Source organism: Paraburkholderia sp. SIMBA_054, assembly GCF_046534875.1.
Classification (GTDB): domain Bacteria; phylum Pseudomonadota; class Gammaproteobacteria; order Burkholderiales; family Burkholderiaceae; genus Paraburkholderia; species Paraburkholderia hospita.
The window spans coordinates 1-82,799 of the sequence record NZ_JAWRXV010000046.1 but is presented as its reverse complement, the minus strand read 5'-3'; the positions used below and the strand labels follow the sequence as shown (position 1 = coordinate 82,799).

Annotated in this window: 79 protein-coding genes; 33 read left to right on the top strand and 46 right to left on the bottom strand. The window is 63.8% G+C overall.

Annotated features, from left to right (window positions below; translation table 11 throughout):
- From SB822_RS39170 to SB822_RS39160, 3 genes are all read left to right on the top strand, one after another.
- Positions 1–2,439, top strand: a 2,439-nt coding sequence (locus tag SB822_RS39170; RefSeq protein WP_410857153.1) for an efflux RND transporter permease subunit, incomplete at its 5' end; no start/stop codon positions are given.
- A gap of 1 nt (position 2,440) precedes the next feature.
- On the top strand, positions 2,441–3,898 hold the full coding sequence (locus SB822_RS39165) for an efflux transporter outer membrane subunit (protein ID WP_410857152.1): 1,458 nt from the start codon (positions 2,441–2,443) through the stop codon (positions 3,896–3,898).
- A gap of 52 nt (positions 3,899–3,950) precedes the next feature.
- The gene (locus SB822_RS39160) at positions 3,951–5,552 is read left to right on the top strand and encodes an intermembrane transport protein PqiB (RefSeq protein WP_410857151.1); all 1,602 of its coding nucleotides are present in this window, start codon (positions 3,951–3,953) and stop codon (positions 5,550–5,552) included.
- A 65-nt stretch (positions 5,553–5,617) separates the two neighbouring features.
- On the opposite strand, the gene ppk2 is transcribed toward SB822_RS39160, so the two are convergent.
- The 4 genes from ppk2 to SB822_RS39140 all read right to left on the bottom strand — a co-directional run bounded on the left by ppk2 (position 5,618) and on the right by SB822_RS39140 (position 8,290).
- Entirely contained in the window at positions 5,618–6,469 is an 852-nt protein-coding gene (ppk2, locus tag SB822_RS39155; protein WP_007589851.1) for a polyphosphate kinase 2, read from the bottom strand.
- A 68-nt stretch (positions 6,470–6,537) separates the two neighbouring features.
- A complete protein-coding gene (locus SB822_RS39150; protein WP_007739037.1) occupies positions 6,538–6,795 on the bottom strand; it encodes an RNA-binding protein in 258 nt (85 codons plus the stop codon).
- Between the two features lie 213 nt (positions 6,796–7,008).
- Positions 7,009–7,233: a hypothetical protein gene (locus SB822_RS39145; RefSeq protein WP_007589847.1), complete on the bottom strand. Its 225-nt coding sequence runs from the start codon at positions 7,231–7,233 to the stop codon at positions 7,009–7,011.
- A 43-nt stretch (positions 7,234–7,276) separates the two neighbouring features.
- Positions 7,277–8,290 carry a hypothetical protein gene (locus tag SB822_RS39140; RefSeq protein WP_410857150.1) on the bottom strand — a complete coding sequence of 338 codons (1,014 nt, stop codon included), beginning with the start codon at positions 8,288–8,290 and terminating at the stop codon, positions 7,277–7,279.
- A 419-nt stretch (positions 8,291–8,709) separates the two neighbouring features.
- On the opposite strand from SB822_RS39140, the gene pstS (SB822_RS39135) reads away from it, so the two are divergent.
- From pstS (SB822_RS39135) to SB822_RS39125, 3 genes are all read left to right on the top strand, one after another.
- Entirely contained in the window at positions 8,710–9,741 is a 1,032-nt protein-coding gene (gene pstS, locus SB822_RS39135) for a phosphate ABC transporter substrate-binding protein PstS (protein ID WP_410857149.1), read from the top strand.
- A 265-nt stretch (positions 9,742–10,006) separates the two neighbouring features.
- Complete coding sequence (locus tag SB822_RS39130; RefSeq protein WP_410857148.1) at positions 10,007–11,062, top strand: poly(3-hydroxybutyrate) depolymerase; 1,056 nt, start codon at positions 10,007–10,009, stop codon at positions 11,060–11,062.
- Positions 11,063–11,089: 27 nt separating this feature from the next.
- Positions 11,090–11,650, top strand: coding sequence for a hypothetical protein (locus SB822_RS39125; RefSeq protein ID WP_007589836.1), 561 nt, complete (start codon positions 11,090–11,092; stop codon positions 11,648–11,650).
- Here the strand turns inward: SB822_RS39125 and SB822_RS39120 are convergent.
- On the bottom strand, positions 11,581–12,432 hold the full coding sequence (locus SB822_RS39120) for an NAD(P)H-binding protein (RefSeq protein ID WP_410857147.1): 852 nt from the start codon (positions 12,430–12,432) through the stop codon (positions 11,581–11,583). The two genes, SB822_RS39125 and SB822_RS39120, sit on opposite strands and share 70 nt — an antisense overlap.
- A 150-nt stretch (positions 12,433–12,582) precedes the next feature.
- Between SB822_RS39120 and SB822_RS39115 the strand changes: the two genes are divergently transcribed.
- A complete protein-coding gene (locus SB822_RS39115; RefSeq protein WP_410857146.1) occupies positions 12,583–13,563 on the top strand; it encodes an AraC family transcriptional regulator in 981 nt (326 codons plus the stop codon).
- A gap of 5 nt (positions 13,564–13,568) precedes the next feature.
- Here SB822_RS39115 and yjfF read toward each other — a convergent pair whose 3' ends face one another.
- From yjfF to SB822_RS39085, 6 genes are all read right to left on the bottom strand, one after another.
- On the bottom strand, positions 13,569–14,666 hold the full coding sequence (gene yjfF, locus SB822_RS39110; RefSeq protein ID WP_410857145.1) for a galactofuranose ABC transporter, permease protein YjfF: 1,098 nt from the start codon (positions 14,664–14,666) through the stop codon (positions 13,569–13,571).
- The gene (locus SB822_RS39105; RefSeq protein ID WP_410857144.1) at positions 14,663–15,700 is read right to left on the bottom strand and encodes an ABC transporter permease; all 1,038 of its coding nucleotides are present in this window, start codon (positions 15,698–15,700) and stop codon (positions 14,663–14,665) included. The genes yjfF and SB822_RS39105 overlap by 4 nt, the downstream gene beginning before the upstream one ends.
- Positions 15,697–17,211 (bottom strand): sugar ABC transporter ATP-binding protein, encoded by a 1,515-nt coding sequence (locus SB822_RS39100; protein WP_007589826.1) that lies wholly within the window; start codon positions 17,209–17,211, stop codon positions 15,697–15,699. Before SB822_RS39100 ends, SB822_RS39105 begins: the two co-directional genes overlap by 4 nt.
- 95 nt (positions 17,212–17,306) lie before the next feature.
- Positions 17,307–18,245, bottom strand: coding sequence for an ABC transporter substrate-binding protein (locus SB822_RS39095; protein ID WP_236674268.1), 939 nt, complete (start codon positions 18,243–18,245; stop codon positions 17,307–17,309).
- Positions 18,246–18,832: 587 nt separating this feature from the next.
- Positions 18,833–19,147 (bottom strand): zf-TFIIB domain-containing protein, encoded by a 315-nt coding sequence (locus tag SB822_RS39090; RefSeq protein ID WP_410857143.1) that lies wholly within the window; start codon positions 19,145–19,147, stop codon positions 18,833–18,835.
- 111 nt (positions 19,148–19,258) lie between these two features.
- Entirely contained in the window at positions 19,259–20,089 is an 831-nt protein-coding gene (locus SB822_RS39085; protein WP_007749592.1) for a TerC family protein, read from the bottom strand.
- A 143-nt stretch (positions 20,090–20,232) separates the two neighbouring features.
- Here SB822_RS39085 and SB822_RS39080 point away from each other — a divergent pair, with 143 nt between their 5' ends.
- Together SB822_RS39080 and SB822_RS39075 are read left to right on the top strand one after the other, a co-directional pair.
- Entirely contained in the window at positions 20,233–21,117 is an 885-nt protein-coding gene (locus SB822_RS39080) for a LysR family transcriptional regulator (RefSeq protein ID WP_410857142.1), read from the top strand.
- 120 nt (positions 21,118–21,237) lie between these two features.
- Positions 21,238–21,594, top strand: coding sequence for an HPF/RaiA family ribosome-associated protein (locus SB822_RS39075; RefSeq protein ID WP_410857141.1), 357 nt, complete (start codon positions 21,238–21,240; stop codon positions 21,592–21,594).
- A gap of 52 nt (positions 21,595–21,646) precedes the next feature.
- On the opposite strand, the gene SB822_RS39070 is transcribed toward SB822_RS39075, so the two are convergent.
- Positions 21,647–22,468 carry an SIR2 family NAD-dependent protein deacylase gene (locus SB822_RS39070; protein WP_410857140.1) on the bottom strand — a complete coding sequence of 274 codons (822 nt, stop codon included), beginning with the start codon at positions 22,466–22,468 and terminating at the stop codon, positions 21,647–21,649.
- A gap of 326 nt (positions 22,469–22,794) precedes the next feature.
- On the opposite strand from SB822_RS39070, the gene SB822_RS39065 reads away from it, so the two are divergent.
- Complete coding sequence (locus tag SB822_RS39065) at positions 22,795–23,433, top strand: LysE family translocator (protein WP_007589816.1); 639 nt, start codon at positions 22,795–22,797, stop codon at positions 23,431–23,433.
- 104 nt (positions 23,434–23,537) lie between these two features.
- Here the strand turns inward: SB822_RS39065 and SB822_RS39060 are convergent, their stop codons facing one another.
- Positions 23,538–23,666 (bottom strand): hypothetical protein, encoded by a 129-nt coding sequence (locus SB822_RS39060; protein WP_007749609.1) that lies wholly within the window; start codon positions 23,664–23,666, stop codon positions 23,538–23,540.
- A 477-nt stretch (positions 23,667–24,143) separates the two neighbouring features.
- Here SB822_RS39060 and SB822_RS39055 point away from each other — a divergent pair, with 477 nt between their 5' ends.
- From SB822_RS39055 to SB822_RS39045, 3 genes are read left to right on the top strand one after another with little or no spacing between them, the layout of a single operon-like run.
- Positions 24,144–24,953 carry an acetoacetate decarboxylase gene (locus tag SB822_RS39055; protein ID WP_410857139.1) on the top strand — a complete coding sequence of 270 codons (810 nt, stop codon included), beginning with the start codon at positions 24,144–24,146 and terminating at the stop codon, positions 24,951–24,953.
- 30 nt (positions 24,954–24,983) lie between these two features.
- Positions 24,984–25,766: a 3-hydroxybutyrate dehydrogenase gene (locus SB822_RS39050; protein WP_007589814.1), complete on the top strand. Its 783-nt coding sequence runs from the start codon at positions 24,984–24,986 to the stop codon at positions 25,764–25,766.
- Between the two features lie 9 nt (positions 25,767–25,775).
- Positions 25,776–27,029, top strand: coding sequence for a DUF3734 domain-containing protein (locus SB822_RS39045; RefSeq protein WP_007749611.1), 1,254 nt, complete (start codon positions 25,776–25,778; stop codon positions 27,027–27,029).
- 99 nt (positions 27,030–27,128) lie between these two features.
- Here SB822_RS39045 and SB822_RS39040 read toward each other — a convergent pair whose 3' ends face one another.
- The gene (locus tag SB822_RS39040) at positions 27,129–28,598 is read right to left on the bottom strand and encodes an alkaline phosphatase family protein (RefSeq protein ID WP_410857138.1); all 1,470 of its coding nucleotides are present in this window, start codon (positions 28,596–28,598) and stop codon (positions 27,129–27,131) included.
- Between the two features lie 396 nt (positions 28,599–28,994).
- Here SB822_RS39040 and SB822_RS39035 point away from each other — a divergent pair, with 396 nt between their 5' ends.
- Together SB822_RS39035 and SB822_RS39030 are read left to right on the top strand one after the other, a co-directional pair.
- Entirely contained in the window at positions 28,995–29,492 is a 498-nt protein-coding gene (locus SB822_RS39035; RefSeq protein ID WP_007589808.1) for a helix-turn-helix domain-containing protein, read from the top strand.
- A gap of 2 nt (positions 29,493–29,494) precedes the next feature.
- On the top strand, positions 29,495–30,826 hold the full coding sequence (locus SB822_RS39030; protein WP_410857137.1) for a type II toxin-antitoxin system HipA family toxin: 1,332 nt from the start codon (positions 29,495–29,497) through the stop codon (positions 30,824–30,826).
- A 55-nt stretch (positions 30,827–30,881) separates the two neighbouring features.
- On the opposite strand, the gene SB822_RS39025 is transcribed toward SB822_RS39030, so the two are convergent.
- Positions 30,882–33,131, bottom strand: coding sequence for a S1/P1 Nuclease (locus SB822_RS39025; RefSeq protein ID WP_410857136.1), 2,250 nt, complete (start codon positions 33,129–33,131; stop codon positions 30,882–30,884).
- A gap of 298 nt (positions 33,132–33,429) precedes the next feature.
- Here SB822_RS39025 and SB822_RS39020 point away from each other — a divergent pair, with 298 nt between their 5' ends.
- Positions 33,430–33,903, top strand: a complete 474-nt coding sequence (locus tag SB822_RS39020; RefSeq protein WP_079501306.1) for an NUDIX hydrolase — start codon at positions 33,430–33,432, stop codon at positions 33,901–33,903.
- Positions 33,904–34,023: 120 nt separating this feature from the next.
- On the opposite strand, the gene SB822_RS39015 is transcribed toward SB822_RS39020, so the two are convergent.
- Together SB822_RS39015 and SB822_RS39010 are read right to left on the bottom strand one after the other, a co-directional pair.
- On the bottom strand, positions 34,024–34,332 hold the full coding sequence (locus SB822_RS39015; protein WP_410857135.1) for a superinfection immunity protein: 309 nt from the start codon (positions 34,330–34,332) through the stop codon (positions 34,024–34,026).
- Between the two features lie 56 nt (positions 34,333–34,388).
- On the bottom strand, positions 34,389–34,667 hold the full coding sequence (locus SB822_RS39010; protein ID WP_410857134.1) for a hypothetical protein: 279 nt from the start codon (positions 34,665–34,667) through the stop codon (positions 34,389–34,391).
- 327 nt (positions 34,668–34,994) lie between these two features.
- On the opposite strand from SB822_RS39010, the gene SB822_RS39005 reads away from it, so the two are divergent.
- A complete protein-coding gene (locus SB822_RS39005; protein ID WP_410857133.1) occupies positions 34,995–35,936 on the top strand; it encodes an LLM class oxidoreductase in 942 nt (313 codons plus the stop codon).
- Between the two features lie 28 nt (positions 35,937–35,964).
- On the opposite strand, the gene xth is transcribed toward SB822_RS39005, so the two are convergent.
- Together xth and SB822_RS38995 are read right to left on the bottom strand one after the other, a co-directional pair.
- The gene (gene xth / locus SB822_RS39000; protein WP_410857132.1) at positions 35,965–36,903 is read right to left on the bottom strand and encodes an exodeoxyribonuclease III; all 939 of its coding nucleotides are present in this window, start codon (positions 36,901–36,903) and stop codon (positions 35,965–35,967) included.
- Positions 36,904–36,971: 68 nt separating this feature from the next.
- Entirely contained in the window at positions 36,972–37,364 is a 393-nt protein-coding gene (locus tag SB822_RS38995; RefSeq protein ID WP_007589789.1) for a DUF3597 domain-containing protein, read from the bottom strand.
- Between the two features lie 407 nt (positions 37,365–37,771).
- Between SB822_RS38995 and SB822_RS38990 the strand changes: the two genes are divergently transcribed.
- The 3 genes from SB822_RS38990 to SB822_RS38980 are packed head-to-tail and all read left to right on the top strand — an operon-like array spanning position 37,772 to position 43,037.
- Positions 37,772–38,350, top strand: a complete 579-nt coding sequence (locus SB822_RS38990; RefSeq protein WP_410857131.1) for a DUF2760 domain-containing protein — start codon at positions 37,772–37,774, stop codon at positions 38,348–38,350.
- Positions 38,347–40,206: an Hsp70 family protein gene (locus SB822_RS38985; protein ID WP_410857130.1), complete on the top strand. Its 1,860-nt coding sequence runs from the start codon at positions 38,347–38,349 to the stop codon at positions 40,204–40,206. The genes SB822_RS38990 and SB822_RS38985 overlap by 4 nt, the downstream gene beginning before the upstream one ends.
- A 14-nt stretch (positions 40,207–40,220) precedes the next feature.
- Entirely contained in the window at positions 40,221–43,037 is a 2,817-nt protein-coding gene (locus SB822_RS38980) for an Hsp70 family protein (RefSeq protein WP_410857129.1), read from the top strand.
- Position 43,038: 1 nt separating this feature from the next.
- On the opposite strand, the gene SB822_RS38975 is transcribed toward SB822_RS38980, so the two are convergent.
- The 3 genes from SB822_RS38975 to SB822_RS38965 all read right to left on the bottom strand — a co-directional run bounded on the left by SB822_RS38975 (position 43,039) and on the right by SB822_RS38965 (position 45,177).
- Positions 43,039–43,569 (bottom strand): universal stress protein, encoded by a 531-nt coding sequence (locus SB822_RS38975; RefSeq protein WP_114222722.1) that lies wholly within the window; start codon positions 43,567–43,569, stop codon positions 43,039–43,041.
- 194 nt (positions 43,570–43,763) lie between these two features.
- Positions 43,764–44,354 carry a YSC84-related protein gene (locus tag SB822_RS38970; RefSeq protein WP_035537161.1) on the bottom strand — a complete coding sequence of 197 codons (591 nt, stop codon included), beginning with the start codon at positions 44,352–44,354 and terminating at the stop codon, positions 43,764–43,766.
- Between the two features lie 127 nt (positions 44,355–44,481).
- Positions 44,482–45,177, bottom strand: coding sequence for a glutathione S-transferase family protein (locus tag SB822_RS38965; RefSeq protein WP_410857128.1), 696 nt, complete (start codon positions 45,175–45,177; stop codon positions 44,482–44,484).
- 206 nt (positions 45,178–45,383) lie between these two features.
- On the opposite strand from SB822_RS38965, the gene SB822_RS38960 reads away from it, so the two are divergent.
- The gene (locus SB822_RS38960; protein ID WP_410857127.1) at positions 45,384–46,334 is read left to right on the top strand and encodes a PTS sugar transporter subunit IIA; all 951 of its coding nucleotides are present in this window, start codon (positions 45,384–45,386) and stop codon (positions 46,332–46,334) included.
- A 25-nt stretch (positions 46,335–46,359) separates the two neighbouring features.
- Here SB822_RS38960 and SB822_RS38955 read toward each other — a convergent pair whose 3' ends face one another.
- Positions 46,360–46,953, bottom strand: coding sequence for an SLATT domain-containing protein (locus SB822_RS38955; RefSeq protein WP_007589781.1), 594 nt, complete (start codon positions 46,951–46,953; stop codon positions 46,360–46,362).
- 115 nt (positions 46,954–47,068) lie between these two features.
- Between SB822_RS38955 and SB822_RS38950 the strand changes: the two genes are divergently transcribed.
- From SB822_RS38950 to SB822_RS38935, 4 genes are all read left to right on the top strand, one after another.
- On the top strand, positions 47,069–47,389 hold the full coding sequence (locus SB822_RS38950) for an HNH endonuclease (protein WP_410857126.1): 321 nt from the start codon (positions 47,069–47,071) through the stop codon (positions 47,387–47,389).
- A 59-nt stretch (positions 47,390–47,448) separates the two neighbouring features.
- Positions 47,449–47,679: an FmdB family zinc ribbon protein gene (locus SB822_RS38945; protein WP_007589778.1), complete on the top strand. Its 231-nt coding sequence runs from the start codon at positions 47,449–47,451 to the stop codon at positions 47,677–47,679.
- A 152-nt stretch (positions 47,680–47,831) separates the two neighbouring features.
- A complete protein-coding gene (gene gcvA / locus SB822_RS38940) occupies positions 47,832–48,773 on the top strand; it encodes a transcriptional regulator GcvA (RefSeq protein ID WP_007589777.1) in 942 nt (313 codons plus the stop codon).
- A 116-nt stretch (positions 48,774–48,889) separates the two neighbouring features.
- The gene (locus tag SB822_RS38935; protein WP_410857125.1) at positions 48,890–50,143 is read left to right on the top strand and encodes an MFS transporter; all 1,254 of its coding nucleotides are present in this window, start codon (positions 48,890–48,892) and stop codon (positions 50,141–50,143) included.
- A 96-nt stretch (positions 50,144–50,239) separates the two neighbouring features.
- Here the strand turns inward: SB822_RS38935 and SB822_RS38930 are convergent, their stop codons facing one another.
- The 6 genes from SB822_RS38930 to SB822_RS38905 form a co-directional block, all read right to left on the bottom strand.
- Positions 50,240–51,232, bottom strand: coding sequence for an alpha/beta hydrolase (locus tag SB822_RS38930; RefSeq protein WP_410857124.1), 993 nt, complete (start codon positions 51,230–51,232; stop codon positions 50,240–50,242).
- A gap of 9 nt (positions 51,233–51,241) precedes the next feature.
- Positions 51,242–51,517 carry a hypothetical protein gene (locus SB822_RS38925; RefSeq protein ID WP_007589774.1) on the bottom strand — a complete coding sequence of 92 codons (276 nt, stop codon included), beginning with the start codon at positions 51,515–51,517 and terminating at the stop codon, positions 51,242–51,244.
- Positions 51,518–51,611: 94 nt separating this feature from the next.
- Complete coding sequence (locus tag SB822_RS38920; RefSeq protein WP_007589771.1) at positions 51,612–52,286, bottom strand: response regulator transcription factor; 675 nt, start codon at positions 52,284–52,286, stop codon at positions 51,612–51,614.
- Between the two features lie 372 nt (positions 52,287–52,658).
- Complete coding sequence (locus tag SB822_RS38915; RefSeq protein WP_410857123.1) at positions 52,659–53,987, bottom strand: ATP-binding protein; 1,329 nt, start codon at positions 53,985–53,987, stop codon at positions 52,659–52,661.
- A gap of 231 nt (positions 53,988–54,218) precedes the next feature.
- Positions 54,219–54,527 carry a DUF4148 domain-containing protein gene (locus tag SB822_RS38910; RefSeq protein ID WP_410857122.1) on the bottom strand — a complete coding sequence of 103 codons (309 nt, stop codon included), beginning with the start codon at positions 54,525–54,527 and terminating at the stop codon, positions 54,219–54,221.
- A gap of 108 nt (positions 54,528–54,635) precedes the next feature.
- Positions 54,636–54,914 (bottom strand): hypothetical protein, encoded by a 279-nt coding sequence (locus SB822_RS38905; protein ID WP_410857121.1) that lies wholly within the window; start codon positions 54,912–54,914, stop codon positions 54,636–54,638.
- Between the two features lie 322 nt (positions 54,915–55,236).
- On the opposite strand from SB822_RS38905, the gene SB822_RS38900 reads away from it, so the two are divergent.
- The 3 genes from SB822_RS38900 to SB822_RS38890 all read left to right on the top strand — a co-directional run bounded on the left by SB822_RS38900 (position 55,237) and on the right by SB822_RS38890 (position 57,162).
- The gene (locus tag SB822_RS38900) at positions 55,237–55,422 is read left to right on the top strand and encodes a DUF3563 family protein (protein ID WP_007743850.1); all 186 of its coding nucleotides are present in this window, start codon (positions 55,237–55,239) and stop codon (positions 55,420–55,422) included.
- 42 nt (positions 55,423–55,464) lie between these two features.
- Positions 55,465–55,920, top strand: coding sequence for a TerB family tellurite resistance protein (locus SB822_RS38895; protein ID WP_007589762.1), 456 nt, complete (start codon positions 55,465–55,467; stop codon positions 55,918–55,920).
- 282 nt (positions 55,921–56,202) lie between these two features.
- Positions 56,203–57,162: a TauD/TfdA dioxygenase family protein gene (locus tag SB822_RS38890; RefSeq protein WP_410857120.1), complete on the top strand. Its 960-nt coding sequence runs from the start codon at positions 56,203–56,205 to the stop codon at positions 57,160–57,162.
- Positions 57,163–57,196: 34 nt separating this feature from the next.
- Here the strand turns inward: SB822_RS38890 and SB822_RS38885 are convergent, their stop codons facing one another.
- The 6 genes from SB822_RS38885 to SB822_RS38860 form a co-directional block, all read right to left on the bottom strand.
- Positions 57,197–58,330 carry a J domain-containing protein gene (locus SB822_RS38885; RefSeq protein ID WP_410857119.1) on the bottom strand — a complete coding sequence of 378 codons (1,134 nt, stop codon included), beginning with the start codon at positions 58,328–58,330 and terminating at the stop codon, positions 57,197–57,199.
- 168 nt (positions 58,331–58,498) lie between these two features.
- A complete protein-coding gene (locus tag SB822_RS38880; RefSeq protein WP_410857118.1) occupies positions 58,499–59,497 on the bottom strand; it encodes a hypothetical protein in 999 nt (332 codons plus the stop codon).
- A 297-nt stretch (positions 59,498–59,794) separates the two neighbouring features.
- Positions 59,795–61,345 (bottom strand): methyl-accepting chemotaxis protein, encoded by a 1,551-nt coding sequence (locus tag SB822_RS38875; RefSeq protein ID WP_410857117.1) that lies wholly within the window; start codon positions 61,343–61,345, stop codon positions 59,795–59,797.
- A gap of 192 nt (positions 61,346–61,537) precedes the next feature.
- Positions 61,538–61,750, bottom strand: a complete 213-nt coding sequence (locus tag SB822_RS38870; protein WP_007743864.1) for a hypothetical protein — start codon at positions 61,748–61,750, stop codon at positions 61,538–61,540.
- Positions 61,751–61,923: 173 nt separating this feature from the next.
- Positions 61,924–62,955, bottom strand: a complete 1,032-nt coding sequence (gene pstS, locus SB822_RS38865; RefSeq protein ID WP_410857116.1) for a phosphate ABC transporter substrate-binding protein PstS — start codon at positions 62,953–62,955, stop codon at positions 61,924–61,926.
- A 410-nt stretch (positions 62,956–63,365) separates the two neighbouring features.
- Complete coding sequence (locus SB822_RS38860; RefSeq protein ID WP_410857115.1) at positions 63,366–64,841, bottom strand: PLP-dependent aminotransferase family protein; 1,476 nt, start codon at positions 64,839–64,841, stop codon at positions 63,366–63,368.
- 216 nt (positions 64,842–65,057) lie between these two features.
- Between SB822_RS38860 and SB822_RS38855 the strand changes: the two genes are divergently transcribed.
- Entirely contained in the window at positions 65,058–65,399 is a 342-nt protein-coding gene (locus SB822_RS38855; protein WP_410857114.1) for a hypothetical protein, read from the top strand.
- A 38-nt stretch (positions 65,400–65,437) separates the two neighbouring features.
- On the opposite strand, the gene dinB is transcribed toward SB822_RS38855, so the two are convergent.
- From dinB to SB822_RS38820, 7 genes are all read right to left on the bottom strand, one after another.
- Positions 65,438–66,592, bottom strand: a complete 1,155-nt coding sequence (gene dinB, locus SB822_RS38850; RefSeq protein ID WP_114222725.1) for a DNA polymerase IV — start codon at positions 66,590–66,592, stop codon at positions 65,438–65,440.
- Positions 66,593–66,752: 160 nt separating this feature from the next.
- Positions 66,753–67,058, bottom strand: coding sequence for a hypothetical protein (locus SB822_RS38845; protein ID WP_086916953.1), 306 nt, complete (start codon positions 67,056–67,058; stop codon positions 66,753–66,755).
- The gene (locus SB822_RS38840; RefSeq protein ID WP_410857113.1) at positions 67,055–67,312 is read right to left on the bottom strand and encodes a hypothetical protein; all 258 of its coding nucleotides are present in this window, start codon (positions 67,310–67,312) and stop codon (positions 67,055–67,057) included. The genes SB822_RS38845 and SB822_RS38840 overlap by 4 nt, the downstream gene beginning before the upstream one ends.
- A 466-nt stretch (positions 67,313–67,778) precedes the next feature.
- Positions 67,779–68,963 (bottom strand): porin, encoded by a 1,185-nt coding sequence (locus tag SB822_RS38835; RefSeq protein ID WP_410857112.1) that lies wholly within the window; start codon positions 68,961–68,963, stop codon positions 67,779–67,781.
- Positions 68,964–69,073: 110 nt separating this feature from the next.
- Positions 69,074–71,515: a TIM-barrel domain-containing protein gene (locus SB822_RS38830; RefSeq protein ID WP_410857111.1), complete on the bottom strand. Its 2,442-nt coding sequence runs from the start codon at positions 71,513–71,515 to the stop codon at positions 69,074–69,076.
- Between the two features lie 23 nt (positions 71,516–71,538).
- Positions 71,539–72,834 carry an MFS transporter gene (locus tag SB822_RS38825; RefSeq protein WP_410857110.1) on the bottom strand — a complete coding sequence of 432 codons (1,296 nt, stop codon included), beginning with the start codon at positions 72,832–72,834 and terminating at the stop codon, positions 71,539–71,541.
- Between the two features lie 705 nt (positions 72,835–73,539).
- Positions 73,540–73,710, bottom strand: coding sequence for a hypothetical protein (locus SB822_RS38820; protein ID WP_007589740.1), 171 nt, complete (start codon positions 73,708–73,710; stop codon positions 73,540–73,542).
- Positions 73,711–73,984: 274 nt separating this feature from the next.
- Here SB822_RS38820 and SB822_RS38815 point away from each other — a divergent pair, with 274 nt between their 5' ends.
- Both SB822_RS38815 and SB822_RS38810 read left to right on the top strand, forming a co-directional pair.
- Entirely contained in the window at positions 73,985–74,743 is a 759-nt protein-coding gene (locus tag SB822_RS38815) for a glutathione S-transferase family protein (RefSeq protein ID WP_086916956.1), read from the top strand.
- 128 nt (positions 74,744–74,871) lie between these two features.
- Positions 74,872–75,510: a LysE family translocator gene (locus SB822_RS38810; protein WP_410857109.1), complete on the top strand. Its 639-nt coding sequence runs from the start codon at positions 74,872–74,874 to the stop codon at positions 75,508–75,510.
- 24 nt (positions 75,511–75,534) lie between these two features.
- Here the strand turns inward: SB822_RS38810 and SB822_RS38805 are convergent, their stop codons facing one another.
- The 4 genes from SB822_RS38805 to SB822_RS38790 all read right to left on the bottom strand — a co-directional run bounded on the left by SB822_RS38805 (position 75,535) and on the right by SB822_RS38790 (position 80,611).
- Positions 75,535–76,530 carry an endo alpha-1,4 polygalactosaminidase gene (locus tag SB822_RS38805; RefSeq protein WP_410857108.1) on the bottom strand — a complete coding sequence of 332 codons (996 nt, stop codon included), beginning with the start codon at positions 76,528–76,530 and terminating at the stop codon, positions 75,535–75,537.
- A gap of 71 nt (positions 76,531–76,601) precedes the next feature.
- Complete coding sequence (locus SB822_RS38800; protein ID WP_086916958.1) at positions 76,602–78,920, bottom strand: putative bifunctional diguanylate cyclase/phosphodiesterase; 2,319 nt, start codon at positions 78,918–78,920, stop codon at positions 76,602–76,604.
- A 91-nt stretch (positions 78,921–79,011) separates the two neighbouring features.
- Positions 79,012–79,845 (bottom strand): class II glutamine amidotransferase, encoded by an 834-nt coding sequence (locus SB822_RS38795; RefSeq protein WP_007589735.1) that lies wholly within the window; start codon positions 79,843–79,845, stop codon positions 79,012–79,014.
- Between the two features lie 94 nt (positions 79,846–79,939).
- Entirely contained in the window at positions 79,940–80,611 is a 672-nt protein-coding gene (locus SB822_RS38790) for a MarC family protein (RefSeq protein WP_007589734.1), read from the bottom strand.
- A gap of 313 nt (positions 80,612–80,924) precedes the next feature.
- On the opposite strand from SB822_RS38790, the gene SB822_RS38785 reads away from it, so the two are divergent.
- Positions 80,925–81,137: a DUF3311 domain-containing protein gene (locus tag SB822_RS38785; protein WP_007589733.1), complete on the top strand. Its 213-nt coding sequence runs from the start codon at positions 80,925–80,927 to the stop codon at positions 81,135–81,137.
- Complete coding sequence (locus SB822_RS38780) at positions 81,134–82,612, top strand: sodium:solute symporter family protein (RefSeq protein ID WP_410857107.1); 1,479 nt, start codon at positions 81,134–81,136, stop codon at positions 82,610–82,612. The genes SB822_RS38785 and SB822_RS38780 overlap by 4 nt, the downstream gene beginning before the upstream one ends.
- Positions 82,613–82,799: the final 187 nt, after the last annotated feature.

Here is an 82,799-nt window from a genome sequence, read left to right as displayed (position 1 = left end):
CAGAAGGACTACTCGATCCGCAGCCGCTTCCAGGGCAAGCCTGCCACCGTGATCGCCGTCTACCAGCAGCCGGGCGCCAACGCGCTCGATGTCTCGAAGCAGGTGCGCGCCACGCTCGCCGGGATGAAGAAGTCGTTCCCCGAGGGCATCGACTACGAAATCGCGATGGACACCACCGAGTTCACGCGCGCCTCGATCACGGACGTCGTGCACACCTTCTTCGAGGCCGTCGTGCTGGTGGTGATCGTCGTGTTCGTGTTCCTGCAGAGCCTGCGCGCCACGCTGATTCCCGTGCTGGCCGTGCCCGTGTCGATCGTCGGCACCTTCATGGGGATGGAAGCACTCGGCTTCTCGATCAACATGCTCACGCTGTTCGGCATGGTGCTCGCCATCGGTATCGTGGTCGACGATGCGATCGTCGTGATCGAGAACGTCGAGCGCAACATGACCGTGCACAAGCTCGATCCGAAGACGGCCGCCAAGCAGGCGATGGACGAAGTGGCGGGCCCCGTGGTCGCGATCGTGCTGGTGCTGTGCGCCGTGTTCGTGCCCGTCGCGTTTCTCGGCGGCATCAACGGGCAGATGTACAAGCAGTTCGCCATCACGATTGCGATTTCCGTGGTGATCTCGGGCATCGTCGCGCTGACGCTCTCGCCCGCGCTCGCGGCGCTGCTGCTCAAGCCAGGGCATCACGAGAAGAAGGGTTTCTTCCGCTGGTTCGACAACCAGTTCGCGCGCATGACGTCGGGTTACACGCGCGCCGTGCGCCTCATCATCAAGCGCTTCGTGATCGCGCTGCTGCTGTTTGTCGGCATGATCGCGCTGGCCGTCGTGATGATGCGCGACATCCCGACCGCGTTCCTGCCGCCCGAAGACCAGGGCTATCTGCTGGGCGCCGTGATCATGCCCGATGCCGCGTCGCTGGACCGCACGGGGCAGGTGTCGGACCGCGTGTCCGAGTACTTCATGAAGCAGCCGGCGGTGGGCAGTATCACGACGGTGGACGGCTTCAGCATTCTCGACAGCCAGAACAAGAACAACTCGTCGACGTTCTTTGTCGGCTTCAAGAGCTTCGAGGACCGGTATTCGTCGGCCAATATCCGCACGCAGAATGCGCGCGCCGTGCTCATCGATGCGTACAAGGCACTCTCGCAGATCCGCGAAGGCATCGTCGTGCCGCTCAATCCGCCGTCGATTCCGGGGCTGGGCACGACAGGCGGCACCGAGATGTGGATCCAGAGCAAGGGCGATGCGACGATCGCGCAGTTCGCGGCCGTCGTGGACGACTTCGTCGCGAAGGCCAGGCAGCGCCCCGAACTGACGGGCGTCACGTCGACCTTCAACGCGAACTCGCAGCAACTGCTGGTCGACGTGGACCGCGACAAGGCCGAGACGCTCGGCGTGCCCGTCCAGGACGTCTACAGCGCGATGCAGACGATGTTCGGCTCGCTGTACGTGTCGCAGTTCAACCGCTCGAGCCGGCTGTGGCAGGTGATTTTGCAGGCCGAGCCATCGTACCGGTTGAGCCCCGACGATCTGACGCAGATCTTCGTGCGCAGCTCGAACGGCAGCATGGTGCCGCTGAAATCCGTGGTGACCTCGCGCTACGTGACGGGGCCGGACCTGATCACGCGCTTCAACAACTTCCCGGCCGTGAAGATCACCGCGAACGCGGCGCCCGGCTACGCGTCGGGCCAGGTAATCACCGCGCTCGAAGAGGTGGGCGCGCAGATGCCGTCGGAGTACGGGGTGGCGTGGAGCGGCGAGGCGTTCGAGGCGAAGCAGTCGGGCGGCACCTCGGGGCTCGTGTTCGTGTTCGGTCTGGTCATGGTGTTCCTGATTCTCGCGGCACAGTATGAGAAATGGAGCCTGCCGTTCGGCGTGCTGATGGCGGTGCCGTTTGCCCTCTTTGGCGCGCTGGTGGCGATCCTGCTGCGCGGGCTGAACAACGACGTGTACTTCCAGATCGGTCTGACGATGCTGGTGGCGCTCGCGGCGAAGAACGCGATCCTGATCTTCGAGTTCGCGGTGCTCAACCGCGAGGCGGGCAAGTCGGTGTTCGACGCGACCATGACGGCGGCCGAGGAGCGGCTGCGGCCGATCGTGATGACGTCGCTGGCGTTCATCCTGGGCTGCGTGCCGCTCGCGATCGCGACGGGCGCGTCGGCCAACAGCCGGCATTCGATCGGCACGGGGGTGATCGGCGGGATGCTCGGGGCCACGGCGATTGCGGTGTTCTTTATTCCGATGTTCTTTTACGTGCTCGAGACGATGTCGGAGCGCTCGGAGAAGAAGGCGAAGAAGGCCGGGGATGTGCCGCCTTTTGCGCCGGGGTCGGGACCAGCGCCGGGCGAGCCAAAGGTGCCGCCGTCAGCGGGTGGACCCACAGTCGGCGGTGGCCCGGCGACCAACCCGTCCGCACCGCGCGAGGGTGACTGACATGCGCCGCGCCCTCGTTCTCTGCGTGCCGTGCGTCCTTGCACTGAGCGGTTGCCTGCTCGGGCCGAACTACTCGCGCCCGCCGCTCGACGTGCCCGCGACATACCGCTTCCCCGACAACTACGCGGCCGACATCGCCAACACCGAATGGTGGAAGCAGTTCGACGACCCGGTGCTCGATGAACTGATCACGACCGCGCTGGCGAACAACAACGACGTGAAGATCGCCGCCGCGCGCGTCGACCAGTTCCTCGGCCAGTTCGTGACGACGCGCGCAGCGCTGTTTCCGCAGGTCGGCGCGGGCTTCGATGCCGGGCGCCAGCGGATCTCGACGTCGTCCTCGCCGCTGTTCGCGAATGTGCAGAGCCCCGTGTTCAACACGTACACGGCGTCGCTCTCGGCATCGTGGGAAATCGACCTCTTCGGCCGCAACCGGCGTCTGACGGAATCGGCACGCGCGAGCCTGCTGTCGACGGAAGAAGCGAAGCGCGGCACGGTGCTGACGCTGGTGTCGTCGGTGGCGTCGTCGTATATCAACCTGCGCAGTCTCGACCGGCAGCTGGAGATTGCGAAGGCCACCACGGCGAGCCGTGCCGAATCCGTGCACGTGTTCGATCTGCGCTTCAAGGGCGGCGAGGTCTCGCAGATGGAGCTCGCGCAGAGCCAGTCGGAATACGAGGCATCGCGCGCCGTGATTCCGCAGATCGAGGCGCAGATCGCGCAGCAGGAAGACGCGCTCTCGGTGCTGCTCGGGCGCAATCCGGGCGATATCCTGCGCGGGCGCGCGCTGGCCGAACTTGCGGCGCCTGCCGTGCCGGCCGGGTTGCCGTCGGATCTGCTGGAGCGCCGCCCCGATCTGCGTCAGGCCGAGCAGGATCTCGTCGCGGCGAATGCGCAGATTGGCGCGGCGAAAGCGCTGTATTTCCCGCAGATTTCGCTGACAGGGCTGCTGGGTACGCAAAGCGGGCAGTTCTCGAAGCTCTTTACGGGGCCGTCGCGCGTGTGGTCGTTTGCGGGTTCGATCGCGCAACCGGTCTTCGAAGGCGGCGCGATCGTCGGACAGGTGAAGCAGGCCGAAGCGGTGCAGCAGCAGGCGCTGTACTCATACCGCAAGGCGATCCAGGTCGCGTTCCAGGAAGTCGACGACGCGCTGATCTCGTCGCAGAAGGTGCGTGAACAGTTCGATGTGCAGGTACGGCAGGTCCAGGCGCTGGCGACGTACGCGCATCTTGCGCGGCTGCGGTATGAAGGTGGCTACACCAGCTATATCGAAGTGCTCGATGCCGAGCGCAGTCTCTTCAACGCGCAACTGAACCAGACGCAGACCCAGGCGGGTGTGCTGGTGTCGTACGTGAACCTGTACAAGGCGATGGGCGGCGGCTGGGTCATCACGGCCGAAGGCCTGACCACCCAGGCAGCGCAGCATAGCGGCGATGCGGCCGCGCAGAGCGCGAAATGAGCGACTTCGCCCTCCCCTTCAAACGGCTCACGCGCAACATGAGGCGACCGTCATGAGCCGTCCGCCCGAGCTACCTGAGGCCGTCGCCGTGCCGCCCAAGCGCTGGCGCATTCAGTGGATCTGGCTTGTGCCCATCGTGGCCGTGCTGGTCGGCATCTGGCTGGCGGTGCAGGCGGTGCTGTCGCAAGGTCCGACGATCACGATCAGCTTCAGGACGGGCGAAGGACTCGAAGCGGGCAAGACCAAGATCAAGTTCAAGGACGTCGACATCGGCGTCGTGAAGAAAGTCGCGCTGTCAAAAGACTATAAAAACGTCATCGCGACCGCCGAACTCACACGCGACGCCACCGACATGCTCGTCGACGACACGCGCTTCTGGGTCGTGAGGCCGCGCATCGCGGGCGGCACCGTGTCGGGCATCGGCACGCTGCTGTCGGGCGCGTTCATCGGCATGGACATTGGCCACGCGAAACAGGAGCGGCGCGACTACTCAGGGCTCGAGGTTCCGCCCGTGTTCGCGAGCGACGTGCCGGGGCGCGAGTTCGTGCTGAAAGCGGCCGACCTGGGTTCGGTCGATGTCGGCACGCCTGTCTATTTCAGGCGCCTGCAGGTCGGACAGGTGACGTCGTTCGATCTCGACAAGGACGGCGGCGGCGTCACGCTGCACGTGTTCATCAACGCGCCGTACGACCGCTACGTGAACAGCGATTCACGCTTCTGGCAGGCGGGCGGCATCGACGTGACGCTCGGCACGGAAGGCGTGCAGATCAATACGCAGTCGGTGGTGTCGATCCTCGTCGGCGGCCTCGCGTTCGAGACGCCAACCGCGTCGCTTGACCGCCCCGAAGCGCCCGTGAAAGCGCTGTTCCCGCTCTTCGCCACGCGCGCCGATGCGATGAAGCAGCACGAGCGGCTCGTCGAGACCTACGTGTTCAACTTCCAGGGTTCGGTGCGTGGCCTCGTGGTGGGCGCGCCCGTCGATTTTCGCGGCATCACGGTCGGCGAGGTGTCGGCGATCTACACGCGCTTCGATCCCGCTACGAGGCAGATCAGCATTCCCGTCGAGGTCAAGTTCTATCCGGAGCGCTTCACGTCGCGTTATGCGTCGGAGCCGAGAGGCGGCCGTCTCGGGGACAACCCGAGAGCGCTGGCCGATTTCCTCGTCGAACGCGGTTTGCGCGGGCAACTCAAGACGGGCAGCCTGATCACGGGCCAACTGTATATCGCGCTCGACTTTTTCCCGAACGCGCCGAAAGCCTATGTCGACTGGAACCGCACGCCACCCGAACTGCCGACCACGCCGAGCGGCCTGCAATCGCTGCAGGAGTCGCTCAACCGGATCGTGGCGCGTCTCGACAGCTTGCCGCTCGAACAGATCGGCAAGAACGCGCAACAGACGCTCGCCAGCACCGCGCAGCTGATGCGCGATCTCAACATGCAAGTGGTGCCGCAGGCCAAGGGCGCACTGACGGCAGCGCAGGCGACGCTCGATTCCGCGAACACTGCGCTACAGCCCGATTCGGCATTGCAGCAGGACACGAGCGATGCGGTTCGCGAGCTGGCGCGCACGGCCGCGTCGTTCCGCGCGCTGTCGGACTATTTGCAGCGACATCCCGAAGCGCTGCTGCGCGGCAAAGCCGAGGACGCGAAATGAAGTCGCGCGAGAGCCGGTTGCTCTCGCGCGGCGAGTGCGTGCGCTACGCGATGCGTCGATAGCCTTTAGAACTTCTCCCGCACATAACGGACGGGCCGATCGGTCGGGCGATATCCTTCCGCCTTTTTCCGCTTTGGCAGCTTGACCTTCGGGCGCGGCATCGTCTTGTACGGAATGCTGTCGAGCAGATGCGTAATCAGGTTCAGACGCGCGCGTTTCTTGTCGTCGGAGCGCACCACGTGCCACGGCGTCTGGTCGGTATCGGTTGCCGCGAACATGTCGTCCCGCGCGCGCGAGTAGTCATACCAGCGGCTATATGACAACAGATCCATCGGCGACAGTTTCCAGATCTTGCGCTCGTCGGTAATGCGCGCTTCGAGACGGCGTGTCTGCTCTTCCTCGCTGACTTCGAGCCAGTACTTCAGGAGAATGATGCCCGACTGAATGATGGCGTGCTCGATCAGCGGGACGGCCTTGAAAAAATTCTGCACCTGCTCGTCCGTGCAGAATCCCATCACCCGTTCGACGCCCGCGCGGTTATACCAGCTTCTGTCGAACAGAATGATCTCGCCCGCAGCAGGCAGATGCGGAAGATAGCGCTGGATGTACATCTGCGATTTCTCGCGGTCCGTCGGCGCCGGCAGCGCGACGACGCGGAAGATGCGTGGGCTGACGCGTTCTGTGATTGCCTTGATCGTGCCGCCCTTGCCTGCCCCGTCGCGTCCCTCGAAGATCACGCAGACCTTCGCGCCCGTTTGCACGACCCATTCCTGCAGCTTCACCAGTTCGATATGAAGCGACTTGAGTTCTTTTTCATACTCTTTGTTCTTCATTTGTCCCGGCGCTTTGGTACGTTCACGCGCGCCCTTCGACTGTCCGCTGCGTACGCTGTCCTTTTCGTTCTTCAATTCAGGCATCGCTCGTCTCCTGTGACCGTCGTGTCGGTTCGGCTAGCGGCCCATGCCGCGCATGGACCGCGCCGGTTTCAGGACTCGTCCCGCGTGGGCACGACCTGGACCGTCAGCGTGCGGCTTTTCCAGAACATGTTATGAACGCGCGGCTGCAGACTCTGCAACACATGCGCGCCGATGTCATTGAACTCGAGCACGACAGCGGGACGTTCGCCCGTTCCTTCGACGCGCCGGATCGAATCGAACGGCGGAAACCCGTAGTGACACAGGAACGTTTTGATTTCCTCGTCGGTCGTGTTGTCTTCGATATTGGCAACCCAAAGCTCAGCCATAACGACGTTCTCCTCATCGAAAGTCAGCCCATCGAACAAAGCGCACAAGGTTGAAAAAGCCGGCGACAACTTCTGCGGGTCCTTCAAAAGCAGTTCGGTGCATGCGAACAGTTTATGACTTTCCACGCGCGTTGTCGGGTTTCCGCAAGCCTCTCAACGATACGAAATACACAACGCCGAAGCGGATCGCATTGAAAACTGCAACGGCACCCATCAAGGCGATGATGCCGGTTTCGCGCTTTCCGGCCTTTGCGCTTCGTCAGGGGCTTGCGCCCGCTCGTCCTCCTTCTTTGCCTCGCGCGCCTTTTGCTCGGCCTTGCGTTGCGCGTCCTGCATCGGCTTCAAGGCGGACGGCTGCGCGACGGCCTGCTGCAACGGCGCCAGAGAAACGGAAACGCATGCGGCTGCGGCCAATGAAACCACATAGCCCTTCATCATTTGATTCCTCCGCTTCGCCAAAGGCCGCGACATCCTTTCGATCTTAAAGAGCACGCATGGCGGCGTCGATCTGCAATCCACCCGGCGGCAGATCGGAGCGTCGAAAGCGAACCAGCGCGAAGGCGCGCATCTGCGGCGTGACGCCGGGAACACGAACGAAGTGAAACTCGATATCGCTGCCCCCTTTCGTCTCGCCTTCCTGAACCACGTTCATCATATCGATGCGGATATGCCGGTTTTTGATGTAGACGTAATCCGCCGGCTTGCCGAACACCTCGCAAATGCCTTCGAGTTCGTGTTCGATGATATCGGTCGGCACTCTGAGCGCGGCGAGGCTCTCGGCGTTCTGCGCGATCTGCGTCTGCACATGCGCGAGTTCGCTCGCTTCGACAGCGGCGCCGCCGCCCGCGACGGAAGCCAACCCCGCGCCGCCGCGATGCAGCAGCGCAACGCGCTCCTGCATCAGCTCGCGCCCGCGCGCGAGCCGCGTGGCGCGGGTGGCCGCCAGCATCGACAGTCCTTCGAGCGCCAGCTGATCGATCAGTCTGCGCCCGATTTCTTCGCGAAGCGACGTTTCCGTGCGCCCGCAGACCCTCACGCGGTAGTCGCTGAAACTCAGCGTGGTTTGCGCGACGTCGTGATGCAGCGTGTCGCCGTCCAGCGCGACGCCCAACACGTGCCGCTCGGTCAGCGCCATGCCGAGCGTGCCATGCACATCGACGGCGTCGGGATTCGATTCGAAGAAAGCGCGCACCTCTTGCGAGCGGCCGAAGGTATCGGCGATATCGTCGGGGGTCGCGAAGAATGCGCGCAGGCTCGGATTGCCGGCCCACGCGTCGGCGTTCGCATCGAGCGTGGCGGGGAGCGAAGCCATCAGTTCGTCCGCATAGTCGAGCGTGACGGCAATGGGTTCTTTGAGCCGATGCCGATAACGGCTCGCGACGGCGATCCGCGGATGAATGGCGAGAATGCGCCCGATCGCCTCGTCGATGCGCGCGGCAGCCATCGGCGGCACGGATGAGGAATCGCGATGAAACAGCCGGCTCAGCAAGCCCATTGCCGCTATCTCCGGGAAATGAGGCACAGGTCAAACATCGTTGATCGCGAATCAGCATACCGCATGAAAAATCCGCTGCGTGAGCGCGTCGCGCCTGACGCGGCGAACGGACGCGGGGACGCAGCGCCGTAATGCGACCGCCAGCCGTGCGCAATCCGCCTGAAAACATCGAGGCGAGCGAACAGCGGCGCCAGTTCCTCCACCTCGACCCTGCTCTCCTCCGACAAAAGCAAATGCGCCCGGACCAAGTCTGCACGCGGGTTTGCGATAGGCCGATTCAATTTGCATCACGTACGCCGCCGTCCTGTAATCAGATGCACGGCAATGCCATCTGTCGACATCAATCCTTCACAGTCGACAGCGAACGGCTGGACCGGCCATCACCCGACAATCCGAACACCAACGACCGTGAGGCTATCGTGAGAACCATCCCAACGTGGATTGCCCTGCTTGCCACCTTCGTGACGATCAACGCTCACGCCGCCGATATCACGGGCGCGGGCAGCACCTTCGCCGCGCCGATCTACACGGCATGGGCGGACGGCTACAAGAAATCCGGCGGCGGCAGCGTTCATTATCGAGGCGTGGGATCGACGGAAGGCGTCAAGCAGATACTCGCGAAGCAGGTGGACTTCGCCGGCTCCGATGCGCCGCTGACCGAGAGCGAACTGAGCAGGAGCGGTCTCGTCCAGTTTCCGACCGTGATAGGCGGCGTCGTGCCCGTCGTCAATATTCCGGGCATCAAGCCCGGTGAATTGACGCTGTCGGGCCAGGTGCTCGGCGACATCTATCTCGGCAAGATCACGAACTGGAACGACCCGGCCATCGTCGCGCTGAATCCGAAAACGACGCTGCCCGATCTCGCCATCGCCGTGATTCGCCGCGCCGACGGCTCCGGCACGACGCTCATCTGGACGCACTATCTGTCGCAGGTCAGCCCCGAATGGAAGGCAAAGGTCGGCGAAGGCACGTCCGTTCGCTGGCCGCGCGGCATTGGCGGCAAGGGCAACGAAGGCATCGCCACTTATGTGCGCTATCTGCCCGGCTCGATCGGCTATGTCGCGTGGGACTTCACGAAGCAGAACCATATTGCGTACACGGCGATGAAAAACGCGTCGGGCGCGGCGGTACAGCCAGGACCCGAGGCGTTCAACGCGGCCGCGCTCGGCGCGGACTGGTCGACGTCGCTCGTCAGCATTCTCACGAACGAGCCGGGCAAGGACGCATGGCCCGTGATGGGCGCGACCTTCGCACTGATACCCGTGACGCAGGACAAGCCCGATCACACGAAGGAAGCACTCAACTTTTTCGAATGGGCGTTTGCGAATGGACATCGCACGGCGCAGGAACTCGACTACATTCCGTTGCCCGCGCCCGTCATCGAGGAAATCCGCACGCAGTTGCATACGCGCGTAAAGGATGCGTTGGGCAAGCCTGTCGCTGCTCAGTAGTGAGCGTGGGCGCGAAAGCATGATGCGCAACGCGTCGATCGAATGCACGCAGCATGGCTTTTTATGCCGCGAGGCTAAGCCGAATCTCGTCGCGCAATCTTCATAAAAAAGCGCTTGCTGCACTGCGCAACGTCGTCTATACCAATAGAGCTTCGATCTTGAAGTACCGCATCAAGCGGTCGATAAGCGACTTCTGCGTGTCACACATCTGACCGGTTGCGATGGGCATCATCGCGGCTGCGCTATTCGTACGGGGGACTATTCAATGGCGAACGATATCGTTCAACTGCGCAATTACAACGTCAAGAAAGGCGAAAGCTCCATTTCCGGTCTGTCTTCAGGCGCATTCATGACGGTGCAACTGCACCTCGCGCATTCCGCGAGCTTTGCGGGTGTCGGCGTGATTGCGGGCGGACCGTTTCGCTGCTCCGAGTCATTTCGCGGCGCAGCGCCGCTGGCCGAGGACGCCAATGTTCAAAGCGCCGAATACATCTGCATGAGCCCGCTCACGCCGCAGACGGGACCGAGCGCGCCGCGCCTTGCGCAACTCGCGCACGACACCGCGCAGGCGGGTGCAATCGATCCGCTGTCGAATCTCAAAGGCGACCGCGTCTATCTGTTCACGGGGTCGCGCGATACCGTCGTGTATTCCGAGGTCGTGAAGTGCACGCATCGTTTCTACGAGTTGCTCGGCGTCGCGTCCGACGACATCCTGTTCGACGACACGGTGCCCGCCGGCCATTCGATCGTCACCGACAATCCAGAAGACTCGTTACTCGATACCAACCAGCCGCCCTATATCAACCAGGGCGGTTTCATGCAGTCGCATCGAATCCTGCATCACATCTACGACGGCCTGAAGGCGCCCGCGCCACAAACGAGCGGCCGTCTGCTGCGCTTCGATCAAACCGAGTTCTTCGGCGGCGAAGCGCGCGCGAGCATGGGCGAGTTCGGCTATGCGTACGTGCCGCGCTCCGTCGAAGAAGGCGCGCCGGCACGCGTGCACGTCGTGCTGCACGGCTGCAAGCAGGGTTACAGCTACGTGAACTACGTATTCGGACGCGCCGACGTGACGAACCAGGCGCCCTACGGCAACCGCTACATCATGACGACGGGCTACAACGAACTCGCCGACAGCAACGACATCATCGCGCTGTATCCGCAGGCGACGGGCGCCGACGGCGGTGGACTGCAAAACCCGGACGGCTGCTGGGATTGGTGGGGCTATACGAGCGACGACCCCGAACAGCCCGACTACTATTCGCGCAATGCAATCCAGATCAAGGCGCTGCACAGCATGCTGAGCCGGCTTGGCGGCTGACCCTTCCTCTTACCTGACGAGCCTGCCATGAACGAAATGACCCTCATGCCCGCGCCTGCGGAGCAAACGGCTGCATCGAGAGCCACGGCTGTCGCAACGGGTGCCGTGACCGCCGCGGAAGCGGTGCAGAAAACCGCGCCGGCCGCACGCGCCGCCGCCGTCCAGGACACGCTGAAGATGCCCGTGCTGTTGAGCGGGTGGGCCGCCCGTTCGGCGACCAACAGCATCGACACCGCGCGGCTGCTCGCCTTCGGCATGGACCTGCACACCTGGGGCGAACTGGTCCAGATGCAGCAAGCCGTCGTCGAGCGTCTGACGCTGCAACAGCAAGCCTGGATGCAAGGCTGGGCCGCATGGAACCGCGAGCGCGCCGAGATTCGCGGCGCCAACACGGTGACGAAACTGGTCGAGCAGGAGTTCAACCTGGTCGCGCAGATCGGGCAACTGCTGATCGATCAGACCACGAACCTGATCGCGCTTCAGGAAAACATCGAGGTGTCGTACGCGTACTGGCTCAATCAGAAGCTAGGCGCGCTGTCTTCGACACCCGGCGTCCAGACGCCCGTCGCCGCTGTCGCACGCACGTAATCGCCGAACTCGCGAGGGCGCCGCCCGAGCGCGCGAAGCACGCCGTCCTGCACGGAAGCGTTGCGCCCGTCGAGCACTTCCGTGAACAGATAGCGGATCAGGCCGATCATGTCGGGCGGCAGTTGCGCAGCTTCGAGCGCGGCGACGTATTCGGGCATCGTCACGCGCGTGAAGCGGATCGGCCGTCTTGTGGCGCTGGCGATCTCTGCGACGGCATCGGCGAAGGTCCACAGGCGCGAGCCCGTCAACTCGTAGAGCTGGCCCGCGTGGCCGTCGTCGGAGAGCGCGGCGACGGCTACGTCGGCGATATCGTCGGCATCGACAAACGGCTCGCCGATGTCGCCGACGGGCAGCACCAGTTCGCCCGCGAGTACCGGCTCCAGAAAGTGCGCTTCGCTGAAGTTCTGCGCGAACCAGCTTGCGCGCAGCAACGTCCATTCGACGCCCGACTCGCGCACGATCTCTTCGCAGCGTTGCGCTTCCGTCTCGCCGCGTCCCGACAGCAGCACGAGGCGGCGTACGCCGCTTTGCACGGCGAGATGGGTGAACGCCTGGATATCGTCGGCGGCGCCGTCGACGGCAAGGTCCGGAAAGTAGCTGATGTAGACGGCCTTCACGCCTTTCAGCGACGGCGCCCAGGTCGCCCGATCCATCCAGTCGAAAGGCGGCGTGCCCGAGCGCGAGCCGTGCCGTACGTTGGCGCCGCGCGCCGTGAGCCGTTCCGCCACGCGGCGGCCTGTCTTGCCCGTGCTGCCCAGCACGAGAATCGCGTCTGCTTTCATGGATCACCTCCGTCTGAAGGCCGCAGCGTGCGGCGACCGTGAATCCAGAATAGCGACGCGCTTCTGGACGGACAATGATCCGATATCCGCCATTCTTGATCATTCGTCCAGACGCTTGGACGGACATCCTCTGCCGCCTACACTGCCTGCATGAACGAACTGCCCGAATCCGGTGATCCGCTCGGCGAAGCGCTGCACTTTCTGCGCATGAGCGGCACCTTCTATTGCCGCTCGGAGTTCACGGCGCCCTGGGCGCTCGAACTGCCGCCGTTCGAGCGCTCGATGATGTTCCATGTGGTGACGTCGGGCGAATGTCTGCTCGAAGTGGGCGGCGCCGAGCGTTGCGTGCTGCGCCCCGGCGATCTCGCGCTCGTGCCGCACGGCGCGGGGCATCGGTTGATGAGCGCAGCGGGCGTCCCTGCCGGCAAGCTGTTCGATCTGCCGCGCGAAGCCGTCAGCAACCGCTACGAAATTCTTCGTCATGGCGAAGGCGGCGCGCCGACCACGATGATCTGCGCGCTCGTGCGCTTCGATCACCCTGCCGCGCAACGGCTGATCGGCCTGCTGCCGGCGCTGATTCGCGTCGACACCTGGCAGTCGCCTGAAATGGAATGGATACAGAGCACGTTGCGTTTCATCGCAGCCGAAGCGCAGCAGCTGAACGCGGGCGGCGAAACGGTCATCACCCGGCTCGCCGACATCCTCGTGATTCAGGCCGTGCGCGCGTGGATCGCGCATGCGCCCGCCGCGCAGACGGGCTGGCTCGGCGCGTTGCGCGACCGGCAGATCGGCCGCGCGATCGCCATGATTCATCGCGATCCGTCGAGCAACTGGACGGTGGCGGCACTGGCCGACAGCGTCGGCATGTCGCGCTCGGCGTTTTCCGCGCGCTTCACGCAACTGGTCGGCGAACCCGCGATGCGCTATGCGGTGCGCTGGAAAATGCAGGCAGCGCTCACGCAATTGCAGGAAACGGACGCGTCGCTGCTGGAGCTTGCGCTGCGTCTCGGCTACGACTCCGATGCCGCGTTCAGCCGCGCGTTCAAGCGCATCGTCGGCGTGACGCCGGGCGCGGCGCGGCGACATGCGCGCATGCAGATCGACAACGCAGCGTTGCCGTCAATCGGCTGACACGCTCACGACTGCTTCAACGTCGTCGGACTCATCTTCGCCAGATCGATTTTGCTGGTGCCGTGTGGTGGCGTGGTTTTGTCGGCGGACTTCGTCACGTTCGCGCCCAGCCCCGTACCGTCCGATTTGCGCCGCGCCGCATGCCGCTCGATGATGCGTTGAAGCAGGCAGAACGCGCACAGCAGCGCGCCGATCACGATGCGTGTCCACCACGAACTGAGCGTGCCGTCGAAGGTAATCAGCGTCTGGATCGTGCCCAGAATACCGACGCCGAACACCGAGCCGATCACGTAGCCGACGCCGCCCGTCAACAGCGTTCCGCCGATCACGGTCGCGGCAATCGCATCGAGTTCCATGCCCTGCGCCTGCAAGCCGTAACCCGACAGCACGTACAGCGTGAACACGAAGCCGCCGAGCGCCGAGCAAAAGCCGCTCAACGCATACACGCCGATGCGCGTGCGCGCGACGGGCAAGCCCATCAGCAGCGCCGAACGTTCGTTGCCGCCGAGCGCATATACGTTGCGTCCAAGGCGCGTGAAGTGCGCGACGAAGATCGCCACGGCCAGCGTCAGCAACGCGATCAATGCGCCCGAGGTCAGCGAGCCGCCGCCGATGGGCACGCTGAAGCCCGCAATCGCGTGGAAGGTCGACTCGTTGATCGTGATCGATTGCGTGGTGATCAGAAAGCACGCGCCGCGCGCGAGGAACATGCCCGCCAGCGTGACGATGAACGGCTGCAAACGGAAGAAGTGGATCAGCGCGCCCATCGCCGCGCCGTACAGCGCGCCGAACGCGAGCACCAGCGGCGCAATGACCCACACGGGCCAGTGCAGGCGCTCCGCGCAGATCGCGCACAGAATCGTCGTCAGCGCGACGACCGAGCCGACGGACAGATCGATGCCGCCCGACACGATCACGAACGTCATGCCGATCGCGACGATCAGCAGAAACGCGTTGTCGACGAGCAGCCCGAGCAACACCTGCAACGAGAAAAAGCCCGTGTACATCACCGAGCCGAAGCCGAACAGCACGGCAAACAGCACGACGGTGACGACGATGGGCAGCGTGCGCGGATCGAGCAGACGGCCGAGCATGTTGTTCATTGGGGCGTCCCAGTAAGCGGTTTCGTCTTCATGAATGCGAATGCGCGCAGCAACTGGCGCACGAGCATCGCGCGCGCGACGCTCGACTGGATCACGCTGACAAACAGCACGACGATGGCCTTCACGACGAGCGTCGCTTCAGGCGGCACGCCGATCGAGTACGTGGTGTACGTGAGCGTCTGGATGATGAGCGCGCCGAGCACGGTGCCTGCGAGGCTGAACCGTCCGCCGAGCAGCGACGTGCCGCCGAGCGTCACGGCGAGAATCGCATCGAGTTCGAGCAGCAGACCCGCGTTGTTGCCGTCCGCACTGCGCACGTTCGAACTGGCGAGAATGCCGGCGATGGCCGCCGTCAAGCCCGAAAACACATACACGCTGAACACGATCGCGCCCGAGCGCAGACCGACCAGCCGCGTCGCGACGGGATTGACGCCGATCGCGCGGATGAAGAGGCCGAGCGCCGTGCGATTGACCAGCAGCGCCGTCGCGGCCGTCACGCCGAGCGCGATCCACACCGAGCAAGGTACGGTCGCCAGATAGCCGCCGCCGAACACCAGATAGCCCGGCGCACCGATAGGGATGATCTGCCCGCCCGTCAGCAGCTGCGCGACGCCGCGCCCCGCCACCATCAGGATCAGCGTCGCGATGATCGGCTGCATGCCGACGAACGCGACCAGCATGCCGTTCCAGATGCCCGCCAGCACGCCCACGGCGAGCGCCGCGCCGAGCGCGGTGCCGACGCGCGTCGGATCGTCGGCGAGTACGACGGCGGCCGCCGCGCCCGCAATCGCGACGATCGCGCCGACGGAAATGTCGATGCCGCGCGTCGCGATCACGAGCGTCATGCCGAGCGACACGATCACGAGCGGCGCGGCGCGATTGAGAATGTCGATGGGCGCGCCGAACAGATGTCCGTCGAGCAGCGCAATCGACAGGAAGTTCGCGCGGTGCGCGACGTCGATCGCGAACAGCGCGATCAGCGTCAACGCGGGCCACACCAGCTGATGCCTTAGCACCGCCTGAAGCTGCTTCATTCGCTTCCCCCTGCGATCAGCCGGTAGACCTGATCTTCCGATACGGCACTGCCCGTCACGTCGGCGATCTTGCGCCGGTCGCGCAGCACCGCGATGCGATGGCTCACGCGCACCACCTCGCCCACTTCGGACGAAATGAACAGGATCGCGAGACCTTTTGCGCACAGTGCGAGCACGCGGTCCATGATTTCGAACTTCGCTGCGACGTCGATGCCGCGTGTGGGTTCGTCGAGAATCAGCATCTTCGGTTCGGTGGCGAGCCAGCGCGCGAGCACCACCTTTTGCTGATTGCCGCCCGACAGCAGGCCGATCGGCTGCTCGGCGTCGTGCGCCTTGATGCCGAGCCGCTCGATATACGTGTCGGCGATTTCGCGCTGCTTCTTGCGGCCGATCATGCGCAGCCACCCGCGCTGCGCCTGTAGCGCGAGGATGATGTTCTCGCGGATCGACAGCGCGGCGACGATGCCCTCCTTCTTGCGGTCTTCCGGGCAATAGCCGATGCCGTGCCGCACCGCATCGTGCGGCGAGCTGAGCTTCACGTTCTTGCCGTCGACGCTGATCGTGCCCGCGTCCGCCTTGTCGACGCCGAACACCAACCGCGCCGTTTCGGTCCGGCCCGAACCGAGCAATCCCGCGAGCCCGAGTATTTGCCCAGGCTGCACATCGAGATCGATGGGATTCATCACGCCGCGCCGCGCGACGCCTTGCATCGACAGAAACGGCGCCGCGCCCGCGCGCTGCTGCGGCGTATCGGGCGCACCGCCTTTCAGGCGTTCCGTCATCCGGTTATGGCCGACCATCTTCGCGACGAGCTGTTCGACTGGCAGATCTTTCGCGAGATATTCGCCCTCGCGCTCGCCGTTGCGCATCACGGTGATGCGGTCGGAAATCGCATACGTCTGTTCGAGAAAGTGCGTGACGAACAGGATCGCGATGCCCGCCTGCCGGATATTGCGCAGCACGTCGAAGAGCCGCGCGACTTCGCCGTCGTCGAGACTCGAGGTCGGTTCGTCGAGAATCAGCACGCGCGCCTTGACCGACATCGCGCGCGCAATCGCGACCATCTGCTGCACGGCGATCGGATATGCATCGAGCGACTTCGTGACGTCGAGCGACACGTTCAGTTCGGCAAGCGCCTCCTCGGCGCGCAGGTGGATCGCTTTCCAGTCGATCGCGCCGCGCCGCTTCGGTTGCCGGCCCGCAAAGATGTTCTCCGCCACGGAGAGATTCGGGCAGAGATTGATTTCCTGATACAGCGTCTGGATGCCCGCGGCTTCGGCTTCGAGCGGCGTCGCGAAACGCACGGTTTCGCCCGCGAGGCGGATTTCGCCCGCGTCCTGCTCGTGCACGCCTGTGAGCACATTGATGAGCGTGGATTTGCCCGCGCCGTTCTGGCCCATCAACGAATGGATTTCTCCGGGGAACAGCCGGAAGTCGACGCCCGACAACGCCTTCACGCCGGGAAACGTCTTGCTGATGCCGATGGTTTCGAAAAGCGGTTGTGCGGCCATATGAATGTCGCAAGCAGCGTGAGGCGGTGACGTTTCATGAAAATCCGGCGCGCCTGGATGCAAAGCGCGCCGGACGTACGCAGCGACTCAGCCGCTCAATACTTACGCTGCGGCAGAATCTGCGCGGCGACGTTCATCGGGAACACGGTCTCGTCGGTCACGATGCGCTTGGGCAACTGCTTGCCCGCGACCACGTCCTTCACGGCCGTCATCAGTTGCGGCCCGAGCAGCGGGCTGCATTCGACGTCGACATTGATCTTGCCCGCGATCATCGCTTCGAAGCCGCCCTTGGTCGCGTCGAACGACACCACGCTCACGTCCTTGCCGGGCTTGATGCCTGCTTCTTCCATCGCCTGGATTGCGCCGAGCGCCATGTCGTCGTTATGCGCGTAGACCACGTTGATCTGCTTGCCGTAGGTCTTGGCGAACGCTTCCATCACCTGCTTGCCGCCAGCGAGCGTGAAGTCGCCGCTTTGCGACGCGATGATCTTGAACTTCGGATCGTTCTTGATCACTTCGATCAGGCCCGCGTGCCGGTCGTTCGCGGGCGCCGAGCCGACCGTGCCTTGCAGTTCGGCGATGTTGATCGGGCCTTTATCGTCCTTGTAACGCTCTTCGAGCCATTTACCCGCGCGGCGGCCTTCTTCGAGGAAGTCCGAGCCGATCATCGTCACGTATAGCGACTTGTCTTTCACGTCGATCGAACGGTCGGTGAGAATGACGGGGATTTTCGCGTTCTTCGCTTCCGTTAGTACAGGTTCCCAACCGGACTCGACCACGGGCGAGAACGCGATCACGTCCACTTTCTGCGCGATGAACGAGCGGATTGCCTTGATCTGGTTCTCCTGCTTCTGCTGCGCATCGGAAAACTTCAGGTTGATGCCGGCGTCCTTTGCCGACGTTTTCACGGACACGGTATTCGCAGTGCGCCATGCGCTTTCGGCGCCGACCTGCGAAAAACCCAAGGTGATCTGCTTGTCCCCGGCGAAGCTGTTGACGCTCGCTGCAACGGTGAGCGCCGCTCCAACAAGCATGCCGGCGATCAGACGCGTGGCGACTTTCATGTGTTGTCTCCGATGTGGTTGTTTTCCAGGCGCTGCTTTTTCGTATGCGCGACGACAGCCATGACGCGCGACGAACGCTTTGCGCCAACTCTTGCTGCAAACCTGCAACTGACAGTCAATCTGGAAATCGCGGTCCGGACGGCTTCCGGCACGGATGCGCGCTCGTGGCGAACATCCTGCGCGCCGCGCATGCCCCGGAGCATCGGCGGGGTCGCATTTCGCGCGTCTGACTTTTCCTTATAGCCAAACTATATGTTTGGCGCCGCGCGCTTTCGATTAGCGTTTTCCCGACGTTCGTGTCGATAAACATCAGGCTGCTGGCGACGGCATCATCGCGCCGATCCCGTGCTGTCCCACGTTTTAGGCAGATACGAAAAAACGAATCGGGGTGTCGCGGGCAGATTGCTTACGCGGTGCGATGATGGGTCTCGATCGGATCGCTGGCGATTATAGTAATACTATAAAGCGTCCGATCGACGTTTGGATCGCGGCGCAGCCGCTCGGGCATCGTGTCGTCAGTCGTAGCCCGCGCGGCGCGCGCTCAGGATGCATGCAGGTCAGTCGAAGTCGAACATATCGAACAGTGACTTCTTCTTGCGGCGCGGATCGTAGTGCTTGCGCTGATCACCTTGGTAAGAATCGTTGCGCCGGCCCCACTGGTCATGATGGCCATCGCGGTCGCCGTGGCGCGCGTCGCGCTCGACCTGATTGCTTCTGTTATCCGGTTCGGGCGTGTCCTGCATCTGGCTCACCAGCTTGTCCAGCTCGCCGCGATCGAGCCATACGCCACGGCACGTCGGGCAATAGTCGATCTCGATGTTCTGACGTTCGGTCATCAGTAGATCGGGGGTCTTGCAAACGGGGCACTTCATTGCGTTGCTCCTTTCGTAACGTTCATACCTTTGTGTGCTGCCGTTCGGGGCGGCGTTCAACCGCCCCGATACTTCTGTCAGTCCGCTTCGGCCCGCTTCAGTCCGCTTCGGTCAGTTCGAGAAAGCCGAACCGTTCGTCTGCGTCTTTTCAGACCTTGTTTCGGAGCCGGCTTCACGCTCCGCTTCCAGAACTGCGGCCTTGTGCTCGCGCTTGTCCTTTCTGCGCCGCGCCATCATGTTCATGCCTTCGACGAAGCCTGCGAACGCCATGGCCGTGTAGATGTAGCCCTTCGGCACGTGCGAACCAAAACCTTCGGCAATCAGCGTCATCGCGATCACCAGCAGGAAGCTCAGCGCAAGCGTGATGATCGTCGGATTACGCTCGATGAACTTAGACAGCGGGCGAGCCGCGAACAACATCGCCGTGACAGCAGCGATCACTGCAATGAACATGATGGGCAGGTGATCCGTCATGCCGACCGCGGTGATGATGCTGTCGACGGAAAACACGAGGTCGAGCAGCAGGATCTGGCCGATGGCAGCCGTCACCGTCAGGCCGCCGACGCCCATCGCAGGATTCGTGTGCGCCTCGGCGTCGCGGCTCACGTGATGGTGCATTTCACGCGTGGCCTTCCACACAAGGAAAAGACCGCCCGCGAGCAGGATCAGGTCGCGCCACGAAAACGCGTGATCGAACACGGAAAACACCGGCTGAGTGAGCTGCGCGATCCACGCGACGGTGCCCAGCAGGCCAAGCCGCATCACCAGCGCCAGCATGATGCCGATGCGCTGCGTGCGCGCGCGTTGCGCTTCGGGGAGCTTGTTGCTCAGAATCGAAATGAAGATCAGGTTGTCGATGCCAAGCACGATCTCCATCACGACGAGCGTCACGAGTGCAGCCCATGCAGCGGGATCGGCGGCCAGGGTCAGTAAGGATTCCATTTGCGAGCGTCGTTGTCCGGTTGAGATAAAAACGGCTGATTACTGGGTCACAGCCTGTGGAAAGCATGATCGCCTGGCTTCGTGATCGTAAAAACCAGTGATAAGCTGATCATTGGTTCGGTTTTTCCGAAGTGAGGCCACGCATGCTCAATTACCGGCACTTGCACTATTTCTGGGTCGTCGTGAAGGAAGGCGGGTTCGCGCGGGCCGCCGAACGGCTCGACATGGCCGTGCAAACCATCAGCGCGCAGGTGCGCGAACTGGAGAAATCGCTCGGACATCAACTGCTGAAGCCCGCGGGACGCGGCGTCACGATGACGGAAGCGGGACAGGCCGCGTACGCGCGAGCGGAGGAAATCTTCCAGATCGGACGCGCGTTGCACGACGAAGTGCGCGAAGCGGCCAGCGGGACGGTCGCGCGCTTTGCGGTCGGCTTGACGGATGGCATTTCGAAGCTGGCCGTCCATGCCATTCTTGCTGGTGTGCTGGACACGCCTTCGCTGCGGCTGCTGTGTCACGAAGGCGAAGCGGAAGATCTGCTGGCGGAACTGGCGCATCACCATCTGGATCTCGTGCTGTCCAGCCAGCCCGCGCCACACAACTCGAACCTGCGTCTATCCAGCGAGCGTCTGATCGCCTCGCCGATCGACTGGTACGGGCCGGCCGCCGTGGTGCGCAAGACGCATGTCGATCATTTCCCGCAATGCCTCGCGTCGCTGCCGGTGCTGCTGCCGACGGGGCACTCGTCGCTGCGCTCGCGCCTCGACCGCTGGTTCGAAGCTGAAGGCATCCGGCCACGCGTCGCGGGCGAGTTCGAGGACAGCGCGTTGATGGCGCTGTTCGCGTCGCGCGGCATGGGCGTGTTTCCGCTCGCGGCGTTTGGCGCCGAGCGCAACGATCCCATGCATCGCGGCTTGCGCTGGCTCGGCCGCTCGCCGGAAGTGAAGGAGGAAATACACGCAATCGTGTCGCGGCGCGGGCGGCATCATCCTTTGACGCAAAAAGTGTTGAGCGCGGCGCATCCGTGACCGCGTTCACCCCCACGAAAGAAGCTTCGGTTTTTCCGAAGCTGACGTTCCGTTATTTCTGCTTTTTCCTCGACGCCTCCTCACCGTACTCTTGAGCCGTACCCACGAAGGAGGTGTCTCATGCAAGTCCTGTTCAAGTCCCGCGACCGTGAAGCCGTCCGTCTGCGCAGCTTCGCGCGCCAACGCATCCGGTTCGTGTTTCGCCGCATGGACTGGCTGATTTCGAAGGCGACCGTCAGCATGTCGGACATCAACGGCCCGCGCGGCGGACTCGATAAACGCTGCCAGGTGCAGGTGCAGACGCCCGATGCGACGCCTGTCGTCGTGACTTCGATTGCAAGAGACTGGCGCGGCGCGCTCGACCTCGCGCTGGCCCGCGCGGCGCGTTCGATCATACGCAGGCAGCAGGCGCGCATCGCGACGCGGCGCGTCAGTCAGCGCGAACCCGCGTGGACTACGCAACCTGATGCCGTGTAAGCCGTGCGGTATGTAGCGGCGCACGCGACGGCGCCCGATACGGCGCCGTCCGCTATGCCTTCATCGACCGATCGAGCAGTTCGAGGCCGTCGATCGCGCCTCGTGCAAGCCCAATCCCGTGATGCGACGCGATGCCGAAATCGCGTGGATTGATGCGGATCACGCGCGGCCCGTTTTGCTCGCTGAAATAACGCACAGTCGGTATCGCCTTGCCCGCGCCGATTTCGATCACGACGAGGCGCTCGACCTTCGATAACCACGCCTGTAGCCGCGCCTCCTGCTGCTCGGTGCGCAACGCGATCCAGTCGTAGTCGCCGAACATCAGAATGTTGGGCCGCGCCACGGCGCCGCACTTCGGGCAGCGCGGCAGGTCGCTCACGAGTTCGCAAGTCGATTCGTCGACCACGGGCCGCACGTCGGCAGCCGGCCACAGCTCGTCGTGGCAGACTTCCGAGCATTGCAGCACGTGAATGGAGCCGTGGCACTCGGCAATGGCTGCAGCGTCGAAACCCGCCGCCTGAAACTGCCCGTCGACGTTGCTGGTGAACACGGCAAGTCCGCGCGGCAGCGCCTCTGCCCAACGAAGCAGAATATCGAAACCCCGATGCGGCACCGTGCGCCGATACAGATCGAGCCGGTGTCCATAGAAGCCCCAGCAAAGCCGCGGATGCAGCGCCATCACGCGCGGATTGGCCATGTCCTGAAAGGTCAACCGATGCTGCTTCAACGCGGGATACGCGCGCCAGAAACCCTCTGCGCCGCGATAATCGGGCAGGCCTGAATCGACGCCCATCCCCGCCCCGGCCGTCACCAGCATGCCATCGGCCTCGCGCAGCCACGACACGGCGTGCCTGATTCGTTCGTTCTCGTCCATCGCGCCACTCTAGCAATTCGCCCGACGATCGTCTTGTGAGCGATGCGGCGCTATCGGACAGTAGCGTCCCAGTGGCGCATTCATGCACCCACGTTTTGGCCGTTCCCTTCCGTTTTGCCGACCGCAATCGAACCGGAGACGTGCGGCGGTCTGATCCGGCTCACGCCCGTCAATCTGATCGCGCGCTCCCAAACGCTCGGCCCGAACTGAACGGCGCGCGCCTGGCAGGCGCGTTGCAGAGGTTGCGTGTTGCATCTATTCTTTCGGCACGCACATGTTCCTGGCCAGGCGCTCGCGCCGAAAGCCGCGCTCAAGGAGACCGTCCGATGTCCGCATCCGCCGCTGTATTCGCAATTCTCGTCGCGTTGCTGCTGGGCGCGATGATTCCCGGCCCGAGTTTCGTTCTCGTCGCGCGAAATTCGATCAGCCTGTCTCGCGGCGATGGATTGTCGACCGCGCTGGGCATGGGCATCGGCGGGATTTTCTTTGGCGGCCTTGCGCTCGCCGGTCTTTATACGCTGCTGGTCGCCGTCGAATGGCTGTATATCGGATTGAAAGTGGCGGGCGGTTTGTATCTGGTCTACATCGCGTGGAAAATTTGGCGCGGCGCGGCTCGCCCAATTGCGATGGACAACGCCGGCGTAGCACACAGCCGTAGCGCGAAGAAGTCGTTCTGGATTGGATTGACGACGCAGCTCAGCAATCCGAAGACGGCGATCTGGTACGGCAGTATCTTTGCCGCACTGTTGCCGCAGCACCCGCCCGTCTGGTGCTATGTGGTGCTGCCGCCGCTGGTGTTCGCGGTGGAGTTCGGCTGGTACACGGTCGTCGCGCTGTGCTTTTCGAGCCGGGGCCCGCGCGAGGTTTATCTGCGCGCGAAAACGTGGATTGACCGGATCGCAGCGGGCGCCATTGCGGCGCTTGGACTGCGGCTGATCTTCGCGGCACGAAAAGCCGGTATCTGACTGGCGACAGCGTCATCAACCGCCGCTCGCGATAACGTGACGCGGCGACGCGTTGATGAACAAAGGGGAGTTCAAACTGAACTCCCCTTTTTTATGCGAAATGCTTAGCGGCGATACGCTTCAGCGAGAACCGCGCAGTGCTGCAGGTGCAAGTCGACAGCGCGGATAGCGAGTTCGCGCAGACGCGAAAGCCAGCTCGTGGACGGGACAGCGGCGGTCGTAGCTTGTTGCATGGCGGACTCCTTGTGCGGGTAACACCCTAGGTAATAACCCTAGTATATCCCTGCGCATGTCGCGCTGCAACAAAATCAATAACTTTTCCGAGATGTTGCGTTGCAGCCGCCTGCGGCCGAGGGCCGAACGAACCCGTTCGGCGTCAGTTCCCTTTCGCGTGAGTCGATTGGTTAGCTCACTAATCAATCTCATCAGATTATCTACAACACAAATCATCAGAATATCGACATATCTGACTTGCCAGCCATCAAATGCATGACATCCGTATTTCGTTTTCGCGTCATCGATATGTCGCTCACAAAAATAGCTTATGTCGATTTTCACAATGATTGACGGTTTATCGTCCGTGCCTGACAGCCCGCTTCACTGTTGCGTGCAGACCAACGGTGTATTGGAGAAATTAATGTGATCCCGAAAAAACTTTTGCTCTAAGATTCGCGGTGCTCCAACAACGCCCAATGCCTAAGAGGAAGTTCATGGACATCAAATCGATCCGGCAATCCGCATTTGCGATGCCCGTTCACAATCCCGCCTACCCTCGCCCGCCGTTCCGCTTTCTCAATCGTGAGTACTTCATCATTTCGTACGAAACCGATATGGATGCGCTGCGCGCCGTGGTGCCGGAGCCGCTGAAGCCGGAAAACGCGCTGGTCCATTACGAGTTCATTCGCATGCCTGATTCGTCGGGCTTCGGCGACTACACGGAAAGTGGCCAGGTGATTTCGGTGCGCGACACGGAAGGGCGTCTCGCGAACTACACGCACTCGATGTACCTCGACGACGAAGGCCCGATTGCCGGTGGCCGCGAAATCTGGGGCTTCCCGAAGAAGCTCGCGCGCCCCAAATTGGGCGTCGACGGCAACGACACGCTGCTCGGCACGCTCGATTACGGCACGCAACGCATTGCGACGGGCACGATGGGCTACAAGCATCGCATGATCGATATCGAAGCCGAACGCGCCAAGCTCGCCGACACGCCCAACTATCTGCTGAAGGTGATTCCGCATGTCGACGGCACGGCGCGCATCTGCGAACTCGTGCGCTTCTATCTGCGCGACGTGACTGTGCTGGGCGCATGGACCGGCCCGGCCGCGCTCGAACTGCATCCGCATGCACTCGCGCCGATTGCCGATCTGCCCGTGAAGCGCGTGGTCGGCGCGCGACATGTGATCGCCAACCTCACGCTGGATATCGGCGAAGTCGCATTCGACTACCTCGCGCCTGCGCAAGCTGAAACGCAGACCGCAAAGAAGTCGAATGACGACGCGCTCGAACTCGCGGTTTAACGCTCTCCACATTTTTCAAGGGAACACACAATGTCACTGCAAAACAAAGTCGCGCTCGTGACGGGTGCAGCAAGCGGTATCGGCGAACAATGCGCTCGCAAGCTCGCGAGCCTCGGCGCTGCCGTCGTGATTGCGGATCTGAATCTGGAGAATGCGCAGAAGGTCGCGTCGAGCATCGTCGAAGGCGGCGGCAAGGCGATCGCCGTATCGATGGACGTGACGAATGAAGAAGCTGTCAACGCGGGTATCGAGCGCGCGGTGAAGGAACTCGGCAGCATCGATGTGCTCGTGTCGAACGCGGGCATTCAGATCGTTGCGCCGATCGAGGAATACGCCTTCTCCGACTGGAAGAAGATGCTCGCCATCCATCTGGACGGCGCGTTCCTCACGACCAAGGCCGCCATCAAGCACATGTACGACAGCAAGCGCGGCGGCTCGATCGTCTATATGGGCTCGGTGCATTCGCATGAAGCATCGAAGCTGAAGTCGGCCTATGTCACCGCGAAGCACGGTCTGCTCGGCCTGGCGCGCGTGGTCGCGAAGGAAGGCGGTCCGCGCGGCGTGCGTGCGAATGTCGTGTGCCCGGGCTTCGTGCGCACGCCGCTCGTCGACAAGCAGATTCCCGAGCAGGCCAAGGCGCTCGGCATCAGCGAAGAGGAAGTCGTGAAGAACGTGATGCTGAAGGAAACGGTCGACGGCGAATTCACGACGGTCGAAGACGTCGCGAATACAGTCGCTTTCCTCGCGGGCTTCGAATCGTCGGCACTGACGGGACAATCTGTGATCGTCAGCCACGGCTGGTCGATGAAATAAGGAGAACGTATGCGCAGCGACACAAAGAACATCATCCCGCAGCCGGAACCGTTTGTGTTGCCGCGCTACGACGAAATCGCGCTCGTGCTGCAAGGCGGCGGTGCGCTCGGCTCCTATCAGGCGGGTGTCATCGAAGGACTCGCCGAGGCGAAGGTCGAGCCGCACTGGATCGCAGGCGTGTCGATCGGCGCGCTCAACACGGCGATCATCGCGGGCAATGCGCCGGAAAATCGCGTGGCGGCATTGCGCGGCTTCTGGAATGCGATCTGTCATCCGCTCGACTGGGTTGGCAGCGTGAGCGCGTGGGCACTGCCCGGCCTGGGCATGCATGACCTGTCGCGCAAGTGGGCGAGCATGTGGGCAGCCGGCCGCGCGCTGACGGAAGGCCAACCCGGCTTTTTCGCGCCGCGTTTTCCGTTGCCCATGGCGGGCCTCGGCAAGCTGGACCCGAGCCGCGTGAGCTATTACGACACGGCCGCCCTGCGCGCAACGCTGCTGCAATACGCGGATTTCGACCGCATCAACGATGGCGCCATCCGCGTGTCCGTGGGCGCTGTGAATGTGAGCACGGGTAATCTGACGTACTTCGACAACCGCAAGATGCGCCTTGAGCCGGAGCATTTCATGGCGTCGGGTGCGTTGCCGCCGGGTTTCCCAGCTGTCGAGATCGACGGCGAATACTACTGGGACGGCGGACTCGTTTCGAATACGCCGCTCACGGAAGTGCTGCGCGATTCGGATCACAAGGACACGCTGGTCTTTCAGGTCGACTTGTGGAGCGCGCGTGGCAATGCGCCGGGCGACTTCCCCGACATTTCCGAGCGAGCCAAGGACATCCAGTATTCGAGCCGCACGCGCGCGATCACGAACATGCTCGCCGAGCGGCAAAAGCACGCGCGCTTCATCAAGGAGCTGCTCGAACATGTGCCGACGTCGGTGCTGAAGGCGGACCCGCTGTTCAGTCTCGCCCAGCAGGCAGCGGACGGCAGCGCGATCAACGTCGTGCATCTGATCTACAAGAACAAGCCGTACGAAGGCCATTACAAGGACTACGAGTTCAGCGTGGACACGATGCTCGAACATTGGCAAAGCGGCCTCGACGATATCCGCGACTCGTTCTCGCATCGCGACTGGTTCGACGTGCCGAGCCGCGAACTGGGTTTCGTCACGCACGACGTGCACCGCCCCGCTGGGTCCGTGCCCGAGTCCGACAAGCAGCCGGTCGAAACCGAACTCGGCAAGCGACGCAAGGCAGCGGCTTGAGCGCTGCTGCTGCGACCCGGCGTGCGTCATGAATTGCGGCTCTGCGACACACATCGCAGAGCCGCAATGCCATTGAGCCGTTCAAATGCTGCGCAGAATTTACATGCCGCCGGGGAATCCTAGCGCGGTCGCTTTCGCGCGCAAGTCGGCAAAGCGTCCGCCGGGCGCGATCGCCACTGCCACCTGAGAGTCCGAGGTGGACGGAACCTGCTGGCTGTGATCGACGCCGCCAAGCCCCGGAATGATCCCCGCTGTCGAGCACGCGACACCGAACGTGCCTTGCGTCACAGCAATCGCGGGCGCGTCGGTTCGCGCGGCGTCGGTGAAGTCGAGCGCATACGCCATGTTGAAGGTACTCGTGTCACTCGCACGCACGCCCAGCGGATCGAGGCCGAAGCGCCACGCAATCAGTTGATGAATCGAACTGGGATCGAACGGATAGCGCGACACCATGTTCGCGCGCACGCGCGGGCCGAACAGCATGCACGGCACGCGAAATCCGAGCCGGCCGTCGTTGCCGACGCCTTGCTCCGCAGTCGATACAGGCTTGATGGGCGGCACTGCGTGCTCCATGAAGCCGCCCCATTCGTCATACACGAGAATCATCAGCGTTGTGCTCCAGTTCGGACCGGTGCGCAGCGCGTCGTATATCTGGCCGAGCAGCACCTGGCCGTTGCGCACGTCGGCATGCGGGTGATCGTCGTTCGACGTGCCTTGCACCTCGCCCGCGAAACTCGGATCGACCATGCAGAACGACGGCAGATTGCCGGAGGCCGCATCCGAAAGAAATTCCGCGAACAGCTTCGAGCGACCGACATAGCGTGAGCCATACAGCGCAGTGAACGGAACGTCGTGGAAGTAATACGTCGATGAGACGCTCTTTGCGTCGAGCCGGTCCCAGATGGTCGGCAGCGACGACGTATCGACGCTGTCGTCGAGGCGGTCGGTCTCGCCGCTATGCAGATAGAGGCGGTTCGGAAACGTGGCCGACAGAATGCCGCTCATGTAGTAGTCGCAGACCGTGTACTGCGTGACGGCGCCGCGGTAGAAGTCGAGATCGCTTGCACCGAAATAGCCGATGGGCAGCAGGTCGCCGCGCAAGAGGCTCGTGCCCGGCGTGAGCAGAAAGCCGTTCATCGCGCCGTTGGCAAGATGCGTGCGCCCTGCGCTGTACAGATGGTTCGGATCGGAGAAACTGCACGCCTGGAACCCGTACGCGGCATTCGACGTCAACGCGAACGACGATTGCGTCTGACCGAATGCGTCAGTGAACTGGCGGGCCTGCTGATGCTCCGCGTTCGGCACCCAGCCCAATATATGATCGAACGAACGGTTCTCCATCGTGACGAGCACAATGTGATCGATGCCCGACGTGGCGGGAGCCGGCAGCGCTGGCCGTGGAAGACTGGCACGATCGGGCGGAATGCCATTCGTCGAACCCGTGCTGCCCGACGATCCGCCGCCACCTCCCCCGCCACAAGCCGACAACGCGACACTGCCCGCGAGCGCCGCCAGGATCTTGCGGCGCGTGGCATCGGGCGCATTTGAAGTGTGTGAATCGCTGCTCATGGCCTCACCTCCGTTGTTGTAAATATCGGTCGGGTCGCCGTTGCCTGATCGCGCGGCGAGATCAGCCTTTGTCAGCACTTCATGTACCCGTACGTGACGGAATGCTTGCGCTGCGGCGCAGCGCGCATTGCATGCTGGGGTAAGCGCTTATCGTTCATCCCTGAGCGCTGTCACGCGTCGACGCGATGCGCGGCCAGCTTGCGAACCATTTTCAGGCGAGCTGCCCGTGGGTCCACCTATATACAGTTTTTAGACTGTATTTTTTATTTACAGTTTATAGACTGTATATTGCCAATACAGGCTTTGGTCTGTATTCTGTATCGACGGGGCAGCGCGTGCGGCGCCCGCGCCGTGCCGAAGTTCTACCCGCATCAATCCGTCTCCTCGAGGCCAGCCGTGGACTATTCCGTCAAGACGCTCAGCCAGTTGCGCCCCGTTCTGCGCGGCTTTCGCAAAGCAGCAGGACTCACGCAGGCCATGATCGCCGAGCGGCTCGGCATCACGCAGCAAAGCTATGCGCAGTTCGAGGCAGACCCGGCCGCCGCCGGGGTCGAGCGGCTCTTCAAGGTTTTGCGGCTGCTGAACGCCGGAATCACGCTCAGCCAGGACGAGCCTTCGCCCGCAAACGCGGCGCCCGTGGCAAAGATGGCGTCGTCGAACCGCCTCGCCGCACCGGGCCGCAACGCGCCGAAGACAGCGCCGCGCAAGCGCGCCGCGAAACCTGCAACCGAGCGCGACGCGCCCGCTCTCAAAGCGGAAAAACGCGCGCCAACAGGCGCGGCCGCGCAAGGCACCCGACAAGCGCCGCGCAAGCCCGCTGCCACGCCGGATGGGCGTGCTTCGGCACGAGCCCCCGGCACGGCAAGCACGCCGAAGAAACGGGAGCAGTGGTAAGCATGGGACGCCGTTCACAGACTCAACGCCTCGACCTGTGGATGAACGGCCTCGCCGTCGGCTACTGGGAAAAGTCCAGCGGCAGTGAGCGTCTTGTCTACTTCGACGACTGGATCGCCGACGAACAGGGCCGTCCGCTGTCGCTGTCCCTGCCGTTCACGCCTGGCAATCAGCCGTATCGCGGTGCCGTCGTGTCGGCGTTCTTCGACAACCTGCTGCCCGACAGCGAACCCATCCGGCGCCGAATGGCGCAGCGCTACAGGACGGGCAGCACGGCACCGTTCGATCTGCTCGCCGCGCTCGGCCGCGATTGCGTCGGCGCGATCCAGATGCTGCCGCCGGGTGAAACGCCGGCCCACCTCTACCGCATCGCCGGCGACCCGCTGACGGGCTATGACATCGCGCGGCTGCTGCGCGACACGACCTCGGCGGCGCCGCTCGGCCAGCGCGACGAGGCAGCCGACTTGCGCCTCTCCATCGCCGGTGCGCAGGAAAAGACGGCGCTGCTGCGTCACAAAGGCCGCTGGGTGCTGCCCGCGGGCAGCACGCCGACCACGCATATCCTGAAGCTGCCGTTGGGACTGGTCGGCAATATGCGGGCCGACATGCGCACGTCGGTGGAAAACGAATGGCTGTGCTCGAAGATCGTCGCCGCCTACGGTCTGCCCATCGCCGCGTGCGAGATCGCGCAGTTCGGCGATCAGAAAACGCTCGTCGTCGAGCGCTTCGACCGCAGGTTGTCGAGCGACGCAACGTGGATCGTGCGTCTGCCGCAGGAGGACATGTGTCAGGCGACAGGCACGCCGCCCATTGCGAAGTATCAGGCCGACGGCGGGCCGGGCATCGACGCCGTGATGCACATCCTCGCCGGCTCGGACGATGCCGCCGAAGACAGCGCGCGCTTCTTCACGACGCAGTTGATCTTCTGGCTGCTCGCCGCCACCGACGGCCACGCGAAGAACTTCAGCATCACACATCTGCCGGGCAACCGATATCGCGCGACGCCGCTCTACGACGTGCTGTCCGCGCATCCCATCATCGGGCGCGGCGCGAACCGTATTCCGATGCAGAAGGCGAAGCTGGCAATGGCCGTGCGCGGCACGAGTAATCATTATCTGATTGGTCAGATACTACGGCGGCATTGGATCGCGCAAGGTCAGCAGGTCGGCTTGTCGCCGGATGATGTCGACGAAATGATCGCCTCGGTCACGCACGCCACGCAGCGCGTAATCGATACCGTCGCCGCGCAACTTCCCTCGAGCTTTCCGGAAGATCTGGCGTCGGCGATCTTCGACGGCATGTTGAAACACAGCAAAAAACTCGCCGCCGCCTGATCCAGAAGCGGCGCGCGCACATCCACATCAACGCGCGCCGCCCGAGCGCAATCCATCAGCCGATCACCGGCCCGATCTTGTCGAGCGTCAACGAAGGCAGGAACGCCTTGTCCTGATACACCTTCGCAAGCGCTTGCTCGCTGATCTCCCGCGCGCCGGCCGGCAACGACGTATCGGCGGCGGCATACGCGGCTTCCCACATCGCGGCGAGATAGCGCGCGCCTGCGCCCATCAGTTCCGCCGTGTCGGCGCCGAACGCATCCCAGAGACCATCGACGACACGCGCCGAACTGCCGCCGCCCAGCCGGATGTACTCGTCAATCAGCGTGGATGGCGGAAGAATCGTCGCCGCCTCGGCCATCAGCGTGACGGTTGCGAACGCGGCATCGCGGCCGTTGTCGATCTTTGGAATCTCGCCTTCGAACGCTTTCGCCTGCGGCCCGATCTGCGGCAAAAGCTCGTCCGAATGGCGATCGACCATCTTGTCTTCGAAGGCCGCGTGCACGCCCTTGCCCGGCCACCTCTTCGACGTCGCGCCGGGCGCGTCCTTGTAGCCGTCCGAGTGATACGACCCATGCAAAGGCTGGCACGCGTCGCCGACGTAATGCGCAAGCACGCCCGCCGCGCAAAGGAACTTCGTGTCGTTACGCGCCTTCAACTGCCTCACCATCTCGTCGAAAATCTGCCACACGCGAAACGGCAACAGACCTTCGTAGCGCGCATCGTTTTCGCCTTCATCCGCATACCACTTCGACCACACCGCGACGCTCATGTTGGCAATATTGCCGAGCGGCACGTCGCGCAGCGTCTTGCCGTCGCCGTCGGGCTGATCGATGTCCGCGTAGTGATTAGGATGCTCGGGGCCCGCGTTCTGCGCGTAGTCGCGTCCGCCCGGCACGCGGCTGGGCATCTTCTTCCATACGAGGTCGGGCACATCGGCGAGTTCGACGAAATCGCCGCGCGCAAGCTTCTCGCGAATCTGCTCCGGCGTGAGTTCGTCCGGACGAAAGCTGATCCGCTCGACATTCGCGTCGAGAAAATCGTGCAGCGGGCCCGGCTTCACCGACTGGATTGCCGCCGTCGCGATGCTGTAATGGCCCGTTTGTCCCCAGTACGGATTCGCGCCGACGTTGTGCGCGCGCACGAGGTCCACGTCGAGCAGCTGGCACGCCGTGCTCAGGCCTGTCGCGAGCGCATAGTTCAGACGCTCGCCATCGTCGCTTGCAAGCGACTGCCCGCCCCATTCGATCGCGAGCGGAGTGAGACGGCGCTCGCCGTCGCCGGTTGTGTTCGCAGGCGAGGTCAAATACCACAACGTCCCCGAGTCGCCGGGCTGCGTCTGCGGGCTGCCGTTCGCGGGCGCGATCAGAAACTGCGAAACATAGTCGTAGCCCGCAAGCGACTTGTGCCGGTAGAACAGCGCCTTGATCGTGCCGTCGAGCGCGCCCGATGCGCTGCCGAATGCCGTCAAGGGCTGATCGATCAGTTGCAGGCTCAGACTCAGCTCGTTGATATCCGCGACATTGCCGATGCTGCCTTCGATGCCGAACGGTTGACTCGACCAGTCATTCGCGTCGTGCACTTCGATTAGCCCGATATCGAGCGTGAGGAAGCTGCGACTGCCCGCAAACTCGGGAAATACCACGGTGAAGGGTTCGCGCGTCAGCTGCCGGTCCGACGCAATGCCGACTTCGGCTACCGCGCCGCGCAACAGCGCCTTCACGGGCGAGCCGGGCTCGCCGCATACATGACGATTGGTGAGTGCGTATGTCGTGTGGCCGTCCGTGACGAGACAGCCGACGCTCGCCGTGCGCTCGATGCCCTGTGCATCCGCGATCAACGGACAGCCGCCGCCGATATACGTCGACGGCCAGCGTGCATCCGCCGGCGCGCTGGCGGCTGGCACCGTCGGCTCGACGGCGACCACGCAGACGGGCACCGCGCGGCCGTCGGGCATGTACAGCGTGCGCGGCACCATATGATCGGGGTCGACCTTGCCATGCCCGAACTCGGTCGCGTCGACCCAATCGCGCACCAGCACGATTACGGCAGGCCACGAATACGGACGCACTTCGGAGTTGTCGAACGTGCGTACGCCCTTCGCTTTCACGCGCGTCTCTGCGTCACCATTCGCGCCGCGCTGCTGATCCGGCCACGGTTCGTCGTTTCGAATCAGATACAAACCAACGGCCGTACCGACGACATTCGGCTTGTTCGACAGATGCCAGTGATACAGATCGCGCGCTTCGAGCAGATCCTTCAACGACAGGCTCTGAAAATTGTGCTGCGTGGACAGTGGATTCATCGATTCACCTCGACGCTCGCCGGTCGTATCGGCCGGCCGTTGCAGGCACGCCGCCGTGCCGCACGGTGCAACGCATGCTGCGTGCATGACATGCGGCGGCGGCGCGTGGTCGCGTACAAGGTTCTCCGATGGATATGACAGCGTTGGGTCATTTTTGGTGAGTGCTGTCATCAAGATGTCACGTCCGATACTCAACATCGGCGGACAATACGGGCGAATGGCGGCTGAGAGCGCCATCGCATCGCGCGGCATGGGACGTGCTAGCCCTGCTTTCGCGTCCCTACATGGAAGAGACACTGTGAAGCAACGTGCGACTGTCGTGTGCCTGATGGGCACGCGCATTCTGCTGGTCGGCAAGGCCAACTCGCGCTGGTCGTTGCCAGGCGGCAAACCCGACGCCGGCGAGACGTTCGAAGCCGCCGCCGTGCGCGAACTGATGGAAGAAACGCGCCTTGAGGCGAAGGGTATGCAATACCTGTTTGAGTTCGCGGGCGCGCGCACCTGTCATCACGTGTTCGCCGCGCATGTCGACGAACGTCAAACCCCCGTGCCGAGCAACGAGATCATGCGTTGCACGTGGGCCAAGGTCACCGATATTTCCGATCTGGATACCAGCGTCTCGACGCGCGGCATCGTCGATGTGCTCGCGTTGAACCGCAACTACGATCCGCGCGTGCAGAGCCGCTATCAGCGCGCCGATGCGTTCGTGCAGAATCTGCGCGAGGCATTGCAGGACGTGCGGCTGCGAGGATGGACGCCGGCGCTGTGGTAAGTCCGCCTGGAATGCGCCTTTTGTAATTTATTTCGGCTTCCGTATTAATTACACGCGGGCATATCAAAACAAAACCGCCGGCCTGACACAGACCGGCGGTTTCATCGATTCAACCTCTTCTTACGCGGATAGCGTCGACTGACGTCGCGCCCCGCGCGCCCGGCGTGAGCGCGCGACGATCTTCGCGATCGTCACGCGGCCCAACGACCGACGTGTGTTCGATGCGAGATTCGCGAGCCGCTTGTCGCTCACGCGATGACGCGCCCACACGAACGCCGCAATCCAGCCAATCACGGTCCAGCCGAACAGCACGTTGAAGATCGTCAGCGCGAATGCATCTTCACGCTCGCGCGCATCGGCGACGATGGCGGGCAGAAAATACACGACGACTGCCGCCAGCAACACCAGTCCTTCGAAGAATGCTCTCATGGGATCACCTCCTGCTTCTCTTCTGCGCGGCAAGCTTTGCCCGCCGCGCGCAGCGATCAACGACCCTTGAACACGTTGACGTCGTTAGCGGCTTGCGCCGGCTGACGGCTGCCCGATTCCGACGATGCGCCCGTCACACCGCCAACGGCCTCGTTTGCAGCCGTCGCCTGGTTGCGTTCGGCGGCGAAAGTCTGAGCGCTAACGCCGCGTTGCGAAGCGGGTGCGCCAACGGACGGACGATAAAACGGCGCCGGACCATAACCCGACGCAAATGCGGGAGCGGCGACAGCGGCGGAGACGGCGACCAGCAAGGCTGCGATAAGGCGGGTTTTCATGTCGTAACTCCAGAGAATATTGAATCAGGGAGGCGTCGCAACCGGATGGATTTGGCGCGGCGTCGATTGAGAGTGAGTTTAGTCGAGCTCTATCGAATTTCTATGCTCATAGATTGAAATCACAGTTCCCAAATTCTGAACAATGGATGGCACGTACGGTCGTGCGGGAGCCTTTGCCCATGCGGTGCTCAGGGTTGTTGTGTCCGGGAGTTGTCCCGTCGTTGTCCATTGCCCGGTGGAATTTGCGGCGCGATGCTAGGATCGGCTTCCGTTGAATCGCCGCCATCGCGGGCCATCCGATGACGGCGGCAAAGCAGGCAACCACCGATGAGCACAGCCAAATCCACAATTGATCAGCGGGTATTTTCCGAAGGCCATCTGTCGATCGGGCTGACGCTGCCCTTGTTGCGCGCGGGCCAGATCGTCGCGGACTTTCGCGAGCAGATTGAGCTCGCGGCGCTGGCCGACGCGCTCGGTTTTCGCGCGCTCTGGGTGCGCGACGTGCCGTTGAACAGCGCCGACTATCCCGATCCCGTCGGGCATCTCGATCCGTGGGTACTGCTCGGCGCGCTCGCCTCGCGTACAACGCAAATCGCGCTCGCGAGCGGCGCGATCGTGCTGACCTTGCGTCATCCGCTGCATATCGCGAAGGGCGCGGGCTCCGTGCAGACGCTGTCGAATGGCCGTTTCATACTCGGCCTCGGCTCAGGCGACAGGCCGCCCGAGTACGCCGCGTTCGGGCGCGATGCCGAAGAGCGGCGCGAACTGTATCGAACGCACTGGGAAACGGTGGCGGCTGCACTCGGCGACACGCCGCGCGTGATACCCGATCTGCGGCCGGAAAATGCACCCGAGTTCATGTTGCTGCCGCAGCCGCCGATGGCTGTGCCGATGCTCGCGGTCGGCTCGGGCGGACAGAGCGTCGACTGGATCGCACGGCATTCGATCGGCTGGATGACCTATCACCGCGAGCCCGAGACGCAGCGCGCACGGCACAGCATGTGGCGCGCGGCCGTCGAGCGTCTGCCGGCGCCTGCGTTCCGCGCGTTCGGTGTCGCGATGCGGCTCGATCTGAGCGACAACCCGCCCGAGCCGGCGACGCCGCTATCGCTGGGGTATCGCGCGGGACGGCATGCGTTGCTGGCTGTGCTGGACGAGATGCGCGCGAACGGCACGCATCATGTGACGCTGAATCTGACCTCCGACCGGCCTGTGCGCGACGTGATGGAGGAAGTGGCTGCGGATGTTTTGCCGAGGTTTCACGGGTGACGCCGGGGGCGATTTCGCCAACGTGAAGTTATTTTCCGGTTTGCTTTGAGGCCCAGGCCCTTGTCGTTCCGGCGGCGCTTGGTCTATCAGCAGTTTTCTTCACTGCAGTTTTCTTCACTGCAGTTTTCTTCACTGCAGTTTTCTTCACTGCAGTTTTCTTCACTGCAGTTTTCTTCGCATTGACCGCGCGCCCGTCGAGATCGAGCACAACCCACGTGGGCGCATGATCGCTCGCATGCGGCTCACCTCTCACCCAGCGGTCGACGCCCGCATCGCGCATCATCGCGGCGACAGGCTTGCTCAACAGCAGATGGTCGATGCGCAAGCCCGAATTGCGTTGCCAGTGTTGCCGGAAGTAATCCCAGAACGTGAAGATCTGTTCATCGGGAAAGCGCGTGCGCAACGCGTCCGTCCATCCCTGCTTCAGCAGCCGCGCGTAGCATTCGCGGCTTTCCGGTTGCAGCAGCGCGTCCTTGAGCCACGAGCGCGGGTTGTAGATATCGAAGTCGGTCGGCACGACGTTGTAGTCGCCCGCCAGCACGACGGGATGTCCGGAATCGAGCAGCTTCTTCGCGTAGACGATCAGCCGCTCGAACCACGCGAGCTTGTAGTCGAACTTCGGCCCCGGCTGCGGATTGCCGTTCGGCAGGTACAGACAGCCGATCAGCAAGCCATCGACGGCGGCCTCGATATAACGGCTATGCGTATCGTTGGGATCGCCGGGCAAACCGCGGCGGGTTTCGACAGGCTGGGCGTCCTTCGCGAGAATCGCGACGCCGTTCCACGACGTCTGTCCATGCCAGATCGCGCCATAGCCGGCGCGATTGATTTCAGCTTCGGGGAAGCCCGCGTCGGGCGCCTTCAGCTCCTGAAGGCACGCGACATCGGGCGCTTCCCGTTCCAGCCATGTGAGTAATGCTGGCAAACGCGAGCGAATGCCATTGATGTTGAACGTGGCGAGCTTCATGATCCACGCGCCGTTGCAAGTCGCATACCCGCGATAGAACGCTCACGCACTTCGCCCGCCCGAACCGCTCAGTTCTTCAGATCGTCCGGCACCTTGCCGCCGTTTTCGGCGAGCTTCGTCATGACCTGCTTGTGCAGCCAGATATTCATCGATGCAGAATCGTTCGTGTCGCCGCTGTAATCCAGTTCCTCCGCGAGTTGCTTGCGCGCGCCGAGGCTGCTGTCCAGCCCGAGCAGCTTCATCAGATCGACGATCGACGTGCGCCAGTTCAACTTCTCCGAATTCTGCTCGGCGAGCGTGCTGAGAATCGCTTCGACATCGACAGGCTCCGCCGGTGCGGCGGCGGGAGCCGAAGCGGGCGCGGCATCCGCCGCTGGCGCCGCGTCCGGCGCCGCTGCAGCCTGTACGGCCGGATGGCTCGACGGGAAGATCTTGCTGAGGATCGTGCTGAAAATGCTCATGGCTTGCCTCCGAAAAACGGTTGAACGCAATAGCGCGCACGGGCCATGTGGCCGTGAAGACCCGCCGCGTCCTGGCAACACGCGAACCGCTGGCGACATAGCCAACGAACGCACGTCCAGGCCGCATTGCACGTACCCGGACGCCCCCTATCCTCGCTGTAAAAAATGACAGGACGATGCCGCTTATTGTTACGCGAGGACGTAAAATCCGGCCGCCAAACTTGCGCAGGAATCAGACTTAGAACCGGCGACGGCTCACAACAAGGCAAAATACGGGTTTTGACGCGGACATATCGAGCGCGCGTCCGCCCGTTTGCGGCGGCTGCCACCGTCCGCCCCGCATTCCACGCCGCCGCGCGACAGCCGCGCGGCGCGACCGAATCCCCAAGAATCAGGAGCGATCTTTCATGACCGAACCGAACGTTTCGTTGCTGGGCAGGCTGTCGCTTGCCTTCGGAACATTTTTCAGCATTCTGGGCGATCGCGACTTCGCCGTCAGCGTGCTGCGCCTGCGCAGCGGTGCAGCGCCCACGCCGGCACCGGCTCCGGCCGCAGCACCCGTAGCTAAACCCACCCCGGCGCCTGCGCCCGTCGTCATCAAGGAAGCCACACCCGAGGCCGCGCTCCAGTTGCTCGGCCTGCTCCAGCGCGATGCACGCTTCATCGATTTCGTGGAGGAAGACATCGCGAAGTATTCGGACGCCGATATCGGCGCGGCGGCTCGCCTCGTCCATGACGGCTGCCGCGCGACGCTGCGCGAGCATTTCACGATTCAACCGGTGCGCGACGAAGCCGAAGGCAGCCGCGTGACGATCAACGAAGGTTTCGACGCGACGGCCATCCGCCTGACGGGCAACGTCGTCGGCAAGGCGCCGTTTTCGGGCAGCATCAGCCATCGCGGCTGGCGCGTCGCCGACGTGCGTCTGCCGAAGCTCACGCAAAGCCATGACGCTACCGTGCTCGCTCCTGCCGAGGTGGAACTATGAGTGATCCGCGCTATTCGATCGGTATCGATCTGGGCACCACGCACTGCGCGCTGTCGTACGTCGATCTCGCCGCCAGCGACGGCGAAAAGACCGAGCAGCAGGTGATGCCCGTCACGCAGCTGACCGCGCCCGGCGCGATCGAAGACCTCGATCTGCTGCCGTCGTTTCTCTATCTGCCGCACGAAAGCGAACTGACGCCCGGCGATCTCGCGTTGCCGTGGACGGGCGAACGCACCTTCGCCGTCGGCGAAATGGCGCGCAGCCGGGGCGCAGGCACGCCGATCCGCCTCGTGTCGAGCGCGAAAAGCTGGCTGTGTCATCCGGGCGTCGACCGCCGAGCGGCCATTCTGCCGAGCGACGCGCCGCCCGAAGTCACGCGCGTGTCGCCGCTCGAAAGCTCGGTGCGCTACCTGACGCATCTGCGCGAGGCCTGGAATCACGCGCATCCCGATGCCCCGTTCGACCAGCAGGAAATCACGGTGACGATTCCCGCGTCGTTCGATCCCGCCGCTCGCGAGCTGACGGCGGAAGCCGCCAGCGCCGCCGGCTACGGCCAGATGACGCTGCTCGAAGAACCGCAGGCCGCGCTCTATAGCTGGATCCAGAAGAGTACGGGCGGATGGCGCAAGCAGGTCAAGCTCGGCGACATCATTCTCGTCGTCGACGTCGGCGGCGGCACGACCGACCTGTCGCTGATCGCCGTGATCGAGCGCGAAGGCAATCTCGAACTGCATCGCGTCGCGGTCGGCGATCACATTCTGCTCGGCGGCGACAACATGGACCTCGCGCTCGCGCACGTGGTCGCGCGCAAGCTCGCGTCGCAAGGCACGCAGGCCGATCCGTGGCAACTGCGCGCCCTCACCTACGCATGCCGTAGCGCGAAGGAAACGCTGCTGTCCGATCCGTCGACGGATGCCGTGCCGCTCGTCGTGCCGAGCCGCGGCTCGAAGCTGATCGGCGGCTCGATCCGCACCGAGCTCACGCGCGACGAACTCACGCAGACGATCCTCGAAGGCTTTTTCCCGCAAGTCGAATCGTCGGCCCGGCCGGTGACCCGCACGCGCGCCGGCCTCACGCAGCTCGGTTTGCCGTACGCCCAGGACGCGGGCATCACGCGTCATCTCGCGGCGTTTCTCGGCCGCCAGGTCGCGGCGCTCGCGGAGCTGCAAGGCACGCAGAGCAACGGCCAGTTGCCGCTCGAAGCCAATGCGACGTTCCTGCATCCGACGGCCGTGCTGTTCAACGGCGGCGTGTTCAAGTCGCCGCTGCTGGTCGAGCGGATCATGACGACGCTCAACGGCTGGCTCGCAGCCGACGGCGCCGCGCCGGCGCGCCTGCTCGAAGGCGCGGACCTCGATCTCGCCGTCGCGCGCGGCGCGGCGTACTACGGCTACGTGAAGCGCGGCCGCGGCGTACGCATTCGCGGCGGCACGGCGCGGGCGTACTACGTCGCCATCGAATCGGCGATGCCCGCCGTGCCCGGCATGGAGCCGCCCATTTCCGCGCTGTGCGTGGCGCCCTTCGGCATGGAAGAAGGCACCGACGCGCCGCTGCCGGAACAGGAGTTCGGTCTGGTGGTCGGCGAGCCGGTGCATTTCCGGTTCTTCGGAAGTTCGGTGCGGCGTCTCGATCAGGTCGGCACGATGCTCGACTACTGGTCGCCGGAGGAATTGCAGGAACTCGAAGAGATCGAAGCGTCGCTGCCCGCTGAAGGCCGCACCGTCGGCGAAGTCGTGCCCGTCAAGCTGCACGCGCGCGTGACGGAAGCAGGCACGCTCGAACTCGAAGCGATTCCGCGCGGCACGAACGAGCGCTGGAAAGTCGAGTTCGACGTGCGCGGCGGCGCGCAAGGCTGACCGTCAAGGCTTCGATGAAGCAAAAGCAGAAGCAGGCAGCCGCGCGCTTCACGGTCGGCATCGACCTCGGCACGAGCAATACGGTCGTCGCGTACGTCGAAACAGGTTCCGACGATATCCGCGTGTTCGAGGTCGATCAGCTCGTCGCGCCCGGCGAAGTGGCCGCGCGGCCGCTGTTGCCGTCCGTGCGCTACCACCCGGCTGCGGGCGAGCTGAATCCGGGCGATCTGCAACTGCCGTGGCCGCAAGCCACTGAACAACCGGGCGGCACACAGCCGCCCGTCATCGGCCAGCTTGCGCGCGCGCTCGGCGCGCAGGTGCCGGGGCGCCTCGTCACAAGCGCGAAAAGCTGGCTGTCGCATGCATCGGTGGATCGGCTCGCGCCGATCCTGCCGTGGGGCGCGCCCGACGACGTCGCGAAAGTCTCGCCCGTCGCCGCGAGCGCGAGCTACCTCGCGCACGTGCGCGCCGCCTGGAACACGCGCTTTCCGGCCGCGCCGCTCGAACAGCAGAACGTCGTGCTTACGGTGCCCGCATCGTTCGACGAAGGCGCGCGCGCGTTGACGCTCGAAGCCGCGCGTCTCGCGAAGCTGCCCGCGCTACGGCTGCTCGAAGAACCGCAGGCCGCGTTCTATGACTGGCTGTTTCATCATCGGGTCAATCTTCGAGAAGAGTTAAACGACACGAAACTCGTGCTGATCTGCGACGTCGGCGGCGGCACGACCGATCTCACGCTCATCAAGGTTCACATCGACGCGAGCGGCGAGCCGCAGTTGACGCGCATCGGCGTCGGCAATCATTTGATGCTCGGCGGCGACAACATGGACCTCGCGCTCGCGCGGCTGGCCGAGACGCGTCTCACGCAGTCGCAGGACGGTCAGGCCCGGCTGTCGGCGGCAAGCCTGTCGCAACTGGTCGAGCGCTGCCGCGTCGCGAAGGAGCAATTGCTCGATGCGAACGCGCCCGAGTCGGTCGCGATCACGCTGCTCGGCTCGGGCTCGCGCCTGATCGGCGGCGCGCGCACCACGCATCTGACGCGCGACGAGATCGGGCGCGTCGTGGTCGACGGGTTCTTTCCGCAGGTGTCCGCCGACGAGATGCCGCGCCGCTCGCGCGCCGCGATCGTCGAGTTCGGCCTGCCGTATGCCAGCGACGCCGCCGTCACGCGACACGTCGCAGCGTTTCTGAAGCGGCTCGCCGCGCAATCGCGCGAGGCGCTCGGCGAGGCTGACGGGAACAGCGCAGGCGACACGCTACCCGTCCCCGACACGCTGCTGCTCAACGGCGGCGTGTTCCGCGCACACGCGCTGACGCAACGGCTCGCCGACACGCTCGGCACATGGCGCGGCAAACCGCTGCACGTGCTGCAGAACGATCATCCCGATGTCGCCGTCGCGCGCGGCGCCGTCGCCTATGGGCTCGCGCGCGCGGGCAACGCGCCGCGCATCGGCGGCGGCTCGGCGCGCAGCTATTTCCTCGTGCTCGAAGGCGATCAGGGCATCTGCCTGTTGCCGCGTGGCACGGAAGAAGCGCACGAGGTGCATCTCGACGACCGCGTGTTCGCGCTGCGGCTCGGGCAGCCGGTGCGTTTTCATTTGATGTCCACGGTCGCCGATACGCGCTTCGAGCCCGGCGAACTCACCGATCTTTCGCAAGGCGATTTCATCCGCCTGCCACCGATTGCAACCGTCGTGCAACGCCAGCAGGCATCCGATGCCGACGAGCGGCCCGTGAAGCTCACCACGTCGATCACCGAAGTCGGCACGCTCGAAGTGAACTGCATCGCGACCGACGACCCTTCGCAACGCTGGCTGCTGCAATTCGAACTGCGGCGCGACGAGGCCTCTGCGACGCCCCATGAAGACGGCGAAAGCGCACGCCACGCGTCGCTCGATCACGCGATCGAACTGATCGAGCGCGCGTTCGGCGCGCGTGCATCGAATGTCGGGCCCAACGAAGTCAAGCGGCTGCGCGCGCAACTCGAACACACGCTCGGCCCGCGCGAAAACTGGGACGTAGCGCTCTTGCGCGAACTGTTCGGCGCATTGTGGGACCGCGCGAAGCGCCGGCGCCGCTCGGCGGATCACGAGCGGCTATGGCTCAATCTCGCGGGCTATTGCCTGCGGCCAGGCTTCGGCTATCCACTCGACGAATGGCGCTTCGAGCAGCTGTGGTCGATTTTCGACGACGGCATCCAGTACATCCACGAAAGCCGCGTGTGGTCCGAATGGTGGACGCTATGGCGTCGGGCGGCAGGCGGGCTGAGCGAGGACGCGCAGTTGCAGTTGCTCGACGCGATGGACTTCCTGCAAGCCGCAAGCATCAAAAAGCAGAAGCTGCCGTTCGATCCTGCCAAGGTCGGCTATGCGGACATGATTCGTGTGCAGGCGTCGCTGGAGCGCATTTCGGTGGAGCGCAAGATCGCGCTTGCGCAGAATTTGCTCGAGCGGCTGCGCAAGCCTTCGGAGAATCATCAAACGTGGTGGGCGGTCGGGCGGATTGGTGCGCGGCTGCCGTTCTACGGCAGCGCGCATGGCGTCGTGCCGCCCGAGGTCGCGCTGCCCTGGCTCGAAGCCGTGCTTGCGCTGGACTGGAAAAAGGTCGAACCCGCCGCGTTCGCTGCCGTGCAGCTGTCGCGCATGACGGGCGACCGTTCGCGCGACCTGCCCGACGCAGCGCGCGAAACGGTGATACGGCGGCTCGAAACGCTCGGCGCGGCGCCCGCGTGGATCCAGATGGTCCGCGAGACCGTCGCGCTCGATGAAGCCGACACCGGCCGCGTATTCGGCGAATCGTTGCCGGCGGGGCTGAAGCTGATCGGCGGCGCGTAGCTCAAAGCGATTGCGCGCGAGCGGGTGCGCTCGCACGTGCCTGCTGATGGAGGTGAGCTTCTTCGCCTGCGGGCTCATCGCGGCGTGCATCGGCTGTTGCTGTGACGAGCACCGCGCGACGCGTGCAGCGCGCGACCACGTCGCTCATCCGCTCTTCCCAGAAACGCCATTTCGAGCCATGCCCCGCGCCGACGACGATCATGTCCGCATCGAGTTCATCGGCGAACCGCGCGATTCTGCGGCCCACGCTGCCGCCTCCGAGCTGCACCGTGACGGCCTGCGTATGAATGTCCCATGCGTCGAGTTCGAACACTGCATTGCAGCGGCGCTCGACCGTGCGCTCCAGTTCTTCGACCATCTGTATCGAGTCGAGGCAACCGTACTCGACACCCGCCATCGCCCACCAGGGCATCGTGTCGACGACATACACGGCCGTCAGCCGTGCGCCCGTGTGGCGCGCCTTGTCGATGGCGGACTTCAATACGCTGTTGTCCGGGTTCGTGCCGACTGCTACCAGAATGTGCCTGATCATTTCGTGTGCCTCCGTCGTTACGTTGCTTCCATGTCAAGCATGATGCGACGCGAGACTTAGCGATAAATGAGCGAGGCACGGCACGCTGCGGCAGATGCGCAGCACGATTGAACTGAGGATTCGGGAGAAAGCGGATGGCGCGGAGCGCGCCATCCGTGGCATGTGACGGGACAAATGCGATTGGACGAATGCGATCAGATGATCAGGCGGGAAATCTTCGAGCCTTCCAGCGATACACCCGCCATCAGCCCGGCGTTCGTGAGCACGAACGCTTCGACGGGACTCATCGCCGTCGACGTATCGACGTTGCCGTTCGCGCCGACGTTCACGAGCGCGACCGACGCATCGACGCCTGCTGACCAGCCCTGGCTGCGAGTGAACTCGCTGAGTGCGTCATCCGTCATGAACAGCATGACGATCGCCTTCGACTGCGCGCCGATCTGCAAGCCGAACGACGCCGCCGCGATGCTGTAATAGCCCGACGTCTGCCCGCCGACGCGCAGTGCGCCCTGCCCGTACTGCCCGCCGAACCAGAAGCCCGCCGAGATCACCGAAGGGAAGACGAGGATGCCGCGCGACTTGTCGGCGAGTTCACGCGAGCCGCCGATGGTGTTGAACAGACGCGTGAGTGTTCCGTTGACGTCGGCGTCGATCGACTGGCGCTTGCCCGCGTTGGCTTCAGGCGACGCATCCGACGACGGCCCCGTGGTCGTGCAGCCCGCGAGCGCCAATCCGCTCGTAGCGAGCGCGGCCGTGGTCATGGCGATGAATCGGCGGCGTTGTATTGTCATTGTTTCTCCCTTGCTTGATGCCGTTGATGAGTCCGTTAGCGGATGTGCTGCCATCATTGCGCTTCGTCGATCCTATCCGATGACAGCGAATGCCGCGTTCGAGTTCCTTACCGCCCGCACTTCAAGCATTGGCGATGCGCTCATGCATGGCGCGGCAATGGCGCACCAGTTCGGGCCGCGACAGCACAAACGCCTTCAGCGGCGTGTCGATCTCATAGAAATAAATGTTCGCGACAAAGCCGTAGATTGCAGCGTCGATGGTCGCCGGTTCGGGGCCGAACACGAAGCCGTCATCGCCGAGCAGATCAGCCACCACCCGCAAATCGCCGATACCTCGCGCGTACACCTGATCCGGCTCGTAACGGCCGATGCCCTGATAGTGATAGCGCTGCCGGTTGTACTCGCGGGCCGCTTCGAGATCGTTCGTGGTGACGTCGGCGTGCTCGCGCAGCACGGCATCGCGAAACGCCGGCCAATAACGATCGTCGCGCCAGCGCGAATAGCTCATCGGCCAGTAGAGATCGTCGAGTGTGCGGCGCACAAGGAAGTCGAGATTCGCCTGACCTTGCGATAGCGCGCTGTCGATCCGCAGATCGTACTTGTCCTTCAGATACGCGATGATCGCGTCGCTGTCGCCGATCGTTTCGCCCTCGTCCGACAGATACGGCAACTGGCCACGCGGCGCGCGCGCCGTATCGAGAATATGTTGGTGCTCGAAATCGAGTCCGCACAGCCGCATGAACGCGTAGACCTTCAGGCCGAACGCGTTGTTGTCGGCGACACCGAACAGATCAGGGTACGAATACAGCGTCAGCATGAATGAAACCTCCGGGCGAGTGTGGTACGTGGGTATCGATTCTGCGGGCATTCTTCATGGGCAAAGCGCGGCGCCACAGGCACGTCTTTATCACCATTGCGCGCCGCAATGCGTGCGACAACCCACATTCGGGCGCCCCGTTTTTTTATTCGGTTTTAATGCGAATCGCGCTACGCTAGGTTCGTTGTCAGTCTGGAGAAAAGGGCATGACGAAGACCCGAGCCATTCTGCGCGCCATTTTCGGCGTTCACCACCATCACGACGATACTGCGAGGCGCCGCGCGGCCCGTCGCAGCGTGATGATGCGCGTAACGCTCGACGCGCAACACGTTACGCCATTGCGCCGTGCGCTGACCCGCGATTGCGCGGGCCAGCCGTGGACCATCCGCATCGCGACGCTGCCGCATACCGAGCGCGTGCAGCTCTCGCTATATCTGCCGAAAGACGCAGTGAATGGCGCGATCCAGCAGGTGACGCGCATTGCGCCCGCCGCGCAGTTCGGTCATCTGTTCGAGATTCCCGACACGCCGACGGACGGCTGGCGCGATCTGCTGCGCGCAACCTCGTGGGCGCAGGCAGCGAGCGCGTTGCGCCCCGCCAAGCCGCCCGTCAAAACCAGCGACGACGACGTCGAGACGCTCGACCGTCTGCTGAGCCCCGGCAACGTGCTGCTCGACACGGACGCCGCCAATCGCGCGGCGCTCTTCGCGCAACTCGGCGCGTTTTGCGAAACACACTATGGTGTGCCCGCCGGCCAGGTGATCCACGGACTGAACACGCGTGAAGCGCTCGGTTCGACGGGGCTCGGACAAGGCGTCGCCGTGCCGCATAGCCAGATCGCGGGCTTGCTGACGGCGGTCGTGCTGTACGTGCGCCCGCGCGTGCCGCTCGACTTCGACGCGCCGGACGCGAAGCCCGTCAGTGACGTGATCGCGCTGCTCGTGCCCGAAGGCGCGAACACGATGCATCTGAATCTGCTCGCGGATGTCGCGCAGCGCTTTTGCGATCAGCATTTTCGCGAGCGCCTGCACGCGTGCGGCAGTGCAAGCGAAGTGTGCCGGTTGTTCAGCAGCGCCGCCGAGCCGGCCGACATACCTTCACTGATGCCTCATCCTGCTGCGCGTGGCGATGCGTCCAGCGCGCGTCTGCGGGCGTGACGCTCACCCCAATCACCTTGCCCGTTCATTCCCAGCGGACTTCGTCGCGGCCCTGCAACGCCGCGACGCGCAAGGTTTCCTGAGTGCGCCGGAACACACGCGGCGGCACACTCGGCGAGTCTTCCGCGAGCCGGTCAAGGATGTCGCGCACTTCACTCACGTAGCGGCCGTCGCGCGCGCCGGTGTCGCCTGCGTAGATCGCCTCCAGCCTGCGCCGCACGGCGCCATAGCGCGCGCCCGCCGAACGATGCTGTTCGGCACGCTCCGCATAGCGCAGAAACGTCTGCAACGCCGCTGACACGGCCGCCGCGATGCTCACCAGCCCGACGACGAGCCGCACCCATCGCGAGTCTGCCGACGCCACCAGCGACAAAAACACCGTCGTCCCGACCACGGCCGACACGACCGTCACGCCGATGCCGAACATCCGGTTACGCGCGGCAAGCAGATCGGCCATGTCGTAATGGCTTTTCTGCGACTCGCGCGCGCGGCGAATCCACTTCAACAGCAACTCGTCCTCGTTGACGGGCGGCCGGTATTCGGCGCGCCCGCTCAAAGCGGGATCGGGACGCGAGCCCACACCGGCGCCCGGCTCCGCATGCGTATCGACCATCGTCATGCCCTTGCCTTCCTTTGACGAAGAGAGGCCAGCATAGCATCGCGGCTTGCACGTACGCACGGTGCGAGTGCCCACCGCGAAAGTTGGTAGGATGATGGAATCCGCAGGGGTATCGATGGCAAAGCGTGATGTGGAGTCCTGGTATCGGCCGCCGGCGGAAGAAGCGTGTCCGTTGTGTGGCCGCGCGATTCCAGCCGATCAGCGCGACGAGCATCATCTGGTTCCGAAGGCCGAAGGCGGCCGCGAAACGGTCACGCTGCACCGGATCTGCCATCGGCAGTTGCATGCGCTCTTTTCGGAGCGCGAGCTGGCGACAACCTATGCATCCGTCGATCGCCTGCTCGAAAACGAACAAGTCAGCGCTTTCGTGAACTGGGTACGCACGAAGCCCGATGGGTTTCACGAGCGTACGCGCAGCAGCCGGCGCAAGCGCTGAAACGTACCGCGCGCATCGGGCGCGTGGTGCCCGTCGTGCCGATAACAACGGAACAAGTCATGCCTGTATACGACTACGAGTGCGCCGAATGCGGCACGTTTGAAGCATCGCGGCGCATCGCCGAACGCGACGAACCTGCCAGTTGTCCCCGCTGCGGCACGTCGGCGGAACGCGTGCGGGTTGGCGCGCCGGCGTTGCTCGGCAGCGCGTCGGGCGGTTCGTCGAGCGGCCCATCCGAAGGCGAAGGCGGATATGGCATGCGGCATCGCGGCTGCTCGTGCTGCCCTTGAGCGCGTGCGAACGGCGCGGCATGCCCTCGCGCAACGCTCGCGGCTTTCGGCACGCACGGAGCGCAGCTAATCTCTAGCCGCGTCATGCGGGCTGCGCCGATTGCCTCGCGCGAAACCACTTCCCCTGACCAACGACGCCCAAAGGTTGCGCCATGCCGCTTCGCCTGCCTCCGCTGAACTCGCTGCGTTTCTTCGAGGCGGCGGCGCGGCACGGCAGCTTCAAGCTTGCCGCCGCCGAACTGAACGTGACGCCGAGCGCCGTCAGCCACGGCATCGTCGCGCTCGAAGAAGCGCTTGGGGTCGCGCTGTTCGTGCGCGAGCCGCGCAAGCTGTCGCTGACGCCTGCGGGCGAGCAGTATTTCCCATACATCGCCGAGGCGTTTTCGCTGATCGCGCTTGGCACGCAGCGGCTGCCCGACAGCCGCACGCATCGCACGGTGACGGTGAGCTGCGCGCCGACGCTCGCGATGCGCTGGCTCGTGCCGCGCCTGTTCGAGTTTCGCGCGCAGTGGCCGAACATCGACGTTTCCGTCGATACCTCGCGCCGCCAGGTGGGCTTTCCCGTCGACGGCTTCGACTTCGGCATCCGTCTGAGCCGCGGTCCCGTGCCGGGCAGCGACTGGAGCCGACTGTTCGGCGAGCGGCTCGTGCCAGTTTGCAGCCCCGCCTATCGCGACACGTTGCGCGATACACATGGCAACATCGACTTGCGCCACGCCACGCTGATTCACGTCGACACCGCGAGCGAAGACTGGCAGGCGTGGCTGGACGGCGCGGGTGTCCACGATATCGACGCGTCGGGCGGCGTGCGTTTCGACACGATCCAGCTGGCGCTCGAAGCGGCCACGACGGGCATGGGCGTCGCGATCGGCAGACGGCCGCTGGTGAACCGCGAGCTGGACGCCGGCACGCTCGTCGAAGCCAGCACGCCGACCGTCGATGCGAAGACGGCGTACTGGCTGGTCAGCGCGGAAGGCACGGACTCGCGGCCCGATCTGCAGGCATTCAAGCGCTGGCTGCTTCACGAAGCGCACGCGTTCGATGACGCTGCTTCAACGGGCGAAGCCATGCACTTTACGACGGCAACCCGCTAGACATCCACGAGCAACCCGCTCCCCCTGCGAGTGAATTTTCTTCATCTGTCGCCGAAAACTTTTCGTTTGTCGCGCCTGCTGGCTGCTGCGAGGATGCCGCCAGGAGGAAACAAAACATGTCAACGGCCAAACCCGCTTACGCAGCGCCCCTTAAAAACCCGACGTTTTACGTGATCGTCGCCGCCGCGGTGATCATCAGCGCGGCCATGGGCATCCGGCAGACCTTCGGTCTCTTCATCGGGCCGTTTTCGTACGATCGCGGCCTGCCCGTCACGCTCGTGGCCTTTGCGATCGCGCTGCACAATCTCGTATGGGGCTTCGCGCAGCCGTTCGCAGGCGCCGCCGCCGACCGCTACGGCGCCGCACCCGTCGTCGCGTTCGGCGCTACTACCTTCGCCGCGGGTCTCGCGCTCGCGGCCGGTTCGCCGTCCGGTATCGCGCTGATTGCGGGGCTTGGGCTGCTGGTCGGCATCGGTGTGAGCTGCACGACGTTCGGCGTCGTGCTGACGGCCGTCGGGCGCGCCGCGACGCCCGAGCAGCGCAGCATGGCGATGGGCATCGCGAGCGCGGGCGGCTCGTTGGGACAGGTGCTGATGGTGCCGTTCGCGCAACTGGTACGCGAAACGTCGGGCATATCGACGTCGCTCTACGCGCTCGCCTTCCTGATGCTGGTCGCCGCGCCCTTCGGCATGTTGCTCGATCGTCGCAAGGACGTCGGCACGCCGCATGTGGTTGCATCACCCGCAGCGGCCACTGTCCCGCCGTTGCGCGAGACGCTCGCGCACGCCGTGCGCCATCGCGGCTACCGGCTGCTGACGCTCGGCTTCTTCACCTGCGGCTTCCAGCTTGCGTTCATCGCCACGCACCTGCCCGGCTATCTGACCTTGTGCCACATGCCGATGGGACTCGGCGCCACCGCGCTCGCACTGATCGGCCTGTTCAACATGGCGGGCAGCTGGGCGTGCGGCTGGCTTGGCGGGCGCTTCCGTCAGCAGCATGTGCTCGGCTGGCTGTATCTGATTCGCGGGGCGACGATTGCGGCGTTCTTCCTGCTGCCGAAGTCGACGGTTTCCGTCGTGCTGTTCGCCGCCGTGATGGGCCTGACGTGGCTCGGCACCGTGCCGCTCACCAGCGGCCTGATCGCCAAGGTGTTCGGCACGCGGCATCTCGGCACGCTGTTCGGCGTCGTGTTTCTCAGCCACCAGTTGGGTTCGTTCCTCGGCGCGTGGCTCGGAGGCTACGTGTTCGACGCGACGGGCTCGTACACGCTGATCTGGGCCGCGACGGCATTGGCGGGACTGTTCGCCGCGCTGCTGCATTTCCCGATCGACGACACCGTCCACGCACCCGTCGAACCGGCGCGTGCCTGAGTTTCGCAGAGGCTTTTCCAGAGGCCAGTGTTCAGTATTGGCCATTGACGCGGACGGCTCGTGCCGTCCGCTTTTTTGTCTTTCGCCATCCCGCTCTCATGCAATCGCGGCAGCTGCTACCTCGCGCTTGCGCGTCGCGTAGCAGCGCCTGACGAACATCGCCGCCTGCCGCAGCGCCTGATTCGCTTCCGGCAGGAACGGCGCGAAACATGGCAGTGCGTGCGGCATCGCATGCCATTGCGCGACCTGCACCGTCACGCCCACGCGATTCAGGCGCGCCGCGAGCGCGAGCGCATCTTCGTACATCGCTTCCGTGTCGCTGATCTGCAGATGGATGGGCGGCAAATCGTGCAGTTCTCCGCGCGTCGGCGACACATACGGGTCCCACGCGCTCGCGTCGCCGATATACATCTGCGCGGCATGCTGCATCGCCACGCGCGTCGTTGGCCCTGTGCCGCGCGCGGCGCGCCATGTCGTCGTCAGATCGGCCCACGGCGAGAACAGCACGGCGCCCGCAGGCAATGCCTCGCCCGCGTCGCGCAACGCGGCCAGCAACGCGAGCGCCAGCCCGCCGCCCGCCGAGTCGCCCGCGACGACGATCGAATTCGCCGCGATGCCGCGCGCGATCAACGTGCGGTACGCGTGCAACGCATCCTCTAGCGCGGCAGGAAACGGATGCTCGGGCGCGAGCCGGTAGTCGGGCGCGAACACGGGCGCGCCGCTATGCGCGGCGAGCGCAGTCGTCACCGCGCGATGGGTCGCCGACGATCCAAAGTAATAGCCGCCGCCGTGCAGGTACAGAATCGCGTTCGCGATGGGTCCGGGTCGGGTCGACGGTAAAGTCCACAGCCCGTCGAGATCGCCATCGCGCACCCTGCGCGAACGCGGATTGAGAAGCGCCGCGAGCCACGCGCCCGGCAACGAGAGCCGGTGCGAGCGCGCGCGCACCCGCGCGACATCGGGCGCGGCCGCGCAGCGCGCCCGAGCACGCTGCCCGACGAGCAGCGGCATGGCCATGAGAACGGCACGCGCCTGCCAGCTTGCGGCCATGCGAGCCGCGAGGCCTTCGATAGCCGGATGGTTCGACATGGCCGCGCCTCAGCGTTGCATCGAACCAAAACCGTCGCCCCAGCCGGCACAACGCGGATAGCGCACACGCGCGCCGATGCGGCACCGCGAAGGCTGCATACGGTAAGCGCGCGCGGCATAGACGGGCGCGCGCTGGTTCGCACACGCGGCGCCTTGCGGCGTGCAGTCGATATGCACCGCGATCCGCGTGCGGGTGCTGGGATCGTACATATCAAATGCGGCCGGTGTGTGGTTGAACGCATCGTTGCGCTCGACAACTACGTTAACTTCTGGAATGCCTTTCATCGCTCTCTCCTCGCCGCGCGTTTCAGCGTGATTGCTGTGCGGTTGAGGAGATTGTGTCGATGCAGAGTGAGGGGAGAATGAGGACGCGCGGCGCTCAGGTTTTCGGCGCTTCGCCGAGCATGACGGTCCAGCCGAGGCCGCGTACATTGCGGATCACCGACTGCCCGAACTTCTTGCGCACCGAGTGAATGAGCACGTCGACAGCATTGCTCTCGACTTCCTTGCCCCAGCCGTACAGCTTGTCCTCGAGCTGGTCGCGCGACAGGATCGTGCCGGGCCGTTCGAGAAACGCAAGCATCAGCGCGAACTCGCGCGCCGACAATACCGACGACACCCCGTTGCAGCACAGCGTGCGCTTATCGAGATCGAGGTTCAGCGCATCGTCGCCGAGACGCGACGACGCGTAGCCCGCCTTGCGCCGCAACACGGCGCGCATGCGCGCCATCAGCTCGGGCACGTCGAAGGGTTTGAGCACGTAGTCGTCGGCGCCGACGTCGAGGCCCTGCACGCGCGCTTCGAGATCGTCGCGCGCCGTGAGGATCAGCACCGGCACCGTGTTGCCCGCCGCGCGGGCCGACCTCAGCAGTTCGATGCCGCCCATGCCCGGCAAGCCGAGATCGAGCAGGACGACGGTATATTCGGCGGCAGCGATGGCCGCGCTGCCCGCATTGCCGTCGCGCACCCAGTCGACGCTGTAGTCAGCGTCCTGCAGCGCGCGCATCAGACTTTGGCCAATCTGCAGATCGTCTTCAACCAGTAGCACTCGCATGATGTCGTGTCCACAGCAACGAAGCGTTGTCGTTGGCCCCAGCGCAAGGACCGATCAGCCGCACGGCGTGCTGCGCACTGCGCGCCGGTTTGCGATTCCGGGCCGTGGCCGCCGGCGCGCCCCACTCCCGCGCACCAGCCAGATCGCATGATAACCGAGCCTGCACAGGCTAAACCGTTCGGTATCGACGACAAAAAAAGGCCGACTGCATACGCAGTCGGCCGAAGGATTCTGGCGTGCACCGATCGCCGTGCCAGAACCAGAGGGGCCTGCTCCAACAGTTCCCATCTTAGGCACGGAGAATTAGCAACGAATGAGCGGCTGACCGCGCCGCGAGCGGCACCGCGTTTGTGGCACCGCTTATTGCACCGCTTACGGCACCGAGGGAAAACCGATCGATGCGACGATCCCCGATTGCCCATCCGCACGGTTGCGCAGGCTCGCCTCGCCGCCGTACCGGTTCACGATAGCCTGCACGATCGACAAACCGAGCCCGCTGCCCTCGATCTGCACATTGGCCCGGAAAAACCGGTCGAACACGCGCGGCAGCAGCGCCTCGTCGATGCCCGGCCCGTTATCGATCACTTCGATCCACACCTTCCCGTCGCGCACCTGGATGCTGAGATCGACCTTGCCGCCATCGGGCGTGTAGCGGATCGCGTTGCTCACCAGGTTGCGCAGCGCGATGCCGATATCGGCGTCGTTCGCGCGCACAAAAGCGCTCGTCATCTCGTCGGCGCCGATGTCGATGCCGCGCTGCATCGCGATCGGCAGGACTTCGGCCACGGCGTCGACAACCACCTCCGACACGTCGACGCGCGTCAGCGTGTCCGGTTTCATCGCCGCATCGGCGCGCGCGAGCCGCAGCAGCTGCGCAATCATCCTGCCGCTGCGCCGGATGCCGCTTTGCAGTTCGCGGAAGCGCTCCTGGTTGCCGGGCGCGATATGCGGCTGCAGGTTGTCCGCCTGCAACTGCAATGCGGTGAGCGGCGTGCGCAGTTCGTGCGCCGCGTCGGCGATGAACTTGCGCTCGCTCTCGATGGACTGTTCGAGCCGCTCGATCATCTTGTTGATCGACAGGATGAACGGGCGTATCTCCGTCGGCACGCCCGAGGTCGACAGCTGCTCGAAATGCGCCATGTCGATGGCCTGTACCTGTCTGCCGAGCCGCGTCAGGCGCCTCAGCGCGCGCCGTACGACGAGCAGCACGGCGATCCACACCAGCGGCACGAGCACGATCATCGGCCACAGCGTATTCAGCGAGCGCGCTTCCGCGAGGTCCTGGCGCACCCGCGAACGCTGTGCGACCTGGACGACCATCGACGGCTCGCGCAGCGTGTAGATGCGCCAGCTCTCGCCGTTCACCATCGCATTCGTGAAGCCCGGCTCGGCCTCGCGCGGCAACGGGAGTGAGGGGTCGGTCGAGCGGTACGGCGTATCGATGCCGTCCTTCCAGACCGTGAGATAGACATCGCGCTCCGGCTGCGAGCCGCGTGCGGGCGTGGTGGGCAGCGCATCGGCGAGGCCGCTGTGATACAGGCGCGTGGCCACCTGTTCGAGACGCAGATCGAGCAGCGCGCTCATGCCGGCTTTGGCAAGCTGCCATGAGCTGATGCCCTGCACCACGCCGACGACGCTCACCAGCACACAGAGGGCGAGCACGAGTTGATTTCTGAGGGAGCGGATCTTGGGCATGGACATGGTCTGATGCGTGCCGTCCGGTAAGAGTTGTGCAAACGGGATTGAACGCCAGGGCTGACGTGCCGCGATGCATTGACGGTCGGCGGCGCTTCGTTGTTGGCGAGCCTGTCGGCGAGCCGATTCTACACCGCACTACACGCTCTTCTGGTTGTAGAGACAATGATGCGGGCGCGCAGATTTCTCTGCGCGCCCGCGGTTTAAATCGATCGGATTGCCGGGTTTGGCGGCCCTTCAATGTCCGACGTAAATCGACTTCATCCCGACATCGTATTGAGGATGGAAGGCCGCTCCGCCTTGCGATGCGCCGTCCGCGACGCCGCCATATCCGTCCGCGTGCTGTGCGTCGAGACGCGCCTGCGCAGCTTCGAGGTTTGCTGGATAGTGCGCCTTGTCGCCAATCGGGTTGAAGCCCGCGCTTTCCAGTTGTGTGAGTTGCGCCTCGACTTCGGCACGCGAGACAGGTGCCGTCGTTTGTGCAAACGAGGCGATGGGCAGTGCGAGCAACACAGCGACTGCAGCGGTCTGAATCAGCGTTTTCATGATGTTTCCCTCCGGGTTATTGGCTCGATGAGCCTTGCGATGAAGTTCATCGTAGAGATCGAAAATTAGAAATAAATGAGCGCCCGTTCCGGCGCGCTCCTCGCGTGCCTAGCGCCAGTAGCCATAGCCGTAATAGCCCCGGTATCCATAGTGCGGATGCCCCCAGTAGCCGACTACGACGGGCGGCGCGTACACAGGCGGAGGCGGCGCGTAATACACGGGCGGCGGCGCATACACAGGGTACGGCGCGACGGAGACGACGGGCATGACGGGGACGACAGGCGCAACCGGTCCAATCCCGACGCCGACGAACACGTGTGCCTGCGCGGCGCTCACCAGTCCCAAGCCGAGCAATGCGGCGACTGCAATGTGGCGAATCCCTTTCATGTTGTTCTCCTGGACATTCGATGGCGTATCAGTGATGCATCGGTTGATTCGCATTCTGTGCGCCGATAGTGAGCAAAGAATTAGCCTCCAGATCACGCTCGAAAATCGTTATGGCACACCGTGACATAACGGTTAATCGCATGCCCGGCGCACTCATTTCCCGCTAATTCATCGCGCCTACGATTCATCCCGTCGATGCAGCGCCATGGTCGAAAGCGACGAAACGGCAAGCAGCACAAAGCCCGCGCATCGCAGTCACGCAGCCGTGCGAATCCCATTTTCGCCAGCGCATTTCCTTATCGCACTACTGAAGGAGCACATCATGTTCAACCAGCTCACACACCGTCTTGGCACGCTGTTCACGTCCTCGCGCGACAGCGAACGCGAAGCGTGGCTCGCATCGTCGACCGATCTCGCCGATCTCGAACGCCGCCAGCGCATGCTCGACGACAGCAGCTATCCGTTTCACGTGAATTCGAACCTCGCGCCGCGCGACTGGATTGCGTGATGCACCCCGCAGCCAATCGAATCGAAGTAAAGGAGATCTGAAATGCGTCACTATCGAAGCGACAGTCCCGAGGCTGCGGCCCGCATCGTGGCCGCCTGCCTGCTGTCGGACGGACACGTCGGCGTCGACGAGCTCGAAGCACTGGAGCGTTACGGGATGGAAGCGCGGCTGAAGATGCACCGCGGACAACTGCTCGTCGTCATGCAGCAGATGTGCGAGGACCTGACGTCGACGGCCTATCTGAACTGGGGCGACACCTGCCGCCTCGACCCCGCCGTGATTTTCTGTCTCGCGCAGGACGTCAGGGACTGGCGGCTGCGCCGCGAAGTCATGGCGCTGTGCAACGAAGGCGCACACGCGGACGGACATCTGTCCGAAGGCGAAGCGGCGTTCATTCAACTGTTGCGCGCGGCGTGGCAGATGCCCGAAGCGTACGACGTGCACGACACGCGGAGTTTGCGCCGCAAACTGAAGCTCGTACCGATTCAGCCGGGCTGAACGCCCATCACTTTCTCTCAACCCACTGCGCTTTCCCGCCGACGCATCATGTGCCGAGGCGGGAAAGCGCTTCACGCATGGGTTCGACGGATACCCTGACGATGCCGTCGAGTGGTGTATCCCGCTGTATCCAATTCCAGCCGCTAGCCTGCGTGCCGCTCGCATAGCACGAAACCGCCTATCGATAGCGCAATCCGCCTGGACACCTTCGCACGAAATGTCAGTTCTCTTTGCGCGAGCGCGCTGCTTGAATGAACGTTCCCACTTACACGGAGACGTCAGATGTCGAATACGCAAGCGGGTTTCGCCCCATCGAACGCAGGCACGATCGTCACGCAAGCCGCGCACGCTGCACCTGAAACGCTCGATCTGCGCCGCGTCGCCGGCCGTATCGGCGCGGAGATTCGAGGTGTCAGGCTGTCCGGCTCGATCGACGCGCAGACCTTCGATGCGATCCACGCCGCGCTGCTGAAGCACAAGGTGGTGTTCTTTCGCGGCCAGCAGCATCTCGACGACACGGAGCAGGAAGCGTTCGCGCGGCGCTTCGGCGAGACCGTCGCGCATCCGACCGTGCCATCCGTCGATGGCAGCCATCATCTGCTCGAACTCAATTCGCAGCATGGCGGACGCGCGAACTCATGGCATACGGACGTCACGTTCGTCGACGCGTATCCGAAGATCTCGATCCTGCGGGCAGTCGTGATTCCGCCGTATGGCGGCGACACGGTCTGGGCCAACACGGCCGCCGCTTACGAAAACCTGCCCGAACCGCTGCGGCGTCTTGCCGACACGCTCTGGGCGCTGCATACGAACGCCTACGACTACGCGTCGTCGCACGTGAACGCCGACACCGAGCAGCTCAAGCGCTACCGCGAAGTGTTCACGTCGACGGTCTATGAAACCGAGCATCCCGTGGTGCGCGTGCACCCGGAAACGGGCGAACGCTCGCTCGTGCTAGGTCATTTCGTGCAGCGTCTGAAGGGACTGTCGGCGGGCGACTCGACGCATCTGCTGCAGACCTTCCACGATCACGTCACGCGGCTCGAGAACACGGTGCGCTGGAACTGGACGCAAGGCGATGTCGCGATCTGGGACAACCGCGCGACGCAGCACTACGCGATCAACGATTACGGCGACGCGCATCGCGTCGTGCGCCGCGCGACAGTGCACGGCGATGTGCCCGTGAGCATCGACGGGCGGCAGAGCGTGGTGCTGCGGGGTGCAGGCGCGACGCTGCAGTGAGCGGCGCGGCGCGCTTGCCGGCTGCCTGCAAAGGCTAGAAGTCGCCGCGGCCGATCGTCGTCGGCTGCACGGTGCCGCCCGGCAACGCATATAGCGTGATGCTCACGTTGGTCGCGTCGACGCTGTTGCCGGCGGCCTGTTCGTTGACTTCGAAACCTTGCGACTTGTACAGGCCGCCGTCGTCGAGATTCTGATAGCGGACGTCGTACGCGCCCGGTGCGACGCCGATCAGCGTGAAAGTCTGCCCAGCGGGAACGAAGAAATGGCGCACCGGCTGGTCGAATACCGACGCGTTATAGACGAGCTTGCCGAACACGTCGAATCGGTTGACGGAGTTGTCGACCGTCACCGAGGAATGCCCGCCCGCCGCGCCGACGGGCATGCCGTCGAGATACGACGCCGTCGACGGCCACGGCAGGCCGTTCGGCGCGAGCGTGGGCCTCACGAACAGCGCATGCGAGGCTGAAGCGCTGCTCGTGACGGACCCGTCGCTGGTCCACGGCGAGGTCGCGGCCTGCGCCGACGACATCGCCGCAAGCCCACGCCGTTTGCCATCCGACGGCGAGGCGTCGTCGGAGTCGGCTTGACTGCGCGTACCGTATGGCGAACCATAGGACGAGCCATGCGAAGACGTGTTGCGCGTGAACGGCCACGGCGTCGTCGATTCCGAAATCGCGACGTAGCCGAAGAATGCGCAGACGCCGATCGCCGTCCAGCTTCGCAGCGAAATCTTGCGCAGTGAAAAACCGGATGCCGCGCGCGGCTTTCGCTTCGTGGCGCGCGGATCGACATGCGCGTGCGACGTCCATGCGCTCGAATGGGTCTGCGAACGCGGCGGGACCTCGCGCCGGGTCTGGGTGGCGGCCGCCTGCCAGTTCGTCCGCTGGGACGCCGACGCCGACTGACGCGGCGGCGGTTGCGGCGCAGCCGCTTCGGCCGCTTCGCGTTCTTTACGCGCGAGCCATTCGTCGTGCTCCTTGCGTTGCACGGGGTCGCTCAGAACCGCATAAGACGCGTTGATGATCTTCATCACCCGCTCGGCATCGGGATCGTCGATCCGCCGGTCAGGATGATATTTCTGACTCAAAGTCTTGTAGGCCGCGCGGATCACCTCTTGAGGTGCGTCCCGCGAGACTTTCAGATTGTCGTAGTGGCTGTGAATCTTCACGCCCTTCCCCGATTGCCGTGCTGGTCTTTTGTGATGATTCTACGCGAGCGCCGACGCGCCGGCCGCTCGCGAACGCGGCCGGAAGCCGGCTTTTCTATCGCCGTTGTGGGCCAGGCCGCATTTCGCGCGGCGCCCGGCCGTATTGCGTTGCGGCATGCGCCGCGCCGTTCAGGCCGTTTTCTGGTCCTGCATCCGGACGTCCGCTTCTGCCGTCGTTTCGCGGCACGCTTGCTGCTCGTTCCAGATCTGGCTGTCCGGGAACCAGAACGCGCCTTCGCGCGGCGGCACGGCGAGTTTAACCGGTAGCGACAGATTGAACATTTTCGACCAGGCGGACAGATACGACGGCGTCTTCACCAGATACCCGCAACTCGCGAGCAGAAGACTCGCGACCAGCGCCTCGCGTCCGATCGCCAGTCCCGGATGACCGCTGAAGTGTACGGGTGTGCCGCCCGTTGCGAGCAGCTTCGCGGGCGCGACGCTGACGGGCACGGGAAAGTCCCATTTGACGAAGTAATCGAGGAACGCCTGCTCGTCGCTCGACACGAAAATGTTTGTCAGTTGCGGCTCTTCGGCGAGTGCCGTCTCGACGAGACGGCAGAACGCTTCCCACGCGATGGTATGCGCTTCGGCCTTCTTGTCGGTGCCGCGAAAATGCACGCCGAGCGTCGACGCGCCGATGCCGAGCCGCCTGCGGATCGCGTCCACTTCGTAGCGGATCGGCGCAGAGGGCTGGTAGTGCGAGCGGAACAGCGCGCTGGCGTGCCGCAGATCGAGCCTGGGCTCATACCGGCGACGAAACCCGAGCCCGCCGAGATCTCTCACGACCGAAGTGCGCACCCGCACGCTCGACGAGGGCAGCGGCACCGCGCCAATGGTGTCGAAGTATTCGGAGAACCAGTCGACCTTGCCTTCGGCGTCGCCGTAAATCCCGCCGCGCGCGGAAATGAGCGGCGTGAGGCGCTTTTCTTCGCAATACATCAGGATGAACAGCACCATCTGCATCACCGAAAAGAAGCCGGAGTGCGCGCGAATCTCGATCGCAAAGTAGCCGCGGTTCAAACGTTGTTGCGCGTGCAACGTGATGCGGCCCGGCGTGCTGATCGAATGTTTGAAGCCTTCGCTGCGTCGGATGTGTCTCGCGATGTCGATCAACTTGTTCAACATGCCACGTCCCTCTCATGCGCCGGGCAGCCCTTCCCGGCAAGCCGTCTGTGTTCGAAGAAATCAGGCACGTTGCGGCGTGGTGCGCGACGGGAGCGAGGCGTCCATCATGCAGGCAGGTCCTGCCGCGCCTCGTTCCTCATAGCTATCGGGCCGCTTGCCCGATGCAATATCAGCCAGCAAATAGACGTGTTGCGTCACGCGCCATCTTATCGGGCATGAACGCGATGGTCGAGCGTCGCAAAATAGACTGTGTGCGAAGTCATACACTCGGCGCTTCGCGCTGCTAATGGTATGAAGTTATCGGGCTGCGGGATGGCCTATATCGGTTGTCGTGAACACCGCGACGGCTTCGCGCAGCGAGCGCGCCTGCTCCGCCATCGACTGCGCGGCCGCCGACGCCTGCTCGACGAGCGCCGCGTTCTGCTGCGTGACTTCGTCCATCTGCGTGACGGCGAGATTGACCTGCTCGATGCCCGTGCTCTGTTCGTTCGACGCTGCCGAAATATCGGCGATGATGTTCGTCACCTGCTGCACGGAATCGACGATCTCGCCGATGATGCCGCCTGCGTCCCGCACCAGGTCCGCACCCGCCGCAACGCGCGTCGACGACTGCTCGATCAGCGCCTTGACTTCCTTCGCGGCCGTCGCGCTGCGCTGCGCGAGCGCGCGCACTTCGCCTGCGACGACGGCGAAGCCGCGTCCCTGTTCGCCCGCGCGCGCCGCTTCGACAGCCGCGTTCAGCGCGAGAATGTTCGTCTGGAACGCGATGCCTTCGATTACCGCGATGATCTCGCCGACCTTCGACGAGCTTTCCGAAATGCCCGCCATCGTGTCGACGACGCGCCGCATCACATCGCCGCCGTGCGTCGCCGTGCCCGATGCTTTCTCCGCCAGCGACGCCGCGTGGCTCGCATTGCCCGCGTTCTGCCGCACGGTGCCCGTCAGCTCTTCCATGCTTGCCGCCGTTTCTTCGAGCGACGCCGCCTGCTCCTCGGTGCGCGCCGACAGGCTCAGATTGCCCGCCGCGATTTCCGAACTGGCCGTCGCGACGCCGTCCGCGTTGCGGCGCACCTTGCTCACCACCTTCGCGAGGCTCGCCTGCATGTCGGCGAGCGCGTTCAGCAGTGCGCCGATTTCGTCGCTGCCGTGTTGCTCGATGCGAGTCGTCAGATTGCCCTGCGCGACGCCGCGCGCGACTTCCACGGCGCGCGTCAACGGCGACGTGATCGAACGGCTGAAGAGGAACGCGCCACACAAACCGGCTATGAACGCCACCAGCATCAGCACGAGGCTGATCGCGGCGGCGCGGCGCGCGTCGTCGGCGGCTTGTGCCGACATCGCCGCCGTGTTCGTCGCGATCTGCTGGACCGCCTCGCCGAGCAGGCGCGCGGGCTCACGGTCGACGCCGGCGACCGCCTTGTCGCCCGCCGTCGGCTCGAAGCCGGCCGCCTTGAACGCTTCGAGGCCCCTCCGATAGCCGCCGCCCATGTCGACGTGCGCGGCCGCGAACTGCTCGACGAGCGTGCGAGCACCCGCATCGTCGAGCGACGCGAGCAGTTCTTTTGTCTGCGAGTCGACGATCCGCTCCCGCGTCTCGAACGCGGCCCAGCCCTTGTCGAACTTTGCCGGGTCCTTGCCGCGCAGCAGGATGTCCTTCCACTCCTGCACCTGCAGCTTGAAATTGACGAGGATGTTCGCGGCCATCCGCTCGTTCGCGACATGCACGCGCACGAGGTCGTTGTATTCGTCGATCGAGCGGTGCATCGAATAGAGGCCATACATCGCGCCCGCGAACATCAGGAACAGCGCAGCGGCGAAAGCGAGAGGAAGCTTGAATGTGAGTTTCATGAACGATGAGGAGAGGACGCGCCGCCGTCGAGGGATGACGGTTGCTCCGCCTGTTACGGCCTGTTCATCGTCTTTTGAACCCCGCCCCAATATTTGGGAAGAAATTTCCGCTGATATCGTTTTCAGCGGGAAGCGACTGCCCGTTGCACCCGCGTGTCGAGTGCAGGCGGCACCGGAAAGCGGGCTGTGAGATCAACCTTTCATGTCGACCCAGATGCGGCCCCAGGCGGTCGCGTACCTGAGCGCCTGCTCGCCGTCGTAGAAGTAGTCGAGCGCGTTGAAGATGCGGGCCGGCAGACCCGGCTTTTCGATGATCAGATCGGCCGCGTGCAGGCCATCGTCGCGAATTGCGGCGCTGGCTTGCAGACGATAGCCACGGTGTGTGGTCAGCATGGGAATAGTCATGGGTGCGTCTCTGGCTTCAATCGGGATAGCTGGCGCTACGCGCGGCCGACGCCGTGCTTCACGCCCGTCCCGATTGCTCTCAGGCCAGGATTCGCATTATCGCGATGCCCCGTTACTGTTCAATGACGGCCGGCGTTCTCGCGCACTGGCCCGTTTTTATGCGTTTAATCTGATCAATCGGCGATCGGCTTGCCCGAAGCATCCTTGACCTTCGCCTTCCATTGCGTGCGGATTTGCGACACGACGCCATCCGGCAGCGGGATGTAGTCGAGTTCCTGCGCGGTCTGGGTGCCGTTCTTGAACGCCCAGTCGAAGAACTTGAGCGTTTCCTTGCCGCGATCCGGCTTGTCCTGCGACGCATGCAGGAGCACGAACGTCGCGCCGACCACAGGCCATGCATCCTTGCCCGGCTCGTTGGTGAGGATCTGATAGAACGACTTCGACCAGTCCGCGCCTGCTGCCGCCGCCTTGAAGCTGTCCGTCTTCGGCTCGACGACGGTGCCCGCCGCGTTCTTCAGCGACGTGTATGTCATCTTGTTCTGCTTCGCGTACGCCCATTCGACGTAGCCGATCGCGCCCGGCAGCCGCTGCACGAACGCCGCGACGCCGTCGTTGCCCTTGCCGCCCGTGCCTGTCGGCCAGTTGACGGTCGTGCCTTCGCCAACCTTGCTCTTCCACTCCGGGTTCACCTGCGCCAGATAGTGCGTCCAGATGAAGCTCGTGCCCGAGCCGTCCGCGCGGCGCACGACGGCGATGTCGGTATCGGGCAGCTTCACGCCGGGATTGAGCGCGGCGATGGCCGGGTCGTTCCACTTCTTGATCTTGCCGAGAAAGATGTCGCCGAGCACCGGGCCGGAGAGCACCAGCGCGCCCGGCTTGAGGCCCGGCAGATTGACGACGGGCACCACACCGCCGACCACGGTCGGAAACTGGAACAGGCCGTCTTTCGCGAGCTCGTCGTCCTTGAGCGGCGCGTCGGAGCCGGCGAAGTCGACTGTCTTGGCGAGCACCTGTTTGATGCCGCCCGACGAGCCGATGCCCTGGTAGTTGATACGGCCGCCGCCCGTCTTCTGGTACGCGTCGGCCCATTTGGTGTAGATCGGGGCCGCGAAGGTGCTGCCTGCGCCCGTGACGTCGGTTGCGTGCGCGAAGGAACAGGACAGCGCGCCGATCAGGCTGGCGGCTGCAAACAGAGCGATTTTCATGGTTTGCCTCCGTGTCGACAGGAGTTGGCGCTTTAGCGCCTTACTCCTGTCCCATGCCGTGTCGGCCGGAGTTGGCGCTTTAGCGCCTACACCGGCCCCACGGCGAGTCGACAGGCGTTAGCGCTTTAGTGCTTACGCATGTCCCATGCACGACAGTGCGGTCGACGGGCGTTAGCGCTTTAGCGCCTTACGCCAGTCTCATGCACGAAAGTGCAGTCGAGCAGAGTCCGCGCCTTGGCGCCTGACTCGGACCCACGCAAGTGAGTTGCTGAAAGCTTTGTATGGGGTGCGTTTCGAAATTAGTCGCGCTTCATGACAATGCGGTGACGGATGCAGCAGTCTTCAGAAAGCAGATTGCCCAGACAAATCCGCGCACGCTCGACGCCCGAGCTCGCCGCCCCTCCCGGCCGTCAACCGATTTCCCCCGCGAGACGTCCGAGTTGACGAAGCGCCGCGTCCATCCGTTCATCGAACGGCCCTGGACAACTGAGTCGGATGAACGATCGGAAGCGCTCCGAGTTCGAAAAGATCGAACCGGGCGCGATCCGGATACCGTGCGGCAACGCGGCTTCAAAAAGCGCATCCGACGACTTGCCGTCCGGCAATTCGACCCACAGCAGCAGCCCACCAGGTGGCAAGCTCAGCCGCGTGCCAACGGGAAAATATCGGCCAATCGCATCGGCGCTCGCCTCGCGCTGCACGCGCAGCTTCTCGCGCAACCGGCGCAGATGCCGGTCATACGCGCCCGAGCCGATGAACTCCGCCGCGACGAACTGCGCCAGCGACTCATTGTTCCGCGTTTGCGCGAATTTCAACAGCCGCACGCGCGCATGCCAGCGCCCCGACGACATCCAGCCGAGCCGCATGCCCGGCGCGAGCACCTTGTTCAACGACGCACAGTAGATCACGCCGCCGTCGCGGTCCCAGGCCTTCAGCGGCCGCGCGGGTTCCGTCGATTCGATTAGCTCGCGATAAGGCTCGTCCTCGATCAGCGCGATGCCACGGCGCGCGCACAACTGCACGAGTTCGGCCTTGCGCGCGTCCGGCATCACGCAACCGAGCGGATTCTGCAGGCTCGGCACGACGACGAGCGCCTTGATGTCCGGGCACGCGGTCAACGCGATGTCGAGCGCTTCGAGCGACAGACCCGTTGTCGGGCTGGTCGGTATTTCGAGCGCGCGCAGCCCGAGACTTTCGAGTATCTGCAACAGCCCAAAAAACGCCGGCGATTCGACGGCAATCGTATCGCCCGGTTGCGCGACCGCGCGCAACGCCAGGTTCACGGCTTCGACGCCGCCGCTGGTCACGAGCACATCGTCGGGCGAGGCCGTGACGCCCGTCGACAACGCACGCTTCGCGACGGCCTGTCTCAGCTCCGCCGCGCCGCCGTCTTCGCCGACTTCCGTCAGCAGCGTCGGCCGATGGCGCAGGATGCGCGAGGCGAGCGCCTGCAACCGCTCAGTCGGATAAAGCACGGCATCGCCCGTCGCGCCGCCGAGATTGAGCGCATCCGGAAACGCCTGGGCCCGCTCGATCACGCGCGAGATGCGTTCGTGCAAGCCGACGTAGCGCGCCGGCTCGGCAAGCGCTGGAATGTCCGGCTCAGCGACGGTCGCCAGTTTCGAGGCAGGTGCACGCCGCACGAAGTAACCCGCTCGCGGCCGCGCCTGCAGCCAGCCGCCGTCTTCGAGGCGACGAAACACCTGAATCGCCGTCGACAGGCTCACGTGGTGCTGGCTCATCAACGCGCGCACCGACGGCATCCGGTCGCCGGGCGCGAGCGTGCCCGACGCGATCACCCGGCGATAGTGCTCGGCGAGGCGTTCGTACAACGGCGCGCACGTGTCGGGTGGCGCGAGAAGGGGTTCGTCGTTCAGCAAGATCATCCTTCGGATCGTGCCTGCTACTTGGATAGATCGCCAGATACAGACCGTGGCAATTAAGACGGAAACAGAGTAACAAAAGAGGTCCCTGTATCGGTACAGATTCTAAACGTGTGAGTCTGTTGCGGTCCGATGACTCTCTTTACGCTTTCGACATGTGGTCCGTCGATTCTGATATCGCCGGGTCGATTTGTTGACTGCTTTCGGACTGAGTTCTCGATGAAACCCTTCGAATATCGATACGCCCCCGGCCGGGTTCACGCCGCCTGGTTCAAACGCGGAAGCGCGATCGTCGCGCTGGAAGGCACGCTGCAGGTGAGCTACCGCGATGCATCACTGGATTGGCTGCTTGGCGACGCACCCAAAGTGTCGGTCGTCCTTTGCGAAAGCGAGCGCCATGTGCTGCCGTATGAAGCGTTCGTCGAAGTCCTCGCAACCGGGCAGCGTGCCTCGATCGCGCAGATCGACGCGGGTCCGCGCGGGCGGTCGATGGTCGCGACGATCGGGCGCTGGCTCGTTTCGATTGGCCGCTTGAACGGTGGGCTGTTTCGGCGAAGCTGAAGCTGTGGCGTTGGGGATGCGCGCGTTGGTGTCGTAGCTCAAGCCGTGAATGGCAGTTCGGCTTGTATTGGCAGCGGCGGCGCCTGCTCGCTCGCCAGCGAGAGCCCGCTCACACGCACCCCAAGCAGCCGCAGCTTGCGTGTCAGCGCGACGCGTTTCAGGCACTCGGTCGCGGCGCGCCGGATCGCTGCCGCGTCCGACGTCGCGGCGGGAATGGTCAGATCGCGCGTGACAGTGGAGAAGTCGTCGAAGCGCAGCTTGATGCCAATCGTGTGTCCGACGTAGCCCTTGCGCTGCAGGTCTTCCGCGACACGCACGCACAGGCGCGTGAACGACTCCGACAGCGCGGGCCGGTCATGGCGCGGATGCAGGTCGCGTTCGAACGTCGTTTCGCGGCTCATCGACTTCGGCTCGGACTCGACGACGACAGGACGCTCATCGCTGCCCTGCGCGACGTGCGTGAGCCACGTTGCGTACTTGAGGCCGAAGTTGGCCTGCAGCAGATCCGGCGCCGCATGCGCCAGATCGCCGACCGTATTGATACCGAGCGCGGCCAGCCGATCGCTCGCCTTCGGTCCGATGCCGTTGATCTTTCGCGCAGCGAGCGGCCAGATGCGCGTGGGAATGTCTTGGGGCGTCAGAATGGTAAGGCCGTCCGGCTTGTCCAGTTCGGAGCCGATCTTCGCGAGCAGTTTGTTCGGCGCGACGCAAATCGAACACGTCAGGCCCGTTGCGCTATGCACGGCGTGCTTGATGCGCGAGCCGATGTCGGCGGCATCACCCGGCACGTCCGTGAGGTCGATATAGATTTCGTCGATGCCGCGATCTTCGATACGCGTCGTGAACTTCGCCACTTCCGACTTGAAGAGACGCGAGTAATGACGGTAGGAATCGAAGTCGGTCGGCAGCAGGATCGCGTCCGGCGCGAGTTGCGCGGCCTTCATCATGCCCATTGCCGAGAACACGCCGAAGGCGCGCGCCTCGTAGGTCGAAGTCGTGACGACCCCGCGGCCCGCGTAGTCCTTCAGCTTCGCGAAACGGCGCGTGCCGTCAGACAAGGTCTCCGGTATCGCGTTGCGACCGCCGCCGATCACGACCGGCTTGCCACGCAACTCCGGATAGCGCAGCAACTCGACGGATGCGTAGAACGCGTCCATGTCGAGATGCGCGATACGGCGGACGATGACACTCATGTTGCGTGATGCGGTTTGCGAGGGAGGACTGCGGTTGGGGCACGCGACGCCAAATTATTCTGCCGGTGCCGCCCGCTTAAGCCACAGCGGATAAGGACACGCAGTTTAGCAAGTTGCCCGCGCGGCGTTGATTGACTCACCCGCCACCTTCCCGCATCGGTCAAACGCGAAACACGTTGCCATCCGGACCGATCTTGCGCGGAATGCTCCGGTTGCCGGGCCGCTTTGTCGCCACCACCGACGACGCGCCGTGATCCGCCTGTACGTTGCCCGGTTCGGTAACCTTCCTCGCGAGCCGTGGCGCCGTCGGCTTTTGCGCACGCGGACGCAGCGGCTTTTGCACGGCCGGGGCGGCAGAATGACCACGAGCTTCCGGCGGATTCCAGATTTCGACGTACTTTTCCGCGTGCGCCGCAGAAGTCAAAGCCAGCGCAATCAGCCCGACGCACAGACGACCTGCCTTCATCGCTCACTCTCCTTGCCTGGAACTTCCTGACGGGCTTCGCTTGCAGGATCGTTCGCGAAAGCGTCTGTCACTGCCGGGCGCGCCGTGCCGACTGACCGGCCATTCTCGCATGCATAGAACGTAGGCTCCCCCGCCTTGCCGCGACGGATCGCCTCGTCGATTTCCCACTCGCCGAACGCCGACTTCAGGTCCGCGACAAACGCCGCGATCTCCGGCATCGGATGACCGGCGGGTTGATGCACACGCATTTCCATGACGCACGCTCCTCTTGAATCGCACGCCGATACTGTATATTCATACAGTCTTTTGTGCAATTGGTATGAAGGGGGTGTTGCGTGAATCGCTGAGACACGGAATTACCGGGGACTGGGCAGGCCGAGTGAATGGCCGCGAGTTCCGGGCACAACGCGGCCCGGTTGCTCTTCGTCATCGTTGTCGATCCTATGTGTCCGAGCGAGCCGGCATGCGCGTCAAATGCGTCCGATGATACAAGGCGTCAGGTGCGCTTTCTCAGATCACGGAATGAAATGCTGCAGCCCGCCGCCCGGATAAACGTGACCGTCCTTGACGCTGTCGAACGTGGGATTGAACCGTACGTATCCCTTCGCGCGTGTCCAAACGGCGGACAAAGAAACGCCGGGCCGCCGCAAGGTCGCGACGCCCGGCGTCAAGTCGCGATGAATCGCGGCAAATCGCTTGCCGCGTTCAATGACGACGTGGTCAGAACGAGTGACGAATGCCCACCATGCCAACGAACTGCGACGGTCCCGACGACGGCGTCGTATTCTGCGAATCCCCGACCACAGCCACTGCGTCCGCGATCGTCACGCCCGAACCCGACGCGATCAGCGACTTGCCGCGCGCCAGTTGATACGCCTCCAGCGCGTAGAAAGTGGTGCGCTTCGACAGGCTGTAGGTCTGCTCCAGCGAAATCTGGTGATACTGCGCCGGATCGTCGATACCGTTCGCCTTGCTGGCGCGCGTGTAGCTATAGCCGATCCCCGCGATCACCGACGGCGTGAACCGGTAAGTCGCGATCGCGCCGTACGTGTTGAACACCGCCTCGCTCGCGAACAGCGAGCGCGAACCCGGCGCGTACTGCACGTTCGAGTAGTTCACGCCGACCATCAGGTCGCTGATGTTGTAGCGGGCGGCCGCAGCGATCATCTGCGTGCTGCTCGCGCTCGCGTAGCCGTTGTTGACGGGCGAATTGATCGCGAAGCTGCCGAGCGACTGGCTCGTCGTGATGTCCTTCAGCTTCACATAGCCCGCCGCGGCCGAGAACGACTGGTAGTCGTAACGCAGCGCCGCGCTCAGATTGCTGCCGTTCGTCACGCTGCCCGGCACGCCGCCAAGCCCGTACTGCGCGGCGAATGTGAGACCCGCGATATTCGGCGATGCATAAGTGATCGAGTTGTTGAAACGCAGCGTCGTGTCGAGCGCGTCGAGATCGCCCGGGTGCGCGCCCGTAGCCCCCGTCAGCACGCCCGTCGGGCCGAGCGCGCCGACCATGCTGAAGTAAGGCGTGTACTGGCGGCCGAGCGTCACCGTGCCGTACTTGTCGTTGCTCAGGCCGACGTACGCCTGCCGGTTGAAGAGGTTGCCCGCGCTGCTTTGCGCGCCCGTCAGTGAATTGAAACCGCTTTCCAGCCGAAAGATCGCTTTCGTGCCGCCGCCCAGTTCCTCTGCGCCTAGCAGGCCGAACTTGCTCGCCTGCAGGTTGCCCTGGCTCATATAGAAGTTCGAATGGCCGCGCTGATTGCTGACGTAGCTGAATGCGTTATCGACGACGCCGTACAACGTGACGCTGCTTTGCGCGAAAACGCTTGTCGACAGTACCGCGCCCGCGAGCGGCAGGCATGAGAGGGCCATTGCACGCTTGCGCGTGCATTTCAAAGTCTTCATTGCTTGTAGTCTCCTTGCGACGGAGCAGGCGCTTCAACGCCCTGCTCTCGTCCCATGCAACATGGTGGTGGATTGGAAATGCGAACTGTTGCTCGTGTCGTGTGTTGAATTTATGGATGCGCGAGGCGCAGCGTCAGTCGACGCCAGCCGTTCACGACTTCATCGCTGGTCACTTCGCCGTTCGTGCAAATGGCGGCGCGGGTCTCGGATGAAGGCACGCTGAGTTGCACGTCGTGTTGCTCGAACGGCATCTGCCCTTCGCGGTCGATAGCGATACGCAGCGTGGTTGCGTCGCTTGCGATTGCGACATTCCAGCGCCCTTGCACGCCATCGCGCCACGCTTCCGTTTCGCCGTCGTCTTCGACGCAACCGCCTTGCGCCGTGCCGGCTCCTTTGAATGGCAGCGCAATGAACGCGCGCTCGTCAGCGGGTTGCGCGAAGTGCTGCTCTGCGACGTTCAACGGAACGACACTGCCTTCGCGCAGCAGCATCACGGGTTGCTCGAACGGCGCGGGCAGCGTCACGCTCTGGCCGCCCTCGAACACCTCGCCGCTCCAGTACGACGCCCAGCGCGCGCCATCAGGCAGATACACTTCGCGCTCGCTCTGCCCTTGCTCCACCACAGGCGCAACGAGCAGCGACGAACCGAGCATCATGTCGTCGCCATCTGCGAGGCAGCGCGGATCGTTCGGAAACTCCGCGAACAGCGGCCGCAGTACAGGCTCGTACGAACGATGCGATTGCCACAGCAGTTCGTACAGGTACGGAATCAGCCGATACCGCAGCTTGATGAGGCCAGCGATCTGCGCAGTCGCTTCGGGATACATCCAGGGTTCGTTGACGGTGCCGTCGTCGTTCCACGAATGGATGCTAAAACGCGGCAGGAAAATACCGAACGCGACCCAGCGCAGCAGCAGTTCCGGCTCGGGCGCCGGACCGGAAAATCCGCCAATGTCATGACCGCTGTTCGACACGCCCGACATCGCCAGGCCGAGGCCCATTTTCAGGTTGTAGCGCAGCGTTTCCCACGACGTGTAGTTGTCGCCGGACCACGTTTGCACATAGCGATGCATGCCGACGCCGCCCGAGCGCGACACGAGAAATGGCCGCGTGCGGGGCGCGTGCTCGCGCTGCGCGTCGCGTGATGCGCGCATCATCAACTGCGTCTGCAGCACCTTTGCCTGATGTGCCGGGAACGGCTCGCCGAAGCCTTGCGCGATGGCGTCGGGCGTCCAGATTTCGAACTCGTTGTTGTCGTTCCACGTCGATGCAATGCCGTAGCGCAGCAGACTGTCCTTCACGCGCGCTTTCCACCAGTCGATGGTGGCGGGATTGGTGAAGTCGAGATACGCGCCCACTTCGTCCCAGAACTGCACCCATGCGGGCTCGCCGTCGCGGGATTCGATCAGTAGACCCGCCTTCGCGGCTTCGTCGAATGCCGGGTGATCCTGCAACAGACACGGCTTGATGTTCGCACACAGCTTCACGCCCTCGCGCAGATAGCCGTGCACGAAACCTTCGATGTCCGGAAATTTCTCGTGATTCCAGTTGAACACGTAACGCTTCGCGCCAATCGACGTGTAGCCCGACGACAGGTGGAACGAATCGCACAGCACGTCATGCTCGCGGCAGCGCTCGATGAACTCGCCCATCTTGTGTTGCGCGTCGGGCGCGTCGGTGTAGCTCATCGTCGAGCCGGAATAGCCGAGGCCCCACTTCGGCATCAACGCGGGCCTACCCGTGAGCCACGTGAAGCGCCGCACCGCGTGCAACGGCGTATCCGCCGACGCGATGAAGTAGTAGTCCAGATCGCCATGCTCGGCAACGAAATGACGGTAGTGGCCGTGATAGTTGTCCAGCTCGCGGCCCATGTCGAAGCGGCAGTCGGCGAGCGTGTCGTAGAACAGGCCGAAGCCCATCGATGTTTGCGGCTGCCACGTCACATAGAACGGGATGTGCTTGTAGAGCGGGTCCGTGCTACGCGCGCTATAGCCCATCGCGTCGATGTTGCGCATCTCGTAGCTCTGGTTTGCGCGATCCAGCGTGCCCGCGCGCTCGCCGAGGCCCACATACATTTCGCCGCGCTGCCGCTCGACGTAGTGATAGACGCGGTCGTCCCACCAGCCGAAGTTGTACGCCTGTGTCTTGCGGTCGTGCATCACGTCGTGCCACGCGCCGTCGCGCGCGATGGCCCACGAACAAAAGCCGCCGTCCAGCGCGACCGTCAGACGGACCTGCGCGGTTTCGACGACGAGCCGTTCTGCGTCGCTCGTCGCACTGAACACCGTTTCGCCGAAGCCGCTCGTGTCGCGCCGGTCGCGGCCATCGAGCGGTACGTCTTCCAGACCCGGTGCAATCGACCAGGTGCGCGGTCCGCGAAGCTCGCCCGTCGGCAACACGAGCACGCGGATAATGTCGTCCGACAGAACGAACAGTTCGATCCGCGCGCCACTGGCGTCGGACAACACGATCGGATTGCCGGGTTGTCCGGCAGTCGGTTCGGAAAGCGGTTCGGAGACGGAAAACCGCGGTCGATTCTTCAACGTAGCCATGATGTATTTCCAGGTCAATCAGTTCAGGCCGCGCTGCCCGCGCCGTTTTCGACGCGTTGCAGACGGGCGTCGCGCGACACGCCGCGCATCAGGATCACCAGCAGCGTCGCGCCGATCAGGTCGAACGCGCCGAGCGCGCCAAACAGCGGTGTGTAGCCGATCTTGTCGGCCAGCGCGCCCACCATCAGCGAAAATCCAAGCCCGCCGATCCACGCCGCCATGCCCGCAAAGCCCGCCGCGGTGCCGACTTCGCCGGGCTCGAACACGTCGGCGGCCAGTGTGTTGACGAGCGCGGAAATCATCTGGTGCGCGAAGCCGCCGACGCAGAAGAGCGCAATGGCTTCGTACGGCGAAGCAACCAGCCCGATGCACGCCGGACCGATCATCATGAATGCGCCCAGCACGACGCCCGCGATGCGCGACCAGATGAGCGGCACGCGCAGCCGCTTCATCAGGAACGGCGACAGATAACCGCCGAACAGACCGCCGAGATCCGCCGCGAGGAACGGCAGCCACGCGAACATCGCGATCTGCTTCAGGTCCATGTGGCGCTCAGTGGCGAGATAGAGCGGAATCCAGAAGCTGAAGGTCTGCCAGGCCGGCTCGGCGAAAAAGCGCGCCTGCGCGATCGCCCAGAAACGGCGCGTGCCGAGCACTTCGCGGATGCGGCGCTTGTCTTGGCCCTGCGCGGCGGGCGGCGTCTGCCCTTCGACGATGGCCGTGCGTTCTTTCTCGCTGATCCGCTTGTGGTCGGCCGGCGCGCGATAGAACACGTACCAGAGCGCCGCCCACACGAAACCCAGCGCGCCCGTCACGGCAAACGCACTCTGCCAGCCGTAGCGCAATGACAGAAACACGACGAGCGGCGGCGCGAACAGCGAGCCGAGCGACGTGCCCGCGTTGAAATAGCCGACAGCCACCGACTTCTCGCGATTCGGAAACCACTCGGCGACCACCTTCATGCCGGCAGGAATCGCGACGGCTTCCGACAAACCCATCAGGCCGCGCATTGCAGCGAGCGACAGCCAGCCGCTGGCGAGACCGTGCAGCATGCCCGTTGCCGACCACAGGCAGGCGAACAGCGCGAAGCCCAGACGCAGCCCGATCAGATCGATGATCAGCCCGCAGACCGGCTGCATGATCGTGTAGCCGATCTGGAACGCGCCGACGACGTACGAGTACTGCTGCGTGTTCATGTGCAGCAACGTCTTTAGCTCCGGCGCCATGACGCCGAGCGCGTTGCGCGACAGATAGTTGACGATGGTCCCGAGGCACACGAGCGCGATGATCCACCAGCGCAGGCCAATGATTGTTCTCAAGTCTGTCTCCATTTCCTTGTGCAGACCGGGCCCGAGGTTGCCCGGCGGTATCGCGGGTGGATGCGCGAATTCGAACATCCACCAGCATTTATCGTCGGTCATCGTATCACTGAAACGTCTGTAGGATACCAGGGAAAACCACGTAGTACGCGAGGCAGACAGGGCGAAAGGCCTGTCAGACGGCCGCTCTGCGCAATTTGCGGGCGGCTGTGTTGCGAAAGGACAAAAACGTGGATGGAACACGCATGATGTTCATTCGAACATCGGATTGTTCTCTTACGCGCCAAAAGGAAGATTGGAATACTGAGGAAGCTGCCCGCAGACAGGCCGAAAGGAGTCCAATCGTCCGTAGCGTCTCGTGAAATGGGAAACAGGTCGAAGAAATAGCTGTGTGGCGAGAAAATTCTTTGAGATACGTCGTCGTACAAGTTAAGACGCGCACATATCGGCAAAAATTTCGCCAATACTTTCTTTTACCTTTCTTATTTCTTTCGATTTAGACTAGCGCCACCACCTAGAACACTACGGAGCGCTATATGGGGAATTTAGGAGGTTTCATGCAAGGTGCGGTCGCATTGGGCGGCTGCATCGGACTGTTCACGACGGTCGTCTGTCTCGTCGAACTGTTCAGCGGCTAATCGCCAGATCAAGCGCTGGAGACCACATAGCGCCAAAGAGCCGTCGCAAACCGACGGCTCTTTTTTTTCACTCATGCTCGACGGCTTGGGTTTCTTCCATCGTCGACGCCCTCACCCGCTCGGCGAAACTTTGCAGCGCCGCCAGCGATCCATGCACACTGTGATATTCCTGTCGACCGATCCGTGCTTCAAGCACGACGGTCATGCCTGCTTGTCGCGCTACGTCCAGGATGTCCATTTCAATCTCCGTTATTCGTCCGAACTCTTGAATCGCCTGGCGCCCTCAAAAACCCGCGCGCCTTGATATCTATTCTATGAATCCATCGTCAAGCATCAATCGCATGCGCGGGGAATCTATGTTTGCGTGGCGACAACAATCCACGCATCGCGCTGGCACGAAAATCAGTGCACGCTGAACTGGCCGGATTCACCGCGCGCCCGCGAGCCTGTAGGATCCCGGTTGCCAGCCACGCGCGGCGCACGCAGCAGGACAACGCGTATGAGAGGACGTCATGATCGTGTACAAGTTCGGCGACGGTTCCGGCGCGATGCCGCCCGATCTCAGTCCATTCGTCGTCAAGCTCGAAACGTGGCTGAGACTCTCGGGCATTCCGTACGAAGGACGCATCGGGAATCTGAACGCGATGCCGAAAAAGAAGCTGCCCGTCGCGGAGATCGACGGCGTGACGATCTGCGATTCGTCCGCGATCATTGCCTACCTGCAACGCCGTTATCCGAATGCGCTCAACGACGCGCGGCTCGATCCGCAGCAACGCGCGCAATCGGCCGCGATCAAAGCGCTCTTCGAAACGCATCTGTATTTCGTGACCGTGTATTTCCGTTGGGCCGTCGAGCGCAACATGGGAATCTATAAACCGATTCTGACCGAATACGCGCGGCTCACCGCGCCGCCACCCGTCCGGTCGCTGGTGGGCGCGCTCGCGCCGCTGCTGATGCCCGTGATTCGGCGCAAGGTGCTGCGCCAGGCGTGGGAGCAAGGCACAGGACGGCACAGCTACGACGAAGTCGCGCAGATAGGCATCGAAGGCTGGCAGGCCGTCGCCGATCTGCTCGGCGACCAGCGCTTCCTGCTCGGCGACGAACCGACGACGATCGACGCAACCGGCTTCGCGTGGGTCCACACGACGGTCGCGCATCCGTTCGAAAGTCCGGTGCGCGATTTCGTCTCGCGGCATCCCGCCTTGATGGCGTATCACGAGCGGATCGCCGAACGCTGCTGGCCAGACCTCACGCGAGCGGCGCGACGCTGAATCCCCCGCATGCACTGTCATGAATCGTCAGTGCCGCTGGCCTGCCTCGCGAACCGCGAACTGTCTCTTCCGCACAATGCCCGCGCCGGTGACAATCTCCGCTCGCCTCATTCTTCCGCGCCCATCCCATGACAAGCCTTCCGATCCTTTCCGCGAACGTCCTGTTCGCCTACTCCGCGTATTTCGTCGGCACGGCGAGTCCCGGGCCGAGCAATCTGGCCATCATGTCGATCGCGTCCACGGACGGGCGCAAGGCCGCGCTCGCGTTCGCAGCGGGCGTCGTGTGCGGCTCGTGCTTCTGGGCGATGCTGGCGGCACTCGGGCTGTCGGCGGCGCTGCTGGCGTTCTCGGGGGCGATGGTCGGGCTGAAGATTTTCGGCGGATGCTATCTGCTGTGGCTCGCGTTCAAGTCGGGCCGCTCGGCATTGAAGCCGCGTGCCGCCCGGACGCAAGCGGCGGGGACGCATCTGCCGTTGCGCCGCATCTACGCGCGCGGCTTGCTGCTGCATCTGACGAACCCGAAGGCGATTCTCGTGTGGATTTCGGTGGTGGCGCTCGCGTCGCCTGCAAACGGCGGCGCGCCGCACATGCTGACCATCGTCGCCGGATGCCTCGCGATCGGCATGCTGGTGTTCGGCAGCTATGCGGCGCTGTTCTCGACGCCGCTCGCGCGCCGCGTGTACCTGTCGATTCGCCGCTGGCTCGACGGCGGCCTCGCAATCGTCTTCGGCCTGGCGGGTTTGAAGCTGTTGACGTCGCGCGCGTGATCGTTCAAACCGCGTGCGCGTCCATTATTTTTGCCAGTAGCACACGACGCCCTGCTTCGCGCTAGCGTCCGACGCATACGGCACGAAACCTTTGGCACGGCTGCGCGCGAACACACGGCGCGCTTTCGCGGCCGCATCGCAACCGCCGACATAATCGAGCGTCGCGATCCAGAACGCGTGTCCATTCGGCCTGAGCGCCAACGCTTTCCACGCGCCCAGTTCCGCTTCCGCCGCAGCGTCGTACTTCGGCGCATACACCTCTTCATGCGCGACGCCATCGAGCAGCGATGCGAACGCGATGCCGCCCGTCATGCCTTCGCGCGTCGTGCGGCCGGTGGCGTTCTGCATCACGAAGACGAGTGCCGGGTATTTCTCGCGCAGCTTGCGCACGAGATCGAGGCCGCCTTGCGCACACGCGGCGTCGCAAGGGCCGTTGCGCGTCGCCGTACCGTGTTCGACGATTTCGAGGTTGTCGAGGTAGAAGCCGTCCGCTCCCTGCGCGACCAGACGCGGCGCGACGTAATCGACGATAAGCCGCTGGTAATCGGCATTCGACAGATTCATCCACGTCTCCTGCCGGTAGCCGCGATACGTGCCCGCGTGCGCCGCCTTGTTCGCCTCGCATGACACGAAGCCTTCCGGCACGTCGCGCCAGTACGAGCGATACGTCTCGCACGATCCGATGTTCAGGTAGCTCAGCACGATGTTGCCGCCGTCGTTCTTGAGCGCGGCGACCTCGGCGGGCGTGAAGTTGTCCGCGTCGGGATCGAGATCGACGTCGATGACACGAAAAGTCGACGCCGCGCGTGTCATGCTGCCTAGCGCCGCTGCATCGCCGTAGTACGACATCCACGGCGACGCGTCGAACGCGCGGGTCTGCACGAGGTCGGTGGGTTGATCCGCAGATGGCGGGGCAGCGACGCTTGCGCCAGCCAGCGACAACGCCAACGTCAACGCCGCAACCAGCCCGGCACAAAACCGCTGTGCGCCATCAAACGCGTACTTCAACTCTCCGTCCACGCATCGCTCGCAAGGGAAGAAACGAGCGCCAGTGTAACCGCCTCGCGTGAACGAACTGCAAGCAGCATCGATCAGTTGCCCGCCTGCAGCCGCTGCGCCTCGCGCGCGAACTCGCCCGGCACGACGGGCCGGCCGAACAGGTAGCCCTGCTGCCGCTCACAGCCGATCGAGCGCAGAAACGCCGCCTGCTCGCTCGTTTCGACGCCCTCCGCCGTCACGTTCATCCCGAGCGAATGCGCCATTGCAACGACGGCATGCGTGATCGCCACGGCATCGCGATGCTCGGGCAAGCCCGCGACGAACGAACGGTCGACCTTCAGGCTATGCAACGGAAAACGCTTCAGATACGACAGCGACGAATAGCCGGTGCCGAAATCGTCGACGGAAATGCGCACGCCCATGCGCGCGAGCGTCGTCAGGAGCGGCATGACGGTGTCGCTGTCGCTCATCAGCACGCCTTCCGTGATCTCCAGTTCGAGCGCCGACGCCTCCAGCCCCGCGCGCTCCAGACTCAGCGCCACATGCTCGATCAGCTCGCCGTTGATCTGACGCGGCGACAGGTTCACGGCCATCATCAGATGCGGCGTGATCGTTCTGCGCCATTCGACGGCCTGCAGGCACGCGTTCTCCAGCACCCAGCGGCCGATGTCGATGATGAGGCCGGTGTCTTCGGCGACGGGAATGAATTCGGCGGGCGACACATGGCCCAGCTCGCCGTTATGCCAGCGCAACAGCGCCTCGGCGCCGACGATGCGCCCCGTCGCGCCCTCGACGATCGGTTGATACGCGAGGCTCAGTTCGTCGGCGACGAGCGCGCGCCGCAGCGACTGTTCGATCGCGAAGCGCCGTTGCAAACGCTCGCTCAACTCGGCTGTGAAGAACTGGAAGTTGTTGCGGCCGCGCTGCTTCGCGTTGTACATCGCGGAGTCGGCGTTGCGCATCAGCGTCTGCGCGTCGCGTCCGTCGTCGGGAAACAGGCTGATGCCGATCGACGCACCAAGGTAATACTCGTTGCCGCCGACCGCGAACGGCATCGCGATCGTGTCGAGCACGCGCTGCGCGAGCGAAGTCAGGAACGATTCGTCGCCGTAGTCGCCCGTCGCGATCACGAACTCGTCGCCGCCGACGCGCGCGAGGGTGTCCTCGCTGCGCACGCAGGTAGCGAGCCGCGCGGCGACACTGCATAACAGCGCATCGCCCGCTTCGTGGCCGGCGATGTCGTTGACTTTCTTGAAGCCGTCGAGATCCACGAACAGCACGGCCAGTCTCGTCACGGCGGGTTGAGACGCATCGGCTTCATGCCCTTCGACGCCCGCATGCGGCGCGAGCAGCGCGCTCATCCGGTCGGCGAGAAACGCGCGGTTGTAGAGCCCCGTCAGCGAATCGCGCGTCGCGAGGTGCTGCAGTTGCGCACGCGCCGAGCGCACCGCGCTGATGTCGTTGAACGATACGAGCACGGCGTTCGGTTCGGTTTCGCCCGGCCTGACGATGGGTACGACGTTCTCGGTGATCCAGATCGATTCGCCGCCTGTCAGCTCGAGCCGCAGCGTCATGCCGACCACGGGCTTGCCCGTGCGCAGCACGCGCTGCGTCGGCTGCTCGCCTGGCTCGACGGGCGAGCCGTCTTCCCAGTACGCGGCGCGAATCACCTTGTAGATGTCCTGGCCGATCACTTCGCCCGTCGCGCGCAGCATGCGCCGCGCGCTCGGATTGCAGGCGAGCACGATGCCTTCGCGCGTCTGCACGACGATGCCTTCGTTCAGGTGATCGACGACGAGTCGGTGATGCTCCTCGCTTTCCGCGAGGCGCTTGCGCATCAGCTCCTGATGGACGGCAAGGCCGACGCTGTGGCCGATCTCGTGCAGCAAGGCGTGTTCATCGTCGTCCGGACGCCGTCGCCTGTCGTAGTAGACGCCGAACGCGCCCAGCACCTGACCCGCGTCGTCCTCGAACGGCACCGACCAGCAGGCGCGCAGCCCGAGCGGCAGCGCGAGATGCCGGTAGTCGGCCCATAGCGGATCGCTTTCGATGTCCTCGACGATCACCAGCCGCCGGTCGTGCATTGCCGTGCCGCAGGAACCGGCGCACGGGCCGATCGACATGCCGTCGATGGCCGCGCTGTAATGCGCCGGCAGCGACGGCGACGCGCCGACGCGCACGGTGACGCCATCGGTATCGAGCACAAGGATCGAGCACCGCGAGCCCTCGCCTAGCAGCGTTTCGGCGCGGCGGCACACTTCCGCCAGCAGCTCGGGCAACGGCGTGCTGCGCGTGAGCAGGCGCAATACGCTCTGTTCCGATGCCAGCACCTCGGCGGCCAGATCGGACCGGTGGCGAGTGCTTTCGGATGGTTTGTCAGTCGCGATGTCTGCAGTCACTGGACGACTCATGGTTGCACTCCCTTCATGCAACAACGGCAGACGGACGCGCGCCGCGTATCAGGGTTTATACGGAGCGCGTGGCCGTGGACGTGCAACGCTGCTACTTTACATGCGGATCGAATGGCCTCGCCTCGATCCCACCGCGCTTCGCGACGATCGCCGTCGATTCCGGTATTTCTTGCCACCAGCCTTCCAGGTCGACGAGCGGCTCCGACAGCACGAGGAACGCGTCTGCGCCGACGGCGGCCAGACGTGGATCATCAGGATACAACTCCATCAGATGTCGGATCGACGTGCTGTGGTAGAGCGAGCGCGACTGCCGCTCGCTCGAATAGCGCGCCGACACGATCTGCTCGCCGTCCGTCGCGCAGACGGTCATGTTCAGCGGCGCCTCGATGCCGTGCCGCCGCCCCGTCTCCTCGACGAAACCCGCCATGCGCTCCAGTGCGAGCACGGGGTCGATTTCGAGCCCGAACGTGAGCGCGAGAAAGAACATGACTTCGGAATCCGTCGAGCCTTCGATCGATGCGAACAGGTCCGGGTCGATGCCGAGCATCAGGTCGCGCCGCACTTTAGGATAGTCGCGCACGAGACCGTTGTGCATGAAGAGCCAGCGGCCGTGGCGAAACGGATGGCAGTTGGTTTCCTGCGATGGCGTGTCCGTCGCCGCGCGGATATGCGCGACGAACAGCGACGCGCGCACGGCCCGCGCGGCGTCGCGCAGATTGCGGTCGCTCCACGCGGGATGCGCGCAGCGGTAGCGGAACGGGATGTCAGTTGGATGGCCGTACCAGCCGACGCCGAAGCCGTCGCCGTTGGTGGTGGTCTGCCCGAGCCGCGAATGCAGGCTCTGGTCGATCAGCGAATGCTTGGCCCGGAACAGCACGGCTTCGAGCTGAATCGGGTTTCCTGTGTAAGCCAGCCAGCGGCACATGATCGCTCTCCTCGATGAAAAACGCCTACGCCCGCGCCGGTTTCAAACGGTTCACATCCGGGTCACGTCCGCTTCGTATCCGGTGCTCATTCGTTCAGCCGCCCGCCCGGCCACTGGCGATCGGCGTAAGAAACTCGGCCAGCCCCGTCAAGATGATCTGCACGCCAATGCAGAGCAGCAAAAATGCGGACACGCGCAGCGCCACCTTGGTGCCTTCCTTGCCCAGATAGCGGCCGAGGGTCGCGGCGTGGTTGTACGTGAACCAGACTGCGAGCATGACAAGAATCGAAATCGTCACGGACGCGATCGACGACATCACGAACTCCGACAGCTTGTGGCTGCGGTTCGCGTTCAGCGCGATGGCCGTCGCCATCGTGCCGGGGCCCGTCGTGAGCGGCACCGTCAGCGGAAAGAATGCCTTCGACATCGCGTTGTCGGGATCAACGGGTTTCACGGCCGCCTCGTTCGGCTGACGTTCCGGCGCATTGAGCATATTCCACGCGCTGACGGCCACGGCAAGACCGCCGCCGATGCGCAGCGCTTCCATTGAAATGCCGAAGAAATGCAGGATCGGCGTGCCGACAAAGAATACGACCAGTAGCACGAAGAACGCATTGAGGGAAACCCGCTTGGCGAGCGCGGCGCGTTCCGCGTCCGTCAGCGAATCCGTTCGGTCGAGAAACACGAAGGCGATCGCGATCGGATTGATGATGCTGATCAACCCGGTGAAGCCAAACAGAATCTCCGAAATCAGGCTCGAAATCATCGATGAATTTGCTCTTTGATGGTTTTGATTTTTGCGCCGCGCAACGGAGCATGAGGGCCGACCAGTGTATATGCAACGAATTCCACACGCCACGCGGGAGGCACCGTCTTCATGCAATGCAGCACGCCTGCGATGCATGCCGATGCCCACAGGCACTGCGTTTGCGCACGTTCCTTTCAATATACCTGCATATTTTTGGCGACCTTTACCGGAATGTGGCAAGAGGCATACAGTCGGTGCGCGGTATCCCAGTCGTTACTTCAGGAATTGACGTTCATCGAGACCGGCTCATTCTCATTCGAGGAGTTGTCCCATGTCATTTCGTCTGCTCGCCGTGCTGCCGTTCATCGGCATTCTGCTCGGCGTTCCGTTCGTCAACCGCGTCGAGCCGCTCGTGCTCGGCATGCCGTTCGTGCTTGCATGGATCGTCATGTGGGTGGTGCTCAGTTCGGTCATTATGGCCATCATCTACCGGCTCGATCCTGTGAACCGGCAGGCTTCGTCTGGCGAGGAGGTGCGTTCATGAGCAGCGCCCTCGCAATCATCGTCGCCGTCACGCTGTTCGCGCTCTATCTTGGCGTGCGTGCCCGTCATGGGCATGACATGAGCCTCGAGCAATGGACGGTGGGCGGCCGCAGCTTCGGCACCGCGTTCGTGTTCCTGTTGATGGCGGGCGAGATCTACACGACGTTCACCTTCCTTGGCGGCAGTGGTTTTGCATATGGCAAGGGCGCACCCGTCTATTACATCCTCGCGTATGGCACGCTGGCGTATGTGCTGTCGTACTGGATGCTGCCGCCTGTCTGGCGATTTGCGAAGACGCATCGCGTCGTGTCGCAGCCGCATTTCTTTACGCGAAAGTACGATAGCGCGTCGCTTGGGGTGCTGGTTGCCGTCGTTGACGTTGCCGCGCTGATTCCGTATCTCGTGCTGCAACTCAAGGGGCTGGGCATTATTGTGTCGACGGCTTCCTATGGCGTGATTTCGTCGTCGGCGGCGATCTGGATCGGCGCGGGCGTGGTGACGGTCTATGTCATTGTGTCGGGCGTGCGCGGCTCGGCGTGGAACTCGGTCGTCAAGGACATGCTGATACTTGGCATCGTGCTGTTTCTCGGGATCTATCTGCCGATGCATTACTACGGTGGCCTCGGGCAGATGTTTCATGCGATCGATGTGGCGCGGCCTGGTTTTCTCACGTTCCCTGAGAAAGGTTCGAGCGTTACGTGGTTTCAGTCGACTGTGCTGCTCACGGCGCTTGGGTTTTTCATGTGGCCGCATACGTTCGGGTCTGTTTTTACCGCGAAGGATGAACGCATCTTTCGGCGCAATGCGATTGTGCTGCCGCTTTATCAGTTGATCTTGCTGTTTGTGTTTTTTGTCGGGTTTGCTGCGGCGTTGAAGGTGCCGGGACTTAAGGGCGGCGATATCGATCTTTCGCTGTTCAAGCTGTCGTTGCAGACTTTTGATCCGTGGTTCGTTGGGGTGATTGGTGCAGCAGGCGTGCTGACGGCGCTGGTGCCCGGTTCGATGATCCTCACTACGGCTTCAACGCTGCTTGCCAATGATATTTATCGTGGGCTCGTGCAGCGGAATGCTTCTGATGAGACTGTTGCGAAGCTTGCGCGGGTTTGCGTGCCGGTGGTCGCGGTTGTTGCTGTTCTGTTTACGCTGCATGGCGGCGAGACCATTGTTGCGCTGCTTTTGATGGGGTATAGCTTTGTTACGCAACTGTTTCCTGCCGTTATTTGCAGTCTCGCGCCGCGGAATCGGGCGACGAAACAAGGGGCGTTTTGTGGGATTCTGGTCGGGGTCGCTGTCGTTGCTGTGACGACTATCTTCAAGTTGAGTGTCGGGCAGTTGATGCCGTTTTTGCCAGATGCCTTGAAGGACGTCAATATTGGGTTTGTTGCGCTGGCGGTGAACCTTGTCGTGTTTGTTGTTGTTAGTGCGGTTACGCAGCCGCAAGCTGAAACAGATCAGTCTCGCGTGCAGACGCGTTAGGTTTTTGTGTGTTGCTGGCGGCGCATTTTGTTGTGGTTTGCCTGGTGCGGCGCTGGCATCCGGGTTTTGTCTTCGTGGCTCGGCCGGTTTGGTTTTTTGGGGTTTTCGCCGGCATCCGCGTATTGCCTTCGTGCTTCAAGCGTCGCCCCTGTGCGGGGCGGCACCTACTTTTCTTTGCCGCCGCAAA

Coding starts and splice junctions, on each gene's coding strand:
- SB822_RS39165 (WP_410857152.1), top strand. CDS start 2,441: ATGCGCCGCGCCCTCGTTCTCTGCGTGCCGTGCGTCCTTGCACTGAGC.
- SB822_RS39160 (WP_410857151.1), top strand. CDS start 3,951: ATGAGCCGTCCGCCCGAGCTACCTGAGGCCGTCGCCGTGCCGCCCAAG.
- ppk2 (WP_007589851.1), bottom strand. CDS start 6,469: ATGCCTGAATTGAAGAACGAAAAGGACAGCGTACGCAGCGGACAGTCG.
- SB822_RS39150 (WP_007739037.1), bottom strand. CDS start 6,795: ATGGCTGAGCTTTGGGTTGCCAATATCGAAGACAACACGACCGACGAG.
- SB822_RS39145 (WP_007589847.1), bottom strand. CDS start 7,233: ATGATGAAGGGCTATGTGGTTTCATTGGCCGCAGCCGCATGCGTTTCC.
- SB822_RS39140 (WP_410857150.1), bottom strand. CDS start 8,290: ATGGGCTTGCTGAGCCGGCTGTTTCATCGCGATTCCTCATCCGTGCCG.
- SB822_RS39130 (WP_410857148.1), top strand. CDS start 10,007: ATGGCGAACGATATCGTTCAACTGCGCAATTACAACGTCAAGAAAGGC.
- SB822_RS39125 (WP_007589836.1), top strand. CDS start 11,090: ATGAACGAAATGACCCTCATGCCCGCGCCTGCGGAGCAAACGGCTGCA.
- SB822_RS39120 (WP_410857147.1), bottom strand. CDS start 12,432: ATGAAAGCAGACGCGATTCTCGTGCTGGGCAGCACGGGCAAGACAGGC.
- SB822_RS39115 (WP_410857146.1), top strand. CDS start 12,583: ATGAACGAACTGCCCGAATCCGGTGATCCGCTCGGCGAAGCGCTGCAC.
- yjfF (WP_410857145.1), bottom strand. CDS start 14,666: ATGAACAACATGCTCGGCCGTCTGCTCGATCCGCGCACGCTGCCCATC.
- SB822_RS39105 (WP_410857144.1), bottom strand. CDS start 15,700: ATGAAGCAGCTTCAGGCGGTGCTAAGGCATCAGCTGGTGTGGCCCGCG.
- SB822_RS39100 (WP_007589826.1), bottom strand. CDS start 17,211: ATGGCCGCACAACCGCTTTTCGAAACCATCGGCATCAGCAAGACGTTT.
- SB822_RS39095 (WP_236674268.1), bottom strand. CDS start 18,245: ATGCTTGTTGGAGCGGCGCTCACCGTTGCAGCGAGCGTCAACAGCTTC.
- SB822_RS39090 (WP_410857143.1), bottom strand. CDS start 19,147: ATGAAGTGCCCCGTTTGCAAGACCCCCGATCTACTGATGACCGAACGT.
- SB822_RS39085 (WP_007749592.1), bottom strand. CDS start 20,089: ATGGAATCCTTACTGACCCTGGCCGCCGATCCCGCTGCATGGGCTGCA.
- SB822_RS39080 (WP_410857142.1), top strand. CDS start 20,233: ATGCTCAATTACCGGCACTTGCACTATTTCTGGGTCGTCGTGAAGGAA.
- SB822_RS39075 (WP_410857141.1), top strand. CDS start 21,238: ATGCAAGTCCTGTTCAAGTCCCGCGACCGTGAAGCCGTCCGTCTGCGC.
- SB822_RS39070 (WP_410857140.1), bottom strand. CDS start 22,468: ATGGACGAGAACGAACGAATCAGGCACGCCGTGTCGTGGCTGCGCGAG.
- SB822_RS39065 (WP_007589816.1), top strand. CDS start 22,795: ATGTCCGCATCCGCCGCTGTATTCGCAATTCTCGTCGCGTTGCTGCTG.
- SB822_RS39060 (WP_007749609.1), bottom strand. CDS start 23,666: ATGCAACAAGCTACGACCGCCGCTGTCCCGTCCACGAGCTGGCTTTCG.
- SB822_RS39055 (WP_410857139.1), top strand. CDS start 24,144: ATGGACATCAAATCGATCCGGCAATCCGCATTTGCGATGCCCGTTCAC.
- SB822_RS39050 (WP_007589814.1), top strand. CDS start 24,984: ATGTCACTGCAAAACAAAGTCGCGCTCGTGACGGGTGCAGCAAGCGGT.
- SB822_RS39045 (WP_007749611.1), top strand. CDS start 25,776: ATGCGCAGCGACACAAAGAACATCATCCCGCAGCCGGAACCGTTTGTG.
- SB822_RS39040 (WP_410857138.1), bottom strand. CDS start 28,598: ATGAGCAGCGATTCACACACTTCAAATGCGCCCGATGCCACGCGCCGC.
- SB822_RS39030 (WP_410857137.1), top strand. CDS start 29,495: ATGGGACGCCGTTCACAGACTCAACGCCTCGACCTGTGGATGAACGGC.
- SB822_RS39025 (WP_410857136.1), bottom strand. CDS start 33,131: ATGAATCCACTGTCCACGCAGCACAATTTTCAGAGCCTGTCGTTGAAG.
- SB822_RS39015 (WP_410857135.1), bottom strand. CDS start 34,332: ATGAGAGCATTCTTCGAAGGACTGGTGTTGCTGGCGGCAGTCGTCGTG.
- SB822_RS39010 (WP_410857134.1), bottom strand. CDS start 34,667: ATGAAAACCCGCCTTATCGCAGCCTTGCTGGTCGCCGTCTCCGCCGCT.
- SB822_RS39005 (WP_410857133.1), top strand. CDS start 34,995: ATGAGCACAGCCAAATCCACAATTGATCAGCGGGTATTTTCCGAAGGC.
- xth (WP_410857132.1), bottom strand. CDS start 36,903: ATGAAGCTCGCCACGTTCAACATCAATGGCATTCGCTCGCGTTTGCCA.
- SB822_RS38995 (WP_007589789.1), bottom strand. CDS start 37,364: ATGAGCATTTTCAGCACGATCCTCAGCAAGATCTTCCCGTCGAGCCAT.
- SB822_RS38990 (WP_410857131.1), top strand. CDS start 37,772: ATGACCGAACCGAACGTTTCGTTGCTGGGCAGGCTGTCGCTTGCCTTC.
- SB822_RS38985 (WP_410857130.1), top strand. CDS start 38,347: ATGAGTGATCCGCGCTATTCGATCGGTATCGATCTGGGCACCACGCAC.
- SB822_RS38980 (WP_410857129.1), top strand. CDS start 40,221: ATGAAGCAAAAGCAGAAGCAGGCAGCCGCGCGCTTCACGGTCGGCATC.
- SB822_RS38975 (WP_114222722.1), bottom strand. CDS start 43,569: ATGATCAGGCACATTCTGGTAGCAGTCGGCACGAACCCGGACAACAGC.
- SB822_RS38965 (WP_410857128.1), bottom strand. CDS start 45,177: ATGCTGACGCTGTATTCGTACCCTGATCTGTTCGGTGTCGCCGACAAC.
- SB822_RS38960 (WP_410857127.1), top strand. CDS start 45,384: ATGACGAAGACCCGAGCCATTCTGCGCGCCATTTTCGGCGTTCACCAC.
- SB822_RS38955 (WP_007589781.1), bottom strand. CDS start 46,953: ATGACGATGGTCGATACGCATGCGGAGCCGGGCGCCGGTGTGGGCTCG.
- SB822_RS38950 (WP_410857126.1), top strand. CDS start 47,069: ATGGCAAAGCGTGATGTGGAGTCCTGGTATCGGCCGCCGGCGGAAGAA.
- SB822_RS38945 (WP_007589778.1), top strand. CDS start 47,449: ATGCCTGTATACGACTACGAGTGCGCCGAATGCGGCACGTTTGAAGCA.
- gcvA (WP_007589777.1), top strand. CDS start 47,832: ATGCCGCTTCGCCTGCCTCCGCTGAACTCGCTGCGTTTCTTCGAGGCG.
- SB822_RS38935 (WP_410857125.1), top strand. CDS start 48,890: ATGTCAACGGCCAAACCCGCTTACGCAGCGCCCCTTAAAAACCCGACG.
- SB822_RS38930 (WP_410857124.1), bottom strand. CDS start 51,232: ATGTCGAACCATCCGGCTATCGAAGGCCTCGCGGCTCGCATGGCCGCA.
- SB822_RS38925 (WP_007589774.1), bottom strand. CDS start 51,517: ATGAAAGGCATTCCAGAAGTTAACGTAGTTGTCGAGCGCAACGATGCG.
- SB822_RS38920 (WP_007589771.1), bottom strand. CDS start 52,286: ATGCGAGTGCTACTGGTTGAAGACGATCTGCAGATTGGCCAAAGTCTG.
- SB822_RS38915 (WP_410857123.1), bottom strand. CDS start 53,987: ATGTCCATGCCCAAGATCCGCTCCCTCAGAAATCAACTCGTGCTCGCC.
- SB822_RS38910 (WP_410857122.1), bottom strand. CDS start 54,527: ATGAAAACGCTGATTCAGACCGCTGCAGTCGCTGTGTTGCTCGCACTG.
- SB822_RS38905 (WP_410857121.1), bottom strand. CDS start 54,914: ATGAAAGGGATTCGCCACATTGCAGTCGCCGCATTGCTCGGCTTGGGA.
- SB822_RS38900 (WP_007743850.1), top strand. CDS start 55,237: ATGTTCAACCAGCTCACACACCGTCTTGGCACGCTGTTCACGTCCTCG.
- SB822_RS38895 (WP_007589762.1), top strand. CDS start 55,465: ATGCGTCACTATCGAAGCGACAGTCCCGAGGCTGCGGCCCGCATCGTG.
- SB822_RS38890 (WP_410857120.1), top strand. CDS start 56,203: ATGTCGAATACGCAAGCGGGTTTCGCCCCATCGAACGCAGGCACGATC.
- SB822_RS38880 (WP_410857118.1), bottom strand. CDS start 59,497: ATGTTGAACAAGTTGATCGACATCGCGAGACACATCCGACGCAGCGAA.
- SB822_RS38875 (WP_410857117.1), bottom strand. CDS start 61,345: ATGAAACTCACATTCAAGCTTCCTCTCGCTTTCGCCGCTGCGCTGTTC.
- SB822_RS38870 (WP_007743864.1), bottom strand. CDS start 61,750: ATGACTATTCCCATGCTGACCACACACCGTGGCTATCGTCTGCAAGCC.
- pstS (WP_410857116.1), bottom strand. CDS start 62,955: ATGAAAATCGCTCTGTTTGCAGCCGCCAGCCTGATCGGCGCGCTGTCC.
- SB822_RS38860 (WP_410857115.1), bottom strand. CDS start 64,841: ATGATCTTGCTGAACGACGAACCCCTTCTCGCGCCACCCGACACGTGC.
- SB822_RS38855 (WP_410857114.1), top strand. CDS start 65,058: ATGAAACCCTTCGAATATCGATACGCCCCCGGCCGGGTTCACGCCGCC.
- dinB (WP_114222725.1), bottom strand. CDS start 66,592: ATGAGTGTCATCGTCCGCCGTATCGCGCATCTCGACATGGACGCGTTC.
- SB822_RS38845 (WP_086916953.1), bottom strand. CDS start 67,058: ATGAAGGCAGGTCGTCTGTGCGTCGGGCTGATTGCGCTGGCTTTGACT.
- SB822_RS38840 (WP_410857113.1), bottom strand. CDS start 67,312: ATGGAAATGCGTGTGCATCAACCCGCCGGTCATCCGATGCCGGAGATC.
- SB822_RS38835 (WP_410857112.1), bottom strand. CDS start 68,963: ATGAAGACTTTGAAATGCACGCGCAAGCGTGCAATGGCCCTCTCATGC.
- SB822_RS38830 (WP_410857111.1), bottom strand. CDS start 71,515: ATGGCTACGTTGAAGAATCGACCGCGGTTTTCCGTCTCCGAACCGCTT.
- SB822_RS38820 (WP_007589740.1), bottom strand. CDS start 73,710: ATGGACATCCTGGACGTAGCGCGACAAGCAGGCATGACCGTCGTGCTT.
- SB822_RS38815 (WP_086916956.1), top strand. CDS start 73,985: ATGATCGTGTACAAGTTCGGCGACGGTTCCGGCGCGATGCCGCCCGAT.
- SB822_RS38810 (WP_410857109.1), top strand. CDS start 74,872: ATGACAAGCCTTCCGATCCTTTCCGCGAACGTCCTGTTCGCCTACTCC.
- SB822_RS38800 (WP_086916958.1), bottom strand. CDS start 78,920: ATGAGTCGTCCAGTGACTGCAGACATCGCGACTGACAAACCATCCGAA.
- SB822_RS38795 (WP_007589735.1), bottom strand. CDS start 79,845: ATGTGCCGCTGGCTGGCTTACACAGGAAACCCGATTCAGCTCGAAGCC.
- SB822_RS38790 (WP_007589734.1), bottom strand. CDS start 80,611: ATGATTTCGAGCCTGATTTCGGAGATTCTGTTTGGCTTCACCGGGTTG.
- SB822_RS38785 (WP_007589733.1), top strand. CDS start 80,925: ATGTCATTTCGTCTGCTCGCCGTGCTGCCGTTCATCGGCATTCTGCTC.
- SB822_RS38780 (WP_410857107.1), top strand. CDS start 81,134: ATGAGCAGCGCCCTCGCAATCATCGTCGCCGTCACGCTGTTCGCGCTC.